93 protein-coding genes, 3 pseudogenes and 2 riboswitches are annotated in these 101,036 nt (G+C 45.9%); of the genes and pseudogenes, 28 read left to right on the top strand and 68 right to left on the bottom strand.

Annotation, left to right across the window (positions count from 1 at the left end; genetic code table 11):
- Positions 1-92: 92 nt before the first annotated feature.
- The 9 genes from AC3WTF_RS17000 to AC3WTF_RS16960 all read right to left on the bottom strand — a co-directional run bounded on the left by AC3WTF_RS17000 (position 93) and on the right by AC3WTF_RS16960 (position 5,281).
- Positions 93-782: a YetF domain-containing protein gene (locus AC3WTF_RS17000; protein ID WP_020955473.1), complete on the bottom strand. Its 690-nt coding sequence runs from the start codon at positions 780-782 to the stop codon at positions 93-95.
- Positions 783-895: 113 nt separating this feature from the next.
- A complete protein-coding gene (locus AC3WTF_RS16995; protein WP_007408936.1) occupies positions 896-1,174 on the bottom strand; it encodes a YesK-like family protein in 279 nt (92 codons plus the stop codon).
- Positions 1,175-1,204: 30 nt separating this feature from the next.
- The gene (locus AC3WTF_RS16990) at positions 1,205-1,738 is read right to left on the bottom strand and encodes a GNAT family N-acetyltransferase (protein ID WP_020955472.1); all 534 of its coding nucleotides are present in this window, start codon (positions 1,736-1,738) and stop codon (positions 1,205-1,207) included.
- An 88-nt stretch (positions 1,739-1,826) separates the two neighbouring features.
- A complete protein-coding gene (cotJC, locus tag AC3WTF_RS16985; RefSeq protein ID WP_003155700.1) occupies positions 1,827-2,396 on the bottom strand; it encodes a spore coat protein CotJC in 570 nt (189 codons plus the stop codon).
- Positions 2,397-2,410: 14 nt separating this feature from the next.
- Positions 2,411-2,674, bottom strand: a complete 264-nt coding sequence (gene cotJB, locus AC3WTF_RS16980; RefSeq protein WP_007408934.1) for a spore coat protein CotJB — start codon at positions 2,672-2,674, stop codon at positions 2,411-2,413.
- A complete protein-coding gene (gene cotJA, locus AC3WTF_RS16975; protein WP_007408933.1) occupies positions 2,658-2,906 on the bottom strand; it encodes a spore coat-associated protein CotJA in 249 nt (82 codons plus the stop codon). The genes cotJB and cotJA overlap by 17 nt, the downstream gene beginning before the upstream one ends.
- Before the next feature lie 133 nt (positions 2,907-3,039).
- Complete coding sequence (gene ant(6), locus AC3WTF_RS16970) at positions 3,040-3,909, bottom strand: aminoglycoside 6-adenylyltransferase (RefSeq protein ID WP_042634942.1); 870 nt, start codon at positions 3,907-3,909, stop codon at positions 3,040-3,042.
- A gap of 176 nt (positions 3,910-4,085) precedes the next feature.
- Positions 4,086-4,382, bottom strand: a complete 297-nt coding sequence (locus AC3WTF_RS16965) for a hypothetical protein (RefSeq protein WP_007408931.1) — start codon at positions 4,380-4,382, stop codon at positions 4,086-4,088.
- A gap of 179 nt (positions 4,383-4,561) precedes the next feature.
- Entirely contained in the window at positions 4,562-5,281 is a 720-nt protein-coding gene (locus AC3WTF_RS16960) for a YebC/PmpR family DNA-binding transcriptional regulator (protein WP_003155709.1), read from the bottom strand.
- A 298-nt stretch (positions 5,282-5,579) separates the two neighbouring features.
- On the opposite strand from AC3WTF_RS16960, the gene AC3WTF_RS16955 reads away from it, so the two are divergent.
- From AC3WTF_RS16955 to AC3WTF_RS16915, 9 genes and pseudogenes are all read left to right on the top strand, one after another.
- A complete protein-coding gene (locus AC3WTF_RS16955; protein ID WP_492314314.1) occupies positions 5,580-7,586 on the top strand; it encodes a T7SS effector LXG polymorphic toxin in 2,007 nt (668 codons plus the stop codon).
- 4 nt (positions 7,587-7,590) lie between these two features.
- Entirely contained in the window at positions 7,591-8,070 is a 480-nt protein-coding gene (locus AC3WTF_RS16950) for an antitoxin YezG family protein (RefSeq protein ID WP_042634940.1), read from the top strand.
- Positions 8,071-8,157: 87 nt separating this feature from the next.
- Positions 8,158-8,628 (top strand): TIGR01741 family protein, encoded by a 471-nt coding sequence (locus AC3WTF_RS16945; protein ID WP_042634939.1) that lies wholly within the window; start codon positions 8,158-8,160, stop codon positions 8,626-8,628.
- A gap of 305 nt (positions 8,629-8,933) precedes the next feature.
- Positions 8,934-9,329 (top strand): immunity 22 family protein, encoded by a 396-nt coding sequence (locus AC3WTF_RS16940; protein ID WP_007408929.1) that lies wholly within the window; start codon positions 8,934-8,936, stop codon positions 9,327-9,329.
- Positions 9,330-9,565: 236 nt separating this feature from the next.
- Positions 9,566-10,222, top strand: a pseudogene (locus AC3WTF_RS16935) (DNA/RNA non-specific endonuclease); the annotation flags it as partial.
- A gap of 3 nt (positions 10,223-10,225) precedes the next feature.
- Positions 10,226-10,699: an antitoxin YezG family protein gene (locus AC3WTF_RS16930; RefSeq protein WP_032871739.1), complete on the top strand. Its 474-nt coding sequence runs from the start codon at positions 10,226-10,228 to the stop codon at positions 10,697-10,699.
- Positions 10,689-11,157 (top strand): annotated as a pseudogene (locus tag AC3WTF_RS16925) (immunity protein YezG family protein). Before AC3WTF_RS16930 ends, AC3WTF_RS16925 begins: the two are co-directional and overlap by 11 nt.
- Before the next feature lie 44 nt (positions 11,158-11,201).
- Positions 11,202-11,672, top strand: coding sequence for an antitoxin YezG family protein (locus tag AC3WTF_RS16920; protein ID WP_039062743.1), 471 nt, complete (start codon positions 11,202-11,204; stop codon positions 11,670-11,672).
- A gap of 91 nt (positions 11,673-11,763) precedes the next feature.
- Positions 11,764-12,017: pseudogene (locus tag AC3WTF_RS16915) on the top strand (TIGR01741 family protein); the annotation flags it as partial.
- A gap of 67 nt (positions 12,018-12,084) precedes the next feature.
- On the opposite strand, the gene AC3WTF_RS16910 reads toward AC3WTF_RS16915, so the two are convergent.
- Both AC3WTF_RS16910 and AC3WTF_RS16905 read right to left on the bottom strand, forming a co-directional pair.
- A complete protein-coding gene (locus tag AC3WTF_RS16910) occupies positions 12,085-12,960 on the bottom strand; it encodes an ABC transporter permease (protein WP_047935418.1) in 876 nt (291 codons plus the stop codon).
- Entirely contained in the window at positions 12,961-13,914 is a 954-nt protein-coding gene (locus tag AC3WTF_RS16905; RefSeq protein WP_003155721.1) for an ABC transporter ATP-binding protein, read from the bottom strand.
- 343 nt (positions 13,915-14,257) lie between these two features.
- Here AC3WTF_RS16905 and AC3WTF_RS16900 point away from each other — a divergent pair, with 343 nt between their 5' ends.
- A complete protein-coding gene (locus tag AC3WTF_RS16900) occupies positions 14,258-14,725 on the top strand; it encodes a hypothetical protein (RefSeq protein WP_042634937.1) in 468 nt (155 codons plus the stop codon).
- Between the two features lie 189 nt (positions 14,726-14,914).
- Here the strand turns inward: AC3WTF_RS16900 and rlmD are convergent, their stop codons facing one another.
- The 3 genes from rlmD to AC3WTF_RS16885 all read right to left on the bottom strand — a co-directional run bounded on the left by rlmD (position 14,915) and on the right by AC3WTF_RS16885 (position 20,655).
- A complete protein-coding gene (gene rlmD / locus AC3WTF_RS16895) occupies positions 14,915-16,300 on the bottom strand; it encodes a 23S rRNA (uracil(1939)-C(5))-methyltransferase RlmD (protein ID WP_268556658.1) in 1,386 nt (461 codons plus the stop codon).
- Positions 16,301-16,447: 147 nt separating this feature from the next.
- Positions 16,448-17,359, bottom strand: a complete 912-nt coding sequence (locus AC3WTF_RS16890) for a diacylglycerol kinase (RefSeq protein ID WP_032867571.1) — start codon at positions 17,357-17,359, stop codon at positions 16,448-16,450.
- A 152-nt stretch (positions 17,360-17,511) separates the two neighbouring features.
- The gene (locus AC3WTF_RS16885) at positions 17,512-20,655 is read right to left on the bottom strand and encodes an efflux RND transporter permease subunit (protein ID WP_020955459.1); all 3,144 of its coding nucleotides are present in this window, start codon (positions 20,653-20,655) and stop codon (positions 17,512-17,514) included.
- 128 nt (positions 20,656-20,783) lie between these two features.
- Here AC3WTF_RS16885 and AC3WTF_RS16880 point away from each other — a divergent pair, with 128 nt between their 5' ends.
- Positions 20,784-21,632, top strand: coding sequence for a TetR/AcrR family transcriptional regulator (locus AC3WTF_RS16880; RefSeq protein ID WP_020955458.1), 849 nt, complete (start codon positions 20,784-20,786; stop codon positions 21,630-21,632).
- 64 nt (positions 21,633-21,696) lie between these two features.
- Here the strand turns inward: AC3WTF_RS16880 and gatB are convergent, their stop codons facing one another.
- From gatB to gatC, 3 genes are read right to left on the bottom strand one after another with little or no spacing between them, the layout of a single operon-like run.
- Complete coding sequence (gene gatB / locus AC3WTF_RS16875) at positions 21,697-23,127, bottom strand: Asp-tRNA(Asn)/Glu-tRNA(Gln) amidotransferase subunit GatB (protein WP_003155730.1); 1,431 nt, start codon at positions 23,125-23,127, stop codon at positions 21,697-21,699.
- A 13-nt stretch (positions 23,128-23,140) separates the two neighbouring features.
- Positions 23,141-24,598 (bottom strand): Asp-tRNA(Asn)/Glu-tRNA(Gln) amidotransferase subunit GatA, encoded by a 1,458-nt coding sequence (gene gatA, locus AC3WTF_RS16870; protein ID WP_007408915.1) that lies wholly within the window; start codon positions 24,596-24,598, stop codon positions 23,141-23,143.
- 14 nt (positions 24,599-24,612) lie between these two features.
- Positions 24,613-24,903, bottom strand: coding sequence for an Asp-tRNA(Asn)/Glu-tRNA(Gln) amidotransferase subunit GatC (gene gatC, locus AC3WTF_RS16865; RefSeq protein ID WP_003155732.1), 291 nt, complete (start codon positions 24,901-24,903; stop codon positions 24,613-24,615).
- A 421-nt stretch (positions 24,904-25,324) separates the two neighbouring features.
- Between gatC and putP the strand changes: the two genes are divergently transcribed.
- Both putP and AC3WTF_RS16855 read left to right on the top strand, forming a co-directional pair.
- On the top strand, positions 25,325-26,803 hold the full coding sequence (gene putP / locus AC3WTF_RS16860; RefSeq protein WP_007408914.1) for a sodium/proline symporter PutP: 1,479 nt from the start codon (positions 25,325-25,327) through the stop codon (positions 26,801-26,803).
- 179 nt (positions 26,804-26,982) lie between these two features.
- On the top strand, positions 26,983-27,615 hold the full coding sequence (locus tag AC3WTF_RS16855; RefSeq protein WP_492314315.1) for an MgtC/SapB family protein: 633 nt from the start codon (positions 26,983-26,985) through the stop codon (positions 27,613-27,615).
- A 37-nt stretch (positions 27,616-27,652) separates the two neighbouring features.
- Here the strand turns inward: AC3WTF_RS16855 and AC3WTF_RS16850 are convergent, their stop codons facing one another.
- From AC3WTF_RS16850 to pcrB, 5 genes are all read right to left on the bottom strand, one after another.
- Positions 27,653-28,648, bottom strand: a complete 996-nt coding sequence (locus AC3WTF_RS16850; RefSeq protein WP_039062736.1) for a phosphotransferase enzyme family protein — start codon at positions 28,646-28,648, stop codon at positions 27,653-27,655.
- 236 nt (positions 28,649-28,884) lie between these two features.
- Entirely contained in the window at positions 28,885-30,081 is a 1,197-nt protein-coding gene (locus tag AC3WTF_RS16845; RefSeq protein WP_007408912.1) for a CamS family sex pheromone protein, read from the bottom strand.
- Positions 30,082-30,096: 15 nt separating this feature from the next.
- Complete coding sequence (ligA, locus tag AC3WTF_RS16840; protein WP_017419034.1) at positions 30,097-32,103, bottom strand: NAD-dependent DNA ligase LigA; 2,007 nt, start codon at positions 32,101-32,103, stop codon at positions 30,097-30,099.
- Positions 32,104-32,127: 24 nt separating this feature from the next.
- The gene (gene pcrA, locus AC3WTF_RS16835; protein ID WP_020955453.1) at positions 32,128-34,347 is read right to left on the bottom strand and encodes a DNA helicase PcrA; all 2,220 of its coding nucleotides are present in this window, start codon (positions 34,345-34,347) and stop codon (positions 32,128-32,130) included.
- A 57-nt stretch (positions 34,348-34,404) separates the two neighbouring features.
- Positions 34,405-35,094, bottom strand: coding sequence for a heptaprenylglyceryl phosphate synthase (pcrB, locus tag AC3WTF_RS16830; RefSeq protein WP_003155740.1), 690 nt, complete (start codon positions 35,092-35,094; stop codon positions 34,405-34,407).
- A 195-nt stretch (positions 35,095-35,289) separates the two neighbouring features.
- Between pcrB and AC3WTF_RS16825 the strand changes: the two genes are divergently transcribed.
- Positions 35,290-36,864, top strand: a complete 1,575-nt coding sequence (locus tag AC3WTF_RS16825; RefSeq protein WP_012117004.1) for an FMN-binding glutamate synthase family protein — start codon at positions 35,290-35,292, stop codon at positions 36,862-36,864.
- A 35-nt stretch (positions 36,865-36,899) separates the two neighbouring features.
- Here AC3WTF_RS16825 and AC3WTF_RS16820 read toward each other — a convergent pair whose 3' ends face one another.
- The 3 genes from AC3WTF_RS16820 to AC3WTF_RS16810 are packed head-to-tail and all read right to left on the bottom strand — an operon-like array spanning position 36,900 to position 39,976.
- Positions 36,900-37,211: a YerC/YecD family TrpR-related protein gene (locus AC3WTF_RS16820; protein ID WP_003155745.1), complete on the bottom strand. Its 312-nt coding sequence runs from the start codon at positions 37,209-37,211 to the stop codon at positions 36,900-36,902.
- 2 nt (positions 37,212-37,213) lie between these two features.
- The gene (locus tag AC3WTF_RS16815) at positions 37,214-38,209 is read right to left on the bottom strand and encodes a DUF3048 domain-containing protein (RefSeq protein WP_017419031.1); all 996 of its coding nucleotides are present in this window, start codon (positions 38,207-38,209) and stop codon (positions 37,214-37,216) included.
- A 24-nt stretch (positions 38,210-38,233) separates the two neighbouring features.
- Entirely contained in the window at positions 38,234-39,976 is a 1,743-nt protein-coding gene (locus AC3WTF_RS16810; protein WP_129003306.1) for an adenine deaminase, read from the bottom strand.
- A 121-nt stretch (positions 39,977-40,097) separates the two neighbouring features.
- Here AC3WTF_RS16810 and AC3WTF_RS16805 point away from each other — a divergent pair, with 121 nt between their 5' ends.
- On the top strand, positions 40,098-40,328 hold the full coding sequence (locus tag AC3WTF_RS16805; RefSeq protein WP_053104703.1) for a YgaP family membrane protein: 231 nt from the start codon (positions 40,098-40,100) through the stop codon (positions 40,326-40,328).
- 169 nt (positions 40,329-40,497) lie between these two features.
- Here the strand turns inward: AC3WTF_RS16805 and purD are convergent, their stop codons facing one another.
- The 19 genes from purD to AC3WTF_RS16710 all read right to left on the bottom strand — a co-directional run bounded on the left by purD (position 40,498) and on the right by AC3WTF_RS16710 (position 59,403).
- Positions 40,498-41,766 (bottom strand): phosphoribosylamine--glycine ligase, encoded by a 1,269-nt coding sequence (gene purD / locus AC3WTF_RS16800; RefSeq protein WP_061581507.1) that lies wholly within the window; start codon positions 41,764-41,766, stop codon positions 40,498-40,500.
- Between the two features lie 15 nt (positions 41,767-41,781).
- Positions 41,782-43,320, bottom strand: coding sequence for a bifunctional phosphoribosylaminoimidazolecarboxamide formyltransferase/IMP cyclohydrolase (gene purH, locus AC3WTF_RS16795; RefSeq protein ID WP_007408903.1), 1,539 nt, complete (start codon positions 43,318-43,320; stop codon positions 41,782-41,784).
- Positions 43,317-43,904 (bottom strand): phosphoribosylglycinamide formyltransferase, encoded by a 588-nt coding sequence (gene purN, locus AC3WTF_RS16790; RefSeq protein WP_007408902.1) that lies wholly within the window; start codon positions 43,902-43,904, stop codon positions 43,317-43,319. The genes purH and purN overlap by 4 nt, the downstream gene beginning before the upstream one ends.
- A complete protein-coding gene (gene purM, locus AC3WTF_RS16785; RefSeq protein ID WP_042634930.1) occupies positions 43,901-44,941 on the bottom strand; it encodes a phosphoribosylformylglycinamidine cyclo-ligase in 1,041 nt (346 codons plus the stop codon). The genes purN and purM overlap by 4 nt, the downstream gene beginning before the upstream one ends.
- 91 nt (positions 44,942-45,032) lie before the next feature.
- Positions 45,033-46,463, bottom strand: coding sequence for an amidophosphoribosyltransferase (purF, locus tag AC3WTF_RS16780; RefSeq protein ID WP_007609856.1), 1,431 nt, complete (start codon positions 46,461-46,463; stop codon positions 45,033-45,035).
- Positions 46,439-48,667 (bottom strand): phosphoribosylformylglycinamidine synthase subunit PurL, encoded by a 2,229-nt coding sequence (purL, locus tag AC3WTF_RS16775; protein WP_047935408.1) that lies wholly within the window; start codon positions 48,665-48,667, stop codon positions 46,439-46,441. The genes purF and purL overlap by 25 nt, the downstream gene beginning before the upstream one ends.
- Positions 48,651-49,334 (bottom strand): phosphoribosylformylglycinamidine synthase subunit PurQ, encoded by a 684-nt coding sequence (gene purQ, locus AC3WTF_RS16770; protein ID WP_007408898.1) that lies wholly within the window; start codon positions 49,332-49,334, stop codon positions 48,651-48,653. The genes purL and purQ overlap by 17 nt, the downstream gene beginning before the upstream one ends.
- On the bottom strand, positions 49,331-49,585 hold the full coding sequence (purS, locus tag AC3WTF_RS16765) for a phosphoribosylformylglycinamidine synthase subunit PurS (protein WP_003155758.1): 255 nt from the start codon (positions 49,583-49,585) through the stop codon (positions 49,331-49,333). Before purS ends, purQ begins: the two co-directional genes overlap by 4 nt.
- Positions 49,585-50,304 (bottom strand): phosphoribosylaminoimidazolesuccinocarboxamide synthase, encoded by a 720-nt coding sequence (purC, locus tag AC3WTF_RS16760; protein WP_047935407.1) that lies wholly within the window; start codon positions 50,302-50,304, stop codon positions 49,585-49,587. The genes purS and purC overlap by 1 nt, the downstream gene beginning before the upstream one ends.
- 75 nt (positions 50,305-50,379) lie before the next feature.
- Positions 50,380-51,672, bottom strand: coding sequence for an adenylosuccinate lyase (gene purB / locus AC3WTF_RS16755; protein ID WP_007408896.1), 1,293 nt, complete (start codon positions 51,670-51,672; stop codon positions 50,380-50,382).
- On the bottom strand, positions 51,672-52,853 hold the full coding sequence (gene purK, locus AC3WTF_RS16750) for a 5-(carboxyamino)imidazole ribonucleotide synthase (RefSeq protein WP_047935405.1): 1,182 nt from the start codon (positions 52,851-52,853) through the stop codon (positions 51,672-51,674). The genes purB and purK overlap by 1 nt, the downstream gene beginning before the upstream one ends.
- A complete protein-coding gene (purE, locus tag AC3WTF_RS16745) occupies positions 52,807-53,295 on the bottom strand; it encodes a 5-(carboxyamino)imidazole ribonucleotide mutase (RefSeq protein ID WP_007408894.1) in 489 nt (162 codons plus the stop codon). Before purE ends, purK begins: the two co-directional genes overlap by 47 nt.
- Positions 53,296-53,427: 132 nt before the next feature.
- Positions 53,428-53,529, bottom strand: a riboswitch (purine riboswitch).
- Between the two features lie 78 nt (positions 53,530-53,607).
- A complete protein-coding gene (locus tag AC3WTF_RS16740) occupies positions 53,608-53,805 on the bottom strand; it encodes an NETI motif-containing protein (protein ID WP_007609843.1) in 198 nt (65 codons plus the stop codon).
- The gene (locus AC3WTF_RS16735) at positions 53,802-54,356 is read right to left on the bottom strand and encodes a DUF2179 domain-containing protein (RefSeq protein ID WP_007408893.1); all 555 of its coding nucleotides are present in this window, start codon (positions 54,354-54,356) and stop codon (positions 53,802-53,804) included. Before AC3WTF_RS16735 ends, AC3WTF_RS16740 begins: the two co-directional genes overlap by 4 nt.
- A gap of 119 nt (positions 54,357-54,475) precedes the next feature.
- Complete coding sequence (locus AC3WTF_RS16730) at positions 54,476-54,649, bottom strand: Fur-regulated basic protein FbpA (RefSeq protein ID WP_003155777.1); 174 nt, start codon at positions 54,647-54,649, stop codon at positions 54,476-54,478.
- Between the two features lie 138 nt (positions 54,650-54,787).
- Entirely contained in the window at positions 54,788-55,570 is a 783-nt protein-coding gene (locus tag AC3WTF_RS16725; protein WP_047935404.1) for a DUF6574 domain-containing protein, read from the bottom strand.
- Between the two features lie 196 nt (positions 55,571-55,766).
- Positions 55,767-57,089, bottom strand: a complete 1,323-nt coding sequence (locus tag AC3WTF_RS16720; RefSeq protein WP_007408891.1) for an NCS2 family permease — start codon at positions 57,087-57,089, stop codon at positions 55,767-55,769.
- Positions 57,090-57,220: 131 nt separating this feature from the next.
- Positions 57,221-57,322: riboswitch (purine riboswitch) on the bottom strand.
- A 123-nt stretch (positions 57,323-57,445) separates the two neighbouring features.
- Positions 57,446-58,888: a DUF4179 domain-containing protein gene (locus tag AC3WTF_RS16715; protein ID WP_032867595.1), complete on the bottom strand. Its 1,443-nt coding sequence runs from the start codon at positions 58,886-58,888 to the stop codon at positions 57,446-57,448.
- Complete coding sequence (locus AC3WTF_RS16710; protein WP_007408889.1) at positions 58,870-59,403, bottom strand: sigma-70 family RNA polymerase sigma factor; 534 nt, start codon at positions 59,401-59,403, stop codon at positions 58,870-58,872. The genes AC3WTF_RS16715 and AC3WTF_RS16710 overlap by 19 nt, the downstream gene beginning before the upstream one ends.
- A 319-nt stretch (positions 59,404-59,722) precedes the next feature.
- Here AC3WTF_RS16710 and AC3WTF_RS16705 point away from each other — a divergent pair, with 319 nt between their 5' ends.
- On the top strand, positions 59,723-60,490 hold the full coding sequence (locus tag AC3WTF_RS16705; RefSeq protein WP_047935403.1) for a GNAT family N-acetyltransferase: 768 nt from the start codon (positions 59,723-59,725) through the stop codon (positions 60,488-60,490).
- Positions 60,491-60,674: 184 nt separating this feature from the next.
- Here AC3WTF_RS16705 and guaA read toward each other — a convergent pair whose 3' ends face one another.
- The 5 genes from guaA to AC3WTF_RS16680 all read right to left on the bottom strand — a co-directional run bounded on the left by guaA (position 60,675) and on the right by AC3WTF_RS16680 (position 67,763).
- On the bottom strand, positions 60,675-62,216 hold the full coding sequence (guaA, locus tag AC3WTF_RS16700) for a glutamine-hydrolyzing GMP synthase (protein WP_007408887.1): 1,542 nt from the start codon (positions 62,214-62,216) through the stop codon (positions 60,675-60,677).
- 163 nt (positions 62,217-62,379) lie between these two features.
- Positions 62,380-64,587: a DUF4129 domain-containing transglutaminase family protein gene (locus AC3WTF_RS16695; RefSeq protein WP_047935402.1), complete on the bottom strand. Its 2,208-nt coding sequence runs from the start codon at positions 64,585-64,587 to the stop codon at positions 62,380-62,382.
- Positions 64,588-64,605: 18 nt separating this feature from the next.
- Positions 64,606-65,790: a DUF58 domain-containing protein gene (locus AC3WTF_RS16690; RefSeq protein WP_032867601.1), complete on the bottom strand. Its 1,185-nt coding sequence runs from the start codon at positions 65,788-65,790 to the stop codon at positions 64,606-64,608.
- On the bottom strand, positions 65,790-66,752 hold the full coding sequence (locus AC3WTF_RS16685) for an AAA family ATPase (RefSeq protein ID WP_047935401.1): 963 nt from the start codon (positions 66,750-66,752) through the stop codon (positions 65,790-65,792). The genes AC3WTF_RS16690 and AC3WTF_RS16685 overlap by 1 nt, the downstream gene beginning before the upstream one ends.
- Before the next feature lie 138 nt (positions 66,753-66,890).
- Complete coding sequence (locus AC3WTF_RS16680) at positions 66,891-67,763, bottom strand: cation diffusion facilitator family transporter (protein WP_047935399.1); 873 nt, start codon at positions 67,761-67,763, stop codon at positions 66,891-66,893.
- 386 nt (positions 67,764-68,149) lie between these two features.
- Between AC3WTF_RS16680 and gabP the strand changes: the two genes are divergently transcribed.
- The 4 genes from gabP to AC3WTF_RS16660 all read left to right on the top strand — a co-directional run bounded on the left by gabP (position 68,150) and on the right by AC3WTF_RS16660 (position 71,853).
- Positions 68,150-69,535 carry a GABA permease gene (gene gabP, locus AC3WTF_RS16675; RefSeq protein WP_007408881.1) on the top strand — a complete coding sequence of 462 codons (1,386 nt, stop codon included), beginning with the start codon at positions 68,150-68,152 and terminating at the stop codon, positions 69,533-69,535.
- Positions 69,536-69,643: 108 nt separating this feature from the next.
- Positions 69,644-71,182: an outer spore coat copper-dependent laccase CotA gene (gene cotA / locus AC3WTF_RS16670; RefSeq protein WP_015416957.1), complete on the top strand. Its 1,539-nt coding sequence runs from the start codon at positions 69,644-69,646 to the stop codon at positions 71,180-71,182.
- Positions 71,183-71,386: 204 nt separating this feature from the next.
- Positions 71,387-71,596, top strand: coding sequence for a cold-shock protein (locus AC3WTF_RS16665; RefSeq protein ID WP_007408879.1), 210 nt, complete (start codon positions 71,387-71,389; stop codon positions 71,594-71,596).
- Between the two features lie 98 nt (positions 71,597-71,694).
- Entirely contained in the window at positions 71,695-71,853 is a 159-nt protein-coding gene (locus AC3WTF_RS16660) for a hypothetical protein (RefSeq protein ID WP_003155794.1), read from the top strand.
- A gap of 30 nt (positions 71,854-71,883) precedes the next feature.
- Here the strand turns inward: AC3WTF_RS16660 and AC3WTF_RS16655 are convergent, their stop codons facing one another.
- Positions 71,884-72,930: a TolB family protein gene (locus AC3WTF_RS16655; protein ID WP_020955436.1), complete on the bottom strand. Its 1,047-nt coding sequence runs from the start codon at positions 72,928-72,930 to the stop codon at positions 71,884-71,886.
- A gap of 65 nt (positions 72,931-72,995) precedes the next feature.
- Positions 72,996-73,364 (bottom strand): cell wall metabolism protein WalM, encoded by a 369-nt coding sequence (gene walM / locus AC3WTF_RS16650; protein ID WP_007408877.1) that lies wholly within the window; start codon positions 73,362-73,364, stop codon positions 72,996-72,998.
- Between the two features lie 363 nt (positions 73,365-73,727).
- Here walM and AC3WTF_RS16645 point away from each other — a divergent pair, with 363 nt between their 5' ends.
- The 4 genes from AC3WTF_RS16645 (at position 73,728) to AC3WTF_RS16630 (ending at position 78,517) form a co-directional block, all read left to right on the top strand.
- Positions 73,728-74,768, top strand: a complete 1,041-nt coding sequence (locus AC3WTF_RS16645; protein WP_007408876.1) for a 2,3-butanediol dehydrogenase — start codon at positions 73,728-73,730, stop codon at positions 74,766-74,768.
- Between the two features lie 188 nt (positions 74,769-74,956).
- On the top strand, positions 74,957-75,454 hold the full coding sequence (gene sigV, locus AC3WTF_RS16640) for an RNA polymerase sigma factor SigV (protein WP_003155802.1): 498 nt from the start codon (positions 74,957-74,959) through the stop codon (positions 75,452-75,454).
- The gene (gene rsiV, locus AC3WTF_RS16635; RefSeq protein WP_015416955.1) at positions 75,454-76,314 is read left to right on the top strand and encodes an anti-sigma-V factor RsiV; all 861 of its coding nucleotides are present in this window, start codon (positions 75,454-75,456) and stop codon (positions 76,312-76,314) included. Before sigV ends, rsiV begins: the two co-directional genes overlap by 1 nt.
- Before the next feature lie 271 nt (positions 76,315-76,585).
- The gene (locus tag AC3WTF_RS16630) at positions 76,586-78,517 is read left to right on the top strand and encodes an acyltransferase family protein (protein WP_492314313.1); all 1,932 of its coding nucleotides are present in this window, start codon (positions 76,586-76,588) and stop codon (positions 78,515-78,517) included.
- Between the two features lie 42 nt (positions 78,518-78,559).
- Here the strand turns inward: AC3WTF_RS16630 and AC3WTF_RS16625 are convergent, their stop codons facing one another.
- From AC3WTF_RS16625 to gutB, 8 genes are all read right to left on the bottom strand, one after another.
- Positions 78,560-79,564, bottom strand: a complete 1,005-nt coding sequence (locus tag AC3WTF_RS16625; RefSeq protein ID WP_015239303.1) for an SPFH domain-containing protein — start codon at positions 79,562-79,564, stop codon at positions 78,560-78,562.
- 26 nt (positions 79,565-79,590) lie between these two features.
- Positions 79,591-80,352, bottom strand: coding sequence for a TPM domain-containing protein (locus AC3WTF_RS16620; protein WP_136803735.1), 762 nt, complete (start codon positions 80,350-80,352; stop codon positions 79,591-79,593).
- On the bottom strand, positions 80,352-81,377 hold the full coding sequence (locus AC3WTF_RS16615) for a TFIIB-type zinc ribbon-containing protein (protein ID WP_007408871.1): 1,026 nt from the start codon (positions 81,375-81,377) through the stop codon (positions 80,352-80,354). Before AC3WTF_RS16615 ends, AC3WTF_RS16620 begins: the two co-directional genes overlap by 1 nt.
- A gap of 50 nt (positions 81,378-81,427) precedes the next feature.
- Complete coding sequence (locus tag AC3WTF_RS16610; protein ID WP_138091797.1) at positions 81,428-82,114, bottom strand: PspA/IM30 family protein; 687 nt, start codon at positions 82,112-82,114, stop codon at positions 81,428-81,430.
- Between the two features lie 114 nt (positions 82,115-82,228).
- Positions 82,229-82,546 carry a YjdJ family protein gene (locus tag AC3WTF_RS16605; protein ID WP_041482420.1) on the bottom strand — a complete coding sequence of 106 codons (318 nt, stop codon included), beginning with the start codon at positions 82,544-82,546 and terminating at the stop codon, positions 82,229-82,231.
- Between the two features lie 232 nt (positions 82,547-82,778).
- Entirely contained in the window at positions 82,779-83,741 is a 963-nt protein-coding gene (locus AC3WTF_RS16600; RefSeq protein ID WP_020955430.1) for a carbohydrate kinase family protein, read from the bottom strand.
- Positions 83,742-83,842: 101 nt separating this feature from the next.
- On the bottom strand, positions 83,843-85,219 hold the full coding sequence (locus tag AC3WTF_RS16595; protein ID WP_108725305.1) for an MFS transporter: 1,377 nt from the start codon (positions 85,217-85,219) through the stop codon (positions 83,843-83,845).
- A gap of 73 nt (positions 85,220-85,292) precedes the next feature.
- A complete protein-coding gene (gene gutB / locus AC3WTF_RS16590) occupies positions 85,293-86,354 on the bottom strand; it encodes a sorbitol dehydrogenase (protein WP_136803737.1) in 1,062 nt (353 codons plus the stop codon).
- A gap of 200 nt (positions 86,355-86,554) precedes the next feature.
- Here gutB and AC3WTF_RS16585 point away from each other — a divergent pair, with 200 nt between their 5' ends.
- Entirely contained in the window at positions 86,555-89,032 is a 2,478-nt protein-coding gene (locus tag AC3WTF_RS16585; RefSeq protein ID WP_492314312.1) for an NB-ARC domain-containing protein, read from the top strand.
- A gap of 197 nt (positions 89,033-89,229) precedes the next feature.
- On the opposite strand, the gene AC3WTF_RS16580 is transcribed toward AC3WTF_RS16585, so the two are convergent.
- The 5 genes from AC3WTF_RS16580 to groES all read right to left on the bottom strand — a co-directional run bounded on the left by AC3WTF_RS16580 (position 89,230) and on the right by groES (position 95,569).
- Positions 89,230-89,619, bottom strand: coding sequence for a hypothetical protein (locus tag AC3WTF_RS16580; RefSeq protein WP_007408864.1), 390 nt, complete (start codon positions 89,617-89,619; stop codon positions 89,230-89,232).
- Between the two features lie 722 nt (positions 89,620-90,341).
- Positions 90,342-90,941, bottom strand: coding sequence for a hypothetical protein (locus AC3WTF_RS16575; protein ID WP_007408862.1), 600 nt, complete (start codon positions 90,939-90,941; stop codon positions 90,342-90,344).
- A 57-nt stretch (positions 90,942-90,998) separates the two neighbouring features.
- Positions 90,999-93,284, bottom strand: a complete 2,286-nt coding sequence (locus AC3WTF_RS16570) for a glycoside hydrolase domain-containing protein (protein ID WP_492314311.1) — start codon at positions 93,282-93,284, stop codon at positions 90,999-91,001.
- A 324-nt stretch (positions 93,285-93,608) separates the two neighbouring features.
- Entirely contained in the window at positions 93,609-95,243 is a 1,635-nt protein-coding gene (gene groL, locus AC3WTF_RS16565; protein ID WP_003155941.1) for a chaperonin GroEL, read from the bottom strand.
- Positions 95,244-95,284: 41 nt separating this feature from the next.
- Entirely contained in the window at positions 95,285-95,569 is a 285-nt protein-coding gene (gene groES, locus AC3WTF_RS16560) for a co-chaperone GroES (protein ID WP_492314310.1), read from the bottom strand.
- 236 nt (positions 95,570-95,805) lie between these two features.
- Between groES and AC3WTF_RS16555 the strand changes: the two genes are divergently transcribed.
- Positions 95,806-96,540, top strand: a complete 735-nt coding sequence (locus AC3WTF_RS16555; protein WP_003155972.1) for a CPBP family intramembrane glutamic endopeptidase — start codon at positions 95,806-95,808, stop codon at positions 96,538-96,540.
- The gene (locus AC3WTF_RS16550) at positions 96,537-96,728 is read left to right on the top strand and encodes a YdiK family protein (protein WP_003155975.1); all 192 of its coding nucleotides are present in this window, start codon (positions 96,537-96,539) and stop codon (positions 96,726-96,728) included. The genes AC3WTF_RS16555 and AC3WTF_RS16550 overlap by 4 nt, the downstream gene beginning before the upstream one ends.
- Before the next feature lie 38 nt (positions 96,729-96,766).
- On the opposite strand, the gene tatC is transcribed toward AC3WTF_RS16550, so the two are convergent.
- Genes tatC through moaC form a run of 4 tightly spaced genes read right to left on the bottom strand, consistent with a single transcriptional unit; the run spans position 96,767 to position 98,877 of the window.
- A complete protein-coding gene (gene tatC / locus AC3WTF_RS16545) occupies positions 96,767-97,525 on the bottom strand; it encodes a twin-arginine translocase subunit TatC (RefSeq protein WP_095352346.1) in 759 nt (252 codons plus the stop codon).
- Positions 97,526-97,531: 6 nt separating this feature from the next.
- Positions 97,532-97,702 (bottom strand): twin-arginine translocase TatA/TatE family subunit, encoded by a 171-nt coding sequence (locus AC3WTF_RS16540; protein WP_003155981.1) that lies wholly within the window; start codon positions 97,700-97,702, stop codon positions 97,532-97,534.
- Positions 97,703-97,720: 18 nt separating this feature from the next.
- Positions 97,721-98,368: a redox-sensing transcriptional repressor Rex gene (locus tag AC3WTF_RS16535; RefSeq protein WP_003155984.1), complete on the bottom strand. Its 648-nt coding sequence runs from the start codon at positions 98,366-98,368 to the stop codon at positions 97,721-97,723.
- A complete protein-coding gene (gene moaC, locus AC3WTF_RS16530; protein ID WP_003155986.1) occupies positions 98,365-98,877 on the bottom strand; it encodes a cyclic pyranopterin monophosphate synthase MoaC in 513 nt (170 codons plus the stop codon). Before moaC ends, AC3WTF_RS16535 begins: the two co-directional genes overlap by 4 nt.
- Before the next feature lie 139 nt (positions 98,878-99,016).
- Between moaC and AC3WTF_RS16525 the strand changes: the two genes are divergently transcribed.
- The gene (locus tag AC3WTF_RS16525) at positions 99,017-100,945 is read left to right on the top strand and encodes an ABC-F family ATP-binding cassette domain-containing protein (protein ID WP_020955420.1); all 1,929 of its coding nucleotides are present in this window, start codon (positions 99,017-99,019) and stop codon (positions 100,943-100,945) included.
- Positions 100,946-101,036 lie beyond the last annotated feature (91 nt).

Below are 101,036 nucleotides of genomic sequence, written 5' to 3'. Positions count from 1 at the left end.
AGCCGCCGGTCACATACCGACAGCTGGCTGCTTAAAGGTGTTTTGATCCCTGTCTCAAAAACGGGGGTCAGTCCCCCAGGGCAATGCTCTTTTTATTTTTTCTCCTCATACGGCAGGACAAACAGCGGTTTATCGGGCTTCCATTCCGCATACAGCACGTCCTCCGTTCTTTTGATGTTCAGCTTTTTCAGCTCCTGAGTCAGCTGCTTTTCTTCCAGCCCGGCTTCTTTCAGATTTTCATACAGCACTTCGCCGTCAATAATCAGCGTGACCGGCAAAGAGACCTGCTTCGGCTTTATTTGCATGTCGCCGTTTTTCGTCGTGTCATATTGAAATTTCGGCAGGACACTGACCATCCCGTTTGTTTCTAAAATCGCGTACTCCGCTTCCTGTATGGAAAAGCAATTCGCCTGTCTGAGAAGGCTTTGCAATTGATTAATGTCCAGCTTATTCTTTTTCAGCACATCATATTTCAGTTTTCCTTTATGTATGATAATACTCGGCTCGCCTTCCAACAGCTTTCTGGAGCTTTTTACTTTCTGCGTAATCAGTTCGATGAGATAAATTAAAACCCCCCATAACAGAGAGGCAAAAATGATTTCAAAAATCCTGACGCCTTTATCATACACCGCATTTCCGACCAGTTCGCCGAGGATGAGCGCGGAAATAAAATCAAACGGCGTAATTTGCGAGAATTGAGTTTTTCCAAGCAATTTTAAAATCACAAATAAAATACCCAAACCGCATACTAACTCCCAAGCCACTGTAAGTAAATGTCCCATATTCGCACCTTCTTCTTAAAAGTCATTACCATTATGGACATTCGCCTGTTTTCTATACAGCGGCCGGCAACACACAAAAAAACGCAGCCGAGGCCGCGTTTTTTCACTTCTGCTTACTGTTTTTGATTCGATCTGACGACCCGTAAGCACACCTCAGCGGCATAACCGGCAGCCGCTCCGGAACCCGCAAACATCGCGGCAAGCCCCAAGCCCATTCCTTCCCAGCCGCCGACACCGAAAATGCTGTAAACAACCGTACCGAAAGCAGTCAGGCCCAGCACCGCCAAAAGGCACTCAGGCCACATCTTTTTCGGCCATTTCTTGCGGAGCACAGCCGATACGGCAAAGTTAAGACAAAATGCGGCCAGACAGATCAGAAAAAAAAACCCCATGTCTTTTGCACCTCCGTCATGAGTAGCTTTTTATTTGCTCACCTTTTTTTCAAACAAATGATAACCCGGCGCGGGTCCTTTTGATTCGTACCCCATTCCGCTGTAAAACGACTGAAGCGCCTTGTTTTCGGACACGCAATCGAGCCGGATTTTCGTTTTTCCCGGACAAGACACACCCGTCTCCGCCCAAGTCATGATTGTCCGGCCGAGCCCCGCCCCTGCAAACCGCCTGTTAATCGCCAGCCGGTGGAGATATACGGACTCCTCATGTCCTTCATCGCCCCAAAGACGTCTGTCCCACCCGCTTGCTTCGGGAAGCAGCATGACGACGCCGGCCAGCTCTTCATTCTGCCTGAATAAAAAAACATACCCTTGGGCGATCGCCTCCCGCATATTGTGGGTATCTTCCCCTTGCAGAAGGCCGCTCCACTGGTTCGACCCTTTATCGCGAAGCCATTCTGCCGCTTGCACGAGCAGATCCATGACCTCTTTTGCATCATCTTTCCGGGCGGGGGTGACCCGGAATGCCCCCGCCGTCTCCTCCGTAATCGTAAAAGGTGTCATAAAATCCTCCTGTAATCAGAATATTCGACACCTTTATTATAGACCAAACGCAGAAAGGAAAAAAACAGCCGTCGTGTTTGAGGGCCGTTTAAAAAATTTTCTTCTTATCACGTTCTTCTTTTAAAATCTCAACCGCTTCCCTGAAACGCATAGAGTGGACGATTTCACGCTCACGCAGAAAACGGAGTGAATCATTCAGGTCAGGATCATCGGAAATATCAATAATCCATTGATACGTCGCTCTCGCCTTTTCTTCAGCCGCAATATCCTCATATAAATCAGCGATCGGATCTCCCTTCGCCTGTATGTAAGACGCTGTGAACGGAACTCCGGCCGCATTGTGATAAAACAGCGCGCTGTCATGGTTGACGTAATGATCACTGAGCCCTGCATCACGCAGCTGCTCCGGGGTCGCATCTTTTGTCAGCTTATAAATCATCGTCGCAATCATTTCTAAATGCGCAAACTCCTCCGTGCCGATATCCGTCAGCAGGCCGATCACCTTGTCAGGAATCGTGTAGCGCTGGTTTAAGTACCGGAGCGCTGCGGCCAATTCGCCGTCCGCCCCGCCGTATTGTTCAATGAGAAACTTAGCCAGCATCGGGTTGCATGTACTGACTTTAACCGGATACTGCAGCTTTTTTTCATATACCCACATTTACAGATCCCTCCTTATACTTGCCATGGCCAAGGACCGCGGCCCCAGTCCCATTGAGCGCCGACCTGACTCACGCCGAATTGCAGAAGCGGTCCGTACTCAGGCTCAAACCGCTTTCTCAGCTGTCTTGAGTACCGGGAATATTCATGAAACTGCTGAAGCGCGAGACGGTCATGGGGATGCGTATCCAGATAAAGCGTCAGCTCCACCAAGACAAAGTCCGCCGCCTGAATTTGCTCCAGCAGCCGATAATATTCATCATCAATCTTTTTCGCCATATTCGATTCCCCCCCGATAAGGATTATCATAGAAATCGTAAAGATCCTTCCAAAGGGTCCCTTTTCTCAATGCCTCCATCGGAGAAAACTGCTCTAAGTGATACGGCTGAAACCGCATATAAAGATGCGGCGGCGTTCTGAAGTATTTTCTCCCGATCGGCGGGCAGGGATCAAACCGGCTGTGGAAGGGTTTATAGGATTTGACCGGTGTAAACGGCTGATTTTCTTTCATTACGATCCTCCTTTCCTAAACACATGACCTTAATAGGTATGAATCCGTATCGGCATTTATGCCCTGTAAGAAAATAAAAAAGCCCGTTAAAAACGGACTCAATGTAACTCATCTGGAATTTGAAGTAAAAAAATCATAATGAAAAATCTGATTGAAAGCGCTGATAATGTTTCAATGTATATTCCGTAATTTGTTGATCATATTCAGGATATTCATATCTCAATAAAACAGCCACTGACTTTGAATATGCTCTAAAGAGACCCTGGCAGTCAAACAATGCCTTCCACACGCCTTCATAAGTATTGCCGACATAAGTATTCAGCAGAATTTCCCAATCTTTCGCATTCATGTAATGTTGAATATACTTATAATTCTTCCCTACACTTAATGAAAACTGATTCTCTATCCCGATATTCCACGCAATCATACGCAAAACATTAGGCCTTAAAATGTCATTCATATGATCCAGCGCAAACAGTATTTCTTTACGCATTAATCCTTTAATAACATAGGTTGAAACCATCCAAAATTCATTGCAGCAATCATCAAACTCTCTGGGGGTCGGTTTCTTTATATGATATTGTTCATCACTCGCAATAATCTTACTGTTGATTCGGTGATCCTTGTCTAATAATATTTCCGCCAAACCATCACTCTGTGTAAAATAAGCCTCTGTTTGACTCAGAGGGATCAAAGTTAAGTCGATTTTATGATGATCTTTAAAAAGCATTAGATAGGAGAACCAGTCTCCGAGTTCCGGAGGGAAAAGTTCCATATCTTCAGGTTTTTGCATCATCATTCTTTCGCCAAACTGATCCAGCCAGCTTTCGTCAGATGTGAAAGAGTCCATATCGGTCACAAAATAAGAAATATCATAGTCTTGAAATTTGTCTCTCGGTACATTTTTATTGGTTCTTGATCCCTCTAAAGTGACAAGACGGATTCTCTCGTCCTTCATCGCAATATCAAGAATCAATTTCATCATTTCGCCTTCACTTCTCACATGGAAAACCTCCCGATAAAGAGATTTTTACAGATCATGCTTTTCAGTTTATAAACAACTTGCTCATGATTTACAGAAAAGTCCTATGTACTTGATGATTTTGCTCCAATCGTAACACAGCTGCAAGAACATGAGAAGAGCACTCTTGCTGTTCCAAGAGTGCTTTTCCCGAATGGTCAGATATATTGGCTGTCCCGATGATGATGATGATGATGATAGAACGGGTAGCCGCCGTAGCCGCCATAGCCGCCAAAACCGTACCCCGGATATCCTCCGTAGCCGCCGTAGCCGCCAAAACCGTACCCCGGGTAGCCATAGCCGCCGCCGAAACCGTATCCCGGATATCCTCCGAAGCCGCCGTAGCCACCGTAGCCGCCGTAGCCGCCGTAGCCGCCGTAGCCGCCAAAACCGTACCCCGGGTAGCCTCCGTAGCCGCCATAGCCGCCGCCGTAAATCGGTCTTCTTTCATTCATGATTTATCGCTCCTTCACATAGGTTACAGTCCAGTTTATGACATGCGGAAGGAAACGTATGGGCATCCGCCCAGTTTTGGCGAAATAATCAATAATTGCTTACGGAGAAATACGATACAGGCCGACCGCATAAGCAAAATAAAAAGGCCGGAACTTATGCCGCCCCGGCCTTTTTGTCTTTATTCGCCTAAATCTACATTGTGATAAACCTGCTGTACGTCTTCGAGGTCTTCCAGCACATCGATCAGCTTTTCAAATTGAGCTTTCGCATCTTCCGGGAGCTCGACTTCATTTTGCGCAAGCATCGTCAGCTCCGCAACCGTGAACTCTTCAACGCCGGCATTTTTGAATGCCTCCTGTACGGCATGGAATTGATCAGGCTCGGCATACACGATAACACTGTCATCCTCTTCTAAAATATCGCGCACGTCCACATCAGCTTCCATCAGCAATTCCAGCGCTTCATCCGCCGTCTTGCCTTCAACGCCGATAACGGCGGTCGCATCAAACATGTAAGCGACAGACCCGCTCACACCCATATTTCCGCCGTTTTTCCCGAATGCGGCGCGCACTTCAGGCGCCGTGCGGTTTACATTATTCGTTAACGCATCAACGATGATCATTGAACCGTTCGGGCCGAAACCTTCGTAACGCAGCTCGTCAAAGTTCTCCTCCGCGCCGCCTTTCGCCTTTTCAATCGCACGCTCAATAATATTTTTCGGCACACTGTACGTCTTCGCGCGCTCAAGCACCACTTTTAGCGCCTGGTTCGATTCCGGATCTGGCTCGCCTTGTTTTGCCGCCACATAAATCTCACGGCCGAACTTCGCATAAATCCGGCTCGTATTTGCGTCCTTTGATGCTTTCTTTTCTTTAATATTGTTCCACTTACGGCCCATTTTGTTCCACTCTCTTTCACGAATTGAATCTGTATGATAAATACTCTGCTTCTATTATACCTCAGCGGTTGGGTTGTTTCGAGTGTAAGACATTAGAAAAAACAGGCACGCTTAAAATCACCGGAGCGCAGTAAGCCGAATGTGAGGGTTATTATACAAAACATAAAAAGCCTCCCTTCATACAGGAAGGAAGTCGCAAGCCAAAAGATTCATTTTATTCTCATTACCTATTTCCTACACTGTATATCCTGACTCACGTGGTAAAATTTTGATATCGAACAAAAGAAAGGATATGGTCATGAAAGTTTTCGAAGCAACCACCCTCCTCGCCGCCGCCAAGCAGCGCGCGGGTGAATATAAAAAACTGCGCGGTCAGATGGTCAACCTGAAAAAAGCGTTTCAAGGTATGGCTGATCTTGGTGACAATGATTTCTCAGGCCGGGGCGCAAATAACATCAAAGCTTTTTTTAAGGACCACGCCGGCGTCACAGACAGCTGGCTTGATCTGATCGACATGAAAATCGCATTTCTCACAAGCCTTCCCGGCAAGGTCGAAGACGCCGGACTTTTCAATTCGCATGTGGAGGAATCATTTCTGGAGCATGAGCTCACCCACGCCCTCAGTAAATCAAAGGCGATTATGGAGGAGCAGAAAAAGGACATGCGCTCCATCCTCGGAGAGATCGATGACATCATCTCGCTTGATCTATTTTCAACGGAAAGCACAGATCAGAAGCTTTCTTCAGCTGACAAAAAAAGAAGCGAAACGATACATAAGCTCGGCAAGCTTGATCACGATCTAACGAAAGAATACGCAGAAACCGAAGCAAATGAACATTTTATCCAAGCAGATTTCCAGCAGCTTCAAAACGCAACAGGCAAAGGAAAAAGCGCCACGCCGCTTCACTACAATGCCAAAGCGTACCGAGAAAGCGACATCCATAAGAAAAAAGGCGATATCGCAAGACATTCGGATGCTTATTTGACGATTAAGAAGGAAGAGGCGAAAGAGCGAGAGATTGAAAAACTGAAAGAAAGACTGAAAAACTACGATTATGCGAATGCCGATGAATTCTACTCAATGGCCAAAACAATCGGCTATAAAAACCTGACAAAAGAACAGCAGCGCTACTTCACTCAAATTGAAAACACGCGTGAACTTACAGACGGTTTCAAAGGCGTTGCCGTCGGCCTTTATGATTCCGGAAAAGACGCGGTCACAGGCCTGTGGGATATGGTCACAGATCCGGGCGGAACGGTTGAAGCCATTACAGGAGCGGTGGCTCACCCGATCAAAACGTATGAAGCCATTTCAGCGGCAATCGAAAAATCGTACCAAAAAGACATGGTGAATGGCGACACCTACTCCAGAGCAAGATGGGTGTCATATGCAGTGGGCACCGTTGTGACATCAGTCGTCGGCACAAAAGGCGTCGGCGCCGTCTCAAAAACAGGCACAGCCGCCAAAGTGACGACCAAAGTCAAAACAGCAGCAAGCAAATCCGCCACAGCACAAAAAGCGATAACGGTCTCAAAACAAACCGTTGATCACATCAAACAAAAAGTAAACACAGGCATGGAAGTAGCAAAAAAACGTGTCAAAACCAAGTTGAATCAAATCGGAGATCTCACCCTGGCTGATATTCTCCCGTATCATCCGCGTCACGACTTAGTGCCGGCAGGCGTTCCTTACAACGCAGTCAACGGGGTCACACTTAAAGAAGGACTTCAGAAATTCGCCAAGGTCATCCTGCCGAAACCGTACGGAACCTCCGCAAGCGGCAGACGGACACCGGCACCGCATGTACCGCCGGTAACAGTCAAATACGGCGAGCATTTTGCGAAATGGACCAGAAAGAAAGTATTGAAGCCGAATGTCATCTACAAAACAAAAGAAGGCTACACGTACACCACTGACAACTATGGTAGAATTACAAGTGTCAAAGCAGACTTGCAGCTGGGAGAAGCAAAACGCAACCAATATGCACAGTCAAAAGCAGGTAAACCAGACCGTCTGACAGATGACGACGGAGGCCACCTAATCGCCACCCAATTCAAAGGCTCAGGCCAATTCGACAACATCGTGCCGATGAATTCTCAGATTAATAGGAGCGGCGGGAAATGGTATGAGATGGAGCAGGAATGGGCAAAAGCTCTTAAAGAAGAACCTCCCGAAACAGTTAGTGTGCAAATAGAAAATGTTTATCAAGGCGATTCATTGAGACCAACTTTATTTAAAGTGAAGTATAAAGTTGGTGATGGCAGATATAAAAATATGACAATAAGAAACCAAGCAGGAGGTTGATATTATGGAGACAGAAAAAATGGGCCAATTATATCAAAAAATAGCAGAACTAATTAATGAAATGATTCCAGCAGAATGGAATAAAGTTGCTCTATACGCAGAGATTTTAGATGACTCTAGAGAAGTATACTTTTTCTTTAATACAAAAAATAGTGAAGCGTTCATTTATTCACATGACATTCCGGAACATTATCAAGTAAGTGAACAAATTTATGATGACTTGTTAATCGAACTACAAGATTTATTTGATGAACTAAGAGATGAATGGAAAGCGAATAACTCAGATGTGTGGACTAACCTTACACTCAAGCTAGAGCATACCGGAAAGTTTTCAATTGACTATGATTATGATGATGTTATTGCTTCAGAACTAAACGGTACTCAACGTCAAGTAGTTTGGGAATATAAACATTTAGGTTTGGTTCCTACTGGTAAGAAAAACAGGGAGTTCTTGGAACGCTATCTCAATTCGGAAGAAGAATAATCTATTTTACAATAATCAAAAATGCTCAGCCTTCACTGCTAGGCTATTTTTATAACTAAGATTTCTCGACGATTAAAGGTGAAAAGATTGGAAACTAGGAAAATGCCAGATTTGTATCAGCTTATTAGTCAGAATTTGAATGACATCATACCTTGTGAATGGACAAAAATTTATCTTTATGCAGAAGTATTAGATGATTCCACAATGGTTCTTTTTCACTTCAAAACACCAGAAAATAATCAAATTATTTATTCACAAGACATACCTAGCCACTACAACGTAAGCAAGGACATTTTCAAGACGTTATTAAGAGAGCTAAGAGAACTTTTTGAAGAATTAAGAACTGAACACAGAAATAATAACAATGATGTTTGGACGAACCTTACACTAACATTGGATAGCAGTGGAGAATTCCAATTAGAATATAATTCTGATGATATTTTAGCATCAGAATTAGATGGTTATGAAAGAATCGCAATATGGGAATATAAAAACCTTGGTATTTTGCCTGAAGATGACGATGATAAAGAATTTGTAATTAGCTACCTCGGTCTATAATAAAAAAATAGCTCAGCCCTACTCTGCTGAGCTATTTTTTATAAACTAATCTAAAATAAAGAATTTTCAGAGGTTTTCTATATGAATATATTGATTACTCTATAATGAGGCTAACCTTTCTCAAGACAATTATCTATCATTATGCAAACAACCTATAACACTACCAAAAATTTCCGGTAATTATTGATTCATCTTTAAACTATAATATATTTGTCCAAAGATTGAATAATTGGGCAAACTATAGACTTAAAGGTGGAGTGGAAGCCCCGCTAAAAGGATTGAGGATTAAATAATAGGAGGTTTATATGGAGCGCCAAAATTACGTATCATTATGGATCGGAAGTATAAAGGATAATGAATCATTAAGTAAATATGTTGAATTAGTTTACAATGAAGATGAGGGTGATTTTCTTCCTTCCCAATTTTTAATTGACTTTGATATAGATATCGATGATTTAGATGAAGATTTTATAGAAAAAGTTGCACATGAAAATAGTCGTAACAATTTACCTGCACTAATTGACGGCTGTTCATACGATAGTGTCATCTTACCTCGTTTCGAAGACATAGTAGGTACCACACTCCCTGATCAAATCAATGCTGCTGTTCTTTTATATAATTTTGAATATGACGGCAGGGAGAAAGAAATAAACGCAAAAAACTATTCATTTAAATTTATTGGAGCAGTTTCCTATGTATAAAAGAAAAAATCATAATAAAACATAATTCAGAATTACATTTTCATAATGTAGAGATTTTATTAGATGGTTATTCATACTACTTGGAAGAAGATAAAAAGTAGGATGACTAGAAGAAGGCTCTCTTTTTTTCAGAGGCCTTTTTTGTTTGCGTGTAAAACCTAAAAGACTATAAACATCTATAGATAAACAAAAGGAGGGGCGTTCTCTCACAAACAAAGTAACTATAACTTGAGGTTATTCTTCACTATCATCCACTCCATGCACCGCCGAAGGAGTGCCTTACAACACAGTCAATCAAAAGTTTAAAAGAAGCACTGCAAGCATTCGCCAAAGTGGTACTGCCGAAACCGTACGGAACCTCCGCAAGCGGCAGACGGACACCGGCACCGCATGTACCGCCGGTAACAGTCAAATACGGCGAGCATTTTGCGAAATGGACCAGAAAGAAAGTATTGAAGCCGAATGTCATCTACAAAACAAAAGAAGGCTACACGTACACCACTGACAACTATGGTAGAATTACAAGTGTCAAAGCAGACTTGCAGCTGGGAGAAGCAAAACGCAACCAATATGCGCAGTCAAAAGCAGGTAAACCAGACCGTCTGACAGATGACGACGGAGGCCACCTAATCGCCACCCAATTCAAAGGCTCAGGCCAATTCGACAACATCGTGCCGATGAACTCTCAGATTAATAGGAGTGGCGGGAAATGGTATAAGTTAGAACAAGCATGGTCGCAGGCGCTTAAAGAAGAACCTCCAAAAAAGGTTACGGTCACAATTGAAAATGTGTATGAGAGCGATTCGTTAAGACCCACTTTATTTGATATAACATATAAAATTGGAGAAGAAAGAACAAAGAGCATAACAATTAGAAACCAAATTGGAGGCTGAAAAATGGAAACTACTAAAATGGAACAACTATATCAAAAGATTGCTGAAAAAATAAATGATATGATTCCCTCCGAATGGATGAGGGTTACTCTATACGCCGAAATTTTAGATGACTCCAGAGAAGTTTATTTTTTCTTTAACACACATGAAGACGAAGAATATATTTATTCACACGATATTCCAGAACATTTTCAAGTAAGTAATCGAATTTACAAAAATATGCTACTAGACCTTCAAGATTTATTTGATGAATTAAGGGATGAATTTAAAAAGCAATCCTCAGATATTTGGACTAACCTCACACTAAATTTAGATAGAAACGGTGAATTCTCAATTGATTATGATTATGAAGATGTACTCGCTTCAAAATATACTGATACTGAGCGACAAGTCATTTGGGAATATAAGCACTTGGGAATTACGCCAATAAGCGAGAGTAGCAGAAAGTTCCTTGAACAATATCTAAATGAACAATGAAAAAATGGGTGAACTATCAAAAGATTGCTGAACATCTAAATGAAATGATTCCATCTCAATGGGAAAAGATCGTTTTATATGCTGAAATACTTGATGACTCAGCGGATATATACTTTTATTTTACAACACCAAATAACAGTAATTATTTATTTTCTCATTATATACCTGAACACTTTGATGTAAGCGAAGAGATTTACGATCAACTGCTGATTGAACTTCAAGAGCTATTTGAAGAACTAAAAGAAGAATTTAAACTAGGCAATCAAGATATTTGGACAAATCTCACTTTAAAATTAGAAAACACCGGAAAGTTTTCAATTGATTATAATTATGATGATGTTTTATTGTCTGAACTTGATGACCTTCAAAGACGAGATGTTTGAAAATATCAAAATCTCGGCATACTGCCAGCTGATGAGGAAGATAGAAAACTCATAGAAGAGTATCTAAACATATAATAAGCTTTCAAACGGCTAAAAAAATTAAAAAGGATTCTGATATTGTGGAAACTGAAAAGATGGGAGTACTATATCAAAAAATCGCTGAGCAAATAAATGAAATCATACCGTCTGAGTGGGAGAAGGTTGCTCTTTATGCCGAAGTTTTAGATGACTCTACAGAGGTTTACTTTTTCTTCTCTACCCCTCAAGATCAAGAATATATATATTCACATGATATTCCAGAACACTTTAACGTTGATGAAGATATTTATGACGAACTTCTATATGAATTGCATGATTACTTTGAAGAGTTACGGGATGAATTTAAAACAAACAACGAGGACTTATGGACAAACCTCACTTTACATCTCGAACGAAGCGGTAAATTCTCAATTGACTACGATTACACCGATGTCATCGCCTCAGACTTAAACGGAACACAACGACAAGTGATATGGGAATATCAAAATTTAGGGATATTGCCTGAAGATGAGAACGATAAAGAATTTGTAATAAGCTACTTCGGTCTATAAATCAATAATGGCCCAGCGCTTCTCTGCTGGGCTATTTTTTATAACTAGGATTTCTCGACAATTGAAGGTGAAAAAGTTGGAAACTAAGCAAATGCAAGATTTGTACCAGCTTATTAGTCAGAAATTAAATGACATCATACCTTGTGAATGGGCAAAAGTATATCTTTATGCAGAAGTATTAGATGACTCTACCATGGTCCTCTTTCACTTCACGACACCAGAAAAACATCAACTTATTTATTCACAAGATATATCTGCCCGATACAGTGTAAATAAAGATATCTTCAACACTTTTCAAGAGAAATCCGAGAACTCTTTAGAATTGAGCACAAAAAGAATAATGATAAACAAAACAGGCAGCATCCAGTAAACGGATGCTGCCTGTTACATCGTTATGTATCGTCTGAGGAGGTCATTTATTTTGTTTTTTAAATATGAAAATAGATATGACGGTAAATATGATGGCTGTAATGACAATGACCCACAAGCTCGCAGCCGTACTGATAAAATGGCCGTTTAACTTGTAGACGATCCCGTAATGCTTTTCATATTCCTGTATTTGGTCCGCAGAAGCATGTTTAAATACTTTATCAACTGAGTCTGTCATAAACGCTTTTCTGAACAGAACAGCGGTGTGGCTGATAGGGAAATACATAATAATCTTCTGCACAAACACCGGTACGCCGCCGATCGGCACATATACTCCGCATAAAAAACCGATGGCTGTTCCGACAATCGTACTTAACGTCGAAAATGCATTTTGTGTGTGAATAAACAGCGTTAAAAATAAATTAATGGAGCTTGACAGTGCAACTGAAAGAATAATAATCCCCAATACTTCAAGTATATCTGTACCGCTTAAAAGTTTGCTGCCTGATGAAACGAGAAAAATTTCACAGCCTAAAAAGGCGATGAATGAAAAGATCAAGCCGATGACAAATGAATGAATGACATAGCTCAATTGGATGGTCGCCCTTGATAAAGGAGCTGTTAAAAAGTCATACGTTCTTTTACTTTCTTTATCTTTCACCATAATTCCGAAAGCGCCTAAAGTCGTTGTCACAGCTGTAATGGACAGCAATCCCGCCACCATCCATTCGTTCACCATTGCTTTGGAATCATCTGTCGAACCGACCAAGGCCTTAATGGCGTCCAGCTGTGTCTGCTGTAAGAACACGGCATATAACAGAATGACGATAAATACTGACAGCAAAGAAAGAAGCAAAAGCGTTCGATCACGGAAGTATATTTTTATATTTCTGCTGATTAAACTGGATAAAGACTTCATTTATGCAATGCTCCCCTTTACTGGCAAACTGCTTCCTTGTTCTTCGATAATATGGATAAACACATCATCCATATTCCCTTTAATCACCTCGAAAGATTCAATTTTTCCTTCAAGGCCTTTCAAAATGTCAAACGCTTGGAGAGTGGACTCTACACGAAGGGAATAAATAGAGTTTTTAACCGTAAAATCCAGTTGTTTATTTTCAAACCATGCAGTCGGATCAACGCCTTGCTTAAACATCATATGCAGACTGTCAAACGCATATTGATCTTTCAGCTGACTCGGTGTACCCTCTGCGATCAGACGTCCTTCTTTGATGACCACAACGTTATCAGCCACAGCGGCCTCCTCCATGTAATGGGTCGTTAAAAAGATCGTCATGTTTGTTTCTTCCTGCAGCCTTTTAATCGCATTCCAAACAAAAACTCTCGTTTGCGGATCAAGACCTGTAGTAGGCTCATCTAAAAATAATATTGTCGGTTTATGGATGATGGCACGGGCAATATCTGCTCTTCTTCTTTGTCCGCCTGACAAATCGCTGTATTTTTTCTCCTTAATATCATCCAATTTTAAATAGTCTGTTACAAACTGATAGTTCTCTTGCACTTGTGCCTTGCTTAAATGATAATATTGTCCGCGGTTCATGATATTTTCATAAACGGTCAATCGTTCATCCAAAATGCTCTCTTGAAAGACAACCCCAATCTTTTTGCGGATATGATTATTCTCTTTCCCCTCACCAAGCGTATAACCGTCTATTACCACTTTTCCGGATGTCTTTTTAATCAGCGTACAGAGAATATCGATAGTGGTCGATTTCCCTGCACCGTTCGTTCCCAGAAATGCAAACAGCTCGCCGCGTTTGACAGAAAAGGATACCCCTTTCACTGCTTCAAATGATCCATATTTTTTACGAAGATCCGTTACTGTAATAATGTCTTGTTCTTCTCCCATTCTGTTCACCTCGAAAAGTAAGATTCTATACCGTTGTTCACTAACTTTATATCGTCATTTCCGCCAGGATTTTCTCATTTTTATCCAACTTTATTATCTTTTTATAAATAATTATAACGATATAATTTATTATTTTCGCGTTTTGTTATTGGGTTTAGGCTCGGTGGATTTTCTATACATAGGGATCACTTATTGATTTTGCATGAAACTTATACATGCTGTAATCAATAAACCCTTTATCATAAAAAGGGTTTTTATTGGTTAAGAATCTCTAATACTATTTAAAATTCTTGTTTGTAACCGAAATACATATTATCTTAGAATATTCAGAAAGGAGAACGTAATGGAAACATGCCCTTATTGTGCAACTTCAATTCAAAAGGATAATCAGTATTACTGTAGTTTTTGCTTAATGTACATACATAATGTTCAGAGAGATGGCAAACGTGAAATCATAGAATATCGTGAGCATACTTCTGAATTAGATTTGGATAAGTCGACACCAGAACTAATGACTCTGCCAACAATTGAATTATTTCATTTACTGCGGCTCTCAAGAAAAATACGCAAACAGAAGTATGATCAGCTATATAAATCTCGACTTGAATCAGAAAAGGGAAATGAATCAGAAAGTGTTCAAATCGCAACGGATAGTTACCAATATTACACAAAGAAAATGTATATCATAGAGAATATACTAAATAAACGTCTGGGTTACATTCCGGATAGGATAGATAATGTATTTCTTAAGAGTTATTTAGAAAAAGTAATGATTAGTAAGGAGAAAAAACAAGATATGAAAGTGTATTAAAAAAGCTGCCCCTCTAGAGTGAATATTAATAAAGGGTTCCTAAAAAGGTACCCTTTATTACATAAAGAGATGTATAGAAAGCTATATTATAGGCGTTAGCCAAACATCTTCTGGTACTCCTCTCATGTCACGAGTTCGTCCTGAATGCAAAAAAAATGCGGATTAAAAAAAGGCAACCATCCCTAAGGGTTAGTTGCCTTCTCTTAATTCCAGCACAGCCACACACTCCACATGATTCGTATGCGGGAACATATCCACCGGCTGCACTTCTAGCGTCTGATACCCGCCATCCTCAAGCACCCGCAAATCTCTTGCAAGCGTGCCTGGATTGCAGGACACATACACCACCCGCTTCGGTTTCATGTCGATGATCGTCCGCAGGAGGGCTTCGTCGCAGCCTTTTCTTGGCGGGTCGACGACTAGCGTATCTGCCGTGATGCCTTCTTCATACCATTTCGGAATGACGGTTTCCGCTTCTCCGACTGCGAATTCTGCGTTCGTGATGCCATTCAGCTCAGCGTTGCGTTTTGCATCCTCGATGGCTTCCGGCACGATTTCGACGCCATACACCTTTTTCGCCTGCTTCGCCAAGAAGAGAGAAATGGTTCCGATGCCGCAGTAGGCGTCGATGACGGTTTCTTCTCCTTGAAGCTCCGCGTACTCAAGCGCTTTGTCGTAGAGCACTTTTGTCTGTTCCGGGTTGACCTGATAGAACGATCTGGCGGAGATGGCGAATTTGACGTCTCCGATGAGGTCGTAGATGTATTCTTCGCCCCAGATGACGTTTGTTTCGTTCCCAAAGATGACGTTTGTTTTATTTGGGTTGATGTTTTGCACGATGGATTTGACGTGCGGGAATTGCGCCGTGATGTCTTCGATGATTTTCGCTTTGTGCGGAAAATCGCTTGTTCTTGTGATGAAGACGATCATCATTTCGCCCGTGACGACGCCGTATCTCACCATGATGTGACGGAGCCAGCCTTTGTGGCGTTCTTCGTTGTAGGCTTTGACGCCGTATGAGGCGCAAATATCTTTGACGGCTTGAACGGCTTCGTCGTTTTTGGATTGCTGGATCATGCAGGCGCTCATGTCAATGATGTCATGGCTTCTTTGCTGATAGAATCCGGCGACGAGTCCGCCTTCTCTTTCTCCTACCGGCACCTGCGCTTTGTTTCTGTAGTTCCAAGGGTCTTCCATGCCGAGTGTCGGGTGCACGGTGACGTTGGACAGGGCCAGCTTGCCGATCCGTTCTAAGACGTCTTTGACTTGTTTCTGTTTAAACAAGAGCTGGCCTTCATAGGTCATGTGCTGAAGCTGGCAGCCGCCGCATTGTTTGTAGATTGGGCACGGGGCATCCGTTCTGTGCGGGCTTTCTTCCTTCAGTTCAATCAAGCGGCCGAAAGCGAAGCCTTTTTTGACGCGTGTCACTTTGATTTGCGCTTTTTCCTCAGGCAGGGCGTTCGGCACGAAGATCGGGAATCCCTGAACCTTTGCGACGCCCGCTCCTTCGTGCGTCAAATCCTCAAATGTCACATCATAGTATTCATTTTTTTCTACCGGGGGTTTCATTTTCATCTATAATCACCTCTAGTTTTACCAATAGCCTTGTTTCAGCGTGCTGGCAAACCTTCAAATTCAATGTCAGCCTTCAAAGGTTTCCGATCACGCTGAAAAGATGACAAAATCCTAAAACGAATACTGTTTTAGGATTTTGTCCGCGTATTAATCATCCAGCTGTTCCGCTTTCTCCTTCGGCATGATGACGTGAATATGCCGGTACAGGTTCACGAATTCGCCCGGCAGCATGCCGCCGTACTCGCCGTCCAGGTTCAGCTGCATCTTTTCTGATACATTGACTTTCACACGGTTCGCTTTTGTGTAAATAATGTGCTGATCGTTAATATGATCGCCTCTGAGCGCCATGCTCGCGACTCTGATAAACTCCGCGAGATTGGCTTTTTTCAAAATAATCAAATCAAACATGCCGTCATTCAGGCTGGAATCAGGGGCCAGTTTCTCGAATCCGCCGACCGAGTTGGTCAGCGTCACTAAAAACAGCATAATTTCGCCTTTAAACAGCTTGCCGTCATATTCAATCTCGACTTCTGTCGGTCGAAGTGAAGGCAGCATTTCCATTCCCTTTAAATAATAAGCAAGCTGGCCGAGCATCGTTTTCAGTTTGCTTGGCACATCATACGTCAGCTCCGTCAGACGGCCTCCGCCGGCGATGTTGATAAAATACTGACCGTTCACCTGTCCGATGTCGATCGGGCGGGCTACGCCGTTAATGACGGTATCAGCGGCATTCAGTACATTCTCTCTCGGAATGCCCAGCGCTCTGGCGAAGTCATTTGTCGTGCCGACCGGAATGATGCCGAGTGTCGGGCGTTTGTCTAACGGTGCAAGGCCGTTGACGACTTCATTAATCGTTCCGTCTCCGCCGGCTGCGATAATCAGGTCAAACTCCCGCAAAGCGGCTTCTTTTGCGGCGTTGGTGGCATCCCCCGCGCATGTGGTGGCATGGGTGGAGGTTTCATAACCGGCTTGTTCAAATTTTTGCAGGACCTGGGCAAGATTTTTCTTAAAAAGCTCCCGTCCTGAAGTCGGATTGTATATTATGCGTGCACGTTTCATTATCTCATCATCCTACTTAAGAGTATCCGATCCATTATTAACACTAACAACCTTTAATTATACTATGACTTGAGAAAATCGCAACAATATGTACAGGAATTGCCAGAAGAAAAAAGGCCCCGGCTCCGTTTAAGGAGCCAAGGCCCGCTGTCTTACTCTTCTTCCGTTCCAGGTTTTTTCTTACGGAATTTCGCTAATACTTCATATACGATCGGCACAATCAGAAGGGTAAGCAGAGTCGAACTGATTAAACCGCCGATAACAGTGACACCGAGTCCTTTAGAAATGACCTGGCTTCCGCCTTCGAAGCCCAATGCCAATGGAAGCAGGGCGCCGATTGTCGCGATCGCCGTCATCAGAATCGGACGCAATCTCGTAGAGCCGGCTTCCAGGAGCGCTTCTCTCGTCGATAAGCCTTCCGCTTCTTTATGGATGACGCGGTCAATTAAGACAATCGCATTTGTGACGACGATTCCGATCAGCATCAGCATACCGATCATGGCATTCAGACTGATCGTCTCTCCGGATACATACAGTCCGGCTAATGCGCCGATGACTGTAAACGGAAGCGAGAACAGAATCGCAAACGGCGCTAATGCTCCACCGAACGTGATCACAAGAACGAGGTATACGATGGCGATTGCGGCAAGCATTGCTAAGCCGAGTTTCGTAAAGGAATCAGCAATATCCGCTGATACACCGCCGGTATCAATCGATACATTGTCCGGGTGATCCAGTTTGTCAACTTTCTTTTGAACGGCTGATGACACCTTCGTGACGTTGTCAGAAGTGACGGTTGCCGTTACGTCAGCGTACACTTTGCCGTCGCGTTTGGAAATGGTATCGGATGTCGTGCCGTTTTTCACTTTCGCCACATCGCCGATTTTTACTTCTTGGCCTGCAGGCGATGTGATGGTTTTATCCTCTAATTCTTTTACACTCTTATACTGGTCTTTTTCTGTTTTGATGTTCACATCAAGCTCTTTGCCGTCCTTTTTCACCGTTGTCAAAGGAGACTGTGACGTTTGGGACATCAGGGCTTGGGAGATTTGCGAAGCCGTCAGGCCCTGCTTGCTGAGTTTCTCCTGGTCAGCGACAAACGTGTACTCATCATATGTGCTGGAAAGGCCTGAGTTGACGTCTTTCAGATCTTTCTGCTTTTTCATGATGCCTTCGATGTCTTTGACCGTGCCTTTAATATCAGACTCTGAATCTCCGTACACATAGTACGTTAATTCGTTGTTGTTGCCTGACGAACTGAAATTTTGTGATTTCCATTCGCCGCGGCTGGATGTTTTTTTGATTTCTTTTAAGACATTGTCTTTTTCTTTGTCAAAATCAGGCGTGTCATCCTCGTATTTCACGTAGAACAATGCGCCGTTTGAGCTTCCGCCGAGCGGACTTTGCGAGCCTAATGAATACTGAACGGTATCGACATGTTTGCGTTTAAGCAGCATGTCTTCCGCTTTTTGCGCAGCTTTTTCAGCTTCGCTTTTCGTTTCGCCCGGTTCAGGCGTGTATGTGAGCTGCATCGTTTTGTCCGCTTGCGCAGGCAGGTAGCTCGCGCCGATCAGAGGTACGAGGAACAAACTGCCGACAAGCATCAGAACCGCGATGATAGATGTAATCCATTTATGTCTTAATGACCAATTCAGCACTTTTTTATAGAAATTGGCCAATCTGCCCGGCTTATGCTCTTTCGCTTTAACAGGCGCGCCTGTGAGCGATTTTTTGAATAAGCTGTGCGCAAGCATCGGCACCAGTGTGATCGAAATCAACAGCGATGCGGCAAGCGCGAAGACGATTGTTAATGCAAACGGCATAAACAGCTCGCCGATCTGTCCGCCGACCATGGCAAGCGGCAGGAATACGGCAATGGTTACGATCGTTGATGACATGATCGGTTTAAACATTTCTTTCGTCGCTTCACGCACCAATTGCTTCCCGCGTAAAGGTTCATCTTTCAGCCTCATGCGGCGGTAAATGTTTTCGATCACGACAATCGAATCATCGACTACCCGTCCGATGGCGACCGTCATCGCACCGAGCGTCATTATGTTCAATGTGACATCAAGCTGATTCAGCACAAGAAGCGCAATCAGCAGTGACAGCGGGATGGAAACGATAGAAATCATCGTTGATTTAATATCTCTTAAGAATAAGAGAATGATCACGACCGCAAAAATCGCGCCGAAAATCGCTTTGCTTAACATCGTATCCACCGACTCTGTAATCGGCTCTGCCATATCAAGAGTCGAGCTGTACTTGAACCCTTTATGGTCTTTTTTGTATTGATTCAGTTCATCTTTAATCGCATCGGCCACTTCTACCGTGTTGGCGTCATTGGCTTTTACGATATTAATTCCGATGCTGTCCTTTCCGTTCGTGCGGGAAATGGATTCAGCTTTTTTCACATCTTTAATGTCGGCAATGTCAGAAAGCTTGACTGTCGGCACCCCTGCTGCCGCGCTTTGCTGTGCCTGCTGCATAGCCTGAGCGTCCGCCGCAGATGCCGCACCGGCTCCGCCCGTTTGACCTTGAGCGGCAGAAGAAGATGTGACCGGAATCCTCATATCTTTCAGATCTTTAATTGACGTAATATCTCCGTTAACGACAACTGATTTTTCTTTGTTGCCGAATGTGTACAATCCAAGCGGCGTATTGACGTCAGAGCCTTGGATCACTTTCTTGACGGTATCTTCATCAAGTCCGTACTCTTTCATTTTTTTGTCTTTGAAAGAGAATTCCACCTGCTCTTCCTGCTGTCCGGAAACTTGCACGGACGCAACGCCCTGAATGCCTTCAAGCTTAGGAACGAGAGTGTTTTCCACATTTTTGGTCAGGTCTTCAAGCGAGCTTTTGCCGCTTGTCACACTGAGCGTCAAAATCGGGAAAGAGTTGAGGCTGTAACGGGAAATGTCAGGTTTTTTCGCGTCGTCAGGAAGGCTGACACTGTCCAGCGCTTCAGCGACTTCGGTTTTCGCCTTGTCCATATCCTTGTTGTAATCATATTCAATCATAACCGATGAGACGTTTTCAGAGGATGTGGACGTTACGACGCTCACTCCTTCTAAATTCTGGACCGCCTGCTCGATCGGTTTTGTCACGTCATCCGCAACTTGACTCGGAGCAGCTCCGGGATAAGTCGTATTTACTGAAAGGTAAGGCATGTTGACGTCCGGTATGGATTCCTGCTTCATATTCATACCGGCATACAGCCCTGCTACAGTAACGATAATCGTCATCAGCCAAACTGCGAATTTGTTCTTCAGTACAAAGTTAATAATGTGGTTCATCATGTCCTCCGTTAATTTTTATTGACTGACTGGTCATTCTATATAATACTAAACGGTATAACTCAACATCGTCAACTAATAAGGCAGTAAATTTTTCTAAATTTTTCAGGATTAAGGGGAAGCACGTCATGAACGAAAAAAAAGAGAAAATCATAAAAACAGGCATCCATTTATTTGCCAAAAAAGGGTTTTCTTCAACAACCATTCAGGAAATCGCCGGCGAATGCGGAATTTCAAAAGGGGCCTTCTATCTCCATTTCAAATCAAAAGAAGACCTTTTGCTGTCAGCATGTGAGTATTACATCGGCATGTCTATGGAAGAAATAAAGAAAATCAAAACAGAACATCAGCATAAACCGCCTAAGGACGTATTCCGAAAACAAATCGCATATCAATTCCAGGAATTTATGGAACACAAGGACTTTATCATCCTCTTGCTGAGCGAAAAGGTCATTCCTGAAAATCAAAAGGTCAAACAGTATTTTCATGAGGCCAATATTCAATTTAACATGCTGTATCGGGATGCGTTGCTCTCCGTTTACGGAGATGCCGTCACACCGTTTTTAGCGGATGCGTCCATTATAGCGCAAGGAATTGTGAGCTCCTATATTCATTTCTTGATTTTTAATGAACATACGGCATTCCGGACGGAAAACGTGGCGGCCTTTCTGATTGCCAGAATCGATGACCTGATTACGGGACTGATAAAAGACAACCCCGATCCGCTGCTGCCTGAGGATATCTTCACACAGCCCGCGGCGGACAGAGAAAGACTGCTTGCGGATATTCAAAAGATAAAAGCACAGCAAGGGCTCCCTGAGGACGTCCTCGTATCGCTTGAAGTCATTGAAGAGGAATGCGCAAAGGAAGAGCCGCGAAAACCTATTATTAAAGGAATGCTGTCCAACTTGGCAGGCAGCGGAAATGAACAGATTGAAACGCTGCGGGCTTCCATTGAAACCTATTTCAGCTTATAAAAAAAAGAGACCGGCGCTTACCGGTCTCCGAGTCAGCAGCGCCCTTAGAGGCGGCTGCTTTTTTTTATCGTTTTTTGATTTCTTCAAGTAAGATCTTGTTGACCATCGGCGGGTTGGCCTGTCCTTTTGAGGCTTTCATAATCTGCCCGACAAGGAAGCCGATCGCGCGGTCTTTTCCGTTTTTGAAGTCTTCAATTGACTGCGGGTTGCTGTCAAGCGCATCTGTTACCAGCTTCAGAAGCACGCTTTCGTCAGAAATCTGGACGAGGCCTTTTTCTTTGACGATTTTTTCTGCGTCGCCGCCTTTTTCAATTAATTCTTTAAAGACTTTCTTCGCGATTTTGGACGAGATGGTTCCTTTTTCAATCAGCTTAATCATGCCGGCAAGGCCTTCAGGAGTCAGCGCGACATCCTCAAGCTCTTTTTGTTCGGCGTTCAGGTAAGCTGAGACTTCACCCATCAGCCAGTTTGATGCCTGCTTGGCTTCTGCGCCTTTATTGACCGTTTCTTCGAAGAAATCAGCCATTTCTTTCGTCAGAGTCAGAACCATTGCGTCATAAGCAGGCAGGCCGAGCTCTTCGATATAACGCTTGCGGCGCTCGTCCGGAAGCTCAGGAATGGTTGCTCTTACGCGTTCTTTCCATTCGTCATCAATGTAGAGCTCGACAAGGTCAGGCTCAGGGAAATAACGATAGTCGTCAGAACCTTCTTTGACACGCATCAAAATGGTTTTTTTCGTCGCTTCATCGTAGCGGCGCGTCTCCTGCTGAATGACTCCGCCTGACAGAAGCACCTGCTCTTGGCGTTTTTCTTCATGCTCAAGTCCTTTTTGCACGAACGCAAAGGAGTTCAGGTTTTTCAGCTCCGTTTTTGTGCCGAATTTCTCCTGGCCGATCGGACGGAGGGAAATGTTGGCGTCACAGCGCAGTGAACCTTCTTCCATTTTACAGTCGGAAACACCTGTGTATTGGATAATTGATTTCAGCTTTTCGAGATATGCGTAAGCTTCCTCCGGTGTGCGGATATCCGGCTCAGATACAATCTCGACAAGCGGCGTGCCCTGGCGGTTGAAGTCAACGAGGGAATAGCCGTCGCCCGTATGCGTCAGTTTTCCCGCATCTTCTTCAAGGTGAAGACGGGTGATGCCGATTTTTTTCGTTTTTCCGCCGACTTCGATTTCGATCCAGCCGTTTTCGCCGATCGGCTTGTCAAACTGAGAAATTTGATATGCCTTCGGGTTGTCCGGGTAGAAATAGTTTTTCCGGTCAAACTTCGTATCCGTTGCGATTTCGCAGTTTAAAGCCATTGCGGCTTTCATCGCGAATTCGACCGCTTCTTTGTTCAAAACGGGCAGAACGCCGGGATAGCCGAGGTCGATGACGCTCGTTTGGGTATTCGCTTCCGCGCCGAATGGCGTCGGTGAGCTTGAGAAAATTTTAGATTTTGTTTTTAATTCCACATGGACTTCAAGTCCGATTACCGTTTCAAAGTTCACTTCATTTCACCCCTTACAGTTCAGGTTTCGCTTTATGATGATCTGTTGCCTGCTCAAAAGCATGAGCGACGCGGTATACAGTGCCTTCATCGAAGTGTTTTCCGATGATTTGCAGTCCGAGCGGCAGTCCGTCCGCAAATCCGCACGGCACGCTGATTCCCGGCACACCCGCGAGGTTGACAGGGATCGTTAAAATATCGTTGGCGTACATTGTGAGCGGATCGCTGGTTTTTTCGCCGATTTTGAATGCCGGTGTCGGCGTTGTCGGTCCGACGATGACATCGTATTTCTCAAATACGTCTTCAAAATCTTTTTTAATAAGCGTGCGCACTTTTTGCGCTTTTTTGTAATACGCGTCATAGTAGCCGGAGCTGAGCGCGAAGGTGCCGAGCATGATGCGGCGCTTCACTTCGTTGCCGAAGCCTTCAGAGCGTGTCTGTTTATAAAGGTCGATCAGGTTGTCCGCATTGTCTGAGCGGTAGCCGTAGCGGATGCCGTCAAAGCGCGCAAGGTTTGCAGACGCTTCGGAAGAAGACAGCAGATAATACGTCGCAAGCGCGTATTTGCTGTGCGGCAGAGATACTTCTTCCCATGTCGCTCCGAGGTCTTCAAGCACTTTTAAAGCGGCTAAAACCGATTCTTTCGCTTCTTTGCCGACGCCTTCTCCGAGATATTCTTTCGGTACGGCGATTTTCAAGCCTTTAATATCGCCAGTTAATGAAGAAAGAAAGTCCGGCACTTCGACATTGGCGCTCGTAGAGTCCATTTTGTCCGGGCCTGAAATCGCCTGAAGAAGGAATGCGTTATCTTCTACGGTTCTTGTGATCGGCCCGATCTGGTCCAGTGAAGACGCAAAAGCGACCAAACCGTAACGCGACACACGTCCGTATGTAGGCTTTAATCCGACGACGCCGCAGAAAGAAGCCGGCTGGCGGATGGAGCCGCCCGTATCAGATCCGAGTGAAAACGGGACTTCGCCCGCGGCAACCGCAGCTGCGGAACCGCCGCTTGATCCGCCGGGAACCGTATCGAGATTCCAAGGGTTTTTCGTCGCTTTGTACGCGGAGTTTTCAGTAGAAGAACCCATCGCGAACTCGTCCATATTCAGCTTTCCGATCGTTACGGCTTCAGCGGCTTGAAGGCGCTCCACAACCGTCGCATCGTAAATCGGATCGAAGTTTTCGAGGATTTTGCTTGAGCATGTTGTGCGAAGCCCTTTGGTCACGATGTTGTCCTTGACGCCGATCGGCATTCCGAAGAGAAGACCGTGTTCAGACCGTCCGTCAACCGCTTCGTCAAGTTCTTTCGCGTAAGCGCGGGCTCTTTCTTCATCAAGCTGTAAAAACGCCTGCACCTTATCATCCACGGATGCGATCCGTTTGTAAGATTCATCAACAAGATCGGAAATCTTGATTTCTTTTTTATGTATCATTTGTTTCAGTTCTGTGATTTTGTGATCAAATAATGACATACTGTCTCCCTCCTTTAATCCAGAATAGATGGCACACGGACATAGCCGTCTTTATGATCGGGAGCATTTTTCATGACATCCTCGACCGGAAGGCCTTTACCCGCTTCATCTTCTCTCATTACGTTTTTCATTTTCAGCACGTGTGTTGTCGGTTCCACGTTATCCGTGTCCACTTCATTAAGCTCCTCGGCAAACGAGATGATGCTGTCAAGCTGTTCTGTAAACATTTCAGCTTCTTCATCCGTAATGGCGAGTCTCGCCAAATGAGCGACATGCTTTACTTCTTCTATAGAAATTCGTGACATAAGATCCACCTCCGCATAATTCTCCGTTTCGTCATATAATACTGATCATATCAAAAACGAGCCCTCTAAAGCAACAAAACGCCGCCTTCTGAGGCATGATGAAACCCTCTCTATTTTATCCTAAATCGGGGAGAAAGAGAAATGAATTATATGTCAGAAAATTTTTACTTTTATAATTTATTGGTAGCGTTTTCATCTCTAAGCTGTTCTATGTTGGCGGGGATTTTTTCCTTGAGCGGGCCAGGTTTCGAGAGTTGATTGATCGGGGATACTTTGTTAGGTTTAGTAACCATAGCCAGCACTAAATCATGCGATCCGCATGGAATGATGACTAAAGGCTGGATCGCCGGCGCATATTCCGGCACTACTAATCTACAGAGGTGATGCAACATTTACATGAAAGAAGAGAGGGTCCAAAAACGTGAGTATTGAATTAATTATATCTCTTGGCATTTACTTTGCTGCCATGCTGTTAATCGGCTGGTACGCATTCAGGAAGACAACGAATATTAATGATTACATGCTGGGCGGAAGAGGACTTGGCCCGTTCGTAACGGCGCTGTCCGCAGGTGCGGCCGATATGAGCGCATGGATGCTGATGGGAGTTCCCGGCGCAATGTTCGCAACGGGGTTATCGACCTTATGGCTGGCGCTCGGTTTGACGATCGGCGCGTATTCAAATTATCTGCTGCTTGCTCCGAGGCTGCGCGCTTACACGGAAGTTGCGGATGATGCGATTACGATTCCCGATTTTTTCGATAAACGGTTCCGCCACTCGTCATCATTGCTGAAAATTGTTTCCGCCGTGATTATTATGATCTTTTTCACACTGTACACATCGTCCGGGATGGTATCCGGAGGCAGGTTATTTGAATCGGCATTCGGCGCCGACTACAAATTCGGTTTGTTTTTAACGGCCGGTGTTGTTGTGCTTTACACGCTGTTTGGCGGTTTCCTCGCTGTCAGTCTGACTGACTTTGTACAGGGAGCGATCATGTTTGCGGCATTAGTGCTTGTGCCGATCGTTGCTTTTACCCAGCTCGGGAGCGTTTCAACGACGATTGATTCGATCAACGCCGTTAACCCGAAACTATTGGATATCTTTAAAGGCGCGAGCGTCATTAGCATTATTTCTTATTTGGCATGGGGACTCGGCTATTACGGCCAGCCTCATATCATCGTACGATTTATGGCGATTAAAGAAGTGAAAGATTTAAAACCCGCCCGCAGAATCGGGATGAGCTGGATGGTTATTTCAGTTGTCGGTTCATTGCTTACCGGGATTATCGGGGTTGCGTATTCTCATCACTTCGGAGTCTCCGTAAAAGATCCGGAAACGATTTTCATTATTTTTTCTAAAATCTTGTTCCATCCGCTGATTACGGGCTTCTTGCTGTCCGCGATTTTAGCGGCGATCATGAGTTCCATTTCCTCACAGCTTCTCGTAACGGCAAGCGCCATTACGGAAGATTTATACCGCGCCTTTTTCAGACGGGAAGCGAGCGATAAAGAATTGGTCATGACCGGACGCCTGTCGGTATTGATCGTGGCCGTTATCGCCATTTTGCTTTCCATGAATCCGAACAGCACCATTCTTGATCTGGTCGGATATGCGTGGGCAGGCTTCGGTTCGGCTATCGGCCCGGCGCTCTTGCTCAGTCTGTACTGGAAACGGATGAATGAATGGGGAGCGCTTGCGGCGATGATTACCGGGGCTGCGGCCGTTTTAATCTGGATCACGACAGGGCTTGCCGCTTCAACCGGCGTATACGAAATCATTCCGGGGTTCTTCCTCAGTCTGATTGCCGGTATTGCCGTCAGCCTGCTGACCAAAAAACCGGCCGATGCTTCTTATCAGCTGTTCAGCCGGATGGAAGCTCTTTTGAAAAACAAGAAATAGACAAAAAGCCGTCAGATTTTATCCCTGACGGCTTTTTTCTTCCGCACTTGTCCTGCTATAAATACTGTGAGAAAATCATATCAATTTATTATAAGAAAATTGCGGAGGTGCTGTGCAAATTGAGCTGGCCTATCGAACCAGACATTTTATTAAAGCTGGGCATTGCCACGCTGATCGGCATGATCATCGGTCTTGAACGCGAGCTGAAAAACAAACCGCTCGGACTGAAAACCTGTATCGTCATCGCCGTCAGCTCCTGTATGCTGACGATCGTCAGCATTAATGCGGCATATCATTTCCCAAAATATTACCGAATCATGATGGATCCGCTCCGCCTTCCCGCCCAAATCATTTCCGGCGTCGGTTTTATCGGCGCGGGCGTGATCCTGCGTAAAAGCAATGACGTCATATCCGGCCTGACGACATCGGCCATCATCTGGGGCGCAGCCGGGCTCGGTCTGGCTACAGGCGCCGGCTTTTATAAAGAGGCGTTCGCAAGCCTCTTGTTTATCCTGATCAGCGTCGAATTTCTTCCGTGGCTGATCAGAAAAATCGGTCCCAACCGCTTGAAGGAAAAAGATATCCGCGTGAGAATGTCTCTTTCCGATAAAGACAAAATGACCGAGATTTTAAAGGAAATGAAAAGCAAACAGCTCCGCATTCACTCCGTCCGGATTGATGATCTGGGCGAAATAGAATTTCCGATTATGGAAGTGAAAGTCAGTGTTCATAAAAACCGCTACACCACTGACGTCTATTATGATATTAAAGAAATTCAAGGTGTCGTCGGAGTGAAGTGTGATACGCTATAAAAAAACGCCGGGCTGGATTCAGCCGGCGTTTTTCTATTTATACGAATGCAGAAAAGTTATACTCCGTAATCGGGGTTTCATTTTCGATATCGCGCCTGAAGGTTTTCAGCATCTCAAGTTCCTCGTCCCCGAGTGAATTGAGGTCAAACGCCTGATGCAATAATCCGTAGATCAGCATATGGCGCAGCCGGAGGAAATCCGGGATGTGTTCAAGCCAGGCGGGATCAAGGTCATTTTCTTCCCTGTAGCCTTTCATAAAGTGAGTCATGAATTCACCCGTAAACGCGGCCTTGTCTTCATACGGGATGACCGGATACCACAACATGTTGTACAGCAGAATACTGATATCATTCACAAACCAATTGTAGCCGATATCATCAAAATCAAATGCAGTGATTTTTCCGTTGTCCCAATTGAAATTGCCGTGGTGCAGATCGGCGTGCACAAGGCCGTAGTTTTCAGGGTTCTTCGGCAAACGGCGCAGTTTTTCCATTAGAGCATCCGCCCGCTCAAATACGAGATGCTGATCTGCGGGCACGTATTTTCTCAGCTTCAGCTGCTCCTCTTCATCCCATTCCTGCCTTTTATATGTCGGATCGCTCAGACGGTAGCTTTTCGTCAGCCGGTGCATGTTCCCCGTGTACTTTCCAAGCTCGTAAAACAGAGTTCCGTTCCAGTCTGATTCCTCCACTTTGCGTCCGGGCGCTTTTTCATAGACTCTTACTAAAAACGCTCCGCCTTTTCCATCCGGCACTTCTTCGACATCTTTGCCATTTAATGAAGGAATCGGCTTTGCTGCTGAAAGCCCTCCCTTTGCCAGATGATGAAGCCATTCCATTTCTCCGAGAATATATTCCGGTGTTCTTCTGATCGTATGCGTAATTTTTAAAATATAAGGTTCGTTATCTTTTACAATTTCATATACGTAGTTCTCTGCGTCCGCGATAAATTGAAACTTGGTAAAGCCGTATATTTCACCTGCTTCAGCGAGCACCTTATCTTCCTCAAAAATCGCTTTAATATCTTTATGCATGCTGATTCACCCTTTTCATAACGTTTGTAGGCGGTGTGTGTACTCAGCAAATGTCATTCATCAACATTCCTGCCCTTCTTTTTTCACAGCAGATTAGTAACATCCGCTTAGAAATGAAATGTGTTTTCCTGTTAATTCCTGATTATACAAATATCTTAACATACCTCATTCCTCGCTCCAACGATATCACAATAAAAAAACCCTTGCTCATACAGAAATGAACAAGGGCATCTTGGTTAATCGTAAATATGGACGGTCGGTTCTTTGTCACCCGCATTGCGGACGATCAACGCTTCCTGCCCGTCAGACGAGGTAATGTTAATTTCGACATCAACTGAGCCTTTTGAATAATAATCCATCAGCTCACCTGTTAAGTATTGGGTGAAGGCGATGACTTCGCTTTTCCCGTAAAATTGCATCGGGATTTCAATCTTCATTTTTCTCATTTCATCGTTTTCGTACATTGCCGTTCCGACGACTCCGGTGTAATTCGGGAAGTAGCTGTCGATGGCGTTTTTGAAGCGTTTAAATACTTCGGAATCATCAGGGTATTTCTTTGCCGTGTCTGTATCCGCCGGATAGAAGACGTACTTTTCTTTGACATCATCCCAGTTTGAAATGGTGGATGAGCCGGCTTTGACTTCTGTTTTTGCAATGTAATTCCCCGGTACGATTGATGTTTTCGGCGCTTGTTTATAAAGGGCGACGGTAATCGGCACATTTTTCAGGTTATCCATTTTCCGAAGGCGGTTAACGACTTCCTGGGCGATTTCTTCACCGTGGCTGCGGATCGTTTTGTCACTGAGCTCCACTTCCTGCTGCGGATCACCTGTGTTTTCACGGTAATAGTATACAGAGTTGAGAGCGAGACCGATCATGATACCGCCAAGCTGGATGGAATTTTTATCTTTTCTTACTAAGTAATCCTGCTCAAGCATGGACGCTAAGTAAATCGGGCTGTTTTCATTTTTCTCTTTTGCCGATCCCGAGCTTGGCAGCACGGGGTTTAAGCCGAGATTCTGAAAATTGGAATCTGCCTTTTTCGCCTTTTTCAGATCACTGCCTTCTTTTTTGCGGTCAAGCCAGCTGAGTACCGTGTCCTCATCTAAATACTGGCCTTCCTGATACAAATAGTCATCCGTCGGGAACGTGTCTTGAGCGAGCCGCATCAGACCCGTCTCGAATTCATCGATGTCCAGCCTCGTGTTCAGCCGGTCCGCGGTCAGGCCGCGCGCTTTTCCGGCCTTAAACGGAAGCACCATTTTATAGTAGGAATCAGAGATATTATATTTCGGTATGATCGCTTTTTCAGAAGACTTTGCCGTTTTCTGCGTGATCTCTTCCTCTTTGTTCCCCCCGAAACTCGGCGAACAGGCCGACAGCATGAGTACTGCCGCCGTTGCCGTCGCCGCCAATGCCAACATCTTTTTCAATAGAAAACACTCCTCTTATTTCTTTAGCTCTCCCAATAGCTGTGCTTCATTCCATACTTCAATGTTTAATTCCTGCGCTTTTGTCAGCTTGCTTCCGGCTGCTTCTCCGGCAATCAGCAAGTCTGTTTTTTTGCTGACAGATCCCGTCAGCTTTCCGCCGAGCGCTTCAATCTGCGCCTTGGCTTCATTTCTGGACAGCTCTTCAAGCTTTCCGGTTAACACGATGGTTTTGCCGGCAAAATAAGAGTCGCTGTCCTCCGCTTTTACTTTTTTCGGGCCTTTGTAGAGTGTGTTCACACCGAGTTCCTCAAGTTCATTCAATAGCTCAAGCATTTCTTCTTTGCGGAAATAGGTGATAACGGCATCGGCCATCTTTTCGCCGATTTCATCCACCGCAAGCAGCTCTTCTTCCGTAGCTTGTTTCAGATTTTCCAGGCTTTCAAAATGCATGGCGAGTGTTTTGGCCGCTTTTGAGCCGATAAAACGGATGCCGAGACCGAACAGCAGGCGTTCCAGCGAATTCTCTTTCGACTTTTGGATGGAGCTGATCAGATTGTCAGTTGATTTTTCCCCCATCCGCTCAAGCCGGATGACCTGCTCTTTCGTCAGCTTATACAAATCAGCGACATTACGGACGAGATGTTCACGGAAAAGCTGTGTGATGACACGTTCTCCGAGTCCGTCAATATTCATCGCGTTGCGTGAGACAAAGTGAATCAGGCCTTCTCTGATCTGCGCCGGACATTCCGGATTGATGCAGCGCAGCGCGACTTCTCCTTCAATGCGGACAAGTTCGCTTTCGCACTCAGGGCAGCTGGTCGGCATATTGAATTCTTTTTCTTCCCCGGTCCGCTGTTCGATTAAGACATTGACGACCTCAGGGATGATGTCGCCCGCTTTTTTGACGACCACTTTATCGAGAATGCGGATATCCTTCTCTTTAATTAAATCTTCGTTATGAAGGGATGCTCTTGAGACCGTCGTTCCCGCGACTTTTACCGGTTCCAGAACGGCGGTCGGCGTAATGACGCCCGTTCTTCCGACATTCAGTTCGATATCGAGAAGTTTTGTCACGACCTCTTCCGCCGGGAATTTATAAGCAATCGCCCAGCGCGGGCTTTTTGCCGTATACCCGAGCTCTTCCTGCTGGTCGAGCGAATCGACTTTGATGACGATTCCGTCAATTTCATACGGGAGATCGGCCCGCTTCGCCTGCAGCTCTTCGATCATTTCAATGACTTCATCTATCGTGGCGCATTTTTTCCGTTCCTGGTTTGTTTTAAAACCGAGCTCATCCAGAAAATCCAGGCCCTGACTCTGTGTTTCCACACCCATCTCGTCAAGCTCCGCTATACTGTAGACGAAGATGTCAAGATTTCGTTTCGCTGCAATTTTCGGATCGAGCTGTCTGAGTGAGCCCGCAGCCGCGTTCCGGGGATTGGCGAACGGCTCCTCTTCATGTTTCAGCCTTTCTTCATTGAGCGCTTCAAATGACTGTTTCGGCATGTACGCCTCTCCGCGCACTTCTATGGAAAGATTCCGTTTCATTTTCAGCGGAATGTTGCGGATCGTTTTTAAGTTTTCCGTGATATCTTCGCCCGTCGTTCCGTCTCCTCTTGTCGCGCCTCTGACGAAATAGCCGTCTTCATAACGGAGAGAAACAGCAAGACCGTCTATTTTCAGCTCCACATTATAAGCGACGCCGTCACCGACAGCCTGACGGACGCGGCGGTCAAAATCGCGGAGATCATCATCGTTAAATGCGTTGCCGAGACTGAGCATCGGCGTGCCGTGCTGCACCTTTTGAAACGATTCAAGCACCGCTCCCCCGACCCGCTGTGTGGGCGAATCAGGCGTTCTGAGTTCCGGGTGCTCTTCCTCTATGGCAATCAGCTCCTGCATCAGTCTGTCGTACTCGGAATCCGGCACGCTCGGTTCATCTAAGGTGTAATATTCATAACTGTACTGATCGATGGTGCGGCGCAATTCTTCTGCCCGGTGTTTCGCTGTTTCTTTGTCCATCATGTTCTTCCTTTCCTCTTCAGGTTACTGCTTTTCAATCGGCGCAAAAGCGGCAAGCAGACGCTTCACGCCGACTGGGCTCGGGAATGCGATATCAAGCTCGGTGCTTTCGCCTTCTCCTTTTACGCTGACAACCGTTCCGGTGCCCCATTTTTTATGGCCCGCTTTATCGCCGACCGCCCAGCTGAGCGAGTCGCCGCCTGTTTTGTTCGCATAGGAAACGGGACGGGATACGGGCCCGCGTTTCGGCTGCACTTTTCTTCCCGGCTGCATGCGAGGTGTTTTCTTCTCATTTAGGTTCTCCAATAAATCGCCAGGTATTTCCCTGATAAAGCGGGATTCCGGATTCATATTGGTGCGGCCGAATAAGGTGCGCATTTTGGCATTCGTTAAATACAGTTCTTCTTCCGCCCTCGTAATGCCTACATATGCGAGCCTGCGTTCTTCTTCCATCTCGGCTTCTTCCATCAGGGAGCGGCTGTGCGGGAACACGCCTTCTTCCATGCCCATTAAGAACACGACAGGAAATTCAAGCCCCTTAGCGGCGTGCAGTGTCATTAAAGTGACGGCATCCTTTCCGCCTGATTCCTCTTCCTTCTGGTCGAGCTGGTCAATATCCGCAATCAGCGCCAAATCAGTCAGAAACGCGACGAGAGACTTGTCTTCGCTTTTTTGTTCGAAGTTTTTCGTCACGGAAAGAAACTCGTCGATATTTTCAAGACGGCTTTGGGCTTCGATTGATTTTTCGGCCTTCAGCATTTCTCTGTATTCCGTTTTCTCGAGAATTTCTTCCGTGAGTTCCGTAATGGACAGGTAATCCTGCATGTTCGTCAGATTTTCAATCATCGCGCCAAAGCCGTCAAGCGCGTTTGCCGCTTTCGCGCTGACGCCGATGAAATCAACCTGTTTGATCGCCTGGAACATTGACATTCCGTTCATCGCCGCATATGAAGCGATTTTTTCTAGCGAAGTGGCGCCGACGCCCCGCTTCGGCACATTGACGATCCGCGTAAAACTGATGTCGTCGTCCGGGTTTGACACAAGGCGCAGGTATGCGAGAATGTCTTTAATTTCTTTCCTGTCGTAGAACTTGGTTCCGCCGACGATATTGTAGTTCAGTCCGGATTTTAAAAGGGTTTCCTCAATGACGCGCGACTGGGCGTTTGTCCGGTATAAAATCGCGATATCGGAAAGCTTCCGCCGGCCCGAGCTGTGCAGCTCGTAAATTTTGCCCGCGACGAATTGGCCTTCGCCGAATTCATTGTCGCCGCTGTAATAAGAAAGCTTGATGCCTTCGTCATTTTCCGTCCACAGGTTTTTCGGCTTGCGGTTTGAGTTGTTTTTGATCACTTCGTTAGCCGCCTGCAGAATCCGCTTTGTTGAGCGGTAGTTTTGCTCGAGCAGAATCACGTTTGCGCTCGGATAATCTTTTTCAAAGGAAAGGATATTCGCGATATCCGCCCCGCGCCATCTGTAAATGGACTGGTCGGAGTCACCGACGACGCAGATATTTTCAAGACGGGCCGCAAGCTGCTTCACAAGCAGGTATTGCGCCCTGTTCGTATCCTGATACTCGTCTACGTGAATGTACTGGAATTTGCGCTGATAAAACTCAAGCACTTCCGGCACACGCTCGAAAAGCTTAATCGTCGTCATGATTAAATCATCAAAATCAAGCGATTGGTTTTTCAGCAGTTTTTTCTGATAATCGGTATACACGTCACTCGTGACCTGATCGTAGTAGCCGCCGGCCGATTTTGCGAATTCCTCAGGTTCGATCAGCTCGTTTTTTGCGCTGCTGATGGAGCCTAAAATACTTCTCGGATCAAACTTTTTCGGATCGATATTCCGCTCTTTCAGAATCCCTTTAATAACGGAAAGCTGATCAGCCGTATCAAGAATGGAGAAATTTCGGTTGATGCCGATTCTGTCAATATCCCTGCGCAGAATCCGCACGCACATGCTGTGGAAGGTGGATATCCAGATTTCATCCGCGCCGGGTCCGAGAATGCTCTCTACCCGCTCCTTCATTTCTCTGGCGGCTTTATTTGTAAATGTAATCGCCAGAATGTTCCATGGCGCCACGTGTTTTTCCGCCATTAAGTATGCGATTCTGTGCGTCAGCACACGTGTTTTTCCGCTTCCCGCGCCCGCCATCAGAAGCAGCGGACCGTCCGTCGTCTTGACCGCTTCCTGCTGAACGGGATTTAATCCGCTTAATAATTGATTGCTAATGTAATTCATATCCGTTCACCGCCTATCAAACATATGTTCTATCATAAATCAATTTCGTCCGCTTGGCTACTTTGTCTTTACAGCCGCCACCGTTTTAAGCGCCTGATCAAAATCTTCATATACGGCATTTCCGACAACGATGACATCGGCATGACGGCCGAACCGTTCCGCCGTTTCCGCGTCTTTAATACCGCCTCCGTAAAACAGGACGGACTTGTCCAGCACAGCCTTCGTTTTCTCCACCGTTTCTATGTCCGCCAGCATCCCGCTGTATTCCAGATAAAAAATCGGGAGATGAAGCAAATGTTCCGCGACCCGCGCATAGGCGAGAATATCTTCTGTTTCTATATGTGTATCCGCCTCCGTCAAAGCGGCCGCCTTACAATCAGGGTTGACGATGCAGTAGCCCTCCGTCACGATTTCCTCCATTGACATGAGCTCTCCGTATTCTTTCATCGCCTGATGATGCATGCCGACAATCCAGTCCGCCTTTTTGCTGTTGAGCACACTCGGAATGAAATAAAGATCAAACCCGGGCACAATGGAATCAATCGTCGACACCTCAAGTACGCACGGCACTAAAAACCGCCGCACCTTTGACATCAGTCTCAGCACATTGTCCTCGGTGATATTGTCGCTTCCTCCGATCACAATGGCGTCAGTCCCTGATTCACAAAGCCGTTCCAGCTGTTCATCCGGTAAATCTTTATTCGGATCGAGTTTAAAAACATGCTTCCACTCGTTAACATCGTACATGCGTTTTCGTTCCTCCATTCGTTTCTTGCCATTTAAACATTATAACAAATTCGTTTGGCCCGGAAAAACGGAAAAAGACGTCATTCACCTGATTCACAAAAAAAGATTGCGCTCCGCCGGACGGGAAACGGCTATGTTTGAAAACAGACAATATGTGGAATGTCAAAGAGAAAAAAGACAAGGAGTCTGATCTCAATGGAACAAGCCATTATCGTACTGATTTGTATATTGATTTTTATTATTTTAGTTCCCGCCGCATTGTTTCTCTGGATATACATAAGAGACGAAAAGCAGGAAGAACATTCAGTGCTGCGCAATTATCCCGTAGCGGGAAAACTGCGCTATATATTTGAAAAAATCGGACCTGAGCTGCGGCAGTATTTATTCAGCAATGATAACGAAGAACAGCCGTTTTCCCGGAGAGAATATGAACAGACGGTCATGTCGGGAAAGTATAAGAGCAGAATGATGGGCTTCGGCTCAGAACGGGATTTCAATCAGCCGGGCTATTATATCCGTAACGCCCTCTTCCCGAAACAAAGGGAGGAGCTGCGCGCAGATCAGACGCCGAAGATCGACACGATGGTATACAAGATTGACAAAGACAACCTGCTGAAACGCAGCGAACACCGCGAAAAAGCAAAAGCGGACCCTTATTACCTGCATCCGGACGATGTGCAAGTGATCGGCCGCGACACATGCAAGAAGCCGTTTTATGTGAAAGGGTTAATCGGACAATCAGCGATGAGCTACGGCTCACTTGGCGACCGGGCAATCACCGCCCTGTCAAAAGGGCTGCACCAGGCCGGCGGCACATGGATGAATACAGGCGAAGGCGGCCTGTCTGAGTATCACCTGAAAGGCGGCGCGGATATTATCTGCCAAATCGGCCCCGGGCTGTTCGGCGTGCGCACTGAAGATGGAGAATTTTCATGGGAAGAATTTAAGAAAAAAAGCCGCCTCGAGCAGATTAAAGCCTTTGAATTAAAGCTTGCGCAAGGGGCAAAAGCAAGAGGCGGGCATATTGACGGTTCAAAGGTGACCGAAGAAATTGCCGCCATCAGAAATGTGCAGCCCGGACAATCCATTGACAGCCCAAACCGCTTCAACGAGTTCTCAAATGTTCCGGACATGCTTGATTTCATTGAGAAATTAAGGACTGTCGGCGAAAAACCGGTCGGTATCAAAATTGTCCCGGGCAGCCGCAAAGACCTTGAAGACCTTATTTCCTGTATGAGTTCATCAGGCAAACTTCCCGACTTTATTACGATTGACGGCAGTGAAGGGGGAACGGGAGCTTCTTTCCATGAGCTGGCGGATTCCGTCGGCCTGCCGATTCTGACCGGCCTTCCCCTTGTTGACGGCCTTTTGAAGACATACGGGATAAGAGATAAGCTGAAAATTTTCGCATCCGGAAAGCTGCTCACTCCGGATAAGATTGCCGTTGCCCTCGCGTTAGGCGCGGATTTTGTCAATATTGCCCGGGGAATGATGTTTTCAGTCGGCTGTATCCGCGCTCAAGTATGCCACACCAATCATTGTCCTGTCGGAGTGGCGACAACCGACCCAAAACTTCAGCGCGCGCTCAGTATCGAGGATAAACAGCACCGCGTCTGCAACTACGTGCTCTCGTTGCGTGAAGGGCTGTTTCACCTCGCCGCGGCGGCGGGCATCAGCTCGCCGATTCATTTCTCAGCTGAACACATCGTATACCGGGAGGAAGACGGAAGCCTGAGGGAACTTCCCGGCCTTTTGAATCAGCACGCATAAAAAAAACCGCCTGCCGTCATCGGCAGAGCGGTTTTTTACGTAGCTGAGGAGGATTCTCCTTTGTTTACACGGTCAAGCGCCATTTCATAGGCGTCGTTACCGTAATTTAAGCATCTCTTCACCCGGGAAATCGTCGCTGTGGAAGCACCCGTTTCGCTTTCTATTTTGTGATACGTATTTCCTTCGCGGAGCATTCTCGCCACTTCCAAACGCTGCGCCAGCGATTGGATTTCATTAATCGTACAAAGATCGTCAAAGAAACGATAGCATTCCTCCAGATCTTTCAGCGATAAAATAGATAAAAATAACTGGTCCAGTTCTTTTCCGCGTAATTTATCGATTTGCATCGTCAAACACCTTCTCCTTTACTAATGGAAGCTGCATCGAGATCAGGCACGATATTAATCCATGTCTTTCCTGGCACAAACGGAAGAATCTCACCGCCTTTTACGGGCAGAATACGGCCGTCTTTATATTCCCAGTCTGACTCCATAACATCGCCGTGCTGAAGCAGGAGGCCCTTCCCCCCTGACTGAATATCGATGGCCCGCCTTCCATCTTTGTCTGTCATGCGATGGCCGGCTTCAACAATAAAAATGTTGTGCATGGCTAAAGGCTTTCCGGTCTCCCGGTCTGTCGCTTTCACACCATCAGAGCTTCTTGTATAAGCATCAGCTTTTTTATCATAATCGTATTCGACAAGATTTGTAATGTTTTGTGTTCCATAATCTATCCGAATATTGTAGGTTTCATTTCCTGGTTTTGCATCTGATGTCTGAAATGGGAGCGGTTCTGTTTTTCCGTTCAGCTTGTATCCTTTTTGTTCCGCCGCCTTCCTGATATTGTCATACGACGTGTAGGAATTGTGGGGCGGCTTGCTGAAATCGGCTCTCCAAAACAGGCTTCCGTCAAAATCCAAACCGTTTATATAATCGTAAGCTCCGGACTCCAGCTGCTTTTTTGCGCCGGGACTCCAGCCATGATGGACAAATATGCTGTTAAACCCGCTGCTGAGCGTGACAAAATATTCCCTCGCGCTCCGCACAGGCCCGACCGTTTCCGGCATCTCACTTTGAAAAATCGCGAGAAACCGCGTAATCCGGCCCTCCGCGAGCGCTTCGATGACAACATCCGCCTTTGACAGCCCGGATTGGGGCCTCGCCTTCGGATGATTGTTCACTGCGACTGCAATCGGACGGCGTTCTGCAAGCTTCTGCTCAGTTTTCAGCCCCGTTAAAGGAGCTTCCGCTTCTTTCGGCTGCACCTGATCGGCATTGTTCTGCCGGCAGGCGGCAAGCAGCAAAAACGCAAAACAAAGCATACAAACGGTTTTCCATCTTTTCATATGTCGGCTCCCTGCTTTTATATTTTAACGCATTATCGATGGAAAGAGTACAGTTTTTTTCATCACGTCGAATATTCCTCTCGGCGTAATGCGGATATAAGGCAGGTGTGTGCTCTGCAAAAAGAGCAGCGTATAGATCGGATCGCAGAATCGGTAGCCCCGCTCCTCCAGCAACATCCTCAGTTTTTGCTCTTTCTCAAGCACTTCTTCATACTTCTCCGCGGATGCAGAACCGTTTAAGGCGAGGGGAATCTCATGAAGAATCTTCCCGTTTTCGGCAAGCACGATTCCGCCGCCGATTTCTTTCATCCGTGAGAAAGCGAGCAGGATATCTTCCTTATTTTTTCCGGCAGCGATAATATCTCCGGTTGTCGTGTAGGAACTGACAAAACCCTGCACCCGATCGGCAAAACCTTTCAGCATTGTATTGACCCGCCATTTTCCATGCTTATCGAGAAGCGTGAGATAGCATTCATCATGATCAAAAGAAAGCTGGTCAACAGAATTATCAATCGCAATCATATACGGCTCCATAATGACCGCGTTGCGCATTATCACACCCATCGGCATTGAAAACTGTAAATCATCCATCGTCATATCATATGAAAGCTCAAGAGGGACAAGACCGCCCTTTTTCCAATCCGCTTCTGTAAACGCATTCATATTTCGGCCGTCTTCCCTCAGCAGGATGCCTTTGGAGATCACCGTGACCGGGTCCGGATTCATCGGGTCATCAAGAATATTCAATGAAGCAAGCCGGCCCGGACCGACCACACCGAGAAAGTCGTCCATCTGATAATACTTCGCGATATTAAAGGAGGCCATATTATAGGCATCGATCGCCGGAACTCCTTCCTCCAAAGCGATTTTGATTAATTCATTCGTCATGCCGCCTTTATAAAAATGCGGCGTTGCTCCATCCGTCGTGTAAAAGAAATGATCATAATGCCGGAAGCCTTTTTGATGGAGATCCTGCAAAATCGTTCTCAAATCAGGGCGGATGGATGAATGTCTGAGCGAAACATAGTAGCCCAATTCAAGCCGTCTCATCACCTCGCCGCCATTCATCGCCTCGTGGTCGGAATCAGCCCCGAACAGTTTCATCTTCGTCAGTGTTTTTTCAGAGGCTCCGGGAAAATGCCCTTCTATCCGCTTGCGCAGTTTTTTTGTCGCCTGCATGCAATGAAGCATCAGGTCATCGCCGTCCATGAGGCGCGGCCATCCGGTCAATTCTCCGCCTTGAATGACATCCGGGTGCTCAATCCATTGCTTTCGGACATCAAAAGAAAGAAGCTGATCCTCATTCAGCACTTCAGTCTGCAGATCATATCTGGACCACCAGAAATATTGCACCGGCTGTTTTTTCAGTTCCTCCAATATAGTAAGCGCTTTCTTTTTACCGCTGTGCAAAAGAAAAAACAAGTTATCATTAACAAACGTCGTTGTTCCGAATTGAGACACATATTCGGCGAGCGTTTGGGGATTATATATTTGAAAAGGATGTGTATGCGGTTCAATGTAACCTGGCACAATGTATTTTCCTTCACAATTTATGGTATGAATGTGCTCTGCTGCATCAGGAAGCTCATCACCAACATATACAATTCGGTCTCCGTAAATCCAGACATTCTTTTTCAGCCATTGTTTTAAAAAAGGATTTAATACGAGAGCATCCCGTAAAAGTAGCGTTGGAAGCAGCTTTGAGTCTACAACATCCGCCTGTGATCTGATGTCTTTATTTTTCCAGTTAAAGGTACGTTCGGACATTCACATACTCTCCTTCGCTTATATTAGACCCATCGTATCACATCCGCACAATTATCGCACGGCTAAAACGTTACAAATTATTGAAGATGAATGAAAAACTTTTTCTAAGGGAGCTGAGATGATGAAACCGAATATCAGTTTATTAAATGCCGTTCTGCGCATCACTTGCGGCCTCACCATTTTGTCTGCTGCTTCAGCAAAATACACGAGAAAACCTTGGTACAAGATGCATCTCTTCTGTATGATGATGGGTGCGATGAAAGCGGCGTCCGGCATCCTCCGCTTCTGTCCGGTGACATATATGTTCCAAACCGGAATGAATCAGGATGACAGCCATCAGCAAGAAAAATAACAAGCCGTTTCGGCTTGTTATTTAATTTCTCCTGTCCCGCGAGTCTGAGAAGAATCCGTCTATACGCCGGAGGACTTCATCGATGACTGCGTGTCACACGGCAAGCCGACAGTCTTAGTCGTCTTTTCAGAAGAAAACCCGCATCTGATATGACGCGGGGTTTTCCTCTTTATCGCTGCGATGCTTTCAGCGCACGGGCGCCGATGTCGCTTCTGTAAAACAGTCCGGGTTTTGTCAGCCCTGAAACGGCGCTGTACACTTTATCTCTCGCCGCTTCAAATGTCTCAGCAAATGCCGTGACATTGGCGACCCGGCCGCTGTTTGTAACAAATTGTCCGCCGTCTTTTTTCGTTCCGGCATGAAAAACAGCGATCCCGTCTTCAGCGGACGTCAAACTGCCGATCGGAGTGCCTTTCGCATAGCCTTCCGGATAGCCTTCAGAAGCCAGCACAACGCTGACAGCGGCCGTATCCTTCCACCTTAGGTCAACATCCTTCTCATGCAGAAGATCCAAAAGCACCTGAATGAGGTCAGATTCCATTCTCGGCACGACAACCTGTGTTTCCGGATCTCCGAAACGCGCGTTGAATTCAATGACTTTTGATCCGTTTTCCGTCAGAATCAGCCCCGCGTACAGCACGCCCGTGAAGGAACGCCCCTCTTTGACCATTGCTTTTGCCGCCGGCTTCACAATCGTTTCGACTGCGCTTCTGACGATATCATCGGAAATGTGCGGCACCGGTGAGTAGGCTCCCATTCCGCCCGTATTCGGCCCTTTGTCTCCATCGAAGGCGCGTTTATGATCTTGAGCGATTACCATCGGATAGACGGTCTCCCCTTTTACAAACGCCATTAAAGAAAATTCTTCGCCGGCGAGGAACTCTTCAATGACAACAGATGCGCTCGCCTCCCCGAATTTCTCATCCTCAAGAAAATCGTGCAGGCATTCAATCGCTTCTTCTTCCGTCATCGCGACCGTGACACCTTTTCCGGCGGCAAGCCCGTCCGCTTTAATGACAATCGGAGCACCTTTTTGCTGCACATATGCTTTCGCCTCTTCAAATGAAGTAAACGTCTCATACTCCCCCGTCGGAATGCCGTATTTTTTCATTAAATCCTTGGCAAACTGTTTGCTCCCTTCAATGATTGCCGCTTTTTCAGACGGTCCGAAAACAAGCAGTCCGGCTTTTTCAAACTCGTCGGCTATCCCTTCAATCAGAGGAACTTCGGGGCCGATAATCGTCAGCCCGACACGATGTTCTTTCGCAAACGCAATGAGTGCGGCATGATCGCTTTCTTCAATGTTGACCAGCGTCGCGCAGTCTGCCATACCGTCATTTCCGGGCGCGGCGTACACCGTGTCAACAAGCGGGCTTTGCGCCGCTTTCCAAGCCAATGTATGCTCTCTGCCGCCTTTTCCGATAATCAATACATTCACGCTTCGTTCCCCCTCTTAATGTTTGAAATGTCTGATACCGGTGAATACCATGGCGATGCCGTATTCATCCGCTTTTTTAATCGAATCTTCATCGCGGACCGATCCGCCGGGCTGGATAATCGCCGTGACACCGGCTTTTGCGGCTTCTTCGACTGTATCCGGCATCGGGAAAAACGCGTCTGATCCGAGCGCGCTGCCTTTTGCTTTTTCTCCGGCCTGCTCAATGGCGATTTTAGCTGAACCGACGCGATTCATCTGCCCCGCTCCCACACCGACCGTCATATGGTCTTTTGCAAGAACGATCGCGTTGGATTTCACATGTTTGACGACTTTCCAGGCCAGCTTCAAATCTTCCCATTCCTGCTCGCTCGGCTCTCTTTTTGTCGGGATGCTGATGTCGGCGTCATCAAATCCATGGACGTCTAAATCTTGAATCAAAAGACCGCCCTGTACGGATGTCAGCTGTTTTTCTTTCTTCCCTGATGCGGACACTTCAAGAGTGAGCAGACGAAGGTTTTTCTTCGCCGTCAGTACGTTCAGCGCTTCTTCACTGAAAGAAGGGGCGATAATGATTTCTAAAAAGATGCCGTGAAGGGCTTCAGCCGTTGCCTGATCAACTTCACGGTTCAGCGCGATGATGCCGCCGAAAATGGAGGTTTTATCAGCTTCATACGCTTTATTGAATGCTTCCTCAATTGAAGCTCCCGTACCGACTCCGCACGGGTTCATATGTTTAACGGCAACAGCTGCGGGTTCTGTAAATTCCCGGACGATTTGAACGGCCGCATCTGCGTCCTTAATATTGTTGTAAGAAAGCTCTTTGCCGTGAAGCTGTTTTGCCGCCGCGATGGAACCGGAGACGGGAAGTGCGCTTTGATAGAAAACAGCCTCTTGGTGAGGGTTTTCACCATAGCGGAGCGATTGTTTTTTCTCAAATGTAACGGTGAATTGCTCAGGGTCTTTCTCACCGGCCTCGCGTGTTAAGTAATCAGCGATTAATGCGTCGTATGCCGCGGTATGGCGGAATACTTTGGCCGCAAGCTCGCGTTTTCTTTTAAGCGAAACGCCGCCGTGTTCTTTAATCTCATTGAGCACGGAGCTGTAATCGGCCGGATCTGTGATGACCGTCACATCCTGATGGTTTTTCGATGCGGCGCGCAGCATGCCGGGACCGCCGATATCAATGTTTTCTATCGCTTCATCGTATGTTACGTCTTCTTTCGAAATCGTTTCTTTAAACGGGTAAAGGTTGACGACCACAAGGTCAATGGGGGCAATGCCATGCTCATTGATCTGCGCCATATGCTCTTCATTGTCTCTTACGGCAAGCAGTCCGCCGTGAATATTAGGATGGAGCGTTTTTAACCGTCCGTCCATAATTTCAGGAAATCCGGTCACTTCTGAAATGCCGATGACATCCACACCGTTTTCCTGAAGAAGTTTTTTTGTTCCTCCGGTCGAAATGACTTCGACGCCGAGCTCTGTCAGTTCCTTTACGAAAGGTACGAGATTTGTTTTATCAGAAACACTGATTAGTGCGCGTTTGATTGTCATGCCTTTTCACCTCTGTTATTTAGTCCCAGCAGCTGTTTCACAACGCTCGGATACCATTTGTGCTCAAGCTCGTGTATTGTATGCTCTATGTCTTCAAGCGTATCGTTTTCCTGTATTTCGAATGCTTTTTGCGCGATAATCGGTCCGGTGTCCATGCCTTCGTCGACGTAATGAACGGTAATGCCCGCCACTTTCACACCGGCCCGATACGCCTGTCCGACAGCGTCAATCCCAGGGAATGCCGGAAGAAGCGAGGGGTGTATATTAATAATGCGGCCCCCGTATGCTTCAAGCAGCGTATCTCCAATCAGTCTCATATAGCCGGCGAGAACGATTAATTCCGCCCCGTGCAGGCGCAGCTGTTCAATAACGGCCCGTTCAAAGGCCGCTTTGTTTTCAAAAGATGACGGTTCAAAGGCGAATGACGGAATGTGTAAAGCCTCCGCCCTTTCCACCGCCTTTGCCTGAGGCTTATCCGTTACGAGAAGCGAGAGCTCCGCATCCCACTTCTCTTCTCTCATGCGTTTGGCAATGGCCTCGAAGTTCGATCCGTTTCCTGAAGCAAATACCGCAAACTTTTTCATGAAAGAGCCGCACCGCCGAAAGAAATGCCTTCGCCCCGCTTGACCCGGCCGATCAAATAAGCCTTCTCGCCCTGAGCTTCAAGCATGTCGATAACCTCTGTCAAGTCCTCTTCTTTAACGGCAAGGACAAAACCGATGCCCATATTAAAGACATTGAACATTTCTTCTTCTTTCAGCTTGCCGTGCTCCTGCAGAAACGGAAAAATCGGCGGGATCGGCCATGATCCGTGATCAATTTCCGCGCTCAATCCGTCCGGCAGCATCCGCGGAATGTTCTCGATGAATCCTCCGCCTGTCACATGCGCCATGCCGTCCACCTTACCGCTTTTCACCGCCTTGAGCACCGGCTTCACATATATTCTCGTCGGTTCCAGCAATTCTTCTCCGAGAGGACGCGCAAACGGTTCATAGACAGTATCCAAATCAAGTCCGCCGTCATCAAGAAGCACTTTTCTCACAAGGGAAAACCCGTTGCTGTGAAGGCCGCTTGAAGTAAGTCCGATTAAGAGATGTCCCTCTTCGATATGTTCACCGGTGACGATTTCATCTTTTTCCGCGACGCCGACTGAAAAGCCCGCAATATCGTATTCATCAGCCGTATACAGCCCCGGCATTTCCGCCGTCTCACCGCCGATAAGCGCTGATCCTGACTGCTCGCATCCGTCCGCCACGCCCTGAACGATCTGCTCAATTTTTACCGGATCGGCCTTGCCGACCGCTAAATAATCAAGGAAAAACAGCGGCTCCGCTCCTTGGGCAAGCACATCGTTTACACACATCGCGACCGCATCGACGCCGATCGTGTCATGCTTATCCATTGAAAATGCGAGTTTCAGCTTGGTGCCGACACCGTCTGTTCCGGAAATTAAAACAGGCTTTTGATACGGAAGCTCTGACAGATCAAACATTCCGCCAAAACCGCCCAGGCTTCCCATAACGCCGAGCCTTTTCGTGCGCTCCACGTGTTTTTTCATTCGTTTGACGGCTTCATACCCGGCTTCGATGTCAACTCCGGCATTTTTATAAGCATCAGACATCCCTATCACTCCTTATCAATTCGTTTCTCCTTAAAAGGCAGAAAGAGAAAGGCAGCCTGAATTCCCGCTGCCTTTATGTCATTTTCAGATTTTATTTTGTCAGCACCGCTTCTTTTACGTGAGGAAGCACTGTATCCTGATAAATTTCCGTCGGATATTTGCCCGTAAAACAAGCGAGGCATTGTCCGCAATTGGTGTCTTCAAATTTTCGGCCGACTCCTTTTAACAATCCGTCTACACTTAAGAAAGAAAGCGTGTCAGCACCGATGATCTGGCGGATTTCTTCCACGGAATGAGAAGAAGCGATCAGCTCCTCATGGGTTGATGTGTCGATGCCGTAGAAGCACGGATGAGCGATCGGCGGTGAACTAATTTTCACATGCACCTCTGTCGCACCCGCTTCTCTGAGCATCGTGACAATCCGGCGGCTTGTCGTCCCGCGCACGATGGAATCATCAACCATGACGACCCGTTTTCCTTCGACAACACCGCGGACGGCGGACAGCTTCATTCTGACGCCTTGCTCACGGAGAGCCTGTGACGGCTGGATAAACGTTCTGCCGACATAACGGTTTTTAATGAGACCGAGTTCGTACGGGATGCCCGTTGCCTCGGCATAGCCGATAGCCGCAGAAATACTGGAATCAGGCACGCCTGTGACGACATCCGCTTCAACCGCGGACTCCTGGGCAAGCATTTTTCCGAGGTTTTTCCGGGCGCTGTGCACGTTAATGCCGTCAATATTGCTGTCAGGCCTTGAGAAATAAATGTACTCCATGCTGCAGATGGAACGGTTGATATTCATGGAGAAACGCTCTGATTTCATGCCTTCATCATTGATGATCAGCATTTCGCCCGGCTCTACCTCGCGAAGGTATGTCGCGCCGACCACATCGAATGCGCATGTTTCTGATGCGACGACGTAAGCATCGCCCATCATGCCGATTGACAGCGGTCTGAGTCCGTTCGGGTCAAGCGCTACGATCATTTCTGTTTCAGTCATGATTAAAAAGGCATAAGCGCCTTTCAGCATAGATAGCGAATTTTTGATTTGATCCTTCAGCGAAAAGTGTCCGCTGCGTTTAATCAGGTGAGCCAGCACTTCCGTATCGGAGGAAGTCTGAAAGATGCTCCCTTGGTTTTCAAGCTGCTGCTTCAACTGTGTGGCGTTGACCAAGTTGCCGTTATGGGCGAGCGCGAGGCTGCCGTTGTTTTGCGAACGGAACAGGAGCGGCTGGACATTTTCATATCCGCCTCCGCCAGCCGTTGCGTACCGGACGTGCCCGATCGCGCCTTTTCCCTTCACTTTGCTCAGTTCGCCGTTTTGAAAAACCTCGGTAATAAGCCCCTGTCCTTTATGCGCCGTCAGTTTTTCACCGTCAGTCGCCACGATGCCGGCGCCTTCCTGTCCTCTGTGCTGGAGGCTGTGCAGGCCGTAATATGTGATCTGCGGAGCTTCTTCATGTCCCCAGATGCCAAACACACCGCATTCTTCATTCAGGCCTTTGATTTCAGCAAGCATGGAATAGCTCCTTTCCACGCGCGCTCAAGTTCTTTCGTTTGCGCGTGAACCAATTGTTGTCCGTCCTGGTTTTGAATCGCCAGAAGTCCGTCAGCCGTTACCTCGCCGATATGAACCGCATCAGCCACAGCCGCTTCAAACGCCTCTTGGTGTTCTTTTTTCACTGAAACGACGAAGCGTGATTGAGATTCAGAGAATAATAATGCCGCTTCCCCTGCAACAGTTACGTTGGCGCCAAGGTTTTCCGTCGTCATGACGCTTTCTGCAACCGCTACGCCTAAGCCGCCTTCTGATACGTCATGCGCGGATTGAACGAAGCCTTTTTTAATCGCGTCAAGCAATGCTTTTTGGCGTGACAGCTCTATATCAAGATCGATTTGCGGCGCTTTGCCGTAAATGCGGCCTTCTGTCATTTTTTGCAGTTCGCTTCCGGCAAACTCAGGTTTTGTTTCGCCGATCACGTATACAAGATCCCCCGCTTGTTTGAAATGCTGTGTCGTAATATGAGCGGTATCTTCAATTAAGCCGACCATGCCGATAACAGGCGTCGGGTAGATCGCCGTTCCGTTCGATTCATTATAAAGTGATACGTTACCGCCGATGACGGGAGTGCTGAGAACATTGCACGCCTCGCTGATGCCGTCGGCCGCTTTTTCGATCTGCCAGAAAATTTCAGGTTTTTCCGGGTTTCCGAAATTCAGATTATCCGTGACCGCAAGCGGTTCGGCGCCTGAGCATACGATGTTGCGCGCCGCTTCGGCAACGGCGATTTTCCCGCCTTCTTCAGGATCAAGATATAAATAACGGGCGTTGCAATCCGTCGTCATCGCCAGCGCTTTTTTCGTGCCGCGGATTCTGAGCACTCCCGCGTCAGAGCCCGGAGCGACCACCGTATTTGTGCGCACCATGTAGTCATATTGATCGTACACCCACTCTTTGCTGGCAATTGTCGGCTGCTGCAGCAAGGCAAAAAGCGTCTCTGTCCCATCTTTTACTTCAGGCGCGGGAACTTCTGTTTCCTGAAACTCGCGGTAGTACGCGGGTTCTGCTGACGGCTTGTGGTATACAGGCGCTTCTTCCGCCAGCGCGTCAACCGGAAGCTCGCAAACAACCTCTCCGTTATGGCGGAGGCGGAGCATTTTATCATCCGTAACATGACCTACGGAAACCGCTTCAAGATCATATTTATCAAAAATATCGACAATTTCCTGTTCACGTCCGCGTTCAATGACGAGAAGCATGCGTTCCTGAGACTCGGAAAGCATCATTTCGTAAGCGGTCATACCTGTTTCCCGCTGCGGAATGAGATCAAGGTTCATTTCAATGCCTGAGCCGGCTTTGCTTGCCATTTCAGCACTCGAACTTGTCAGACCGGCCGCCCCCATATCCTGAATGCCGACTAAGGCGTCGCATTGGATGACTTCAAGGCATGCTTCCAGGAGAAGTTTTTCCATGAAAGGATCGCCGACCTGCACCGCGGAACGTTTTTCTTCAGATGAATCTGACATTTCTTCTGATGCGAAAGTAGCGCCGTGTATGCCGTCGCGGCCCGTTTTAGCGCCGACGTACATGACCGTGTTGCCGACACCTTTCGCCTGGCCTTTTTTAATATCTTTATGATCAATTAAGCCGACGCACATTGCATTGACAAGCGGATTGCCCTCATAGCTTGCGTCAAACTGCACTTCTCCGCCGACCGTCGGAATTCCGATACAGTTTCCGTATCCCGCGATTCCCGCCACTACTTCTTCAAACAAGTACTTCACACGAGGTGAAGTGAGCTCACCAAATCGAAGAGAGTTTAATACAGCTATCGGACGGGCGCCCATTGAGAAAACGTCACGGATGATGCCGCCCACTCCCGTCGCAGCACCTTGGTATGGCTCAATCGCTGACGGATGGTTATGAGATTCAATTTTGAACACGACCGCCTGATTGTCACCGATGTCAACGATTCCCGCGCCTTCTCCGGGACCCTGCAGCACGCGTTCGCCGCTAGTCGGGAATTTGCGTAAAACCGGTTTTGAGTTTTTATAGCTGCAGTGCTCTGACCACATGACGGAAAAAATCCCGATTTCCGTGTAGTTCGGCAATCTTCCGATAATAGATTCAATGAGTGCGAACTCGTCATCACTGACACCCATTTGCTGATAGAGTTTCTCTTCTTTTATTTGTTCTTTACTTGGTTCAAGCAGTAGCGACATGAGTTTCCCTCCAATTTTTCACGATAGACCGGAACAATGTAAGACCGTCTGCGCTGCCGAGCAGTTCATCGACTGCGCGCTCAGGGTGAGGCATCATGCCTAATACGTTGCCTTTCTCATTCACGACGCCGGCAATGCCGCTGACGCTTCCGTTAATATCGCCGCCGTATGTGAAGGCGATTTGATTGTTTTCTTTTAATCTTTCAAGCGTTTCGTCATCACAGTAGAAATTGCCTTCGCCGTGGGCAACCGGAATCGTAATCGATTGTCCTTTTTCATAGGAAGATGTGAATAACGTACCGCCGTTCTGCACGATTAATTCAACCGGTCGGCAGATGAACTTTAAATCTTTGTTGCGTCTCATCGCGCCGGGCAGAAGTCCGAGCTCCTGCAGAATCTGGAATCCGTTGCAGACGCCGAGAACCGGTTTTCCTTCGGCAGCCGCTTTTTTCACAGCCGGCATGATGTTTGCGAATCTGGCGATGGCGCCGCATCTCAAGTAATCGCCGTATGAAAACCCGCCGGGGATGAGCACGCCGTCAAATCCGTCAAGGCTTGTTTCCTCGTGCCAGACATACTCGACTTCTTCGCCGAGTTCGTCCTTTACGGCGTGGAACATATCAATATCACAGTTGGAGCCGGGTAACACAATCACCGCAAATTTCACTGTGCGACAACCTCCTCAACTTCATATCGGTAGTCTTCAATGACTGTATTGGCAAGGAGCTTTTCACACATTTCTTTCACGAGCGCGTCAAGATCGCGGTCAGATTTTTCAATCGTCAGCTCCATATATTTTCCGATGCGCACATCCTGCACTTCATTGTAGGTCATGCTGTGCAATGCATGCTGCACCGCGCTTCCTTGAGGATCGAGCACACTTTCTTTTAAGCTGACATAAACTTTCACTTTATACATTATGAAATGCCTCCCAGTCTTTTGAAAATCTCTTCATATGCGTCGGTTAAGCTTCCCAGGTTCCGTCTGAACAAATCTTTATCGAGCTTTTCGTTTGTGTCTTTGTCCCACAGACGGCACGTGTCAGGAGAAATTTCATCCGCTAAAAGAACCCGTTCCTCTGCGTCTAAGCCGAATTCCAGCTTAAAATCTATTAATCTGACGCCGCAGTCTTCAAAAATATGCTGCAGCTCTTGATTCACCTGTTTTGTAATCGATTTGATCGTTTCCACCTGCTCAGGAGCCGCCGCTTTTAAAAGCCAGATATGATCTTCTGTGATGAGCGGATCGCCGAGTGCGTCATCTTTATAGTAAAATTCGATAATCGGCTGCGGAAGCTCAGTTCCTTCCGGGATGCCGAGACGTTTCGACATGCTTCCGGCGGCAATGTTTCTGACCACGACTTCAAGCGGAATGATGCTCACTTTTTTGATAAGCTGCTCTGATTCTGAAACACGCTCCACAAAGTGGTTGTCAATTCCTTTGGCGTGCAGATGTTTGAAAATCAGGCTTGAAATTTCATTGTTCAGACGGCCCTTTCCGCTGATCTCCGCTTTTTTCTCACCGTTAAAGGCTGTTGCGGAATCCTTGTAGACCACGCGGAGAATCTGTTCGTCTTCAGTTTGATAAATCCGTTTCGCTTTTCCTTCATAAAGAAGATTATTGTTCACAATATTCACGGAAGGCCTCCTAACCCGAATGTTGGGAATATTCAATCTATGGCGGCTGAAGAAGCCGCCTCCGGCTGGCTTCTTCTATAAACCTAAACGCTCAAAGATCAAGTCGACGTTTTTCAAATGATAATTGTAGTCAAAGCAATCGGCAATCTGTTCCGGTGTGAGACGGGACGTGATTTTTTCCTCCGCTTCGACAAGCTGGCGGAACGGCACTTGTTTTTCCCATGCTTCCATCGCTTTCGGCTGAACCGTGTCATATGCTTCTTCACGAGGCAGACCCGTGTCGATTAAAGCAAGCAGCACGCGCTGAGAGTAGATTAAACCGAGTGTGCGGTCCATGTTGCGTTTCATATTTTCCGGGAATACCGTTAAGTTTTTGACGATATTGCTGAATCGGTTCAGCATGTAATTCAGCGCGATTGTCGCGTCAGGAAGAATGATGCGCTCAGCTGATGAATGAGAAATATCACGCTCATGCCATAACGGTACATTTTCGTATGCCGTCAGCATGTACCCGCGGATCACGCGCGCCATGCCCGTCATATTTTCCGACCCGATCGGATTCCGTTTATGAGGCATAGCCGATGAACCTTTTTGTCCTTTTGCAAAAAACTCTTCCACTTCACGAGTTTCACTCTTTTGCAGACCGCGGATTTCCACTGCGAATTTTTCAATGCTCGTCGCGATCAAAGCCAGTGCCGCCATGTAATCCGCATGACGGTCGCGCTGTAATGTCTGAGTGGAAATCGGCGCCGCTTTCAGGCCGAGTTTTTCACAGACATACTGTTCTACGAACGGATCAATATTTGCATATGTGCCGACCGCGCCGGAAAGCTTCCCGACTTCGATCCCTTCTTTTGCCTGCTTGAAACGTTCAAGGTTGCGTTTCATTTCTTCATGCCAAAGCGCGAGTTTCAGGCCGAATGTCGTCGGTTCCGCGTGTACGCCGTGCGTGCGGCCCATCATGACCGTGTATTTATGTTCTTTCGCTTTTTCTTTTATAATGTCAACAAATCTCTCAATGTCCTTGAGCAAGATCTCATTCGCCTGTTTTAATAGATAGGAAAGAGCGGTATCCACGACATCTGTTGACGTCAGGCCGTAGTGAACCCATTTTCTTTCTTCGCCTAATGATTCTGAAACCGCGCGGGTGAATGCAACGACGTCATGGCGCGTATCCTGCTCGATTTCCAAAATGCGGTTGATGTCGAAAGACGCGTTTTCGCGCATGACCTTGACGTCTTCTTTCGGAATGACGCCAAGCTCAGCCCAGGCTTCACAGGCTAAAATCTCGACTTCCAGCCATGCCTGGTATCTGTTTTCGTCCGTCCAGATCGCGGACATTTCAGGTCTTGAATAACGTTCGATCATTATGCTCGTCCTCCGTCTCTTTTCATCCATATGTTCGTGATGTCCTGAATCCATGTTTCATCAGGCTTCCGCAAAAATGTCATATGCCCCATTTTGCGGCCTTTTTTAATCTCATGTTTTCCGTACAGGTACAGTTTGGCTTCCTTTAAAAACTCCGTATGCTCCTCCGCAAGCTTCACTTCATCACCGAGCAGATTCACCATCATTCCCGGTTTGAGAAGATCGGTTCTGCCGAGAGGAAGTCCGCAGACCGCTCTGATGTGCTGTTCGAATTGGCTCGTTTCACAAAGGTCGAGCGTATAATGACCGGAGTTGTGAGGACGCGGCGCCAGTTCATTAATCAAAAGGTTTCCGTCTTCCGTGACGAACATTTCCACCGCAAGCGGCCCGACAAGTTCCAATTTCTCCGCGAGCTGAACGGCAAGCGCCTCTGCCCGCTTTTGAACCGTTTCCTCCGCTCTCGCGGGCACGATGCTTTGGAACAGAATATTATTTTTGTGAATATTTTCAGCAGCCGGAAAGGTTGAAATCTCACCGTGCACCGATCTCGTCACGATAACGGAAAGCTCCATCCGGAACGATACCCAGCTTTCAAGTATGCACGTGCCGTTTTCTAACAGCGCAGCCGCTTCATCTGTCTGTCCTTCTTCCTTAATGACAAATTGGCCTTTGCCGTCATATCCGCCGCGGCATGTTTTCAGCACCGCCGGGAGCCCCAGTGCCTGAACGGCTTCCTCAAGCTCCCGTCCGCTGTTTACGATCCGATAAGGCGCGACTTGACAGCCTGCTGACTGGATCGCCTTTTTTTCCGTTTCCCTGTTTTGGGTGATGAGCAGCAGCTCGCTTCCCTGGGGAAGATATGCATGTTCTTTGAGCCAGTTGAGCGCCTCGTAATCGATATTTTCAAATTCGTAGGTAATGATGTCACTGACTCCGGCCAATTTTTGAATCGCTTCCCGGTCATTGTACTGGGCGATAATCTCAATATCGGCGATCTGTCCGCATGGCGAGTCTTTCACGGGATCGACGACAGCGACTTTATAGCCCATTTGTTTTGCGGCGACAGCCATCATTTTTCCGAGCTGTCCGCCTCCGATAATGCCGATGACGGCGCCGGGGTAAATCGTTTTTTTATCAGACAAGCTGATCACTGCTTTCCAGCACCGTTTGTTTTGTCGCATTTCTTCTCGCCTCTAGTTTATCCGCAATGGCATCGTCAAATGCCGACAAAATTTGCGCGGCTAACAGACCCGCGTTCACTGCGCCCGCTTTCCCGATCGCAGTCGTCGCGACCGGCACGCCGCCTGGCATCTGTACGATAGACAGAAGAGAATCAAGCCCGTTAAGCGATTTTGTCTGAACCGGTACGCCGATCACCGGCAGCGTCGTTTTGGCCGCCGTCATTCCCGGCAGATGCGCCGCTCCTCCGGCTCCGGCAATAATGACTTTTAAGCCCCTGTCTCTGGCGCTTTCTGCATATTCAAACATCAAATCAGGCGTCCGGTGCGCGGATACCACCTGTTTTTCATAAGGAATGTGAAGTTCGTCAAGTATGTCGCATGCATGTTTCATTGTCTCCCAATCGGAGGTGCTTCCCATGATGATTCCTGCTAGCGGCTGCATTCTGTTCCCACCTTCTCATGCTTTGTTTTTCAGAAAAAAAAGCCCGGCTTATATTGCAACTATGAGGAAGCAATACAAACCGGGCATGGCGCGCGTATCGTCAGTCGTTCGCTTCTGCGATATCCATGTCAGCTGTTTATCACTTTCCTGCATAGTCCGGCCGTTTACGGCAGCCGGGTAGAAACTTATGGGCCATATTCCCAAGATTATATGAGGTCGTGTTTTGATTTCATGTTTATCTTAACAACGGACTTGGATAATGTCAACGACATTATCGAACGATATAAAAATTCTTTCTTTTAATGTTCGTGTTTAGATCAATTTCCCTTCAAATACGATTTTTTTCCCGCAAGGAACGACTTGAATTGATCCATTTTCTTTCTTTTCTGTAAAGATCGGCTCTTCCATCCGCCGGACGGGCATATAGCCCTCTTCCTTCATTAAAGTGAGAATGGTATCAATCGTTTCATCTTCCGTTACTTCAAACCGTTTCTTCTTTGGCTTTGTCATTCCTTAATTCTCCTCTTTTTCACTGCTTTCACCCAGAATCCGCCGTGGATCGCTTTCGGCTCAAAAGCGATGATAAACGCTTTTTCATCAAGCGTTTTAATCGTATCATAAAGCTGAAGCTCATATTTGCGCGGCGTCAGAATCTGCATGGCGGTCCGGTCTCCTTCAAGTCCGCCCGCAACCCAGCTTGTAACCCCGTATCCTTTTTCCCGGAGCTGTTTCGGCAGGTCCAGATCAAGCTCTTTCGTAATGACGTTGACTGTTATGTAGCCGAGCGCCAGTTTTTCTTCAATTTTCATTCCCACTATGACGCCGAGGCCGTAGCCGAGCGCATAGGCAATGACGTTTTGAATTTGATTCAGATTGCCGAGCACAAGACTCAGGCCGGTCACATACACAAGGATTTCAATCGTACTGATGCCTGCGGCGAAATAGCGCTGTCCCTTTAATGTCAGAATCATCCTGATCGTAAAGAAAGAGACATATATAATGTTAATGATGAGAATAATGAGAACCATACCTATACTGTTGGATAAAATCGTCTGCATCATTGATTCCCCCTCCTCTGACTTTGAAAAGCCAATCTTTCAATTAAGGATAGTTTACCCTCTTTTCATCATTTTCAAAAGAAAAAAAAGCCCGCCCCGCAAGGCAGACTTTCAAGCTCTTATCAGTGAAGCTCGGCTTTTTTCAATCGTTTGACGGCTTCATATTCCTTCTCAAGTTCACTCAGCGTGTATCCGGACAGTTCCTGAACATGGTCTTGATAAAACCCTGAGCGGATCAGCTTTGTTCTCAGGTGCTGTTTTTTCCGATTAATGGCTTCTCGCAACAACGGGGCCATCTTCATCATCCCTTTCCGAATCATAAAGAGTAGTGCCGCTTTCGAATTGCTGTTGCTCTCATCATATCTCGGCCGGGTCCTCAAAACAACACGCTTTATTAGAAAAATTTGTAAACATTGTGAAAGACAAATTTCGACTTATAAAGGGATCAGCGAAGCAGTAAAGTACTCTGAAATAAGCGGCCATGTCACAGCCGTAAAAACGAGCATGATGATAACCGCCGCGGAAATACAGTACATCACGTCAGCCGCAGGCTTTTCAGCCGATTTGTATAGAATCTGCACAAACTGCACCATCGCCGAGGCGGCCAGAAACAAGGTCAGCGCCGTAAACACCACGGTGATGACCGGCAGATTCAATATCGCGAAAATCATCCACACGATAGAGCAGGCGACAGCCGGAACCAAAAGCGATCCGACCCCCGCGGCCGCATCCCGCATCGTGATTTTCTGTTTCATCATATAGCGTGATACAAGCCAGACCGCGCCCGCCGCAGCGGCAAAAAAGACGAGCGTATACACGAGAACGACGGTAAAGCCGTCAAAAAACGTATGATGCCGCTCCCCGTATCCGAGAGGCCTTTGCTGGCTTGCCCTCAGCTGAAACCAATTTCCGATTGAGAAAAAGATACTGAATACAAGCATTGAAATAAGAGCATATTTAAAGCGGGAAAAGCCGTCTTCCCCAACGACCTTCACCGGTGATGTCAAAATGCGCAGCGCGAAACGGCAATAACGTTTGACCGCGGCCCATGCAGAAGCGAGTTTTTCCGTAAAAGCCGAAGCCGGGCGCCGTTCCTTATCTTTTTTCTTTTGCTTTTGATAACGTCCCGCATTTCTGGACATTCTCGACAGCGGTTCTTCATCAGTCCCCTGATGCTGTTTTTCTTCTTCCAACGTTTCTTTTCTTTCTTCCGTCATGTCAGCAACTCCTATCAAAAAAATACGGCGGAATTTGTTAAACAAGAAAATAAAACACTTATATAAGGTACCGAAGCGTCCTTAAACAGTCAAGCGGTTTTCTTCACCCGGACACCCACATGACGTTTTATAGTATGTATTGGTTTTACGGAATAGGACAAAAACAAAAAACCGGCTGTCCTCAGCCGGTTTTCCGTTATTTCAAGAAGATGAAATACAGGATAAAGATGACGAACAGCCCGTACATAATCGGGTGAACGCTTTTTCCTTTTCCTTTGCAGATCATTGTAATCGGGTAGAATATAAAACCGATCGCAATCCCCGTCGCAATGCTGTACGTCAGCGGCATCATAATCATCGTTAAGAATGCCGGCACAGCCACCTCGAATTTATCCCAGGCGATCTTACCGAGCGGCGCCACCATCAGCGCGCCGACAATAATTAAAGCCGGAGCCGTCACATTCGTGGTGACAACTGACAGAAGCGGCGAGAAAAACATCGCCAGCAAAAAGAGAATGCCCGTCACAACAGCCGCGAAGCCGGAGCGCGCCCCCGCCGCAACGCCTGAGCTGGATTCAACATAAGAAGTCGTTGTAGACGTACCGAGTACGGCTCCGATAACGATTGATGTCGAATCTGCCAGAAGCGCTCTTCCCGCACGCGGAAGTTTGTTTTCCTTCATCAGCCCGGCCTGTGTCGCTACAGCCACCAGCGTTCCGGCCGTATCGAAAAACCCGACGAACAAGAAAGTTAAAATGACAATCAGCATTTGGACGGAGAAGATATCCGGAAGATGCATCCACGCCTGTCCGAAAGTCGGCGCAAGACTCGGCACGCTGCCGACAATGTGCGTCGGAACCGGAATCAGTCCGCAGACCATGCCGGCAACCGCCGTCAGAAGCATTCCGATAAATACGCCGCCGTTTACGCGAAGCACCATCAGAATGACCGTCACAATAACACCGAAAACCGTCAGCAGCACAGGGCCGCTGTGAATATTGCCGATAGACACCAAAGTCGATGAGTTCGCTTCAATAATGCCCGAACCCTGCAAACCGACAAATGTGATAAACAAACCGATACCCGCGCCGACCGCCAATTTCAGCTCAGGCGGAATCGCATTAATGATTTTTTCCCGCAGTCCCGTCAGCGAAAGCGCCACGAAGATAATTCCGGAAATTAAGACGCCGGAAAGCGCAGCCTGCCATGAAATCCCCATGCCGAGTACGACAGAGAAAGCAAAAAACGCATTTAATCCCATACCCGGCGCAATCGCGATCGGATACTTTGCAATGAGCCCCATTAAAATACAGCCGGCCGCAGATGCCAAGGCTGTAGCGGTGAACACCGCGCCCTGATCAATTTTTAATGCTTCGGGAAATCCTTTCACACCGTTTAAAGACAATGTCAGCGGATTGACGAACAGAATGTACGCCATTGACAAAAAGGTCGTTAAACCGCCGATGATTTCATTACGATAGCTTGTCCCCAGCTCATCAAACTGAAAAAATTGCTTCAAGCCAATTGCCTCCTTCATTCTCTCCCATTTATTCTGCCCGTTATCCGCCAAATAAAAAACGCCCCAAATACATTTGGGACGCTTGACTACATACGTTCAGTCTGAATAAATAAGAATGGATTATTTATATCAAACGATTGAGATTGATCCGTAGTCAAGCCATTTACGGTAGCTTGGTAGAAACTTGCGGGCCATATCCCCGCCATTATACGATATCTGCATATTTGATTTCTGAGTCTATTGTATCAATTCAATTTTGAAAACTCAATAAAAAAAACGAACAATCCCGTTAAAAAAATTTGGTTTATTCGTTAATTGACCAAAAATGGAAGACGGCAAAAGCCGCCTTCCAGACATCATTTTCCGTCCGCAGGCCGAACCGGCACCGCGAATGTGATCTTGCTGTCACCTGCTAAAATGTTCATGGCCGTTTGATTGACGTACAAAGCGTATGAATCGAATGAAAAATCGCGCAACGAATAGTCTTTATCGGATGAATCATCCAATTCAAAAACGGATTCCATTTCACCCGTTTTAAGATTCATGACTTTCGCCTTATTCCCTTTCAGATAATAGCCTTTTTCATACTCATCAACTGATGGCCAGGTTTTCATTTTTTTCGTATTGCCGAGACCGATTGACTCACCGACATTGATCAGCTGATCTTCATCCGCCTTGCTTACATCAATTCCGCTGAATTGATAATCCACAATTACCCGTCTGCCTTGCTGTTTGATTTTTTTGATGGTAATGCCGACATGATGATGTTTCGTTTCATAGCTGACGGGCAGTTTTGTTTTCAAAGGGACAATTTCTCCAGGCTCTGATTCTGATTTTATATCACCCGTTATGAAAAGTGTTTTCGCTTTCGGGTCTATCGGTTTGCTGAATTGAGTTTGGCCGCGTATTCTTTTCCCGCCTCCGGGAAGATTCTTTCTGCCGCCAAGTTCAATATTCGACATCGTCATTTCATAATGGTTTCCTGCATCATCCGTTGCTTCGTCAATCGAGATGGCATCATTTTTAGCTGCATCTAGAAAGTCGATAGAATACAGGAGAGCCGATCCCATCGTTCCGTTCTCCGCCCGGATATCGAAAAAGCGGTATAATCCGTGATTTACATTCACAGCTTTCGTTCCTTCAAGAGAAACGGACTTTTGTTTTTTGATCGGAAGTGTAAAGCGCCAGTTTCCGGGGATATCCTTGATTTGTGTAATGACAAGCGGAAGCTTATCACCGTCTTTCAGCTTTGAGCCGTCCGTGAACAGGCGAAGCTGCCCAGCGTACCGCCCGTCTTTCATTTTTTTCATATCACTGCTGTCATAATCCTCTGCTAACATATTCCGTGGATCTTTATAATCAACTTGAAAAGAGATGCTCTCCTCATCTGATTTCAAATTGTCAACGGTAAAATTGTAAACGAGCTGTCCGCTGTCGTAATACACACTTTTCACTGTCACCGTAATCCCGCGTGATTCCGCTTTCTCATTCAGTTTTGTCACCAAATTGCTTTTAAACAGCGCAGAACCTGCCTTATCCTGAAACAGACTGTAAATTTGTCCGGCAACAGGAATGTTTCCCATAGCCGTATTAACGGAGGGCATGAATAAACCTGAGGACAGATACAGAATAAACAAAGCAGCAGCAACCGCGAGGCCGTTTATCACTTTTCGTCCCCATCTCCGTCTGACGGCGCCTTCTTTTCCGGCACGGACAGCAGCGCTGTGTATCACGTTTTTCAATTCAGCTTTCGGCACGTCAATGTCCTGATACAATTGCTTCATTTGATGCTTTTCCATATATGTTTATCCTCCTTTTCCAGCTCCTGCTTCAATGCTTTTCTCGCCCTGTGCAGATGCGTTTTCACAGTGCCTTCCGCCATACCGGTCTGTTCAGCGATCATAGCAATCGAGAAATCTTGAAAATAATAAAGCTGAATGGTCAGCTGTATATGTTCGTCAAGCGTTTCCAAGGCATTCCGAAGATCTATGTATTCTTCAATGTTCTTATTCTCCGCGCGTGTATCATGTTGCGGCTCAAACGGGATGACGTCTCCGTGCTTTTTCCTCATCGCAAAAATCGTATGAAGCAAAATCCGGATCAGCCACGTTTTAAAATATTTCGGCTCCTTCAGCTGCGCGATATGAAGAAAAGCCTTGTAAGCCGTTTCCTGAACAGCGTCCAGCGTATCTTCCTTGTGATGCAAATAGAGATAAGCTGTTTTATATAAAGTCTCCTGATGAGCTGTGATCAGTTTTTCAAAGGCTGCGGCATCACCTTTTTTCGCCTTTTTGATCAATCGTTCTTCCTTCACCTTATCCACCTCCTATGCTGTTAGATATGAATCAGGGCAAAACGGTTTCAAAAAGATGAAAAAAAACGCCTCTTTTTTAAAAGAGACGTTTTTTTATCTTCATTTATTCCCACTCAATGCTTTCTAAACATTATAAGAATTAATTTATTGAATATCAAGCCTTTTGGGGTTTGTAGTTCCTTGATTTAGAAGTTACCATTAAAAATATTGCTCCCCCGTGTTCTGAATATTATGGGAGGGGGTAAATACTGTGATTTAGTGTTTTAGTTGACCTTATAATAAAAAAAGCGCACTAAATCGAATTGAAAGGTGCAAAAACATGATTACAAATCAACAATTAGTCATAAACAATTTGGAAGAAAAATTAAAATCATTTACCCATACAGTTAGCGGAGAGCTTACAAAGGAAGAAGATTTCATCATAGCAAATACAAAAATCCCCACTGATACATTCAATGTAATATTACCGAAATCTCCAAATATCAAAAATACAGTTAAGATCAGACATGGAATCGATAATTTTTCATATAAAAAATATCCCTTTAGTATTTGGATTGATGCTCAGTATTTAACTGAGGATTGGACAAAACTTATACAAGAATATGATCTAAAAGAAGCGGAACGTAATGTAATGATGAAACTTGAAAATACTCTTAATGTTGGGCAAAGAATTTCCCATCAGCTTATGATTACTGCTGTGAAAAATGATGAAGAACTTTTAAAATATATAGACATATTCACGAGCTTATTTGAGGGTACACCAGAAAAAGATGCACTAGAAAGTTATTTTAATACGTTTTCACAAGTAAAATTAGGTTCAGAAGTTCAGATGTTTATTGGATGCATAGATGAAATGCCTGTAACTACCGGTTTATTAATAGAAACCAAAGATAGCTATGGTATTTATGATGTGATGACAAAAGAAACATTTAGAGGTAAAGGAATTGGCAGTGAAATGTTTCAATTTCTTCTAAAGCAAACAAAGGATAAACAAAAACCAGTTGTATTACAGGCTTCAGAGGATGGAAAAAATATCTATAAGCGATTTGGATTTATAGATGTCGGAGAAATGGTTGTATTTGAATAGAGGGTTTCTTTAATTTGCTTAATTTGAACAAACTTTATTCTAAAACAACATTAATTATTATCCCATTGTGGAATACTTTTTCTTTAAAATTCACGATTCAATTAATAATATTGGATCAATTGTTGCTATAAAAGAAAAAAGAGCTTAGAACCCTTATAAACCAAGGATTCTAAGCTTCTTTTGACTATTCCCACTCAATCGTTGCAGGCGGCTTGCTCGTAATGTCATACACGACGCGGTTGATGTGTTTCACTTCGTTGACGATCCGTGTTGAAATCACTTCAAGCACATCCCAAGGGATACGCGCCCAGTCAGATGTCATGCCGTCAATTGATGTTACGGCACGGATACCGATTGTGTAATCATACGTTCTCGCATCTCCCATGACGCCGACGCTGCGGATGTCAGGAAGAACCGTGAAGTACTGCCAGATGTCGCGCTCAAGGCCGTGGTTCGCCACTTCTTCACGCAGAATCGCGTCTGATTCACGAACGATCTCAAGTTTTTCTTCCGTTACTTCGCCGAGTACGCGGATGCCAAGTCCAGGGCCCGGGAACGGCTGACGCCATACGATATCATCCGGAAGGCCGAGCTCTGTGCCGAGCGCGCGCACTTCGTCTTTGAAAAGGGTGTTCAGCGGCTCGATCAGTTCAAACTGCATATCTTCAGGAAGTCCGCCGACATTGTGATGCGATTTGATCGTTTGCGCCGTTGCAGTACCGCTCTCGATAATATCCGTGTAAAGCGTTCCTTGCGCAAGATAATCGATGCCTTTAAGCTTGTCCGCTTCATCATCAAATACGTAAATGAATTCGTTGCCGATGATTTTGCGTTTTTGCTCTGGATCAGAAACACCTTTCAGCTTGTTTAAGAATCTGTCTTTCGCATCAACTTTAATGACATTCATATTAAAGCCTTCGCTGAACGTTTTCATGACGCCTTCCGCTTCGCCTTTACGAAGCAGGCCGTGATCGACGAAAATACAAGTCAGCTGGTCGCCGATCGCTTTATGAATTAAAGCAGCCACAACAGAGGAATCAACACCGCCGCTTAGCGCGCAAAGAACCTGCTTGTCTCCGACTGTTTCACGGATTTTTTGCATTTCGATTTCGATAAAGTTTTCCATTGACCATTTGCCTTCACAATCGCAAACGCCGAATACAAAGTTTTTCAGAAGATCATTGCCGTATTCAGAGTGGCGCACTTCCGGGTGGAACTGAACGCCGTACCAATTCTTGTCCGCTTTGCTCATCGCTGAATTCGGACAGTGATGGCTTGTTGCGTCAACAGTGAAGCCTTCTGGAACTTCTACAACCAAATCGCCGTGGCTCATCCAGACAACTTGTTCTTCCGGAAGATCTTTGAACAAGTCAGGAGTTCCTTGAATCTGAATGTTGGCTTTTCCGTATTCGCGCTGGCTTGCCGCCTCGACTTTTCCTCCGAGATAATGAGTCATCAGCTGCATGCCGTAGCAGATGCCTAATACAGGAATATCGAGTTCAAAGATTTTTTCGTCACAGCGGAAAGATCCTTCATCATATACACTGTTCGGTCCGCCTGAAAGGATAATTCCTTTTGGATTCATTTCTTTGATTTCCTCAGCTGTCAACGTATGGGGGTGCAGCTCGCTATATACGCCAAATTCACGGATCCGGCGGGTAATCAGCTGGTTATACTGACTGCCGAAATCAAGAACAAGAATCATTTCATTCACTAACTTCGTCATGGTTGTCACCTAATCTCCTCTAAGTTTTTGACACAGAAAAAACGGAGGACAAACGTTCAGCCCTCTGTCGCGCAAGACTTGTCCGGAAGCCCGGCTTTTTAACGCTCCCGGGCTCCCATTTAACATTCATTTATTCTAACAACAGGACGATATGCGGTCAAGACTATCTTGTTTTAATTATATTTTCCCACAACTGTCCCGATTCATTCCAAAGCTCCGCTGCATTATCCCTGCGGTATAAGGCCCGCTCATAGAGCAGCGTCAGCTCGGACATGTCGTTTGTATGGTACGCCTCGTCAATCCTCGCGGCAAAATCGCGCAGTGTTTCTCCGTCTCCCCTGCTGAATCCTTTTCGTTTCAGCTGGCGGAGCAGCGCGGCATATGCGTCGAAAAAGACGTCTTCATCCGTACGCCGCTTCAATCTGGCTGCTGTAACGTGCGGAATCCAGCGCGCCCGGAGCACCCAGGCGAGTGCCGCCGCGGCTGAAATCACGATGACGATGGCTGCATACGGCCATAGCTGTGCCGCGGTTTTGTTGCGGATCACAGGCTGCGGTGCCGCACTGTGATCCCGTTTTTTCGGTGTTTCTTCTTTTTCTGGCTTTGTTTCCTGACGCTGCTTGTCAGACGGTTCATCCGAATTTCCCGCTGAGCCTCCGCTGTCTTTTGCCGCGGTATGATTTTGCTCTGACGTAAACTCCGTCGGATTGGTGAAGCCTTTTGTCGGCTCAAACGTCACCCAGCCCTGATCGGGAAAATACACTTCCACCCACGAATGGGCGTTGTTGTTTGTGACTTCATAAATGTGGCCGTTATGGTCGCCTGCGTCTTTATACTCGCCGGATGTATAGCCCTTCACCCAACGGGCGGGAATTCCCGCAGAGCGGAGCAGCACGGCCATTGCCGATGAAAAGTTATCACAATATCCTCTTTTCGTTTCAAACAGAAATTGATCGACATAATCCTGATTGTGCTCCGGAACCGCGACATCCTGTGTATTATACGAAAATGCGGAAGATCCGAGATAATCCTCGATCGCCTTCGCTTTATCGAACATATTATGGTGATCCCGCGTCAGTCTGTCCGCAAGCTGTCTCACTCTTTTCGGAAGGCTGTCGGGGACCTGTAAATACCGGTCATTGAATTGATTCTGCTCACGGTATCGTTTCACTTTCACTTTTCTGAGATCATTCAGCTTAAAGACGGGCGCCTGAAAAGTCACCGTGTACCGTCCCATATTGCGGATGTTGCCCACTTGTTCACTGACCGGCGTAATTTGCTCGGTGTTTCCGTTCATTTCAAGCTGAATCGAGTGCTTCGGTTTAATATTGGAGACGCCGATCGGATACATGACGTGATTATAGAGATAATTTTCATCAATGGACACCTGTGCCGTATACCGTCTCGTCTGCACACTCCGGTCAAACCATATATCTTCCACGTTGCCGCCGTTCAGTTTATAGGACATGCCCTGATCGGTCTCCACCCAGCCTTTCCCCGTGTATGTATCCTTCGTTTCCACCCGGAAGTACGCCCGTTCTTTTCCCTTCCATGTGAAAACCGGCGTATCATCCTGCTGAAAAGGGCCGCCCAATGTTTCATCATGATTGCCGTAGCCGATTTTGCTTTCGGCGGCGGGCACTTCTTTGTGGTTTGTTATTTTTTTAAGAAACGGCACGGGGTCCGGCCAGTTCGGGTCTGATTTCGGAGCCGCCAGACCGAACACGACGGAAGCGCAGATAAACAGCATCAGCGGCAGAAACCATTTGAGTATCAATCTTTTTTTAAACGCTATGTGTTCCGTAAGCCGGATGCGCTCCATATACAAAAGCCCCATCATCAAAAAGCCGATAAAGACGATCCGGATGACGGCGTACGCGGCATCATAAGGAGTAAACGTATCAAGCACGGTGATATACGCCACCGTCATGATAAAAAAGAATAATATTTTCCGCTGATAGATCACCCAGTAATGCAGCAAATACACGAGCAGCCATAAAAGCACAAAAAACAGCAATGTGCGGAATGACGGATTCATGTCATTCCATCTTCCGGACCCGATGTGGCGGGCATTTTGCATCACGTCCCGCAAAAAAGAAACGAGCCATTCCGGCTGAAAAACCGAACCTTTATAAAACAGGATGTGAATACTGATCAACGTAAACAGAATGCAGGACGGCACGGTGACGTACCACCTCATCCGGAAGAATGACAGCAGAAATGCCAAACCGATAAAAACGATGAAAAAACCGGTATGTTTTGTATCTGTAAAATTGTGCAGCGGCCTGAGCCATTCCCATAACAATAAAAAAGCGAGAAAATAAAACAGCAGCAGACTCAGCCTGCTTCCCTGGTTCTCGTCATGCGGCATGGCGCGCCACCTCTCTTTCTAAACAACATGGGACACCCGTTTGTCCCTGATCATTTGCACCTTAATATTTTTTTGAGCGAAGATGAGAGCGAGTTTCCGTTCTTTCTCTGAAAGCGCGGCATTCGTTTCTTTCGCCAAAAACACCGTCATGTCAGCACGGCCGGGCTCAGCCTGTTTGAGAAGGTCTTCTGTAAGACTGCCCGTCACGACGGCAATGGAAGCTTTGCGGACGCGCGGATCCGCCAGCTCTTTTCCTAAACGCCCGCCTGCATCAGCTTCTTCCGATTCTGAAGCTGATGCCAGGTAACGCAGCATCTTTCTGAAATGCCGGTCTCCCTCCCGGACGGGAAATACGGTCCGGTCGCTCCCCAATGAAATAAATCCTGCGGGAGAGCCCTTCACAAGCGCCGTGTAAAGCAGGGATGCCGAAGCTGATACCGCGGCTTCAAACGATGGGGACGGCCTGCAGTCCAAAAGGAGAATCATATTCACACTCTGCAGCGGGTCAAATTCCTTCGTCATCAGCTCATTTCGCCGCGCCGATGTTTTCCAGTCAAGTGCGGAAAACCGGTCGCCCGGCTGATAATTTCTGACGCTCGCAGCCATTGCTGAGCGGTGTACCTGAAACGGAGCGCCGGCAGCCGTACCCTCTTCTCCGGATGCGGCCTGCGGCTTATAGTGAACAGACCCGTACGCCGGGAAAACCAGAAACGTATCCGTTACGGAAAACGACGCCGTCTTGTCCAAAAGCCCGAGAACATCTCCCGTCCGCACTCTTATCGTATGTAAATGATGCTCTCCGCGCGGCACCTGCGGCAGCTCATATTGTAACGTCAGCTTCCTTTGAAACCACGGAAACACGAGCTGTTTCGCACTGCGCCTCTCGCCAAGCGTTTCCGGCATCACATCTTCAATGACCATATATGTCAGCGGAAACGGCAGGCGCCTCGTCAGCCTGATGGTGACAGACAGCCTGTCGCCTGAGGTTAACTGGGCGGAGGACACGTCACGCGCCACCTGAAACGCCCGCAGCGGGTACACAGCGACCAGCCCGGCGTAAACGGTAAACGGCAAAAACGCATAAAATAAAAACCAGCTCACAAATCCGCCCTGAAACATGGCATAAGAAAAGACAGCCGCCGTCAGTACGGCCAACATAAGCAGCTTCCAGCCATATAGAAGCCAATGCATCTTCTTTCTCATTAGCGGACCGACATCCTTTGAACGGGCACTTTTTCCGTTTGCATGATGTCTTCTATAACCGCTTCCTGGGTCACATCGTTAAATTTCGCCTCGGCGGTCAAGATCATTCTGTGCGGCAGCGTATACGGAGCCAAATACTGGACGTCATCAGGAATGACGTAATCGCGGTCATGAAGCAGCGCGTACGCCTGCGCGGCTTTCATTAATGAGATTGAACCGCGCGGACTTACGCCCAGATGTACGGACGGATGCCGGCGGGTATGCTGAGTAATGCCGACGATATACGCTTTAATTCCATCATCCACCCGCACCTGCTCCAATTTTTGCTGAAGGCTGATAAACTGTTCTTTAGAAATGACGGGCTCGATTGTTTCAAGCGGATTGCGCCCTTCCTGCAAAGACAGAACTTGAAGCTCTTCCTCGGCAGTCGGATAGCCCATGCGCAGCTTAAATAAAAACCGGTCAAGCTGAGCTTCGGGAAGCGGATACGTTCCTTCATATTCAACCGGGTTTTGTGTGGCCATGACGAAAAACGGCTCAGCCAGCCGCATTGTCTTTCCGTCAATCGTGACATTCCCTTCCTCCATTGCCTCAAGCAGGGAAGACTGCGTTTTCGGAGAGGTTCTGTTAATTTCATCAGCCAGCACGATATTCCCCATGATCGGTCCCGGGCGGTATTCAAATTCCATCGTTTTCGTATTATAAATAGAGACACCCGTCACATCTGACGGCAGAAGATCCGGCGTGAACTGAATCCTCTTAAAGTCAGCTCCGATCAGCTTGGCCAAAGCGCGGACCATCATCGTTTTTCCGACTCCCGGCACGTCTTCCAGCAGCACATGCCCTTTTGCGAGAATGGCGGCCAGACTGAGTATGGCGATATCCCGTTTTCCTATGATGATGTTTTCAATATGCTCAACGGCTTTCTCCAGCAGCGGATGCAGCTCTTCTTTATAAGCCATTCTTCTCCTCCTAGTCATCTCTCAAATTTCAATTATCGTAACCTAACTTTACCACAAAATATAAACAGTATAAAAAAACGTTTCCAGCGAATTGTTTCCAGTCTGAAAAAGGAAAAAGCTCCCTTTAGAAAGGAAGCTTTATTTCAGCTGGAGAGGCTCCATATGAATGTGTGAATGGTCAATGGCATGTTCATCTTTCATCTTGCGTTCTACCTCATTTGCGATCTCATGACTCTCTCTAATGTTCAGATCTGACGGCACTTCAATGACGACATCAATATGAACGGAGCTGCCCAGATATCTCGCTTTAATATCTTTTAAACGGCTGACGCCCCCAATCTGTTCAATCGTCTTTTTATAATCAGAAATATGTTTGACATCAAAACCGTCAGTCAGCGAATGAGAGGATTCCTTAAAAATATCCCACGCGGTTTTGCAGATGATCAACCCGATGATAAACGCGGTAACCGTATCCACCCAAGCCAAATGGAACTGTGAAGCAAAAATTCCGATAAACGTGCCGATACTGACGAGCGCATCTGATTTATTATCAGCGGCCGCAGCTGAAAGGGCCTGGCTGTTTACCTTTTTGGCAAGCCCTTTCGTATAGCGGCAGACCATCAGCATCACGACGGCGCTCCCCGCGGCCGTCCAGGCGGCTATCATATCCGGTGTTTCCTCTTTAACGGAAAAAATAGATTGTGCGGCGCTGAACAGCACTTGCATTCCGACAAGCATCATAATAATGGAAGCGATGAGTGACGCGACGGTCTCGGCCCGAAAATGGCCGTAAGGATGATCTTCGTCAGGAGGTTTCTGAGAGATGCGCAAACCGATGAAAACAGCCGCAGATGCCGCGATATCAGTCGCATTATTTAAACCGTCGGCCTGAAGCGCTTCTGAGTGAAACAAATAACCGATCACAAGCTTCACAGCCGACAATGCCGCATATGCGCCTATACTGACAATCGCTCCGGTTTCGCCTTTTTTCAATTCATGATATCTCTCCACTGAAAATCCTCCTTCCCGTTCAATTTTTCCTTCATTATCATACAAAGCGAGGACACAGTGGGTCTATAGAAACATGATTCACTTTCCACAGAAAAATAGTAAGCATAGAACATTTATGCGCTCAGGAAACTTATTTTTATTCACGAAAAACCTCTCATCCCAATCGTATCAAGGATTCTCGCCAACCCATGTTCATGGAATTATTTTCAAACCCATTAAAACACAAAAATAACAGAAAATTATTTCTTTTCCTTCCGGCACCTTCTGCTGTACGGTCGAGAAAAAATGTCATATTTTCTTACATCATTTTCAACTGCCTGTGGCATTTATGATAGAATAATACTTGTCGGAATATTCAGCATAAACAAACCAAAAGGAGGCAAAGAATGAATCAGCCTAACTCTTTATCAAAGGGATTAAAAACCCGGCATATGACTATGATTTCAATTGCCGGCGTGATCGGCGCCGGATTATTTGTCGGAAGCGGATCCGTCATTCATTCCACCGGACCCGGAGCGATTGTCTCATACGCATTAGCAGGACTATTAGTGATTTTTATTATGAGAATGCTGGGGGAAATGTCCTCCGTCAACCCGACAAGCGGTTCGTTTTCACAGTACGCGCATGACGCCATCGGTCCTTGGGCCGGTTTTACGATCGGATGGCTGTATTGGTTTTTCTGGGTCATCGTCATTGCCATTGAAGCCATTGCAGGCGCCGGAATCATACAGTACTGGTTCCCGGGCATTCCGTTATGGCTGACGAGTCTGCTTCTGACCGTGCTGTTAACACTGACGAATATTTATTCAGTTAAATCGTTCGGCGAATTTGAATACTGGCTTTCCTTAGTGAAGGTAGCGACGATCGTTGTCTTCTTAATCGCGGGATTTGCGTTCATTTTCGGAATCGTCCCCGGCAGCAAACCGGTCGGGCTGGAAAATCTGGCGGGCAGCGGCGGATTTTTCCCTAAAGGTCCAAGTTCCGTTCTGCTCGGCATCGTCGTTGTCATTTTTTCTTTCATGGGATCTGAAATCGTCGCAATCGCAGCGGGAGAAACGTCAAATCCGGTCGAATCCGTCACAAAGGCGACCCGCTCAGTCGTTTGGCGGATCATTATTTTTTACGTCGGTTCCATTGCGGTTGTGGTCACACTGCTGCCGTGGGATTCAGCCAATATTTTGGAAAGCCCCTTCGTTGCCGTTTTGAGCCATATCGGGGTTCCCGCAGCCGCTCAAATCATGAATTTCATCGTCCTGACAGCCGTTCTGTCCTGCCTGAACTCCGGGCTTTATACGACGTCACGGATGCTGTATTCACTGGCAGAGCGAAATGAAGCGCCGCGGCGTTTTATGAAACTGAGTAAAAGAGGCGTACCGGTTCAAGCCATTATCGCCGGCACCTTTTTCTCCTATATTGCCGTTGTTATGAACTACTTTTCTCCCGACTCCGTATTTTTGTTCCTGGTCAATTCATCAGGGGCGATCGCACTGCTCGTCTATCTCGTCATCGCCGTCTCGCATCTGAGAATGAGAAAGAAAATCGAACGGACAAACCCTGAATCTCTTAAAATCAAAATGTGGTTTTATCCGTACTTAACCTACCTGACGATCATCGCCATTTGCGCCATCTTGTTATCTATGCTGTTTATCAGTTCAATGCGGTCTGAATTTCTGCTGACAGGATTTATTACTCTGCTGGTACTTGCCTCATATGTATTCCGCAAAAAACAAAAACCGAAAGAGAGCGCTTCCGAAAGCCGGATTGCGCAATAACCGCAAACACCCCCCTCAAAAAAGGGCGGGTGTTTTTTTAACCAACCTGTTCCAGGCAGCATTAACTGTAGTACAGGATTTCAATAAATGATAAGGACAGGATGAAAAATGGCACTAGAAAAATTTGCAGATGAACTGCCGATTATCGAAACACTCCAGCCGCAGAAGAAATCAGACGGCAGCACGTATTATGAAGTCACCATGAAGGAATGCTTTCACAAGCTGCACCGCGATCTCCCGCCGACCCGGCTGTGGGGGTATAACGGTTTATTTCCCGGCCCGACGATCGACGTGAACCAAGATGAGAACGTCTATATTAAATGGATGAATGACCTTCCGGATAAGCATTTTCTGCCAGTGGATCATACCATTCACCATTCAGAAAGCGGCCATCAGGAACCCGATGTCAAAACCGTCGTCCATTTACACGGAGGAGCAACGCCGCCGGACAGCGACGGCTACCCGGAAGCATGGTTCACAAAGGATTTTAAGGAAACGGGTCCTTATTTTGAGAGAGAGGTATACCATTATCCAAACAAACAGCGCGGGGCTCTGTTATGGTATCACGATCACGCCATGGCGATTACGAGGCTCAATGTGTACGCCGGGCTTGCCGGGATGTATATCATTCGCGAGCGAAAAGAAAAGCAGCTGAAGCTTCCCTCCGGAGAGTATGACGTACCGCTTATGATTTTGGACCGCACATTAAATGACGACGGTTCCTTGTCTTATCCGAGCGGACCTGCTAACCCTTCCGAAACGCTGCCCGACCCTTCCATCGTCCCGTTTTTTTGCGGAAATACCATTCTCGTCAATGGTAAAGCGTGGCCGTATATGGAAGTTGAACCTCGGACATATCGTTTCCGCATCCTTAATGCCTCCAATACGAGAACATTTTCTCTCTCGCTCAATAACGGCGGGAAGTTTATCCAAATCGGTTCTGACGGCGGACTGCTTCCCCGCTCTGTCAAAACACAATCTATCAGCTTAGCCCCGGCAGAGCGGTATGATGTGCTCATCGATTTCTCCGCCTTTGACGGAGAACATATCATTTTAACGAACGGCACCGGCTGCGGGGGCGACGCCGATCCGGATACAGACGCCAATGTGATGCAATTCCGCGTCACAAAACCGCTGAAGGGAGCAGACACAAGCCGGAAGCCTAAATATCTTTCAACAATGCCTAATGTGACATCAAAGAGAATACACAATATCAGGACGCTTAAACTCACAAATACGCAAGACAAATACGGCCGGCCCGTTTTGACGCTGAATAACAAGCGATGGCATGATCCTGTGACAGAAGCGCCGAAGCTCGGCACAACGGAAATCTGGTCGATTATCAATCCGATGGGGGGAACACATCCGATACACCTGCACCTTGTTTCCTTCCAAATCCTTGACCGGCGCCCTTTTGACTTAGAGCGTTATAACAAATTCGGCGACATTGTGTATACAGGCCCCGCCGTCCCGCCTCCTCCAAGTGAGAAAGGCTGGAAAGATACCGTGCAGGCGCACTCGGGAGAGGTCATCAGAATCGCGGCGACCTTCGCTCCTTACAGCGGACGCTACGTATGGCACTGTCATATTTTAGAACATGAAGATTACGACATGATGAGACCGATGGACGTCACGGATAAGCAGTAAACAAATATCACCCCTTTTAGAGAAGGGGCTTTTTTATTTATCCAAAAAGAAAAAATAAGAAGACACTTATTTGCATATACTGTAATAACAGGAAGACGATGCACCCTCATTGGAAATCTGGATAGAAAAAGGAATTAGGAGATTAGGGAAAAGTATGAGACAATGAAGGAGTGCACGAAAATTCATAAGGGAAGAAGTGACTTTATGTCTTACTACAACAAACGTAATCAGGAACCGCTGCCTAAAGAAGATGTCAGTACGTGGGAATGCACAAAAGAGGACTGTATCGGCTGGAGCAGAAAGAATTTTGCCGGCAGTGATACCCCGACTTGCCCCCTTTGCGGCAGTAAAATGATCGACGGCGTCCGTTCGTTGGTAAATCTCCAAAACAATAACCAAACGGCATCAAGTTAGACCTCCCTTTTACGAGTCTCAACATAGAGAAGGCCTCCATGTCTCATGAGAGGCCTTTGCGTTATCATGTCCTTTTATGATGCAAAGGAGCATTGAACATGAAAAACGATCGGCAGCAGAAAGATCTGAAGGAAATGGCAAAACGGCGGAAAATGAACCTTGCCGCACAGTCATTCATCGAAACGCTTCATTTTGCCGTTCCGATTCTCCGTTTTTTCAAATGGCTCGCCTCAGCCGCAGCCAGCTTTGTTCATTAAAAAACACCCAGCGGGCGCTGAGTGTTTTTTTCATGATTGGATGACGGAAAAACTGTTGATAATGCCGTTGTCATTTTCCCAGACTTTTTCGCATTTTTTCGTATCCAAATGATAAGCATAAATGGTCCGGACCTTCGCATTCCGCCCCGTTTCATCCTTCAGACGCTTAGCGCCTTTTGCTTCCGCCATGAAATAAATGATGCTGCCGTCTTTAGAAAACTGAGGCTGGGCATCAATCAGCGGAGCGAAGTCCTTCCCGTTTGAGATAATCGTTTCATCTTTTTTCGTTTTGACATTCATCAGACGGATGGACGCTTTTTGTTCCGTCCCTTTTTGTGTATAAGATGTAAAGACAAGGTTCTTTCCGTCCGGTGACACCGCCACGTCGCTGATAAACTGTTCAAGGTTTGTCAGATCCTGAAGGTGTTCGCCCGCTCCTGCTGCAAACCGGATATTCGTCGGTTCAGGGTCAATCCCCTTCTCATTTGCCTCATCCGTTTTTTGATAATCCTCTTTTACAGAATAATGCAGAAGCGCAAAATCGTTTTGGCTGCGGTTATAAAAGAAGCTGCTCACACTGTCGTCTTTCTCATCGGCGGCGGGATACAGATTTTCATAACGTTTCGTTTTCAAATCAAAAGATGCGAGACGGAAAATATCTTCATCCGCTTTTCCGAGACGGAAATAAATGTGCGTCAGATCCTTTGATAAAAACAGACTGTCAGCGCTTGCCGTTCCTTTATAAAGCACCGTCTTCTGTTTCGTCTTCAGATCAAGCTTATAGAGACGCATCTCATTTTGGTCATTATTCCCGACAAAATAGAGCACCTGATGGGCGTCATCCAGCGCAAACGCCGGATATGCCGAAAGCTTTTCCTCGTACAGCACGCGGCCGTCCTCGTAATATTTCGTCATCAGATCTTTGTCTGTAATGGAAACAAGCAGCTTGTCATGGCCGCCGGAGACAACGGCTTTCCCGCCGCCGTCGCTTTTTCCTTTAATCAGTAAAACGGACGCGATGACCGCCGCCGCCAAAACGGCAGCCAGCAACATCCAGATCCATCGTTTCTTCTTCATTATCAATCTCTCCGTCAATCAGAAAAAGCAAGAATCAGTGTCCTTGCTTTTTAAGATGGTCTATTTTAATAGCTGTAGTGTCCGGATACTCTTCCTTTGCTTAATGGATATCCGAGCGCTTTGAACGCTTTCGGGCTGACATCCAATACGGCATTCGGCAGACGGCCTACATCATTTTTGTATACGGTGATAACCTTTTTCGGTTTTGCTTTCGCATAAGCTCTGATTTTCGTTCCGTTTCTCGGAACGTCAAATCCTAATTTTGTCGCGCAATCCCAGTGCCCCAGTTTTTTACCGGAAGATCCTTTTTTACCGACTCCATTATACCATGTAATATTTCCGTTCACTTTTTTAGCACTTGCATCAGAAGAGTAACTGATCGCTCCCAGCGTGCTTCCTGCTAAAATCAATAAGGCTAAGAATAACTTCTTCAAGCTTTCGTCCTCCTGATTCTTTATTCTAGGCAAAATTATACACCAAGAAGACGATTATAATATTTCAATCACTTTACATGTTCATTACAACGTGATGAGACATGCACATAACGACGGCACAATTTCCCGTTCTATATAATTCCATGGTAAATTATACTACAAAATTTAATTCATTAGCGTTATAATATTCATAGAGTATTTCTGCATTCAATATGGACTTTTTATAAGGCCTATTGATAGTTGCATAATATGATATATTTTGAGAAATCAGGCTTTAGGAAGCAGGCACTTTATTCCTTTTAACCGTGGTTCATATTGATCATGTACCTATACTCGTTTCAATCAGACTAGGAGTGATAATCAATGAAAGCGGCAAGATGGCACAATCAAAAAGACATTCGAATCGAAAACATTGATGAACCTAAAGCAGAACCGGGTAAAGTCAAAATTAAAGTCAAATGGTGCGGGATTTGCGGAAGCGACCTTCATGAATATTTGGGAGGCCCGATCTTTATTCCGGTCGGCAAACCTCATCCGTTAACAAACGAAATGGCGCCCGTCACGATGGGTCACGAATTCTCAGGAGAAGTCGTTGAAGTGGGCGAAGGCGTCAAAAATTACAGCGTCGGCGACCGTGTCGTCGTGGAACCGATTTTTGCCACACACGGACATCAGGGAGCCTATAACCTTGATGAACAAATGGGATTCTTAGGCTTAGCTGGAGGCGGCGGCGGATTTTCTGAATATGTATCCGTTGACGAAGAATTGCTGTTTAAGCTTCCTGAAGAGCTTTCTTACGAACAGGGCGCGCTTGTTGAGCCGTCAGCGGTAGCGCTTTACGCCGTCCGCCAAAGCAAATTAAAAGCGGGCGACAAGGCGGCGGTTTTTGGCTGCGGACCGATCGGGTTGCTTGTGATTGAAGCCCTGAAAGCGGCCGGCGCCACAGATATTTACGCGGTTGAACTTTCACCGGAACGTCAGGAAAAAGCGAAAGAACTCGGCGCTATCATCATTGATCCGTCAAAAACGGACGATGTCGTTGAAGAAATCGCTAAACGCACAAACGGCGGCGTTGATGTTTCTTATGAAGTAACAGGCGTTCCTGTCGTTCTCCGCCAGGCGATCCAGTCAACAAACATTGCCGGTGAAACGGTTATCGTCAGCATCTGGGAAAAAGGAGCGGAAATTCATCCGAACGATATCGTCATCAAAGAACGGACCGTAAAAGGCATTATCGGATACCGCGACATCTTCCCTTCCGTTCTTGCATTGATGAAAGAGGGCTACTTCTCAGCAGATAAGCTCGTCACGAAAAAAATCGTGCTCGACGATCTGATTGAAGAAGGCTTCGGCGCTTTAATCAAAGAGAAAAACCAAGTGAAAATCTTAGTCAAACCGAACTAAACCGTTCAGCTGAATATCAGACACATCCGAAAAAGAGCCGTTCCGGCTCTTTTTTTCATCTCATCGTCTTTCCTTCCTTTTCCTTTTAAAAATGATCCCCTCTGCGCAAACTATTTTTTACCCTGTCCCGTCTATCCTTAGGCAACAGCCTATGATACGTATTTTAAAAAAAGGAGCCCTTTGAAGCAATGAAGAACGAAACAGCCAAAGCGTCGCTTGTGACGTGCATAACTGAGCGCAAGGAAGACTTTTACCGGCTGGCGTACAGTTACGTAAAGAACAAGGATGACGCGTTAGATATTGTTCAAGAATCAATTCAAAAAGCGCTGACATCGGTCGAATCCGTCAAAAACCCCGATGTGATCAAAAGCTGGTTTTATAAAATTTTAGTGCGCACGGCCATTGATTTTCTCCGCAAACAGAAAAAACTGAAAGTGATGGATGATGAAACGATCGAGTTTTTAAGCCGAGGAAAGGAAGATCACTACAAGGACACAGACCTTCACGAAGCGCTTGATGACCTGCCGCATCAATATAAAACCATTATCATTCTGCGTTTCTTTGAAGACCTGAAATTAGAAGAAATCGCGGACATCACGGGGGAAAACATCAACACCGTCAAAACACGCCTTTACAGGGGGCTGAAGCTCATGCGCATTCAGCTGACGAAGGAGGATCTTTCTTAATGGAAAAGAGATTAGAACAATTAAGAGAAGAGTATAAAAGTGTGCCCATTCCTAAGGAACTGGACAGCATTGTCGAAAAAGCCCTTCAGCAGAAACCGAAGAAAAAACGAATCGTGATGTGGCCGACATCCGCGGCAGTCGCTGCGGCCGTCTTATTTACCGCCGTTGTCAATATCAACCCGGATGCCGCACAAGCCATGTCTAAAATCCCCGTCATCGGCAAAGTCGTCCAAGCCATCACATTCACGGAGATGAAGGAAGAAAAGAACCAATCAAGCATTGATGTGAAAACGCCTGCTCTGTCCGGCCTTTCCGATCATAAACTCGAAGACAGCATCAACCGGCATTATATGAAAGAAAGCAAAGAGCTGTATCAGGAATTTATGAAGGCGACCTCAAAAAGCAAAAAAGGCCACCTCAGTATTTACAGCGATTATGAAACCGTTACTGACACAGCGGATTTGATCTCAATCCGCCGTGATATCGAAAAAACGCAAGCTTCCTCTTATACGCAAAGCCGTTACATCACGATTGATAAAAAGAATGAGGCCGTGCTTACGTTAAAGAGCTTATTTAAAGATGACCGTTATATTAAAGTCATCAGCGAAAATATTAAAGAACAAATGAAAAAACAGATGAAAGAAGATCCGAATAAAATATACTGGGTCGAAGATAATGATATGTCGGAGCCTTTTAAAGCCATCCGCGCCGACCAGAATTTTTATATTACAGATAAGCACAAACTTGTCATCTCATTTGATGAATACGAAGCGGCACCCGGATATATGGGCGTTACAGAGTTTACAATACCGACCTCCGTCATCTCCAAGCTGCTTGTCGGAGACCGCTACATCAGATAAAGAAAGAAAAAAATCCATGATATCCGCAGATCATGGATTTTTTCTTTCGTCCCGCAACAGCCAAGATGCACAAGGGACCCTTTTCATATATCAGACGCCGGACGGGGGCTGAAAAGTTTAAGAAAATCACAGCATTTCATTCATTTTTTCTGAAACAAAATCCCCTTCCGAATGCGTCTAATTAACGGAACAAATGGAAGACTGTACAGAAATCTGCCATAGCCATCCGCAAAACAGCGAGAATTTCCGCACACATTATTGGAGGAATACCATGTCAGACAAGTCACTGCATCACCGCTATATTCCCGGACTGGATGGACTTCGCGCCTTTGCCGTCCTCGCAGTTATCGCATATCATCTGAATTTTAACTGGGCCGACGGCGGTTTCATTGGTGTTGATATCTTTTTTGTTTTATCGGGGTATTTAATTACATCTATTATATTGCCTGCCCAAGGCAATGCCATCACCCTTGATTTGCGTGATTTTTGGGTGCGCCGGATCAGGCGGCTTCTGCCGGCGGCTTATCTCATGATTATCACGACGGTCATTTGGGTCGTATTGTTTAACAGCGAGCTCCTGCATACCGTACGCGGGGATGCGGTCTCCTCACTTTTTTACATAAGCAATTGGTGGTTTATCTTTCATCAGCTTTCTTATTTCGACAGCTTCGGCTCCCCTTCGCCATTAAAAAACCTTTGGTCGCTGGCGATTGAAGAACAGTTTTATATCATATGGCCCTTCCTGCTGCTTGCGGGAATGTACATATGTAAAACACGGGCCCGGCTTGCGGCCGCGGTCATGTTCCTCGCGTTATGTTCGGCAGTCGTAATGAGTATGATGTATGTGCCCGGCGGAGATCCGAGCCGCGTTTATTACGGGACGGATACCCGCTCATTTGAATTGCTGATCGGCTGCGCTTTAGCTTTAGTGTGGCCGATGAAACGATTATCTTCCAAACGGCTGCCGAGCAGCATGAAACACCTGCTTCACGGGACGGAGCTTGCCGCTTTTGCCGCGCTGCTGCTTTGCGTCTTTTACACGGATGAATATGAACCCTTCCTGTACAAGGGCGGCATGCTTTTGATCAGCATCACCGCAGCGGTTCTTGTCGCATGTTTATGCCATCCGAGCAGCTTTTTGGGACATGTTCTTTCATGGAAGCCGCTTCGCTGGATCGGAACGAGATCATACGGAATCTATCTTTGGCATTACCCGGTTATCGTACTGAGCACACCCGTGCAGGAAATCGGAAATCCGGTTTATTGGCACTGCGCCGTCAGAATCGGCGCCACTTTCATTCTTGCCGAGCTATCTTACCATTTCATTGAACAGCCGATCCGCACTGCGGGCTTCCGGCCATTTTTACGCCGCGTGTTTCTGAACCGCTTTTTGGAATGGAAGACGTCCTCTGTCATCAGCAGAATGTCGCTCGGCCTTATTCTTGCCGCCATTCTCGTATTTGCGGGCGGGCTGTCAGGAATAGCCGAAGAGAAAAAACAGCCGCAATGGACGTACGCGCAAAATGATCAGCAAGAAACCGCCGCCTCTTCGCACAAGACGGCCGATCACGATCAACCGGCAAAAGAAGATGACAGCAAGAAAAAACACAGCGGCGAAAAAACAGACACCGCGTCAGACAAAAACAAGAAAGAACCAACAGACAAATCAAATACAAAGAAAAACGAAGAGAAAAAGGAACGGTCATCTCAAAAAACGGCTGATCCAAAACAAACACAGCCTCAGCAAGACGTGCTGGCTATCGGTGACTCGGTGATGCTGGACATTGCGTCATACCTGCGGCAGTCCCTCCCTCATGTCACCATCGACGGAAAGGTAGGAAGACAAGTCTCTCAAGCACTCCAGCTCACTTCGGAATATGCGTCATTTAATCAGCCGAACAAAGCGGTCATCATCGAGTTAGGGACGAACGGCTATTTCACAAACAGCCAAATTGAATCACTGATCAGCTCCTTTTCAAAAGCCGATATCTATCTTGTCAACACGCGTGTGCCGCGGCAGTGGGAAAGCAAAGTAAACGAATCATTGCGCCGGCAGGCCGAGTTTCGCAAAAATGTGACGCTTGTCGATTGGCACGCAAAAGCATTGCAGCACCCTGAATACTTCACACCGGACGGCGTCCATCTCATACCTGAGGGGTCTAAAGCGCTGACATCCCTCATCGTTCAAACAATGAAATCATGACAAAAAAAAGAGGCCCCAAAAAGGCCTCTTTTTCGTATATCGTCAGGCAAGCTTCTGTCCGCAATTCGGGCAAAAATTCGCGCCTTCCGTTTTCGTTCCGCAGTTCGGACAAAATTTCGGCTTAGCCGCTCCTTCCGAGCCGTTCGCCGGTGCCGTCCCCTGATTCTGCTGACTTTGATCTTGCTGCGGCTGGTTCTGCTGATTTTGGTTCATTTGGTTCATCATTTGATTTGCCGCATTCATTCCCATCATCATGCCCGCCATGTCTGAGGCGGCGCCGCTTCCGTTCATTTTGCCGGATGACATTCCGTCCGTCATGGAAATCTGCTGATAGCGGTTCACATCGCCCACCATGCCGTAAGAAGCGTTTTTCGTAATCATATCCTGAACTTCCTGCGGATAGTTAAAGCTCATAATATTGAAGCCCGTAATCGACATGCCGTCTCCGATCAGCTGCATATCAAGATCTTCTTGAATCCCTTTTCCGATTTCAAAGGAATTCGACTGCAGATTGAACATGTCTTTTCCTTCTCTGGTGATCCATTTCATCAAAAGCTGATCGAGAATAGACGTAATCCGGATTTTAATGTCCTCCACTAAATAGCTGTCTTTGACACCCGCAATCTTATCAATCAATCCGATGTAGTCAATGACCTTGAAGTTAAATGTGCCGTTTGCGCGGATCGGCATACCGCCCGGCATACCTGCCGCCGGAATGTTGATAGCGTTTTTTGTGCCCCACTTCACGGTGAACTCCTTCGTATTCACAAACAGCACTTCAGCCCGCATGCCGCTGTTAAAGCCAAACTTAAACCCTTTTAGTGTAGATAGAAACGGAATGATTTCTGATTCGATATCATAATCGCCGTCATCACGGAAAATCCCTTCAATCTTCCCGTTGTATAAAAAGATGGCATCCTGTCCCGGCCGGATGATCAGACGGCTGCCTTTTTTAATTTCACGGTTGTTCCATTTATAGAAAACCATGTCATCTCTGAATTCTTCCCATTCCACCACATTTGCTAACTGATTTCTGAAAAAACCCATGTATGCTCAAATCCTTTACATATAATTTAAAAACTTCCCTTGCTTCCGCTGTAACTCGTGCCGCCCCTCGTGACTCCGCCGTCATTGTCATTATCTTTATCAGGCTTTTTTTCTCTTGTAACGTCGGTTCGGATATATGTGTCGTGCTGGCTCAGCACTTCAGACGTATCGTGATTCATATACGTGCTGCCGGTGACGGTGACCTTGCCGCCGGAATTGTACACCATCACGGTGACGGCGATTCCGGCCGCGGCTGCGGCAATAATGAGCTGAAACCACCATGTGAGCAGCAGATTGTCAGACTTGTCGTCCGGGCTTTTCCCCATATCTTTATAAGCCATCTTGATGTAGGTCTGAAACGCCTTTTCATAATGGCCTGCGGAAATATCTGACGAGATCGTATTTCTGATCGTATTCAGCCGGCTGTTATTCAAATACGTCTCCGCCTTTTTATATCCGGAGATAAATACTTCCCGATTTTTCATATCAATGGTCAAAATCGCCGTGCTTCCGCTAAAATGACTGTCATAAAAATCACCGGCGTACTGCTCGATGTCCTTACCGCCCGTTCCGTTTGCGGTAAGAATGATAAAATCGGTATGGCGCTTTGCCCCGAGCTTCCCGGCCAATTCCTCAAGTTTCTTCGTTTCATCCTTCGTTAATAAATGAGCATTGTCATAAACATATTGCTTCTGTTCCGCGGCAGACGCCGATGTATGTAAAGAAAAAGACATCATCAGAAAAAGGACGAAACAGAAGAGACACGCTTTTTTTATCGATACTTTCATCAAAAACCGCCTCCTATCATAAGTGAGACGAGTCTTAATGCTAAAAACGCACCGGCGGTTATGCCGCCGAACCACGCGGCCACTTTTCCGGCACTGATCGGCGGTTTGCCGACAACCTTGCCCGTCTGCCCGTTCATCGCAAAAATGTGCTCAGCCCGCTCATAGTCGTAGCTGACCATCCAGACCGGAAGCAGTACGTAAAAGCTGCTGATTTTATCGGTCTGAATCTGCTCATCCGTAATGTCAGCCGTCGTATATCCGGAGAAGGTGGATCTGATATAAGAATCAATATAATGGCTGATTTTATCCTTCGCCCGCGGAAAGAGATCGTCATCGGTATAATTGTACTTTTCCGCAATATATCCCGCTAAATAGGCCGTATTAAACTCCTTCAGCTCACTGTATGAGTAAGGCTCCAATTTGTCCATTAATTCATCATTCATTTTTTCTGAAGCGTCGACCGGAATTTTGAGATAATCAAGATTGATATCGCGGTACGCGTTGTAATATTCGGTCTCCGTCACCCGGTATTCTCCATCTTCATAGTGATGCACTCTCGTACAAACGGCATTGACCTGAACCTTGCTGTTTAAATCAAACATCCAAAACGGCACGTACATGCCCGTTATGCTCTTCACCCGATCGGCAGTCATAAACCCTTTCGGTGTCAGACGGCCGTTTCGGCACCACTTTTTAAAAGCGCTCATGGCTTCTTCTTTACTGATCGTAAAAGGAATCACCATCGAAGGCGCGAGATTTCCCGATAATCGGTCGGCGAGAACGGCGGCTCCTCCGCAAAACCCGCACGTCGTGGCCGTCGTTTCCGCCTCAGTCATTAATACCGCGCCGCAATTTTCACACCGGTACTCGTTCGCCTCATTTTCGGAAAATCTCGTCGTAATATACTCCTTTGGCAGGCTTTCAATCTGATCCTGCCGCCCGCAGCTGTGACATGTCAGCATGCCGGATGAACTGTCAAAGACCATATCATCGCCGCAGTTCGGGCATTTATAAGAAATGATCATTCTGTTTCTCTCACTTTCTCTTTATATCGGACAAAGCTGCAGCCCGCTGTCTATTGATCTTTACTGAAAAGCATTTTCTGCTTAAGCGCCGCCAATTCATCATCGACACTGCTTTGATTGCTGTCATATTTAGCCGTCAGCTCGTCAATATCGTCTTTCGGAGACGCGTTCAGCTCAGCCATCGCATTGGCATGATCAAGCGCTTGGTTGACCTTGTCTTCCATTCTGCCGAAAGCTGTCATCGATTGGCCCGCATTTGACACAGAGGACCCCAATTTGTTCATTCTCTCCTGCGTTTTTGCCACAGACCACTTCGCTTTGATGGCATTTCTTCGCGACTCAAGCTCTCCGATATCAGCGACAAGCTTGTCATGCATTTTGCGCATTTGAGAGGCGTTGGAAGAAGCGAGCTGATAAGCCGTCTGCAGCTCAGTCAGTCTTGATTCAACAGCCGCTTTCCTTTCCAAAAATGTCCGCGCATCGGCTTCATTGCCGGCCTGCAACGCTTTCATCGCATAACTTTCCATCTTTTCGGCATCAGCCTGGCATTCTGTTAACGCTCTTTTCGCCCGCTGTTCCTCAGCCATGACAGAAGCCGTCTCCGCTTTCACTTTTCCTAAATCACTGTTCAGATTCCGCAAATATTGATCAACCATTTTTTCAGGGTTTTCAGCTTTATCCAGCAGCGCATTGATATTGCTTGACATGATGTCTTTAAATCTTCCTAAAATACTCATTTTTCATTTTCCTCCCAAAATTAAATAGTAACAAGTTCATAGTTATCTATACTGTTTTTTTCGAAAAAAGTTTCATTTTCTCATGAATTTATGTATTTTTATATGAAAATAGTCTCATCCAGCCCATTTGTGCCGGCGGAAATTCTTTATGACCAGATACAGTGAGAACAAAAAATAAACAAACAGCCCGATCATCAACCCGCTCATTAACGGATAATGTTTCGCAGCATACACAAAGAAATCAAGCTGCGAAATCTGTTCAGGACTTGTAATCGTATCCGTCCCATTCAAAAGCTTTGAAAATTTCGCCGTATCATTCCAATCAAACGAATCAGAAACAAGCTCACTCCCCTGATACCAATTCACAGCGGCGAGACAGAGAAAACAAAAAACAGAAAACGCGCATTGCACAATAAGAAAAACATGTTTCATGAAAAACATTCCTCCGCGGTTCAATATCATAGGCCGTCACACTGTACATGACGGCAGCAGCAGAAACTTGGTTTTACTCAGAACTGATAAAAACGTGATTGTATGTACTTCACATCGGTTCAATTTACTGGATGCCTTTCTAAAGTATACCGTATATCGAAAAGGGTTTCAGACCTAAATAAAGAGGATGCTTCCCGAAGTCCGATGACTTTCAAGAAGCATCCTCGATATTTTACAGAGTCACTCCAACCTCTTTTAAGCTCGGCAAAGCATCAATCGCACCGATTTTAGTGCACACGAGCGCCCCCACCTTATTGGCAAATGAGACAATATCACGCAGCTTCGCAAAATCTTCGGCTGCCGTCTGAATCTCATCCGTGCGCGCCAGCTGATACAGCGCTGCGCCGACAAACGCATCTCCCGCTCCCGTTGAGTCTATTGATGTCACCGGAATGCTCGGAATGATGTCAATATCCTTCCCATTTGAAAGAAGGGTACCGCTTTTCCCGAGTGTCACCGCAACAATGCCGGCCCCGAGCTCATGAAGAACCGCAACACCTTCTTTATGATCCTTCGCACCGCTGATGATCTCAAGCTCTTCGTCACTGACTTTCACAAAATCACTTACGGCAACGGCTTTTTTTGCGGTGTTTATAAACTCTGAAACTCTTCCTTTCCATAAATCCTCACGGTAGTTAGGATCGAAGGAAATAAACTGTCCATTGTCTTTCGCAATCGACATCAGCCGTAAATAGGCTGAGCAAAACGGATCAGATAACAATGCCGTCGCTGACCCGAAATGAAGGATTTTGGCATCGTTTACCTTTTCCAGATCAATATCATCCAGCGTGAACAAAGCGTCCGCTCCTCTGTTAAACACAAAGTCGCGCTCCCCATTTTGTTTTAATGAAACAAACGCAAGCGTTGTAGGCGCTTTCTCATCCATGACGAGCATAGAGGTATCGACATGTGCGGCGTCCAATGTCTGCTTCAGAAAATACCCGAACGGATCTTTGCCTGTTTTTCCGCTGAAAGCCGCGTCTCCGCCCAGCTTAGCAATGGCTGCCGACACATTCGCCGGTGCGCCGCCGGCACTTTTTAAGAAATTACGCCCTTCCGTCAAATCAACATCCACATCGGTACAAAAGAAATCAATTAACAATTCTCCAATACAAATAACAGATTGGCTTCCCACATTATCACACTCATTTATCAATTCTCGATTATAGTTTCAGTATAGTGCTTTCTGTCATAAATACAACCGTTTACATAGAATATTTTAAATTTTACGTATACTTATCTGGCAGCCCTTTGTTCCAGATCAGACATCATCTGCTGATATTTTTTTTCAGTTAAAGGATAAAAAGAAATAAGAATAATAGACAGCAGAATGAACAATCCCGGGATGAGCGCATTCATATTTTTAATCGCATTCAATGACGAGGCCGTCTGATCGGTATTCGCGGCATATCCGGCGATTCCGAGATAAACGGCCGAAAATGACCCGGCTAACGCAACTCCGAGCTTATTGATGAAACTCATGCTCGAAATCACCACGCCATCAGCCCGGACTCCGGTTTTCCATTCCGCATAATCGACACAATCGGCAACCATTCCCCAAGCAAGCGTATTTAAAGGCGTCGTAAAAAATCCCGAAACGAAAAGCCAAAAGAAAATAAGCGGCAGCGAAGAATACGATGTAAACTGAAGGCCCGCATAAGAAATCAGCGATAGCGCCGCCGTGATGATCATAACCTGCTTCCGGCCCCGCTTCTCAGAAAAGAAAGGAATAAACAGATTGCTGATCAGCGCTGCGCCGAAAAACAACACGGTTCCTAAAAATACAAATTCCTTATGGCTGACGTTATACGTAAAATAGTACACCATCGTGCTGAGCTTAATGTTAAACCCAATCGCAAACGCCAAAAATGCAGAAACCAAAATGAGCAAAGGCTTGTTTCGGAACAAAACGGACAACGTTTTTTTCATTCCTTGTTTTTTTCTTTTTTCAGGCTGAATCCGTTCCCGCACAGTAAAGAAACTGAACAGATTCAACGCGATGCTCACCGCCGCATAGATAAGCGCCGTCATCTGAAATCCGAACGCCTGATCTTTCCCGCCGATGGCGTCCGCAAGCGGTGTCGCACAGGAAATCGATAACAGAATTCCGATATAAACCAAAATCATCCGGGTCGTCGTCAGAACCGTCCGTTCCTCTACGGAATTCGTCATCCGACCCGTTAAGCTGTTGACCGGAATCGTCTGCATGCTGAAGGACATCCCAAGCAGAATATAAGTGATGTACGCATAAACCATGTTCCCCGTCTCGCCGAAATGAGGGGTCGTAAAGCATAAAAACGTAAATAGCGCAAAAGGAAACGCCACCCACAAAAGATACGGCCTTGCCTTTCCCCACTTTGTATTCGTCTTGTCTAGAATCACGCCCATAATCGGGTCAAAAATAGCGTCCAGCACCCTTACGATAAGAAACAAAGCTGCGATGACCGCAGGCTTAATGCCGCCGACGTCTGTATAGTAGAATAATAAGTATGCGTTTACAAACTGAAAGATAATATTGTACGACATATCGCCGAATCCGTAGCCGATCCGTTCCATCCAGGACAGGCCGCGATGTTTCGTCTTTACTGCCGCTGCTTTTTCTGTTTCAATCATCATTTCCCACCCCAAGAATCCGTTTTCATTTTTGATAAGCAAGAGGGAGAATGCAAAGATCCTCCCCGTTCACTCAGCGATTTGGATACACCATCACTTTTAAGCATTCATTTTTGTATTGAAAGGCCCGTTCCATCGCCTCTTGCGTCTGCTCCAGCGGATATTGGTCCGTTACAAGATGCTTCGTGTCCACAATGCCGGAAGCGAGAAATTCAATTCCCTTCGGATACGTATTCGCATAACGGAAGATTCCGTATATATCAATCTCGTTATCTGCAATAAACGGCACATTGAGCGGGATCTCGTTCTGAGAAGGCAAACCGACAATCGCCAGTTTTCCGCCCCGGCGCACGGAAGCCAGTGCGGATTGCAATGCCGCCGGATTCCCCGCTGTTTCCCAGGCAGCATCAACGCCTCTGCCATTCGTGATCGTTTTGATTTCTTCACCGGCATCCTGTTCCCGGACATTGATGACATGCGTCGCGCCCATTTTTTTCGCGGCATCTAACCGCAGCTGCTCCAAGTCGGTCACAATGATTGTGCCTGCCCCGTATGCTTTCGCTGCCGCAACGGCCATCAGCCCCACAGGGCCCATTCCCATGATCGCAACCGTTGAACCGGGCTGAAGCTTCGTTCTCGAGGCCGCATGAATGCCGACAGAAAACGGTTCAATCAAAGCCGCATCTTCATAGGATAGTGAATCCGGAATCGAGAAAACAAAGTCCTGGCGCATTTTGATATATTGGACAAACGCGCCGTCAACCGGCGGTGTCGCCAAAAACTGTACATCCGGGCAAAGGTTATAACGCCCCTCCTTGCACGCCTCACAGCGTCCGCATGTGACACCGGGTTCGACGGCGACACGGTCTCCCACCTTGAATTGATCGACAGACGATCCGACGGCGGCAATTTCTCCCGCGCATTCATGACCGAGGATAAATGGTTTTTCCACTACATAATTGCCTATTCTGCCATTTGTATAGTAATGCAGATCAGATCCGCAAATTCCGACAGCCATCACCTTAATTAACACTTCATCATGATTGATGTCAGGCACGGGCAATGTTTCGATTTTGATTTCTCTCGTGTTGTGCATAACCGCCGCTTTCATGTTTTGAGGCACTGTGTGAGTCATTTGGCAAAATCCTTTCTCTGCTTTGAAATGTAAGTGCATACATTTTTATTTTCTCTATTACTGCCCCTATTTTATCTGCTTTTCCATACGTACAACAGCCTTTCCTGCTGTATAAAAGGACAGCCGCACTGTACTTTTTATTTTTTCATATACAAAAAACACTGAATTGATAAAATAGTACTAATAGGAGGTGCAGGCTAATGGCTGAACTTGAAAACCGGGCACAATTTGCAGAACTGCTGGCACCTGCCGTCAAATCGCTGAAACATCATCCTGATTTCAAAATTAAAAGGACAAAGAACGTAAAATCCGGACAGTCTTATATAGATCAAATCGCACTCCGAATAGGCGTTTCCTCTAACACGATCAAAAGCTGGATCGGACAGATGGGCGCAAACTACATTCCCGGACGAATTGACGACGGAAAGTTGTTCGGCATGGTCTGGATCATTATAGAAAAGACTGATATGGATCCTGAATGGCTGACCGGCCTTCTGGAAACCACCACCATTCCCGTCATCAAACCCGCATTGCCCGTTTGGACGGCGTCTTGTCTAAAAAAAGCAAAAATACTCCGGAAAGACGGATCATTCGGAGCGCCGAGTGATGACGATGTTGAAAAAGCAGTAAAGCGGCTGTTTCATGACAGACCAAGCCACGAAACGAATGCGCTTACAAGAAACTCCGTCACGCATAACTTACCGTCACGCCGGACGGGAAACTTTATCGGCCGCGGCTTTGATATAGAGGCGATTCGACAATGGATGCTGTCTCCGTCACCGGTCTGTTTAATCACAGGCTGGGCCGGCATGGGGAAAACAACGATCGCTCTTGAAGCAGCCTACCTTTGTGCCCGCAGTTCTACAGACTGGCCGGCATTCAACAGCATCATCTGGATCAGCGCTGACTGGAAAGGATTGAGCTTCAGCGATTTTTTAAACACGATCGCCTATCAGCTCGGACGCACCGAACAAATCGATAAATCAATCAACGAAAAACGGTTCGTCGTCCGCAATGCATTAGCCGCTCATTCAAATGAAAAACCGGTATTGCTGATCGTTGACAGCATCGATACAGCGGAACGTGACATTCACGAATTTATTATCGGCCTTCCGCAAGGCGTAAAAGTCCTCCTTACGGCACGGGAAAACGTAAAACAGACATACCGGGACGGCCTCGGGGAACTGGCGGCCATCCAGCTGAGCGGCCTTGAACAAACGGATGCCCTTGATTTTTATCATCAAGAAGTGCACCGCTGTCTGCAAACATGCAACCTCCCGCATAAACGGGAAAAGCTGGAGCAGCTGCTGCAGCTATCGCCTGACCTTAAGAATGAATTCATCTCGGCAGCCGCCGGCAACCCGAAGGCCATGGCACTGAGCATTGCATACATGTCAGACGACGACATCCCCGCTCCGCAGCTCATTCAAGAACTTAAACAAGCAGGCTACTCATTATTGGAATTGTTTGAGGTTCTCTTTGGCCGCACATGGGACAGATGTCATGAAGACACACGAAAACTATGGCAGACGCTTTGCTTTTTCGCTAAGCCCCCTGATGAGAAAAGCTTGGCTCAAGCGGCCGGATTAGACGTCCGGCGGTTTCATTACGCGATTGAGCAAATGCGGTCATATGCTTTAATACAGCCGGAACGAAGCGCAGGAAGTATTCAATATGCAGCCCATCAAACCGTTGTCGCTTACGGAGAACAGCACTTATCCGAAAATCACGAATTAGCAAAAGAAGCCCGCAGCCGCTGGGCGCATTATTATATTGATTATGCGGAAACCCATATAAAGCGGGAACAGCCCAATTCTGTCTATTGGAGCTACTTGCTGGGACGGAATTTAGAGCAAATGAAAAAGGAATGGCCGAACATCCTAAAGGTCATCGAATGGTCGGGCGAAACCGGACAACATGACATCCTGATTAAACTCATCATCCGCATCAGCCATTTTCTAAGCAGAATCAACCTGCCCCTGCGAATCGAATACGGATTAAAAGCCGCCGATGCCGCCCGTCAATCAGGCGAACACACGCGGGAAGCTTACTTTCGGATCGACACGGCAGGCTGGGCGCTGATGGAAGTCAACGATTCAGACGGAGCTCTCAGGCAAATAGAAGCCGGCCTGAAGATACTCGAACAATCAGGCGCGCCGGATCACGACGACTTGAAAGTATGGGGAACCGCCCTGCAATCGAGGCTGCTGTTAAAAATCGGAGAATCGGACAAAGCGGCAGCAATGCTGGACGGCATCAAAGATCAGCCCGTCTCGCCCATTATCCGGCACAGGGTTCTTCTGGTCCGCGGCGACCTGAGTTTCGCCCGCTCTCACTACGAAGAAGCCATCACATTATACGAAGCGGCAAACACAACCAGCGCCGCATACGGCGGCGAAAAAACGATAGAAGCCTATTTCAACCTAGGCATGGCTTACGTAAAGTGTGATCAGCTCGAAAAAGCGGAAAAAGCCTTTGAACAAATGCTCTATGACAAACACAACGCCAATCAAGTTGAGTTGATCTATTACTATTACGGAATGGCACAGCTCTTGTATCGTAAAGGAGAAAATAAGAAAGCGATGGAATCGAATCAGAAAGCAATCCGTTTGATTGATTCGTGGGAGCCTGGGATTGGGATTCGGAGTGAGGTGGAGCAAATGGATATTCTCATTTAAAAGACAACTACATTGCGGCTAGCGGTACGAGCTTTGAAAAACACTCATGACCTTGTTGTTTTTAAAGATAAAAAGGTATCTTTATCAGTACAGTAAATTGATTAAGATACCTTTATTGAAAAATTAATATTTCACAGAAAACAAATTTCTAAAGTTAAACTTTTTAACAACAAGAGGTTAATACTTATACAGCCGTATTAGTGCTGTACTGTAATATAATGTTTTAGTTCACCTGACCAATATCTTCCTCCCCATTCCTGTCCAACTTGCACATCATACTTACCTGCAGGAAGATTTTTCGTTGAAAAACTCACACGAAAATTACGTGAACCAATACGATGCAAAATATCTTTTCTGGCAATTACTTTACCTTTTTTATTTAATATAATTACTGAAAAACCATTATCTAAATCCCTAGCCAAAGTACCAGTAACCACAATGGAAGTAGCGCTTTTCGTATATGTATTAGCATCTGTTTTAAATTTAATTGTACCTTTCGAATCCATAGCTAATGCTTCTGACCCACCTGCGAAAATGGCAACTCCCAAAAGTGCTGCTGTAAACAGGGTCATTACTAACTTTTTCATCTTTAGAATTCCTCTTTTCTTTTTAATATTTTAAATCCACAGTTATAATAACATATTCTCCTAAAAAAACAGAGGTTTTTCCATATATTTCTCCTGAAAAACGAATACGTTTGATAGAAATTTATTAATATTAATGCAAATTTAAGATTCTTTTGAAAAAAATCTTGTTTGTTTCATAGCTTTGAAATGTATGGTGCTCTACTCTAACTTTTCTATTCACTTGCTACAAGGTCTAATATTTTATCAGCAAAAGCATTTGCAATAATTTCTCCCTTTTCTTCCGTATAATAAGGGACTTCCATTTGCATTGAACTCCTTAGGGCTACCCTTGCCGCTGTAATATCAGGATTATCTCCAATCATAATATTACTCGCATGAAGTCTCGAATTATTTCATTACTATTAAATTTATTTTTATAAAATAGCTTATATCCTGAAAAAACAAGACTATTATAATACTCTTGAACTGCATTTAAAATTGACTTAGTTTTATTATTTAATAAGATCTGTGCGATGAAAACTCTTTTTGTCCGAGATAACCTTAAGTATTTACAAAATGATCTAATGTTCCCTGTGTCAGTACAATTACCACACAAAAAACTAAGGGTAAGCGATTTTTGGCAGAGTACTCAACTCTCCCCTTTACAAATTTAAATTACGCACAAACCCCTTAATTATTTCTAATCAACATTCTATGGCTGGTGAGTTCAAATATTTCTTAATTCAAACTCTAGTTCTTCTTCCCTTTTTCAAGATCCAAACAAGTAATGCAATAAAAACGATGTTAATTATAAACGCAGAAATAACATAAGTTTCATCTGAAACGCCAATATACTTCCCTTTCGATTCTAAGAGATTCCTTACTTGCTTACCCCATAAAGAACCATTCAGCGAGCCATCGTCCGCTCCAAATGTAATTTGTGCTGTTTCCTTATTGCTGCTTGTAATATTAACACCATAAAATACTGTATACCTATTGTTATAAAAGATAGGCATATAAGAATAGTCAGAAACTAAAGGCTTTACCTTTTTGGCAGGTAATGATACGTACAAAATCGCAGAATAATTACCTATCCCTGTTTCAAATTGCTCAGCTTTAATAAACTTCGTGTTTGAAGGTAGATCAATATTATAAAAATGCTCAAAAATTTGAATATCTTCTTCCGAAAAATCTGTTAATTGGTAGTAATGAGGATCAATAATACATTTATGAAAATACCATCCATTAAACAATAAAAAAAAGGCACTTATTAAAATTACTAATACTGCCTTATATATAATCTTTAACTGTATCACAATGATATGCGCCCCCTCAATATGCATTATAACGCTTTTCCCAAAAGTAAATCAAAACAGCGATTTACTTTTGGGAAGAATTAATTATTCAAATTTTATTTTTTGTTTAAGGCAATCTGCAAAAGCTTGTGCAATTACTTGACCATCCTCTTGGGTATAATTCTTAACATTAAAATGATGTTTAAATTCCAAACATACAGGATTGTTGGTGTTTAAATAGTACTCTGCATCCTTAATAACTGCTTCAAATGAATTATTAAATCTGTTTTTAAAAAATTGAGAGTATCTTCTACTATAGCCGGTATTATAGTATTCTTCAAATACCTTGTAAACTGGTTGTGAGGTAATCCCTGTACTTGTATTCATAGCAAGGTTAACAGCGTCTACATCTCCTAGTAAATCTTGAATTCCAAATGTACCAATTTGACCTCCTATTAAATCTATTGCAGCATCATAAGTTGTTTTATAATTAGCATTATAACGGACAGTGTCTCCCCCTACTGTAATTAAATCACCTGCCCATCCTGCAAGATCTTGTATCATTCCTACAGAACTATGAATTATTGCATTAAAAGTGGCCATCATATGTGCGACATCTAGTGTCAGTTTAGAAAATGGATCTATCAGGATTCTCTTTTCTTGCCCCTTCAATACGTTATCAGCTATTTTAACAAAATCTGAGTCAATAAAATCCGCTGTTAAAATCCACAATAAACCATCATATTCATCTTTTCTTAGATACTGGGCAACTAATTCATTTGCCTGTTGAGTAATATTGCCGACCGGATTAGGTTTATTTACTTCCTTTTCAGTAACATAATCTACTGCTGTATTATATAAAACTTTTAATTGATCGAAGAACTTATTATTTGTAGTCGAGACAAAATTGTTACTATTTTCTTTATTATAAACTATAGAATTAACGCCTTTATCCTTGCCCGATGAGATATTATTATCAATCTCTATTTTCCCAGGCCCATCACCTATACTCCTTGTCTTTATTTGGTCAAATGCCCAATCAGTGGGAAGTGAATAGCCGCGGTTACCGCTAAATCCTGAAGACATATCACATACAAAACTACTGACCGAGTAACCGGCTGCGGCCACGCGACTACAAACATTTCTCGCGCCATAAATACCAATTTGATAACCACTATTGAGTTGGGCAAATGTCCTTTTAATTGCTTTAAAATAAGGGAGTATGCGACTGGTAACCTCACCGTCAACAGCGTCATAATCTACTGTAAAATAAATAATAGTATTTTCTTTAAAACCAAATCCCTTAGCCGCACCAACAGCTGCTCTGGCATCGAATACCCCTTGAGTTTCTGTAAAATAAGAAGCTTGAATTGAATTTCTCTCGTAAATTGGAAATACGCTAAGCCCTGCAGCAAATATAGTCTCTAATTCAGGCAACGTCATCTGATACGATCCAGTAAGGTATCTCCCAACCGTTGTATACCCGTTGGCTTTCAAAGTTGCTGCTCTGGCAGCATTAATTGGTGTGGCACAATCACAAGCTGTTCCTTTCCTATCTTCGTCACCTTTGCTTACTAAAAGAGATGCCCAGGTCTGCATTCCAGCTACTCCATCGGCAGGTAATGCTGAAAATTTTTGAAAGTTAATAAGTGCTGTTCTCATATTTTCATCGAAGATACCATCAAATCTTCCTGGATTACGATTATTACAGTACAAAGCATATTGTAAGAGCTTTACAAAATTAGCTTTTGTGCTCCCCATTGAAATTGTTGGGCATTTTGATTTTGTAGCAGGTCCAAATGTTCCAGTTGGTTCTGCTATTCCTTCTTCGACCTGGAGTGCATAAATTAAAGCCTCATTAGTTTGTCGGGAGTATCTACCATCACATGGATTAAGGCCAGTAACCTTATAATATTTCCGATTCAACTCTTGTTGAATATTACGAATTTTGGCATCTCCTACGTTTACAAAAGCGTCCATATTTAATAACGCTTTAAAGATTATGGGAGTTGCAATTCCATCTTGATTAGACAACCCTGCATCAGTTTGAAATTTTTTTATAGCAGCCTTTGTACCATCACCATAGGTTCCTGTAAAACCAGTTGGATTATATCCCTTGCAATACAATGCACCTTGAAGAATCATAATTTGATTTCTTGTTTTTTCATTCGAAGAATTAGATTTAGTTGATAATGTAGGACATTTTGCCATAGTAGCTGGTCCAAATGTTCCAGTAGTTGACGTAATTCCTTCTTCAATTTGTAATCCTGTAATCAAAGCTTCAATCACAGGCCACCCTGTTTTTCCATTTTCATCAATTTTCACATAACCTGGCTTGTTCAAGTAAACAAGATTAACCCATTGTTGAACTTTTCGTACCATTTCATCCATAGTTTCCACTCCTTATTTTTTGTTAGTAAAGTACTTTCATTTAAAGGTGGCAAACGTATGACAAAATAAGAGTATCTACTTTTACTTCAAAAGATGTAAAGAATAAAAATCAGCAAATCGCCTATGAGTAAATCCTTTTAAAAGATTTGTAACAAAGTCATATGCCTTGATGCTAACTTGAATAAATGAGAATAATTTATTCGTAATTTGAGATGAATGATAGAAATAAAAAAAAGCCCCTCACAAATTCATTGAACTTGTGAGAGACTTCGATATGGCGTTACATCTGGCAAACCCTTATGTCTAAACAGGGATCTTAATTTCTTACATCATTCCGCCCATACCGCCCATGCCGCCCATGTCAGGCATTCCTGCGCCGCCGGCGTTTTCTTCCGGTTTGTCAGCGACAACGGCTTCAGTTGTTAAGAGCATTGCTGCTACAGAAGCTGCGTTTTGCAGAGCAGAACGTGTCACTTTTGTCGGGTCAACGATACCTTTTTCGATCATGTTTACCCATTCGCCAGTTGCAGCGTTGAAGCCTACGCCGATTTTTTCGTTTTTCAGGCGCTCAACGATGACAGATCCTTCAAGACCAGCATTGTGCGCGATTTGACGGATCGGCTCTTCAAGCGCGCGAAGCACGATGTTGATACCTGTTTGCGCATCGCCTTCAGCTTCCACTGCAGCGACTTTGTTGTATACGTTGACTAGCGCTGTACCACCGCCGGATACGATGCCTTCTTCAACAGCTGCGCGAGTTGAGTTGAGTGCGTCTTCGATGCGAAGTTTACGCTCTTTCAGCTCAGTTTCAGTCGCAGCGCCGACTTTGATGACAGCTACGCCGCCGGCAAGTTTCGCAAGACGCTCTTGTAATTTTTCTCTGTCGAATTCAGAAGTTGTTTCTTCCACTTGAGCGCGGATTTGGTTGACGCGTGCAGCGATTTTTTCAGTGTCGCCGGCGCCTTCTACGATTGTTGTGTTTTCTTTCGTTACCACAACTTTAGAAGCGCGTCCCAATTGTCCGATTTCAGTAGATTTCAGGTCAAGGCCTAAGTCTTCTGTGATTACTTCTCCGCCTGTAAGAACAGAGATGTCTTCAAGCATTGCTTTACGGCGGTCACCGAAGCCAGGAGCTTTAACGGCAACAGCGTTGAATGTGCCGCGAAGTTTGTTGACAACGAGTGTAGCAAGCGCTTCACCTTCAACATCTTCAGCGATCAGAAGCAATGGTTTGCCTTGCTGTACAACTTGCTCAAGCACAGGAAGGATTTCTTGGATGTTTGTGATTTTTTTGTCTGTGATTAAGATGTAAGGATTGTCAAGAACCGCTTCCATCTTATCAGAGTCAGTCACCATGTAAGGAGACGCATATCCGCGGTCGAATTGCATACCCTCCACAACTTCAAGCTCAGTTGTGAATCCTTTAGACTCTTCGATTGTGATGACGCCGTCGTTTCCTACGCGCTCCATTGCTTCAGCGATAAGGCTTCCGACTTCCTCATCAGCAGCAGAGATCGCAGCAACCTGAGCGATAGACTCTTTGCCTTCGATCGGCTTAGAAATTTCTTTTAAGTTTTCGATTGCTACAGTCACGGCTTGTTCCATACCTTTACGCACGCCGACAGGGTTAGCCCCCGCAGTTACGTTTTTAAGGCCTTCGCGGATCATAGCCTGCGCAAGTACAGTCGCAGTCGTCGTACCGTCACCGGCAACGTCGTTTGTTTTGCTGGCTACTTCAGCTACAAGCTTCGCACCCATGTTTTCAAACGCATCTTCAAGTTCAATTTCTTTTGCGATTGTCACACCGTCATTTGTAATTAACGGAGAACCGAATTTTTTCTCCAGAACCACGTTGCGTCCTTTTGGCCCTAAAGTTACTTTTACAGCGTCAGCAAGCGCATCGACACCGCGAAGCATAGCGCGGCGTGCTTCTTCACTAAACTTAATATCTTTTGCCATGTTAACGAAACCTCCTCGAATTTTTAAAAATATTTATTTGCTTAGCCGATAACAGCTAAAATGTCGCTTTCACGTAAGATTAAGTATTCAGTACCTTCGTATTTCACTTCAGTACCGGCGTATTTTGAGAAGATAATGCGGTCGCCCTCTTTTATTTCTAAAGCAACGCGCTCTCCGCTTTCCAACACGCGACCTGAACCGGCTGCCACGATTTTGCCTTCTTGCGGCTTTTCTTTTGCAGAATCCGGTAATACGATTCCGCTGGCAGTTTTTTCTTCAGATTCTACGAGTTCAATGACAACGCGATCACCTAATGGCTTTAACAATGTAATAACCTCCTCAATAGTATGAATATGTAATTTTAGCACTCAGCTCTAAAGAGTGCTAACACAGTTATTATAATAAAGAATCTCACTTCCAATTTCAAGTCATAAGAATAAAAAATTTTCACGCTTACATGATTCTCTCTCACACTGATTTTCTCCTTTTTTCACGTCAAGTTCACTTGTGTTACAATAAGAACAAATAACTTGATTTTATAGGATAAAGGAGTACATATCATTTGAGAAAACAGTATTGGTATATCATTTTGACATATGTTATCATGCAGCTTTCCGCATTGATCGGCATTCCTTTAATGTACAAATTCGGCTATGCGGGCGGGCACCCTACGAATGCGAATCTCACCATGGCTCAGGGGATTTATTCCGTCGTAAGCTTTTTTATCTGCCTGATTATCGTTCTCTTGATTTTGAGAACCGCGCCGAAGCAGACATTAAGAAACGGGAAGAAAGCATCCGCCGGCATGTCCGTTCTCTGGGCGGTCGCGGGAATATGGCTCGCTTTATTTTCTCAGGGAATCGCCGGGATGATTGAGCAGTATGTCTTTCATGTGGGCAGCGGTTCCGAAAACACGAAAGCCATTCTTAACATTATTAAAGCCATGCCGCTCATGATTATCGTTTCTTCTATCGTCGGGCCGATTCTTGAAGAAATCATTTTCCGGAAGATCATTTTCGGTGTATTATATGAAAAAACGAATTTCTTTATCGCCGGACTGATCAGTTCCGTCATTTTCGGCATTGTGCATCAAGACCTCACGCACCTGCTGCTGTATACGGCCATGGGCTTTACCTTTGCGTTCTTGTATGTGCAGACGAAACGGATTATTGTGCCGATATTCGCCCATGTCATGATGAATACCATTGTCGTGGTCATGCAGCTCGGCCCCGCCCAAAAATATATTGAACAGCATAGTGAGCAAATGCAATTAATTATTGGAGGATTGTTTGTATGAGGAACCCAATGACTTGGGGCTTGATTTATTTCGCAGTCGGCTGTATCTTTACGTATTTGGCCGCAAGCTCTCCGGGAAGCATGTGGTCTTTTTATTCCATACTGCTGATGGTTTTCGCCGCTTATAATATCAGCATCTCGTTTAAAATGTTCGCCTTCTCATTTAAAGTGAAAAAAAATCAAAAATAAAAGAAAAGCCATTTCTCATCATTGAGAAATGGCTTTTTTTATGCTGATACGTCCTGATCGGATTCACTGCTGGTCTGCCTTTTCCGATACGCCGCTTTTGAAATCAGGATACTGACCTCGTATAAAATGCAAAGCGGAATGGTAATCATCAAGTGAGACAGCAGCTCAGGCGGCGCAATCATCGCGGCGATCACAAGCAGCACAAAATACGCGTACTTCCTGATCTTCGATAAAAACATCGGCGTGATAACACCGAGTCTCGTTAAAAACATGATCAGCACCGGCATCTGAAACAGCAGTCCGAACGGAATCGTCAGCTGCAGCAGAAAATGAAAGTACTCGGTGATCCCGATCACCTGGTTGACATCGAGGTCATTCGAGACCCGCTTCATAAAATCAACGACCAGCGGAAATAAAATATAATAAGAAAACGACACACCGCCGACAAACAGCACGATCGAAATCGGAATATAGCTGAGTGTTACTTTGCGCTCCTTCTCATACAGACCCGGGCTGACAAACGCCCAAATCTGATAGAGAATAATCGGCGAAGTCAAAATGATGCCGATGATAAACGCGAACTGCAAAAAGATAAACAGCGGATCCGTCAGGTTAAAAGCATTAAGGGTGAGCTCTTTTACTTCATCGGCTTTTTGAAGATACACAATGATAGGTTTTGCCAGAAAAAAGCCGGCAATAAAGAAAACCGTAAAGGATAACGCCACAATCAGCAATCGTTTCCGAAGTTCGGCAATATGCTCCACAAGCGTCATTTGATTCACTCTCATACGCGTCATCCTATCTTACTGTTCTTCTTTCTTTTTTTCCTCTTCTTCACCGGCTAATCCCTTAGTAGCGTTCTTAAATTCACGAAGCGTGTCCCCCGCCGCTTTTCCTAATTCGGGAAGCTTCTTCGGACCGAAAATAATCACCGCCACCACACCGATAACCGCCAGGCTTCCAGGACCGATCATGTGCAGCTCCTCCTTTCGCTATTCAATTTCTTCCAAAACAGAATAATGCTTCAAGAAATAAACCAATGATTGAAGCTCTACAGCTAAATCTATATGATGAATTCGAATGTGATCCGGCACATTCAAACGGGCCGGCGTAAAGTTAAGGATTCCCTTGATTCCGAGCGACACGAGCCGGTCGGTGATTGACTGGGCGGCAACCGCAGGAACGGTAAGAATCGCCACGGGTTCATCCTTAATGTGAAGCTCTAAATCATTAAGATCAAAGACAGGCACACCGCCTACCTCAGTTCCTATTTTACTCTGATTCACATCAAAAGCCATAGATATTTTTGTGTTATTATTTTTTGTGAAATTATAGTGAAGAAACGCCGTCCCTAAATTCCCGACACCGATCAAAATGACGTTCGTCGTTTCATCCTGATCCAGTGTTTTTCTGAAAAATGACAGCAGGTAATCCACATTATAGCCGTATCCTTTTTTGCCGAGCGCCCCGAAATAGGAAAAATCCCGGCGGATCGTGGCCGAATCGACTTTTACCGCGTCGCTCAGTTCAGCGGATGAAACGCGCTGTTTTCCTGACGCGTGTAAATTCTTTAAAAAGCGATAATAAAGCGGCAGCCGTTTTGCCGTCGCCTGTGGAATTTTTGATTGATCCTTGTTCATGATTGGTCCTCCACTTTATACTCAGATGCATCTCTTTTAAAATCACCGTTTTTGCCTCCTGTCTTTTCCATGAGGCAGGTCGGGCCGATGACCATTCCTTTATCCAGCGCCTTGCACATGTCATAAACGGTCAAAGCGCAGACTGAAGCGGAAGTTAGCGCTTCCATTTCCACACCTGTACTCCCTTTCGTTTTTACGCTTGCCTGTATATGAAGAACGGCTTCGGAATCCTTTTCCTCCCAGCCGAATGAAATGTCGACGCTGCTTAAAGAAAGCGGGTGGCACATCGGGATAATCGCTGACGTCTGCTTTGCGGCCATAATTCCTGCCACCTGTGCGACAGCCAGCACGTCTCCTTTTCCGATCTCGCGGTTTTTGATTCTGCTGTACACGTCATGCTTCATGTGTACGCTGGATATCGCAGCGGCAGTACGGACTGTTGAAGATTTATCGCTTATATCCACCATGCGGGCACGGCCTTCTTCATTAAAATGAGAAAATCCATTCATATTTAAACTCTCCTTACTTCTGATCATACACTATTTTCTCCCTGATGTCTTATCCTATAATGTTCCAATTCTGATGTATTGTTTGCTGACAGCAGGTTGATAAGCTACACTTAACTTATTATAACAGAGGTGAAATAATATGATGATCTTACAAATTAATCAGCTATCCAAATCTTTTGGCGCTGATCCTATTTTAAACAATATAAAGCTTGAAGTCAGATCTCGGGATCGCATCGCCATAGTAGGCAGAAACGGAGCCGGCAAATCAACTCTCCTTAAAATTATCGCAGGTCACCTTTCATATGAAAAGGGTGAATTAATCAAACCGAAAGAATTAACGATGGGATATCTTGCCCAGCACACAGGCTTGGAATCCCAGCTTACCATAAAAGAAGAACTGCTGAGTGTTTTTGATTTCCTGAAAGCAATGGAAAAAGAGATGCGCTCTATTGAAGAAAAGATGGCCACGGCCGCCCCCGCGGAGCTTGAGACGCTGATGAAAACCTATGACAGGCTTCAGCAGGATTTCAAGGATAAAGGCGGCTATCAATATGAAGCGGACGTCCGATCTATCCTTCACGGACTCGGCTTCGGAAAATTTGACGATTCCGTGAAAGTGCAAAGCCTGAGCGGCGGCCAGAAAACAAGGCTTGCGCTCGGAAAACTGCTGCTGACCCAGCCTGATCTGCTTATTCTGGATGAACCGACGAACCATCTCGACATCGATACGCTTACATGGCTTGAGCATTATTTACAGGGATATTCAGGCGCCATTCTGATCGTCTCCCACGACAGATACTTTCTTGATAAAGTCGTCAGTCAAGTGTATGAGGTCTCACGGACAGAAAGTAAAAAATATCTCGGCAACTACAGCGCCTATTTAGAACAAAAAGCTGAGCAGTATGAGAAAGACCTGAAGCTGTATGAAAAACAGCAGGACGAAATCGCCAAGCTTCAAGATTTTGTCGACCGCAATCTGGCCAGAGCTTCTACAACGAAAAGAGCTCAAAGCAGACGAAAACAGCTTGAACGGATGGACGTCATGGCAAAGCCGCTCGGGGATGAAAAATCAGCCGCCTTCCGTTTTGACATTACAAAACAGAGCGGAAACGACGTCCTGCGCGTACAGGATGTTTCCATCAGCTATGACGGCCAGCCGCCGCTCTTGAAAAACCTGACCTTCGGCATTACAAGAGGCGAAAGCGCCGCCCTCGTCGGACCGAACGGAATCGGCAAATCAACCTTGCTGAAAACCATTATGAACACGCTCAGCCCCGAATCCGGATCGATCACGTACGGTTCCAATGTCACAATCGGCTATTATGATCAGGAGCAGGCTGAACTGACCTCGTCCAAACGCGTGCTGGACGAGCTGTGGGATGAATATCCGGACATGCCGGAAAAAGAGATCAGAACATGCCTCGGCAACTTCCTGTTCAGCGGAGACGATGTCCTGAAACCGGTCCGCTCGTTAAGCGGCGGGGAGAAAGCAAGAGTCGCGCTTGCCAAGCTGATGCTTCAAAAAGCAAACTTTCTCATCCTTGATGAACCGACAAACCACCTTGACCTGGACAGTAAAGAGGTGCTGGAAAACGCCCTGATCGACTACCCGGGAACACTGTTATTTGTATCGCATGACCGCTACTTTATTAACAGGATCGCCACAAGAGTGCTGGAGCTGTCACCTGATCATGCAGAAGAATATTTGGGAGACTATGACTATTACACCGAGAAAAAAGCCCAGCAGCTGGAACTGGAAGAAATGAAGCGGCAGGAAAAGGAGCAGGCTCAGCCTGCCGGCAAGGTTAAACAGGATACGAAAAGAACTTACGAGGAAGAAAAAGAATGGAAGAAGAAAGAACGGCAGCGCCTGAGACGCATTGAAGAAATTGAAACAGCCGTCTCATCCGCCGAAGAGAAAATCAGCGCCAATGAGGAGCTACTGTGCGATCCTGACGTGTATCAGGATCATGAAAAGGTACAGACCATTCATGCGGAGAATGAAGCTCTGAATCAAGAGCTCGAAAACTTATTAGCAGAATGGGAGGAACTCTCCTCAGAAGAATAAAAAACGTCAAGCACCTGGGACTGCCCCCCGTTTTTGAGACAGGGGTCAAAACACCTTTTAAACAGCCAATTGCCGATAGTTTATCGGTGAT

This window comes from Bacillus sp. EB106-06-01-XG163 (assembly GCF_058791615.1).
The sequence above is the reverse complement of the archived record's forward strand: the minus strand, read 5'-3'. Positions and strand labels throughout refer to the sequence as shown.

Excerpts from the sequence above, each read along its gene's own strand:
- AC3WTF_RS17000 (WP_020955473.1), bottom strand. The coding sequence starts at position 782 with ATGGGACATTTACTTACAGTGGCTTGGGAGTTAGTATGCGGTTTGGGT.
- AC3WTF_RS16995 (WP_007408936.1), bottom strand. The coding sequence starts at position 1,174 with ATGGGGTTTTTTTTTCTGATCTGTCTGGCCGCATTTTGTCTTAACTTT.
- AC3WTF_RS16990 (WP_020955472.1), bottom strand. The coding sequence starts at position 1,738 with ATGACACCTTTTACGATTACGGAGGAGACGGCGGGGGCATTCCGGGTC.
- cotJC (WP_003155700.1), bottom strand. The coding sequence starts at position 2,396 with ATGTGGGTATATGAAAAAAAGCTGCAGTATCCGGTTAAAGTCAGTACA.
- cotJB (WP_007408934.1), bottom strand. The coding sequence starts at position 2,674 with ATGGCGAAAAAGATTGATGATGAATATTATCGGCTGCTGGAGCAAATT.
- cotJA (WP_007408933.1), bottom strand. The coding sequence starts at position 2,906 with ATGAAAGAAAATCAGCCGTTTACACCGGTCAAATCCTATAAACCCTTC.
- AC3WTF_RS16965 (WP_007408931.1), bottom strand. The coding sequence starts at position 4,382 with ATGAATGAAAGAAGACCGATTTACGGCGGCGGCTATGGCGGCTACGGA.
- AC3WTF_RS16960 (WP_003155709.1), bottom strand. The coding sequence starts at position 5,281 with ATGGGCCGTAAGTGGAACAATATTAAAGAAAAGAAAGCATCAAAGGAC.
- AC3WTF_RS16955 (WP_492314314.1), top strand. The coding sequence starts at position 5,580 with ATGAAAGTTTTCGAAGCAACCACCCTCCTCGCCGCCGCCAAGCAGCGC.
- AC3WTF_RS16950 (WP_042634940.1), top strand. The coding sequence starts at position 7,591 with ATGGAGACAGAAAAAATGGGCCAATTATATCAAAAAATAGCAGAACTA.
- AC3WTF_RS16940 (WP_007408929.1), top strand. The coding sequence starts at position 8,934 with ATGGAGCGCCAAAATTACGTATCATTATGGATCGGAAGTATAAAGGAT.
- AC3WTF_RS16930 (WP_032871739.1), top strand. The coding sequence starts at position 10,226 with ATGGAAACTACTAAAATGGAACAACTATATCAAAAGATTGCTGAAAAA.
- AC3WTF_RS16910 (WP_047935418.1), bottom strand. The coding sequence starts at position 12,960 with ATGAAGTCTTTATCCAGTTTAATCAGCAGAAATATAAAAATATACTTC.
- AC3WTF_RS16905 (WP_003155721.1), bottom strand. The coding sequence starts at position 13,914 with ATGGGAGAAGAACAAGACATTATTACAGTAACGGATCTTCGTAAAAAA.
- AC3WTF_RS16900 (WP_042634937.1), top strand. The coding sequence starts at position 14,258 with ATGGAAACATGCCCTTATTGTGCAACTTCAATTCAAAAGGATAATCAG.
- rlmD (WP_268556658.1), bottom strand. The coding sequence starts at position 16,300 with ATGAAAATGAAACCCCCGGTAGAAAAAAATGAATACTATGATGTGACA.
- AC3WTF_RS16890 (WP_032867571.1), bottom strand. The coding sequence starts at position 17,359 with ATGAAACGTGCACGCATAATATACAATCCGACTTCAGGACGGGAGCTT.
- AC3WTF_RS16885 (WP_020955459.1), bottom strand. The coding sequence starts at position 20,655 with ATGAACCACATTATTAACTTTGTACTGAAGAACAAATTCGCAGTTTGG.
- AC3WTF_RS16880 (WP_020955458.1), top strand. The coding sequence starts at position 20,784 with ATGAACGAAAAAAAAGAGAAAATCATAAAAACAGGCATCCATTTATTT.
- gatA (WP_007408915.1), bottom strand. The coding sequence starts at position 24,598 with ATGTCATTATTTGATCACAAAATCACAGAACTGAAACAAATGATACAT.
- gatC (WP_003155732.1), bottom strand. The coding sequence starts at position 24,903 with ATGTCACGAATTTCTATAGAAGAAGTAAAGCATGTCGCTCATTTGGCG.
- AC3WTF_RS16855 (WP_492314315.1), top strand. The coding sequence starts at position 26,983 with ATGATCATCGGTCTTGAACGCGAGCTGAAAAACAAACCGCTCGGACTG.
- AC3WTF_RS16850 (WP_039062736.1), bottom strand. The coding sequence starts at position 28,648 with ATGCATAAAGATATTAAAGCGATTTTTGAGGAAGATAAGGTGCTCGCT.
- ligA (WP_017419034.1), bottom strand. The coding sequence starts at position 32,103 with ATGGACAAAGAAACAGCGAAACACCGGGCAGAAGAATTGCGCCGCACC.
- pcrA (WP_020955453.1), bottom strand. The coding sequence starts at position 34,347 with ATGAATTACATTAGCAATCAATTATTAAGCGGATTAAATCCCGTTCAG.
- pcrB (WP_003155740.1), bottom strand. The coding sequence starts at position 35,094 with ATGTACGATGTTAACGAGTGGAAGCATGTTTTTAAACTCGATCCGAAT.
- AC3WTF_RS16825 (WP_012117004.1), top strand. The coding sequence starts at position 35,290 with ATGGAACAAGCCATTATCGTACTGATTTGTATATTGATTTTTATTATT.
- AC3WTF_RS16820 (WP_003155745.1), bottom strand. The coding sequence starts at position 37,211 with ATGCAAATCGATAAATTACGCGGAAAAGAACTGGACCAGTTATTTTTA.
- AC3WTF_RS16815 (WP_017419031.1), bottom strand. The coding sequence starts at position 38,209 with ATGAAAAGATGGAAAACCGTTTGTATGCTTTGTTTTGCGTTTTTGCTG.
- AC3WTF_RS16810 (WP_129003306.1), bottom strand. The coding sequence starts at position 39,976 with ATGTCCGAACGTACCTTTAACTGGAAAAATAAAGACATCAGATCACAG.
- AC3WTF_RS16805 (WP_053104703.1), top strand. The coding sequence starts at position 40,098 with ATGAAACCGAATATCAGTTTATTAAATGCCGTTCTGCGCATCACTTGC.
- purH (WP_007408903.1), bottom strand. The coding sequence starts at position 43,320 with ATGACAATCAAACGCGCACTAATCAGTGTTTCTGATAAAACAAATCTC.
- purN (WP_007408902.1), bottom strand. The coding sequence starts at position 43,904 with ATGAAAAAGTTTGCGGTATTTGCTTCAGGAAACGGATCGAACTTCGAG.
- purM (WP_042634930.1), bottom strand. The coding sequence starts at position 44,941 with ATGTCTGATGCTTATAAAAATGCCGGAGTTGACATCGAAGCCGGGTAT.
- purF (WP_007609856.1), bottom strand. The coding sequence starts at position 46,463 with ATGCTTGCTGAAATCAAAGGCCTGAATGAAGAATGCGGTGTGTTTGGC.
- purL (WP_047935408.1), bottom strand. The coding sequence starts at position 48,667 with ATGTCGCTACTGCTTGAACCAAGTAAAGAACAAATAAAAGAAGAGAAA.
- purS (WP_003155758.1), bottom strand. The coding sequence starts at position 49,585 with ATGTATAAAGTGAAAGTTTATGTCAGCTTAAAAGAAAGTGTGCTCGAT.
- purB (WP_007408896.1), bottom strand. The coding sequence starts at position 51,672 with ATGATCGAACGTTATTCAAGACCTGAAATGTCCGCGATCTGGACGGAC.
- purK (WP_047935405.1), bottom strand. The coding sequence starts at position 52,853 with ATGCGACAAAACAAACGGTGCTGGAAAGCAGTGATCAGCTTGTCTGAT.
- purE (WP_007408894.1), bottom strand. The coding sequence starts at position 53,295 with ATGCAGCCGCTAGCAGGAATCATCATGGGAAGCACCTCCGATTGGGAG.
- AC3WTF_RS16740 (WP_007609843.1), bottom strand. The coding sequence starts at position 53,805 with ATGACAAAGCCAAAGAAGAAACGGTTTGAAGTAACGGAAGATGAAACG.
- AC3WTF_RS16735 (WP_007408893.1), bottom strand. The coding sequence starts at position 54,356 with ATGATGCAGACGATTTTATCCAACAGTATAGGTATGGTTCTCATTATT.
- AC3WTF_RS16730 (WP_003155777.1), bottom strand. The coding sequence starts at position 54,649 with ATGGCCCCGTTGTTGCGAGAAGCCATTAATCGGAAAAAACAGCACCTG.
- AC3WTF_RS16725 (WP_047935404.1), bottom strand. The coding sequence starts at position 55,570 with ATGACGGAAGAAAGAAAAGAAACGTTGGAAGAAGAAAAACAGCATCAG.
- AC3WTF_RS16715 (WP_032867595.1), bottom strand. The coding sequence starts at position 58,888 with ATGGAAAAGCATCAAATGAAGCAATTGTATCAGGACATTGACGTGCCG.
- AC3WTF_RS16705 (WP_047935403.1), top strand. The coding sequence starts at position 59,723 with ATGATTACAAATCAACAATTAGTCATAAACAATTTGGAAGAAAAATTA.
- guaA (WP_007408887.1), bottom strand. The coding sequence starts at position 62,216 with ATGACGAAGTTAGTGAATGAAATGATTCTTGTTCTTGATTTCGGCAGT.
- AC3WTF_RS16695 (WP_047935402.1), bottom strand. The coding sequence starts at position 64,587 with ATGCCGCATGACGAGAACCAGGGAAGCAGGCTGAGTCTGCTGCTGTTT.
- AC3WTF_RS16690 (WP_032867601.1), bottom strand. The coding sequence starts at position 65,790 with ATGAGAAAGAAGATGCATTGGCTTCTATATGGCTGGAAGCTGCTTATG.
- AC3WTF_RS16685 (WP_047935401.1), bottom strand. The coding sequence starts at position 66,752 with ATGGCTTATAAAGAAGAGCTGCATCCGCTGCTGGAGAAAGCCGTTGAG.
- gabP (WP_007408881.1), top strand. The coding sequence starts at position 68,150 with ATGAATCAGCCTAACTCTTTATCAAAGGGATTAAAAACCCGGCATATG.
- cotA (WP_015416957.1), top strand. The coding sequence starts at position 69,644 with ATGGCACTAGAAAAATTTGCAGATGAACTGCCGATTATCGAAACACTC.
- AC3WTF_RS16665 (WP_007408879.1), top strand. The coding sequence starts at position 71,387 with ATGTCTTACTACAACAAACGTAATCAGGAACCGCTGCCTAAAGAAGAT.
- AC3WTF_RS16660 (WP_003155794.1), top strand. The coding sequence starts at position 71,695 with ATGAAAAACGATCGGCAGCAGAAAGATCTGAAGGAAATGGCAAAACGG.
- AC3WTF_RS16655 (WP_020955436.1), bottom strand. The coding sequence starts at position 72,930 with ATGAAGAAGAAACGATGGATCTGGATGTTGCTGGCTGCCGTTTTGGCG.
- AC3WTF_RS16645 (WP_007408876.1), top strand. The coding sequence starts at position 73,728 with ATGAAAGCGGCAAGATGGCACAATCAAAAAGACATTCGAATCGAAAAC.
- sigV (WP_003155802.1), top strand. The coding sequence starts at position 74,957 with ATGAAGAACGAAACAGCCAAAGCGTCGCTTGTGACGTGCATAACTGAG.
- rsiV (WP_015416955.1), top strand. The coding sequence starts at position 75,454 with ATGGAAAAGAGATTAGAACAATTAAGAGAAGAGTATAAAAGTGTGCCC.
- AC3WTF_RS16630 (WP_492314313.1), top strand. The coding sequence starts at position 76,586 with ATGTCAGACAAGTCACTGCATCACCGCTATATTCCCGGACTGGATGGA.
- AC3WTF_RS16625 (WP_015239303.1), bottom strand. The coding sequence starts at position 79,564 with ATGGGTTTTTTCAGAAATCAGTTAGCAAATGTGGTGGAATGGGAAGAA.
- AC3WTF_RS16620 (WP_136803735.1), bottom strand. The coding sequence starts at position 80,352 with ATGAAAGTATCGATAAAAAAAGCGTGTCTCTTCTGTTTCGTCCTTTTT.
- AC3WTF_RS16615 (WP_007408871.1), bottom strand. The coding sequence starts at position 81,377 with ATGATCATTTCTTATAAATGCCCGAACTGCGGCGATGATATGGTCTTT.
- AC3WTF_RS16610 (WP_138091797.1), bottom strand. The coding sequence starts at position 82,114 with ATGAGTATTTTAGGAAGATTTAAAGACATCATGTCAAGCAATATCAAT.
- AC3WTF_RS16605 (WP_041482420.1), bottom strand. The coding sequence starts at position 82,546 with ATGAAACATGTTTTTCTTATTGTGCAATGCGCGTTTTCTGTTTTTTGT.
- AC3WTF_RS16595 (WP_108725305.1), bottom strand. The coding sequence starts at position 85,219 with ATGATTGAAACAGAAAAAGCAGCGGCAGTAAAGACGAAACATCGCGGC.
- gutB (WP_136803737.1), bottom strand. The coding sequence starts at position 86,354 with ATGACTCACACAGTGCCTCAAAACATGAAAGCGGCGGTTATGCACAAC.
- AC3WTF_RS16585 (WP_492314312.1), top strand. The coding sequence starts at position 86,555 with ATGGCTGAACTTGAAAACCGGGCACAATTTGCAGAACTGCTGGCACCT.
- AC3WTF_RS16580 (WP_007408864.1), bottom strand. The coding sequence starts at position 89,619 with ATGAAAAAGTTAGTAATGACCCTGTTTACAGCAGCACTTTTGGGAGTT.
- AC3WTF_RS16575 (WP_007408862.1), bottom strand. The coding sequence starts at position 90,941 with ATGCATATTGAGGGGGCGCATATCATTGTGATACAGTTAAAGATTATA.
- AC3WTF_RS16570 (WP_492314311.1), bottom strand. The coding sequence starts at position 93,284 with ATGGATGAAATGGTACGAAAAGTTCAACAATGGGTTAATCTTGTTTAC.
- groL (WP_003155941.1), bottom strand. The coding sequence starts at position 95,243 with ATGGCAAAAGATATTAAGTTTAGTGAAGAAGCACGCCGCGCTATGCTT.
- AC3WTF_RS16550 (WP_003155975.1), top strand. The coding sequence starts at position 96,537 with ATGAGGAACCCAATGACTTGGGGCTTGATTTATTTCGCAGTCGGCTGT.
- tatC (WP_095352346.1), bottom strand. The coding sequence starts at position 97,525 with ATGACGCGTATGAGAGTGAATCAAATGACGCTTGTGGAGCATATTGCC.
- AC3WTF_RS16540 (WP_003155981.1), bottom strand. The coding sequence starts at position 97,702 with ATGATCGGTCCTGGAAGCCTGGCGGTTATCGGTGTGGTGGCGGTGATT.
- AC3WTF_RS16535 (WP_003155984.1), bottom strand. The coding sequence starts at position 98,368 with ATGAACAAGGATCAATCAAAAATTCCACAGGCGACGGCAAAACGGCTG.
- moaC (WP_003155986.1), bottom strand. The coding sequence starts at position 98,877 with ATGAATGGATTTTCTCATTTTAATGAAGAAGGCCGTGCCCGCATGGTG.
- AC3WTF_RS16525 (WP_020955420.1), top strand. The coding sequence starts at position 99,017 with ATGATGATCTTACAAATTAATCAGCTATCCAAATCTTTTGGCGCTGAT.